120 protein-coding genes, 1 tRNA gene and 2 pseudogenes are annotated in these 114068 nt (G+C 41.2%); 39 read left to right on the forward strand and 84 right to left on the reverse strand.

Annotation, left to right across the window (positions count from 1 at the left end; genetic code table 11):
* Positions 1-151: 151 nt before the first annotated feature.
* The 12 genes from NT010_02830 to NT010_02885 form a co-directional block, all read right to left on the reverse strand.
* Complete coding sequence (locus tag NT010_02830; GenBank protein MCX5804993.1) at positions 152-1036, reverse strand: lysophospholipid acyltransferase family protein; 885 nt, start codon at positions 1034-1036, stop codon at positions 152-154.
* A 10-nt stretch (positions 1037-1046) separates the two neighbouring features.
* On the reverse strand, positions 1047-1220 hold the full coding sequence (locus tag NT010_02835; GenBank protein ID MCX5804994.1) for a Trm112 family protein: 174 nt from the start codon (positions 1218-1220) through the stop codon (positions 1047-1049).
* 17 nt (positions 1221-1237) lie between these two features.
* Positions 1238-2953, reverse strand: a complete 1716-nt coding sequence (locus NT010_02840) for a 30S ribosomal protein S1 (protein ID MCX5804995.1) — start codon at positions 2951-2953, stop codon at positions 1238-1240.
* Positions 2954-2962: 9 nt separating this feature from the next.
* Positions 2963-3787 carry a 4-hydroxy-3-methylbut-2-enyl diphosphate reductase gene (gene ispH / locus NT010_02845; protein MCX5804996.1) on the reverse strand — a complete coding sequence of 275 codons (825 nt, stop codon included), beginning with the start codon at positions 3785-3787 and terminating at the stop codon, positions 2963-2965.
* On the reverse strand, positions 3784-4467 hold the full coding sequence (gene cmk, locus NT010_02850) for a (d)CMP kinase (GenBank protein ID MCX5804997.1): 684 nt from the start codon (positions 4465-4467) through the stop codon (positions 3784-3786). Before cmk ends, ispH begins: the two co-directional genes overlap by 4 nt.
* A 113-nt stretch (positions 4468-4580) precedes the next feature.
* Positions 4581-5666 (reverse strand): histidinol-phosphate transaminase, encoded by a 1086-nt coding sequence (gene hisC / locus NT010_02855; protein ID MCX5804998.1) that lies wholly within the window; start codon positions 5664-5666, stop codon positions 4581-4583.
* 22 nt (positions 5667-5688) lie between these two features.
* Positions 5689-6342, reverse strand: a complete 654-nt coding sequence (locus NT010_02860) for a histidinol phosphate phosphatase domain-containing protein (GenBank protein ID MCX5804999.1) — start codon at positions 6340-6342, stop codon at positions 5689-5691.
* A 67-nt stretch (positions 6343-6409) separates the two neighbouring features.
* On the reverse strand, positions 6410-6907 hold the full coding sequence (locus NT010_02865; protein ID MCX5805000.1) for a bifunctional nuclease family protein: 498 nt from the start codon (positions 6905-6907) through the stop codon (positions 6410-6412).
* A gap of 55 nt (positions 6908-6962) precedes the next feature.
* Positions 6963-8267 carry a tRNA (N6-isopentenyl adenosine(37)-C2)-methylthiotransferase MiaB gene (gene miaB / locus NT010_02870; protein ID MCX5805001.1) on the reverse strand — a complete coding sequence of 435 codons (1305 nt, stop codon included), beginning with the start codon at positions 8265-8267 and terminating at the stop codon, positions 6963-6965.
* 36 nt (positions 8268-8303) lie between these two features.
* On the reverse strand, positions 8304-8450 hold the full coding sequence (locus tag NT010_02875) for a hypothetical protein (GenBank protein MCX5805002.1): 147 nt from the start codon (positions 8448-8450) through the stop codon (positions 8304-8306).
* Positions 8447-9202: a 5'/3'-nucleotidase SurE gene (gene surE / locus NT010_02880; protein ID MCX5805003.1), complete on the reverse strand. Its 756-nt coding sequence runs from the start codon at positions 9200-9202 to the stop codon at positions 8447-8449. The genes NT010_02875 and surE overlap by 4 nt, the downstream gene beginning before the upstream one ends.
* 22 nt (positions 9203-9224) lie before the next feature.
* Positions 9225-9300: transfer RNA gene (locus NT010_02885), tRNA-Pro, on the reverse strand.
* Positions 9301-9512: 212 nt separating this feature from the next.
* Between NT010_02885 and NT010_02890 the strand changes: the two genes are divergently transcribed.
* The gene (locus tag NT010_02890) at positions 9513-10415 is read left to right on the forward strand and encodes a hypothetical protein (GenBank protein ID MCX5805004.1); all 903 of its coding nucleotides are present in this window, start codon (positions 9513-9515) and stop codon (positions 10413-10415) included.
* A gap of 38 nt (positions 10416-10453) precedes the next feature.
* On the forward strand, positions 10454-11722 hold the full coding sequence (locus NT010_02895; protein MCX5805005.1) for a CBS domain-containing protein: 1269 nt from the start codon (positions 10454-10456) through the stop codon (positions 11720-11722).
* A 199-nt stretch (positions 11723-11921) separates the two neighbouring features.
* On the opposite strand, the gene NT010_02900 is transcribed toward NT010_02895, so the two are convergent.
* From NT010_02900 to NT010_03140, 49 genes are all read right to left on the reverse strand, one after another.
* Positions 11922-13205 (reverse strand): TRAP transporter large permease, encoded by a 1284-nt coding sequence (locus NT010_02900; GenBank protein ID MCX5805006.1) that lies wholly within the window; start codon positions 13203-13205, stop codon positions 11922-11924.
* Between the two features lie 6 nt (positions 13206-13211).
* Positions 13212-13682 carry a TRAP transporter small permease gene (locus tag NT010_02905; protein MCX5805007.1) on the reverse strand — a complete coding sequence of 157 codons (471 nt, stop codon included), beginning with the start codon at positions 13680-13682 and terminating at the stop codon, positions 13212-13214.
* 3 nt (positions 13683-13685) lie between these two features.
* Entirely contained in the window at positions 13686-14621 is a 936-nt protein-coding gene (locus NT010_02910; protein MCX5805008.1) for a DctP family TRAP transporter solute-binding subunit, read from the reverse strand.
* 108 nt (positions 14622-14729) lie between these two features.
* Entirely contained in the window at positions 14730-16043 is a 1314-nt protein-coding gene (locus NT010_02915) for a M48 family metalloprotease (protein ID MCX5805009.1), read from the reverse strand.
* The gene (locus NT010_02920) at positions 16043-16966 is read right to left on the reverse strand and encodes a serine hydrolase (GenBank protein MCX5805010.1); all 924 of its coding nucleotides are present in this window, start codon (positions 16964-16966) and stop codon (positions 16043-16045) included. Before NT010_02920 ends, NT010_02915 begins: the two co-directional genes overlap by 1 nt.
* A gap of 253 nt (positions 16967-17219) precedes the next feature.
* The gene (locus NT010_02925) at positions 17220-17702 is read right to left on the reverse strand and encodes a hypothetical protein (GenBank protein MCX5805011.1); all 483 of its coding nucleotides are present in this window, start codon (positions 17700-17702) and stop codon (positions 17220-17222) included.
* Positions 17703-18015: 313 nt separating this feature from the next.
* Entirely contained in the window at positions 18016-19761 is a 1746-nt protein-coding gene (locus NT010_02930; protein MCX5805012.1) for a nucleoside-diphosphate sugar epimerase/dehydratase, read from the reverse strand.
* Positions 19762-19987: 226 nt separating this feature from the next.
* Entirely contained in the window at positions 19988-20548 is a 561-nt protein-coding gene (locus NT010_02935) for a sugar transferase (GenBank protein MCX5805013.1), read from the reverse strand.
* Positions 20545-21540, reverse strand: coding sequence for an SDR family NAD(P)-dependent oxidoreductase (locus NT010_02940; protein ID MCX5805014.1), 996 nt, complete (start codon positions 21538-21540; stop codon positions 20545-20547). Before NT010_02940 ends, NT010_02935 begins: the two co-directional genes overlap by 4 nt.
* Positions 21541-21551: 11 nt before the next feature.
* The gene (locus NT010_02945) at positions 21552-22304 is read right to left on the reverse strand and encodes a glycosyltransferase family 2 protein (protein ID MCX5805015.1); all 753 of its coding nucleotides are present in this window, start codon (positions 22302-22304) and stop codon (positions 21552-21554) included.
* Positions 22305-22366: 62 nt separating this feature from the next.
* Complete coding sequence (locus tag NT010_02950; GenBank protein ID MCX5805016.1) at positions 22367-23566, reverse strand: glycosyltransferase family 4 protein; 1200 nt, start codon at positions 23564-23566, stop codon at positions 22367-22369.
* Positions 23567-23633: 67 nt separating this feature from the next.
* Positions 23634-24353, reverse strand: coding sequence for a class I SAM-dependent methyltransferase (locus NT010_02955; GenBank protein ID MCX5805017.1), 720 nt, complete (start codon positions 24351-24353; stop codon positions 23634-23636).
* Positions 24354-24412: 59 nt separating this feature from the next.
* Entirely contained in the window at positions 24413-25831 is a 1419-nt protein-coding gene (locus tag NT010_02960; GenBank protein ID MCX5805018.1) for a hypothetical protein, read from the reverse strand.
* Entirely contained in the window at positions 25818-27017 is a 1200-nt protein-coding gene (locus tag NT010_02965; GenBank protein MCX5805019.1) for a hypothetical protein, read from the reverse strand. The genes NT010_02960 and NT010_02965 overlap by 14 nt, the downstream gene beginning before the upstream one ends.
* Positions 27018-27132: 115 nt before the next feature.
* Positions 27133-27726, reverse strand: a complete 594-nt coding sequence (locus NT010_02970; protein ID MCX5805020.1) for a DapH/DapD/GlmU-related protein — start codon at positions 27724-27726, stop codon at positions 27133-27135.
* Positions 27719-28786, reverse strand: a complete 1068-nt coding sequence (locus NT010_02975; GenBank protein MCX5805021.1) for a Gfo/Idh/MocA family oxidoreductase — start codon at positions 28784-28786, stop codon at positions 27719-27721. The genes NT010_02970 and NT010_02975 overlap by 8 nt, the downstream gene beginning before the upstream one ends.
* Positions 28783-29892 carry a DegT/DnrJ/EryC1/StrS family aminotransferase gene (locus NT010_02980; protein ID MCX5805022.1) on the reverse strand — a complete coding sequence of 370 codons (1110 nt, stop codon included), beginning with the start codon at positions 29890-29892 and terminating at the stop codon, positions 28783-28785. The genes NT010_02975 and NT010_02980 overlap by 4 nt, the downstream gene beginning before the upstream one ends.
* A 123-nt stretch (positions 29893-30015) precedes the next feature.
* Positions 30016-31083, reverse strand: coding sequence for a GDP-L-fucose synthase (locus NT010_02985; GenBank protein ID MCX5805023.1), 1068 nt, complete (start codon positions 31081-31083; stop codon positions 30016-30018).
* 36 nt (positions 31084-31119) lie between these two features.
* On the reverse strand, positions 31120-32373 hold the full coding sequence (locus NT010_02990) for a methyltransferase domain-containing protein (protein ID MCX5805024.1): 1254 nt from the start codon (positions 32371-32373) through the stop codon (positions 31120-31122).
* A 132-nt stretch (positions 32374-32505) separates the two neighbouring features.
* A complete protein-coding gene (locus tag NT010_02995; protein ID MCX5805025.1) occupies positions 32506-32982 on the reverse strand; it encodes a hypothetical protein in 477 nt (158 codons plus the stop codon).
* A 106-nt stretch (positions 32983-33088) separates the two neighbouring features.
* Positions 33089-33259, reverse strand: coding sequence for an ATP-binding protein (locus tag NT010_03000; protein ID MCX5805026.1), 171 nt, complete (start codon positions 33257-33259; stop codon positions 33089-33091).
* A 126-nt stretch (positions 33260-33385) separates the two neighbouring features.
* A complete protein-coding gene (locus NT010_03005) occupies positions 33386-34579 on the reverse strand; it encodes a hypothetical protein (GenBank protein MCX5805027.1) in 1194 nt (397 codons plus the stop codon).
* A complete protein-coding gene (locus NT010_03010) occupies positions 34576-35697 on the reverse strand; it encodes an N-acetyl sugar amidotransferase (protein ID MCX5805028.1) in 1122 nt (373 codons plus the stop codon). Before NT010_03010 ends, NT010_03005 begins: the two co-directional genes overlap by 4 nt.
* Positions 35697-36464: an AglZ/HisF2 family acetamidino modification protein gene (locus NT010_03015; GenBank protein ID MCX5805029.1), complete on the reverse strand. Its 768-nt coding sequence runs from the start codon at positions 36462-36464 to the stop codon at positions 35697-35699. Before NT010_03015 ends, NT010_03010 begins: the two co-directional genes overlap by 1 nt.
* Positions 36464-37081, reverse strand: coding sequence for an imidazole glycerol phosphate synthase subunit HisH (gene hisH, locus NT010_03020; protein ID MCX5805030.1), 618 nt, complete (start codon positions 37079-37081; stop codon positions 36464-36466). Before hisH ends, NT010_03015 begins: the two co-directional genes overlap by 1 nt.
* Positions 37078-38646: a hypothetical protein gene (locus NT010_03025; protein MCX5805031.1), complete on the reverse strand. Its 1569-nt coding sequence runs from the start codon at positions 38644-38646 to the stop codon at positions 37078-37080. Before NT010_03025 ends, hisH begins: the two co-directional genes overlap by 4 nt.
* A gap of 30 nt (positions 38647-38676) precedes the next feature.
* Complete coding sequence (locus NT010_03030) at positions 38677-39477, reverse strand: radical SAM/SPASM domain-containing protein (GenBank protein ID MCX5805032.1); 801 nt, start codon at positions 39475-39477, stop codon at positions 38677-38679.
* 84 nt (positions 39478-39561) lie between these two features.
* A complete protein-coding gene (locus NT010_03035; protein ID MCX5805033.1) occupies positions 39562-40551 on the reverse strand; it encodes an aminotransferase class IV in 990 nt (329 codons plus the stop codon).
* Between the two features lie 35 nt (positions 40552-40586).
* Positions 40587-41279: an acylneuraminate cytidylyltransferase family protein gene (locus NT010_03040; GenBank protein MCX5805034.1), complete on the reverse strand. Its 693-nt coding sequence runs from the start codon at positions 41277-41279 to the stop codon at positions 40587-40589.
* 6 nt (positions 41280-41285) lie between these two features.
* Entirely contained in the window at positions 41286-42134 is an 849-nt protein-coding gene (locus NT010_03045; GenBank protein MCX5805035.1) for an N-acetylneuraminate synthase family protein, read from the reverse strand.
* Positions 42135-42282: 148 nt separating this feature from the next.
* Positions 42283-43671, reverse strand: coding sequence for a radical SAM protein (locus tag NT010_03050; protein MCX5805036.1), 1389 nt, complete (start codon positions 43669-43671; stop codon positions 42283-42285).
* A 104-nt stretch (positions 43672-43775) separates the two neighbouring features.
* A complete protein-coding gene (locus NT010_03055; protein ID MCX5805037.1) occupies positions 43776-44834 on the reverse strand; it encodes a hypothetical protein in 1059 nt (352 codons plus the stop codon).
* Between the two features lie 28 nt (positions 44835-44862).
* The gene (locus NT010_03060) at positions 44863-46050 is read right to left on the reverse strand and encodes a hypothetical protein (protein MCX5805038.1); all 1188 of its coding nucleotides are present in this window, start codon (positions 46048-46050) and stop codon (positions 44863-44865) included.
* A 245-nt stretch (positions 46051-46295) separates the two neighbouring features.
* Positions 46296-47171 (reverse strand): class I SAM-dependent methyltransferase, encoded by an 876-nt coding sequence (locus NT010_03065; protein MCX5805039.1) that lies wholly within the window; start codon positions 47169-47171, stop codon positions 46296-46298.
* A gap of 31 nt (positions 47172-47202) precedes the next feature.
* Positions 47203-48246 carry a zinc-binding dehydrogenase gene (locus NT010_03070; protein ID MCX5805040.1) on the reverse strand — a complete coding sequence of 348 codons (1044 nt, stop codon included), beginning with the start codon at positions 48244-48246 and terminating at the stop codon, positions 47203-47205.
* Between the two features lie 6 nt (positions 48247-48252).
* Positions 48253-48909, reverse strand: a complete 657-nt coding sequence (locus tag NT010_03075) for a class I SAM-dependent methyltransferase (protein MCX5805041.1) — start codon at positions 48907-48909, stop codon at positions 48253-48255.
* A 6-nt stretch (positions 48910-48915) separates the two neighbouring features.
* Entirely contained in the window at positions 48916-49923 is a 1008-nt protein-coding gene (locus tag NT010_03080) for a putative sugar O-methyltransferase (GenBank protein MCX5805042.1), read from the reverse strand.
* A gap of 52 nt (positions 49924-49975) precedes the next feature.
* Positions 49976-51769: a thiamine pyrophosphate-binding protein gene (locus NT010_03085; protein MCX5805043.1), complete on the reverse strand. Its 1794-nt coding sequence runs from the start codon at positions 51767-51769 to the stop codon at positions 49976-49978.
* 63 nt (positions 51770-51832) lie between these two features.
* On the reverse strand, positions 51833-51967 hold the full coding sequence (locus NT010_03090; GenBank protein MCX5805044.1) for a hypothetical protein: 135 nt from the start codon (positions 51965-51967) through the stop codon (positions 51833-51835).
* A 34-nt stretch (positions 51968-52001) separates the two neighbouring features.
* Entirely contained in the window at positions 52002-52814 is an 813-nt protein-coding gene (locus tag NT010_03095; GenBank protein ID MCX5805045.1) for an SDR family oxidoreductase, read from the reverse strand.
* Positions 52815-52907: 93 nt separating this feature from the next.
* A complete protein-coding gene (locus tag NT010_03100) occupies positions 52908-53966 on the reverse strand; it encodes an alpha-ketoacid dehydrogenase subunit beta (GenBank protein MCX5805046.1) in 1059 nt (352 codons plus the stop codon).
* 34 nt (positions 53967-54000) lie between these two features.
* Positions 54001-54993 (reverse strand): thiamine pyrophosphate-dependent dehydrogenase E1 component subunit alpha, encoded by a 993-nt coding sequence (locus NT010_03105; protein ID MCX5805047.1) that lies wholly within the window; start codon positions 54991-54993, stop codon positions 54001-54003.
* Positions 54977-55921 (reverse strand): SDR family oxidoreductase, encoded by a 945-nt coding sequence (locus NT010_03110; protein ID MCX5805048.1) that lies wholly within the window; start codon positions 55919-55921, stop codon positions 54977-54979. The genes NT010_03105 and NT010_03110 overlap by 17 nt, the downstream gene beginning before the upstream one ends.
* A 14-nt stretch (positions 55922-55935) precedes the next feature.
* Entirely contained in the window at positions 55936-56922 is a 987-nt protein-coding gene (locus tag NT010_03115) for a GDP-mannose 4,6-dehydratase (GenBank protein ID MCX5805049.1), read from the reverse strand.
* Complete coding sequence (locus NT010_03120) at positions 56923-57510, reverse strand: SIS domain-containing protein (GenBank protein ID MCX5805050.1); 588 nt, start codon at positions 57508-57510, stop codon at positions 56923-56925.
* A 42-nt stretch (positions 57511-57552) separates the two neighbouring features.
* Complete coding sequence (locus NT010_03125; GenBank protein ID MCX5805051.1) at positions 57553-58614, reverse strand: nucleotidyltransferase family protein; 1062 nt, start codon at positions 58612-58614, stop codon at positions 57553-57555.
* 12 nt (positions 58615-58626) lie between these two features.
* The gene (locus NT010_03130; GenBank protein ID MCX5805052.1) at positions 58627-60141 is read right to left on the reverse strand and encodes a PfkB family carbohydrate kinase; all 1515 of its coding nucleotides are present in this window, start codon (positions 60139-60141) and stop codon (positions 58627-58629) included.
* A gap of 1 nt (position 60142) precedes the next feature.
* Entirely contained in the window at positions 60143-60703 is a 561-nt protein-coding gene (locus NT010_03135) for an HAD family hydrolase (protein ID MCX5805053.1), read from the reverse strand.
* On the reverse strand, positions 60696-61268 hold the full coding sequence (locus NT010_03140) for a D-sedoheptulose 7-phosphate isomerase (protein ID MCX5805054.1): 573 nt from the start codon (positions 61266-61268) through the stop codon (positions 60696-60698). Before NT010_03140 ends, NT010_03135 begins: the two co-directional genes overlap by 8 nt.
* 665 nt (positions 61269-61933) lie before the next feature.
* Between NT010_03140 and NT010_03145 the strand changes: the two genes are divergently transcribed.
* The 9 genes from NT010_03145 (at position 61934) to NT010_03185 (ending at position 70050) form a co-directional block, all read left to right on the forward strand.
* On the forward strand, positions 61934-63490 hold the full coding sequence (locus tag NT010_03145; protein MCX5805055.1) for a radical SAM protein: 1557 nt from the start codon (positions 61934-61936) through the stop codon (positions 63488-63490).
* A 1-nt stretch (position 63491) separates the two neighbouring features.
* Complete coding sequence (locus NT010_03150; protein MCX5805056.1) at positions 63492-64874, forward strand: MBL fold metallo-hydrolase; 1383 nt, start codon at positions 63492-63494, stop codon at positions 64872-64874.
* Between the two features lie 41 nt (positions 64875-64915).
* Positions 64916-65617, forward strand: coding sequence for a SprT family zinc-dependent metalloprotease (locus NT010_03155; protein MCX5805057.1), 702 nt, complete (start codon positions 64916-64918; stop codon positions 65615-65617).
* Positions 65618-65710: 93 nt separating this feature from the next.
* The gene (locus NT010_03160; protein MCX5805058.1) at positions 65711-66226 is read left to right on the forward strand and encodes an HNH endonuclease; all 516 of its coding nucleotides are present in this window, start codon (positions 65711-65713) and stop codon (positions 66224-66226) included.
* Position 66227: 1 nt separating this feature from the next.
* Complete coding sequence (locus NT010_03165; protein MCX5805059.1) at positions 66228-66719, forward strand: HIT domain-containing protein; 492 nt, start codon at positions 66228-66230, stop codon at positions 66717-66719.
* A complete protein-coding gene (locus NT010_03170) occupies positions 66703-67464 on the forward strand; it encodes a nucleoside phosphorylase (protein ID MCX5805060.1) in 762 nt (253 codons plus the stop codon). Before NT010_03165 ends, NT010_03170 begins: the two co-directional genes overlap by 17 nt.
* Before the next feature lie 1384 nt (positions 67465-68848).
* Positions 68849-69307 carry a hypothetical protein gene (locus NT010_03175; protein MCX5805061.1) on the forward strand — a complete coding sequence of 153 codons (459 nt, stop codon included), beginning with the start codon at positions 68849-68851 and terminating at the stop codon, positions 69305-69307.
* A 146-nt stretch (positions 69308-69453) separates the two neighbouring features.
* The gene (locus NT010_03180) at positions 69454-69744 is read left to right on the forward strand and encodes a type II toxin-antitoxin system RelE/ParE family toxin (GenBank protein ID MCX5805062.1); all 291 of its coding nucleotides are present in this window, start codon (positions 69454-69456) and stop codon (positions 69742-69744) included.
* 9 nt (positions 69745-69753) lie between these two features.
* A complete protein-coding gene (locus tag NT010_03185) occupies positions 69754-70050 on the forward strand; it encodes a putative addiction module antidote protein (protein MCX5805063.1) in 297 nt (98 codons plus the stop codon).
* 75 nt (positions 70051-70125) lie between these two features.
* Here the strand turns inward: NT010_03185 and NT010_03190 are convergent, their stop codons facing one another.
* Positions 70126-70992, reverse strand: coding sequence for a 2-oxoacid:ferredoxin oxidoreductase subunit beta (locus tag NT010_03190; protein MCX5805064.1), 867 nt, complete (start codon positions 70990-70992; stop codon positions 70126-70128).
* Entirely contained in the window at positions 70970-72715 is a 1746-nt protein-coding gene (locus tag NT010_03195) for a 2-oxoacid:acceptor oxidoreductase subunit alpha (protein MCX5805065.1), read from the reverse strand. Before NT010_03195 ends, NT010_03190 begins: the two co-directional genes overlap by 23 nt.
* Positions 72716-72889: 174 nt before the next feature.
* Here NT010_03195 and NT010_03200 point away from each other — a divergent pair, with 174 nt between their 5' ends.
* The gene (locus tag NT010_03200) at positions 72890-73609 is read left to right on the forward strand and encodes a protein-L-isoaspartate(D-aspartate) O-methyltransferase (GenBank protein MCX5805066.1); all 720 of its coding nucleotides are present in this window, start codon (positions 72890-72892) and stop codon (positions 73607-73609) included.
* A gap of 33 nt (positions 73610-73642) precedes the next feature.
* On the opposite strand, the gene NT010_03205 is transcribed toward NT010_03200, so the two are convergent.
* A complete protein-coding gene (locus NT010_03205) occupies positions 73643-76027 on the reverse strand; it encodes a hypothetical protein (protein ID MCX5805067.1) in 2385 nt (794 codons plus the stop codon).
* A gap of 191 nt (positions 76028-76218) precedes the next feature.
* On the opposite strand from NT010_03205, the gene NT010_03210 reads away from it, so the two are divergent.
* From NT010_03210 to NT010_03240, 7 genes are all read left to right on the forward strand, one after another.
* On the forward strand, positions 76219-76947 hold the full coding sequence (locus tag NT010_03210) for a DUF4197 domain-containing protein (protein ID MCX5805068.1): 729 nt from the start codon (positions 76219-76221) through the stop codon (positions 76945-76947).
* 432 nt (positions 76948-77379) lie between these two features.
* Entirely contained in the window at positions 77380-78657 is a 1278-nt protein-coding gene (locus tag NT010_03215) for a DNA repair exonuclease (protein ID MCX5805069.1), read from the forward strand.
* Positions 78654-82613 carry an AAA family ATPase gene (locus NT010_03220; protein ID MCX5805070.1) on the forward strand — a complete coding sequence of 1320 codons (3960 nt, stop codon included), beginning with the start codon at positions 78654-78656 and terminating at the stop codon, positions 82611-82613. Before NT010_03215 ends, NT010_03220 begins: the two co-directional genes overlap by 4 nt.
* 156 nt (positions 82614-82769) lie before the next feature.
* On the forward strand, positions 82770-82961 hold the full coding sequence (locus NT010_03225) for a hypothetical protein (protein MCX5805071.1): 192 nt from the start codon (positions 82770-82772) through the stop codon (positions 82959-82961).
* Positions 82962-83450: 489 nt separating this feature from the next.
* Positions 83451-83663: a hypothetical protein gene (locus NT010_03230; GenBank protein MCX5805072.1), complete on the forward strand. Its 213-nt coding sequence runs from the start codon at positions 83451-83453 to the stop codon at positions 83661-83663.
* A gap of 282 nt (positions 83664-83945) precedes the next feature.
* Entirely contained in the window at positions 83946-84140 is a 195-nt protein-coding gene (locus NT010_03235) for a type II toxin-antitoxin system HicA family toxin (protein ID MCX5805073.1), read from the forward strand.
* A 1-nt stretch (position 84141) separates the two neighbouring features.
* Positions 84142-84357, forward strand: coding sequence for a type II toxin-antitoxin system HicB family antitoxin (locus NT010_03240; GenBank protein MCX5805074.1), 216 nt, complete (start codon positions 84142-84144; stop codon positions 84355-84357).
* A gap of 347 nt (positions 84358-84704) precedes the next feature.
* Here the strand turns inward: NT010_03240 and NT010_03245 are convergent, their stop codons facing one another.
* The 3 genes from NT010_03245 to NT010_03255 all read right to left on the reverse strand — a co-directional run bounded on the left by NT010_03245 (position 84705) and on the right by NT010_03255 (position 87429).
* Positions 84705-85799 (reverse strand): hydroxyacid dehydrogenase, encoded by a 1095-nt coding sequence (locus NT010_03245; protein ID MCX5805075.1) that lies wholly within the window; start codon positions 85797-85799, stop codon positions 84705-84707.
* A 277-nt stretch (positions 85800-86076) separates the two neighbouring features.
* Positions 86077-86898 carry an EFR1 family ferrodoxin gene (locus NT010_03250; protein MCX5805076.1) on the reverse strand — a complete coding sequence of 274 codons (822 nt, stop codon included), beginning with the start codon at positions 86896-86898 and terminating at the stop codon, positions 86077-86079.
* Between the two features lie 69 nt (positions 86899-86967).
* A complete protein-coding gene (locus NT010_03255) occupies positions 86968-87429 on the reverse strand; it encodes an NAD(P)H-dependent oxidoreductase (GenBank protein MCX5805077.1) in 462 nt (153 codons plus the stop codon).
* Positions 87430-87605: 176 nt separating this feature from the next.
* On the opposite strand from NT010_03255, the gene NT010_03260 reads away from it, so the two are divergent.
* From NT010_03260 to NT010_03290, 7 genes are all read left to right on the forward strand, one after another.
* Complete coding sequence (locus NT010_03260; GenBank protein MCX5805078.1) at positions 87606-88040, forward strand: hypothetical protein; 435 nt, start codon at positions 87606-87608, stop codon at positions 88038-88040.
* 90 nt (positions 88041-88130) lie between these two features.
* Complete coding sequence (locus NT010_03265; GenBank protein ID MCX5805079.1) at positions 88131-88820, forward strand: DUF1847 domain-containing protein; 690 nt, start codon at positions 88131-88133, stop codon at positions 88818-88820.
* Between the two features lie 115 nt (positions 88821-88935).
* Positions 88936-89232, forward strand: a complete 297-nt coding sequence (locus tag NT010_03270; GenBank protein MCX5805080.1) for a DUF134 domain-containing protein — start codon at positions 88936-88938, stop codon at positions 89230-89232.
* Between the two features lie 2 nt (positions 89233-89234).
* Positions 89235-89609 (forward strand): diguanylate cyclase, encoded by a 375-nt coding sequence (locus NT010_03275; protein ID MCX5805081.1) that lies wholly within the window; start codon positions 89235-89237, stop codon positions 89607-89609.
* A gap of 29 nt (positions 89610-89638) precedes the next feature.
* The gene (locus NT010_03280) at positions 89639-89869 is read left to right on the forward strand and encodes a zinc ribbon domain-containing protein (protein ID MCX5805082.1); all 231 of its coding nucleotides are present in this window, start codon (positions 89639-89641) and stop codon (positions 89867-89869) included.
* A gap of 211 nt (positions 89870-90080) precedes the next feature.
* Positions 90081-91748, forward strand: coding sequence for a hypothetical protein (locus NT010_03285; GenBank protein MCX5805083.1), 1668 nt, complete (start codon positions 90081-90083; stop codon positions 91746-91748).
* The gene (locus NT010_03290) at positions 91745-92353 is read left to right on the forward strand and encodes a cytochrome b/b6 domain-containing protein (protein ID MCX5805084.1); all 609 of its coding nucleotides are present in this window, start codon (positions 91745-91747) and stop codon (positions 92351-92353) included. The genes NT010_03285 and NT010_03290 overlap by 4 nt, the downstream gene beginning before the upstream one ends.
* A 94-nt stretch (positions 92354-92447) precedes the next feature.
* Here the strand turns inward: NT010_03290 and NT010_03295 are convergent, their stop codons facing one another.
* The 3 genes and pseudogenes from NT010_03295 to NT010_03305 all read right to left on the reverse strand — a co-directional run bounded on the left by NT010_03295 (position 92448) and on the right by NT010_03305 (position 94489).
* The gene (locus NT010_03295) at positions 92448-93218 is read right to left on the reverse strand and encodes an undecaprenyl-diphosphate phosphatase (protein ID MCX5805085.1); all 771 of its coding nucleotides are present in this window, start codon (positions 93216-93218) and stop codon (positions 92448-92450) included.
* A 198-nt stretch (positions 93219-93416) separates the two neighbouring features.
* Positions 93417-94325: an HD-GYP domain-containing protein gene (locus tag NT010_03300; protein MCX5805086.1), complete on the reverse strand. Its 909-nt coding sequence runs from the start codon at positions 94323-94325 to the stop codon at positions 93417-93419.
* A gap of 68 nt (positions 94326-94393) precedes the next feature.
* Positions 94394-94489 (reverse strand): annotated as a pseudogene (locus NT010_03305) (undecaprenyl-diphosphatase).
* A gap of 196 nt (positions 94490-94685) precedes the next feature.
* On the opposite strand from NT010_03305, the gene NT010_03310 reads away from it, so the two are divergent.
* Positions 94686-95009 carry a hypothetical protein gene (locus tag NT010_03310; GenBank protein ID MCX5805087.1) on the forward strand — a complete coding sequence of 108 codons (324 nt, stop codon included), beginning with the start codon at positions 94686-94688 and terminating at the stop codon, positions 95007-95009.
* 6 nt (positions 95010-95015) lie between these two features.
* Here the strand turns inward: NT010_03310 and NT010_03315 are convergent, their stop codons facing one another.
* The 8 genes and pseudogenes from NT010_03315 to NT010_03350 all read right to left on the reverse strand — a co-directional run bounded on the left by NT010_03315 (position 95016) and on the right by NT010_03350 (position 99869).
* On the reverse strand, positions 95016-95792 hold the full coding sequence (locus NT010_03315) for a radical SAM protein (GenBank protein MCX5805088.1): 777 nt from the start codon (positions 95790-95792) through the stop codon (positions 95016-95018).
* Between the two features lie 61 nt (positions 95793-95853).
* Complete coding sequence (locus NT010_03320; GenBank protein MCX5805089.1) at positions 95854-96093, reverse strand: hypothetical protein; 240 nt, start codon at positions 96091-96093, stop codon at positions 95854-95856.
* 410 nt (positions 96094-96503) lie between these two features.
* Positions 96504-96704: pseudogene (locus NT010_03325) on the reverse strand (DnaJ domain-containing protein).
* 120 nt (positions 96705-96824) lie between these two features.
* Positions 96825-97109: a hypothetical protein gene (locus NT010_03330; GenBank protein ID MCX5805090.1), complete on the reverse strand. Its 285-nt coding sequence runs from the start codon at positions 97107-97109 to the stop codon at positions 96825-96827.
* Positions 97110-97175: 66 nt separating this feature from the next.
* Positions 97176-97706 carry a gamma carbonic anhydrase family protein gene (locus tag NT010_03335; GenBank protein MCX5805091.1) on the reverse strand — a complete coding sequence of 177 codons (531 nt, stop codon included), beginning with the start codon at positions 97704-97706 and terminating at the stop codon, positions 97176-97178.
* 1 nt (position 97707) lies between these two features.
* A complete protein-coding gene (locus NT010_03340) occupies positions 97708-98088 on the reverse strand; it encodes an iron-sulfur cluster assembly scaffold protein (protein MCX5805092.1) in 381 nt (126 codons plus the stop codon).
* A gap of 36 nt (positions 98089-98124) precedes the next feature.
* Positions 98125-98970: an Mrp/NBP35 family ATP-binding protein gene (locus tag NT010_03345; protein MCX5805093.1), complete on the reverse strand. Its 846-nt coding sequence runs from the start codon at positions 98968-98970 to the stop codon at positions 98125-98127.
* A gap of 137 nt (positions 98971-99107) precedes the next feature.
* Positions 99108-99869: a DUF134 domain-containing protein gene (locus NT010_03350; GenBank protein ID MCX5805094.1), complete on the reverse strand. Its 762-nt coding sequence runs from the start codon at positions 99867-99869 to the stop codon at positions 99108-99110.
* Positions 99870-100237: 368 nt separating this feature from the next.
* Between NT010_03350 and NT010_03355 the strand changes: the two genes are divergently transcribed.
* From NT010_03355 to NT010_03410, 12 genes are all read left to right on the forward strand, one after another.
* Positions 100238-101026, forward strand: a complete 789-nt coding sequence (locus NT010_03355; protein MCX5805095.1) for an SDR family oxidoreductase — start codon at positions 100238-100240, stop codon at positions 101024-101026.
* 37 nt (positions 101027-101063) lie between these two features.
* The gene (locus tag NT010_03360; protein ID MCX5805096.1) at positions 101064-101426 is read left to right on the forward strand and encodes a TSUP family transporter; all 363 of its coding nucleotides are present in this window, start codon (positions 101064-101066) and stop codon (positions 101424-101426) included.
* A gap of 158 nt (positions 101427-101584) precedes the next feature.
* A complete protein-coding gene (locus tag NT010_03365; GenBank protein ID MCX5805097.1) occupies positions 101585-102115 on the forward strand; it encodes a YeeE/YedE thiosulfate transporter family protein in 531 nt (176 codons plus the stop codon).
* Positions 102108-102635, forward strand: a complete 528-nt coding sequence (locus NT010_03370; protein ID MCX5805098.1) for a YeeE/YedE thiosulfate transporter family protein — start codon at positions 102108-102110, stop codon at positions 102633-102635. Before NT010_03365 ends, NT010_03370 begins: the two co-directional genes overlap by 8 nt.
* A 153-nt stretch (positions 102636-102788) precedes the next feature.
* A complete protein-coding gene (locus NT010_03375; protein MCX5805099.1) occupies positions 102789-103778 on the forward strand; it encodes an alpha/beta fold hydrolase in 990 nt (329 codons plus the stop codon).
* A gap of 145 nt (positions 103779-103923) precedes the next feature.
* The gene (locus tag NT010_03380; protein MCX5805100.1) at positions 103924-105291 is read left to right on the forward strand and encodes an MATE family efflux transporter; all 1368 of its coding nucleotides are present in this window, start codon (positions 103924-103926) and stop codon (positions 105289-105291) included.
* Between the two features lie 109 nt (positions 105292-105400).
* Positions 105401-106663 carry an endonuclease Q family protein gene (locus NT010_03385; protein MCX5805101.1) on the forward strand — a complete coding sequence of 421 codons (1263 nt, stop codon included), beginning with the start codon at positions 105401-105403 and terminating at the stop codon, positions 106661-106663.
* A 155-nt stretch (positions 106664-106818) separates the two neighbouring features.
* Positions 106819-107004: a hypothetical protein gene (locus tag NT010_03390; GenBank protein ID MCX5805102.1), complete on the forward strand. Its 186-nt coding sequence runs from the start codon at positions 106819-106821 to the stop codon at positions 107002-107004.
* On the forward strand, positions 107001-107573 hold the full coding sequence (locus tag NT010_03395; GenBank protein ID MCX5805103.1) for a flavin reductase family protein: 573 nt from the start codon (positions 107001-107003) through the stop codon (positions 107571-107573). The genes NT010_03390 and NT010_03395 overlap by 4 nt, the downstream gene beginning before the upstream one ends.
* Complete coding sequence (locus NT010_03400) at positions 107573-108208, forward strand: sulfite exporter TauE/SafE family protein (GenBank protein MCX5805104.1); 636 nt, start codon at positions 107573-107575, stop codon at positions 108206-108208. Before NT010_03395 ends, NT010_03400 begins: the two co-directional genes overlap by 1 nt.
* The gene (locus tag NT010_03405; protein MCX5805105.1) at positions 108205-109380 is read left to right on the forward strand and encodes a 4Fe-4S binding protein; all 1176 of its coding nucleotides are present in this window, start codon (positions 108205-108207) and stop codon (positions 109378-109380) included. The genes NT010_03400 and NT010_03405 overlap by 4 nt, the downstream gene beginning before the upstream one ends.
* Before the next feature lie 12 nt (positions 109381-109392).
* Positions 109393-109848 (forward strand): hypothetical protein, encoded by a 456-nt coding sequence (locus NT010_03410; protein MCX5805106.1) that lies wholly within the window; start codon positions 109393-109395, stop codon positions 109846-109848.
* 7 nt (positions 109849-109855) lie between these two features.
* On the opposite strand, the gene NT010_03415 is transcribed toward NT010_03410, so the two are convergent.
* The 6 genes from NT010_03415 to NT010_03440 form a co-directional block, all read right to left on the reverse strand.
* On the reverse strand, positions 109856-111223 hold the full coding sequence (locus NT010_03415; protein MCX5805107.1) for an FAD-binding oxidoreductase: 1368 nt from the start codon (positions 111221-111223) through the stop codon (positions 109856-109858).
* Between the two features lie 234 nt (positions 111224-111457).
* Entirely contained in the window at positions 111458-111730 is a 273-nt protein-coding gene (locus tag NT010_03420; protein ID MCX5805108.1) for a hypothetical protein, read from the reverse strand.
* A gap of 6 nt (positions 111731-111736) precedes the next feature.
* A complete protein-coding gene (locus tag NT010_03425) occupies positions 111737-112015 on the reverse strand; it encodes a toxin (protein ID MCX5805109.1) in 279 nt (92 codons plus the stop codon).
* Between the two features lie 111 nt (positions 112016-112126).
* The gene (locus NT010_03430) at positions 112127-112750 is read right to left on the reverse strand and encodes a DUF2284 domain-containing protein (GenBank protein MCX5805110.1); all 624 of its coding nucleotides are present in this window, start codon (positions 112748-112750) and stop codon (positions 112127-112129) included.
* Positions 112751-112836: 86 nt separating this feature from the next.
* Positions 112837-113241: a nuclear transport factor 2 family protein gene (locus NT010_03435; protein MCX5805111.1), complete on the reverse strand. Its 405-nt coding sequence runs from the start codon at positions 113239-113241 to the stop codon at positions 112837-112839.
* Positions 113242-113347: 106 nt separating this feature from the next.
* Positions 113348-113785, reverse strand: a complete 438-nt coding sequence (locus tag NT010_03440; protein ID MCX5805112.1) for a VOC family protein — start codon at positions 113783-113785, stop codon at positions 113348-113350.
* Positions 113786-114068: the final 283 nt, after the last annotated feature.

Genomic DNA, 114068 nt, shown 5'->3' on the forward strand with positions numbered 1-114068 from the left:
CCCGCTCCTCTTTCAACGATTATATCCATGTGACCCCTCCTTATTGGAATGACTACATGGATATTCTTACTATAAAAAGGAGGCATCTGGCGACATTTTCATTCCTTTTTGTGCCGACAAGTCGGCATGTGTGTTTGATTTGGAGATGGAATTATTTACGCCTGCGCTCCCATCTCCTGTGCACCCAGAACCATTCATCAGGATGTTTCAGGATTATGGTCTCTAAAAACGCATTGATTTTTCTTGTGTTCAGGTAGATCATATCTTCTATGTTGCCCCCTCTTTCCATCTCAATGGGCTCGTTCCAGACAACCCTGTATCTTAAGAAGCCTTCCCTCACAAAATACATAGGAATGACAGGCGCACCCGTTTTCATTCCTATTGCTGCAATGCCTTTTGTTGTAGGGACTTTTTCACCGAAAAGCTCGACAAAGACCCCACGGGATCTCTTTTCTCTCTGATCTGCAAGAATACCGATGATTTTGTTTGCCTTGAGATGTCTCATCACATCTCTCGCCGTATCAGCATTGGGAATAATTTGAAGTCCTGTTGAGTTTCTAAGCTTGTTCAAAAAGTTATTGATATATTTGTGTTTTTTTAGAGGGCGGGCAAGAACAACAATATCGCTTGCAAGTGAGTTTGACGCAACACCCATGATTTCCCAGTTTGTATAATGAAAAATCAGGACGATAACCCCTTTATTCTGCTTTGAGGCATCGTCTATATAATGCCGGTTTTCCATTGTAAACCGGCTGCTGTATTCATGCTTTGGCACATACGGGATCATGAGCATTTCTACAAAATTAATACCCAGTTTTTCAAAGTTTTGTTTTGCAATACCGGCTGCTTCGCTGTCGTTTATGCTGTTAAAAGCCCTTTTAATATTTGATATGGCAACTTTCTTTCTGCCTTTTAAAACAAAAAACGCTATTTTCCCGAAAAACACACCTGTTGAGCGTTGTAGATGTTCCGGGAGAATGCGGATAATTTGCTGGAGGGTTTTAACAATAAATATAAGAAGGAAATCTATAAACACATGGCTCTGCTTAAACGGTAATATTTACAGCTTCGTCAACGAGCATTATTGGAATGTCGTCTTTAATAGGATACATAAGTTTGCATGCATCGCATATGAGTCCATCTTCTGACTTATTCAGTCTTATATCCCCTTTACACTTAGGGCAACAGAGTATGTCAAGGAGATCCTTATTGATAGGCATTGCCCCTCCGCTTTATTTCAGGAAATTTCATTGTTTTCCTTATTTGTCGCAGGTTCAAGTATGTCCGCAAGAGATGAAAAATAGTTTTCCTCATTTTTAACGGGTTCCGGTGCCTTCTTTTCTTCAACAACCTTATTGATTGCCTTTATGCTCAGTCCGATTCTTTTATCTTTTGCATCAATATTCAGAATTAACGCCTTTACTTTATCGTCTATGTTGAATATTTCGGATGGGTGCTTCCCTTTTGCTTCATCCATCTCTGACAGATGTATAAGCCCCTCTATGCCTTCCTCAATTTCCACAAAAGCACCGAAGTCTGTAATGCTTGTCACATAGCCTTCTACAATTTCCCCTACCTGATATCGCGACATAATCCCTTTCCATGGACTTTCCTTCAATTGTTTCAGGCTCAGGGAAAACTTTTTCTGCGCTTTATCAACATTGATTACAAGAGCTTCGACCACTGTCCCCTTTTTAAATGTTTCTGTAACAATATTTTTCCTTCTCGACCATGATACCTCGGACATATGTACTAACCCGTCTATACCGTTGCCTATGCCCACAAACATACCAAAGTCTGTGATATTTTTAATCCTGCCCTTTACTACAGCACCAGCAGGATACTGAGCAACAAGTTCTTCCCATGGATCCGGCAATAATTGTTTTAAGCCAAGAGAAACCCTGTTTTTTTCTTTGTCAACAACAAGTACAATTAGATCGATCCAGTCGCCTTTTTTAACAATCTTGTTAGGGTTTTTCAGTCTCTTATCCCAGCTCATCTCGCTGATATGGAGGAGCCCTTCAATACCTTGTTCGAGTTCAACAAAAACTCCATAATCAACAATTCCGGCGACCTTCCCTCTTACCTTTGTTCCTGCACCATATTTTTCATCAATCTTAAGCCACGGATCCTGTTTAAGTTGTTTTATGCTGACAGATACCCTCTCTTTTTCAACATCTACATCAATTACTTTTACCTTAATTTCATCTCCAACCCTCAAATACTCCTTCGGGTGGGTTATTCTGCCCCATGTTATCTCATTGAGATACAGAAGTCCATCAACTCCGCCCATATCTATAAATGCACCATAATCGGTAATATTCCTGACAATACCATAAACAACCTGATCTGTTTTTACATTTTTCCAGAACTCTTTCTTCTTCCTGTCCCGTTCCTCTTCCATAAACATTCTTCTTGATATTATTACATTCCCTTTACGCTGGTTTACCTTGATGACCTTGAATTTCAGATGCCTCCCTACAAAGGAGGAAGGATTCTTCACAGGCTTAATATCCACCTGAGATATAGGGAGAAAGGCATTTACCCCGATATCCGCTAAAAAACCGCCCTTAACTTCCGATGTAATGTCTCCATCCATGGGCGTGCCATCTTCAGCCGCTTTGTTTACTTTTTCCCATATTCTGATAATATCTGCTCTCTGTTTTGAAAGCAGAAGCAGACCAAACCCCATTTCTCTGCCTACTATTATTACCTCAACTTCATCGCCTATATTGACATTCTGTTCCCCGGACTTGTTCGTAAACTCAGAGATAGATAGTTTCCCTTCGGATTTCAAGCCGACATCGACAATCACCGAATCAGCGTTTATGTTAATAACCCTGCCCTTAATGATATTACCAGCCTGCAGGGTTTTCATTGAGTTTTCATAAAGCTCCTTCATTTCTTCTGGTGTTTTTTCTTTTTGTGCTATGGTGTCACCGGTATCTGGCATGATTCCCCCCTAAAGTTTTTTTACATACCTTTCCACAATATCTAATATGTCATCAGGGGTAGATGCACCTCCTGTTATTCCAATCTTATTAAGCCCTGAAAACCATTCAGGCTTAATATCTGTTTCTGTTTCTATGTGGTGTGTATTCGGCTGTATATTTTTTGCTATATTGAAAAGTTTTGTGGTATTTGAACTGTTCTTTCCACCCACTATCAGCATGGCATCGACCATCGACGAAAGCAGGGCAACTTCCCTCTGCCTGATTCCGGTACTCTCGCAAATTGTATTATAAACCCTCAACTCTTCAACTCCCTCTATAAGCCCACAAACTATATTAAAAAAGGTGTCTTTATCCTGTGTTGTCTGACTTACCACTCCAACCTTTTTTGCGGTTATATGGGTTGGTTTTTGTAACACAATACCATCATTATGCAAATAACTCAATACACTTTTAACTTCAGGGTGGTTTTTATCTCCTACAATTACTACCTTATAACCGTTTTTTTCAAGAAAAATGGCTTTTTTTCTTACCCTCTTTACAAAAGGACAGGTTGCATCTATAGATTTCAATCCTTTCAGTTTGATATCTTCCTCTTCTTCTTCTTTGATTCCATGCGTGCGGAAAACAACAGTTCCATAATTTATCTCGGAGATATTGTCTACAGGAATAATTCCTCTATGCCTGAGCATTTCTACCATCTGCGGGTTATGGATAATCGGGCCCAAAGTGAATATTTTGCCTTTAGCCTTTTCTTTTTCCTGTAAAACAATATCTATTGCACGTCGTACCCCGAAACAAAAACCCGGGTGGTCTGTCTTCAAGACTTCCATCATTCCTCCGACTCGAAGATAACATTCAATATGCTATCAACAACTCCGCGTGCATCCAGTTCGCTTGTATCAATATATATGGCATGTTCCGGTATAACAAGGGGAGCAATCTTCCTTTCCGAATCATCCTTGTCTCTCTTTTGCATCTCATCTTTAACAACTGACTGCAATGATTGTATGCCTTTTGAAGATAACTCAAGGTGTCTTCTCTTTGCCCTTTCGTCCTGGTTGGCATCAAGGTAGAACTTTAAATGTGCATCCGGAAACACCACGCTGCCCATATCTCTGCCTTCAAGCACAACACCGCCATTTTTACCTGCTTCCTTCTGCAGGACAGTAAGGTATTCTCTCACGCTTCTTTCCTGGGAAAGTTTCGACGCGAGAAGAGATATTTCAGGATCACGGATTTTTTCGGAAATGTCTTCAACTTCCAGAAAGACCCTTGCCTCATTTTCAAACTCAAACCTTATAGGAAGGTTTCTCAGAAATTGTTCCATATTGTCGGAATCCTTACGCACATCACATAATATTTTATAGGCATAGGCTACTCCACGGTACATGGCGCCGGTATCAATATACCTGTACCCGAGTGCAAGTGCGACCATCCTGGCAACTGTACTTTTACCTGCCCCACTGGGACCATCAATTGTAATAATCAGGTTTTTATTTGGTTTTTCAGCCATTTTTCTCCTGTCAGCCATCTGTGATTATTTGAGAATGTCCGGAAAACAACTATTTTTCAGTAAGTAGTATTTTTTATAGCTGATTTTTGTGCTTCGGCTGCAGCATGCAAAAGCTACAGTATTTTCCTCAGTGTTTCTATAAACCTTTTATTTTCCTCCATTTTTCCGATTGATACCCTGATGTAATCAGGCAGCCCATATGGACCCATCCATCTTACCAGGATTTTGTCTTCAAAAAGCCTTTTCATTAATGCTTCAGCCCCTTCCCCATATTTAAAAAGTATGAAATTTGACTCTGTCAAAACATACTCTACAGATAGCTCATTGAAGGCATTATAGAAAAATTTCTTGCCCTTTCTGTTATTCTCCATAACCTTCTCAAAATAAGCGGTGTCTTCCATGGCTGCTTTTGCACCTGCAAGCGCAATTGAATTCACGCTGAAGGGCTGTCGTGTTCTCTCGATAAAGGACATCAGGGATGCTTCACCGATACCATATCCGACCCTTAAGCCTGCAAGGGCATAGGCCTTTGAGAATGTCCTTAAAATAAGGACCGGATAATCATTGATATATTGAAAAGTATCAGGGAAAGCCCTGCTTTCGGAAAACTCTGCGTAGGCTTCATCGGCAACTACAAGTATATCCGGCGGCAACAATTGTAAAAAGGCTTTAAATGCATCATCTTCAAAAATCGTACCGGTTGGGTTTAAAGGGTTGTTTAAGAATATCACCCGTGTCCTGTCATCAATAGCTTCTTTTATACGGTCAAGGTTGACTTTCATATTTGTAACGGGAACCTTGCAAGTTTCGTATCCATATATCTTTGATGCAATGGAATAAAATGCAAATGAGGGCTCTGAGATAATGACCTTGTTTTTTACCTGGTGTTTCATTGCCTTTAAAGCCAGCTCTATAAGCTCGTCAGAGCCGTCTCCAAGCACAACCTGCTCCGGCTTTACATTGTATTTATCGGAGATTGTTGTCTTTAATTCAAATCCATTACCGGGATATCTGTTTATGGAAGAAAGCGCATCACGCATACTGGAAAGTACTTTTTTTGATGGAGGAAACGGATTTTCATTTGAGGCTAATCTTACCCATTCGTCATCAAGGCCGTATTTCATGGCCATTGGATAAAAAGGTATCTCCTGTATGTTTTCATCAATTGAGAGTTTCATTTTGCTCACAGTTTTGTCCACTTTATGCCTTTTATTTGGTTCTTTATCGTTTCAGTGCTCTTTTTACAAGTTCTTCTGCATTCTTCTGCATTATATAAAAATCTTCCTCATAAAGCCCTGCACCCATGGCTATCCTTTTAGCATCATATTCGGTTGCCAGATCCGAAGGACTGTGGGAATCCGTATTGAATACAAGTTTTGCTCCTGTTTTTTTTGCCATCATAGCTACATACCCATTTGTAAGGGAATGCTCCTTTCTGCTGCTGATTTCAAGAAGAACTCCTTTTTCTTGTGCAAATGCTGCATCTGTCTCTTTAATAAGCCCGGGGTGTGCTATTATATCGGCCCCGCCTTCAATTGCTGCCCTGTTTGTCCCTTCTTCTACCGGCTCTGCGATGGTTTCCCCGTGAACAACCACATAGAATATGCCCAGTTCCCGGGCAAACACGATCAGTTCCTTAATAAGTCCTTTGGGAACATGGGTGATCTCTATTCCGGGGAGAATCGTTATACCTTCATGATAGGTTGTTTTTTCACTCAGCTTCAGTATGGAACGTGCAACCGTTTCTATATTGGTATGGTCAACATGGTCGGATATCCCTATGGTTTTATAACCTATGACCCTTGCCCTTCTCGCAAGTTCTGCAGGGAGTAGTTCGCCATCGCTTAATAATGAGTGAGTATGCAAATCTATCATTTATCTTCTACCTTTTCTTATTCTTTTAAATTGCAAAGCAGTTAAGCAAAAAACCGGATAACCATATTTACATCTTATATTTACCGAAATCATCGGGCGAAAGGCTTTCAAGAATGTCTTCCCACTCGGCTGCATCGGTCACTATCTTGTCACCCTTTCCGGAAAGGTCAATTTTTGCTGATTTTTTTATAACAGCCTCTTCAACAAATATCGGCGCCCCCGTTCTTAACGCAATTGCTATTGCGTCACTCGGTCTTGAATCAACAACAAGTCTTTTATTATCCACATCGAGATGCAATAACGCATAATACGTGTTGTCCTTAAGATCATTCACCTCTATTTTGACAACCTTTACACCCAGATTGTCGAGTATATTTTTCAGGAGGTCATGTGTCATCGGCCTTGGTGTACTAATATTTTCCAATGCTGTTGCAATGCTTGAAGCCTCAAGCAGACCAATCCAGATAGGGAGAACATCCTTTTCTTCTATGTCTTTAAGCAGCACAATCGGAGTATTGGTAAAGGGGTCTACAGTAATACCTGCAACCTTCATTTCTTTGAGCATTTGTACCTCCGTAGTTCAACAGGCAAAAGGGTTCAAAGGTGCTGTTCCCTATTTCCTATTTTTTCAGTTCACCCTTCAGGGAATTTGCATAACCTTTTACAATTTCCACATGTATCAGCTTGCCGACCATACCCTCATCACCTGCAAAATTGATAATCTTGTTTGTTCGTGTCCTGCCTGTAACGTCTTTGCCTGAATTCCTGCTTAGGCCTTCGACCAATACCTCTGCAATACTGCCTTCCATTGCCCTGTTCTTTTTCAATGTTATTGCCTTTTGAGTTTCCTGTAAGTGCTTCAGCCTTTTTAGTGCTGTATCACGGGGCACTTCATCCGGCAGGGTTGAGGCAGCAGTATATTTCCTCGGAGAATAAACAAAGGAGAATAAATTGTCAAATTCAATATCTTTTATCAATTGCATGGTTTCTTCGAAAGCCTTTTCATCTTCACCCGGGAAGCCAACAATACAATCTCCCGTAACAGCGATATCGTGACACCTGTTTCTCAACCTACGTATTTTTTCTCTGTATTCATAGGCTGTGTAACCTCTGTTCATTAACTTTAAGAGCTTGTCTGACCCTGACTGAAAGGGCAGATGAATCTGCTCGCATAATTTTTCAACACTTCCAAGGCAGCCGATAAGCTCGTCAGACAAATCTTTCGGGTGAGAAGTAACAAACCTGATTCTCTCAATTCCTTTTATCCTGTTTATTGAATGCAGCAGTTCAGGAAAAGAGACATCATCCGTTCCAATATTGTAAGAGTTAACGTTCTGTCCGAGAAGCGTAACATCCTTAATGCCATTTTTTGCCAGCTCATCTATTTCTTCGAGGATACCGGCACTGTCCCTGCTTGCCTCTCTGCCCCTAACATATGGTACTATACAGTAACTGCAAAAATTATTACATCCTTTCATAATAGTAACAAATCTTTTAACCCCTCTGCTTACACTTTCCGCTTTTACAAACAGTGAGTGGACACATCCATTCTCGGAAAAGTCAAAGTACGGGTTTTTTTTTGACGCATGTTCAATGGCTTCCTGAACTTTATGAATATTAGAAGGCCCCAGAGAAAAATCTATGAAAGGAAGTCTGTCTGAGATAGATTCTTTTTCCATCTGGGCAATACAACCGGTTACCCCCAGAATTGTCCCGTTCACAGTTTTCATCCTCTTCAGCCTGCCCATAAGACTATAAAACTTCTGCTCTGCCTTCTCCCGGACACAGCATGTATTCACGATAACGATATCCGCCCCCTGAGCATTATCGATGTGCTCGTAATCGGCCATACGGAGAAGATGTATCATTTTCTGCGTATCGTGTTCATTCATCTGACAGCCTAATGTTTCAATATAAAATTTCACAGCCGGACTCATTCCTTGGTTAATTTTCTATAAATATTATGTTCTTACCTTAAATTTTCCTTGAAGTTTTTCCATTTTCTTTACTATTCCACCATATTCCAACTTAAACAAAGGCGCACCGGGTTTAAGACGACCACCGAGACTGCCAATATCAGCCTTGATAATAGATAATGTGGTTTTCATAAGCTCCTCTTTTTCAAAAGCTGTCTTAATATATTGATTGAGCTATTATTGCCCGTTGCATCCAAATCCAACGGCGTAACAGATGTATAACCATTCTCTACTGCATAAAAATCCGTGCCTTCTATCAAATCAAAACCGGGGCTGTTCCCGCCTATCCAGTAATATTTCCCGCCCCTCGGGTCTATTCTTTCAACTACAGCATCATTATAAAACCTTTTTCCGAGTCTTGTCACCATAAAATCTTTTATATTTTCATAGGGTATATTAGGAATGTTAATATTTAAAAATGTCCTGGCAGGGCAGGTATTGCCCTGCAGCATTCCGATAATATCTTCGGTAATTCTTACTGCATCAGCAAAACGATAATCTTCCCTCGCATTGATTGAAACAGCCAGAGAAGGTATACCCATAAAAGCCCCTTCTTTTGCAGCGGCAACAGTTCCGGAATAATTTATATCCTGACCCATATTGGGCCCCTTGTTAATTCCGGAGATAATAAAATCCGGAGGTTGAGAGAGCAGCACCTTGAGTCCAAGCAAAATACAATCAACAGGCGTTCCGTTTGAAGCAAACAGCCTGTCCCCTAATTCCTTCACCCTTAAAGGTTTATGTATGGTAATCGCATGTCCTACACATGTTCTTTCTCTTTCAGGCGCCACAACATATACATCATGCTGCTTCAGCAGGCGTTCCCTGAGCAACATGAGCCCCTCTGAGTAAATACCGTCATCGTTTGTTAAAAGAATTTGCAAGAGACACCTTAAAGAAATAGAATCGGGGCGACGGGATTTGAACCTGCGGCCTCCTGCACCCCAAGCAGGTGCGCTAAACCATGCTGCGCTACGCCCCGATGCGTTAAATATTGCAGATATTTCTTAAAAAGTCCACTTAAAAAGATAACCGGTAGTCATTGATGAGGAATACAAAAACCGTACTTTAAGTAAATCCCGGATATCTTAACTCGTTACGTTTTGATTAATTTTGTTGACAGTCAATGCCGGAGTTTCAGGCAACAGGTTGTTAATTTGTTGACAGCAGACAGATTATAAAATACGTTTTAACATGGATGCGAATCAGGACAAAGACAAAATTCTCCTTATTCATCTCGGCGGACTCGGAGATATGTGCCTTTCCGAGTCAACATTCCTATCCTTATCAAGACACTTTGAAGGAAATATCGAAGCACTGGGATACACAAGATTTCTCAAGCTGTTTAATGAATATTTTATAAAAATTCACAGAATTGAATCAATAAAATGGCTTCACCTTTTTTCAGACCGTTGTCCGGACATCATTTATAAACAGATCATATTTATCGGGAAGGACAGGGTGGGTAATTTAAGGCAAAGATGGAAGGGCTTTTCGAGGGAGCCGCTTATATTTATAGAAATGTATCCGGAAGATCAGTCAATGCTTCACAGTTCAACGTTCACAGGTAAAACTAACAAAAAACATGCCGCCAATACTGTTCATGTTGAAGATTACCAGTTGGCACAGCTTGAACAATATGGCATCAGGGCAATCAAAAAAGAAATAAAACCTAAGCCTTTATACCGGACGATACTCTACCCTGAAAAAGGCTTTCAAAAGAATAAATGGCCTCTCGAAAACTTTATGCAGCTTTACAAGTCTTTGAAATTAAAAGCCATGGATGTGCGTATCCTTGAATCTCTGGGCACAAGCATAGATATCAAGGATAAAATATCTTTCCAGGAACTTTCCGATATCAAGGAATTTTTTCTGGAGGGCGGCATATTTGTTTCTAACGATTCCGGTATGGCTCATCTCGCAGGCATGTGCGGTCTTTTTTCTATTACAATTTTTATTGATTTCAACCCGCTTATATGGCATCCAAGAGGGCGTTTCCTGACATTCAGACAGGATACGGATATAATAGATATATCCTTAATTGAAAACAAGATCATTGAACTTACTGCTAAGGATTTACAGCAAGTCATTCAATAAATCATTGTCATATACAATGTCTGATGATAAAATGAAACATGACCTATATAACAGACGTTTATCTGAGCGAAGTACTGAAAAAAGATGTTATTGACCAGCATGGAAAAAGAGTAGGCGCACTTTGGGACCTTGTGATTGTTCCCGGAGCCAGATTCCCCGGGGTTATTAAGCTGGTGCTGAAGAACAGGAAACAGTTACTTGAGGTTTCCGTTACAGACATCCATCTATTTAACAAATTTGTCATCACACTTAACCTGTCAGAAAAACCCCTTGCCAATTACAGGCATCAGGAAGGAGATATATTAATAAAGAGGCATATCCTCGACAAGCAGATACTCGACGTAAATGGCGCAAAGGTCGTAAGAGTGAACGATTTAAAACTCGGTGAGAGTGACGGCATCATCTGCATAGTAGGAATTGATGTAGGGCTCAACGGGATACTCCGGAGAATAGACGGCGGGCGGACAATTCAAAAGACCCTTGAACTTTTTAAAAAACCCATTAAAGAACACATTATCGATTGGAATTTTTTACAGACTATTGACCCTCATTTGAGGAATTTAACCTTAAATGTTGCAAGAAAACAGCTTGGCGAACTTCATCCGTCAGACCTGGCCCAGATTCTGAGCGAGATTCCACCGGAAGAGGGAACGTTACTGCTGTCGTCTGTTGATGAAGAACTGGCAGGGGAAGCGCTCCACGAAGTCTCAACAGAAGTAAGAGAAAAGATTTTCAATGAGATGGATAAAGAGATGATATCGGACATCCTTGAAGAGATGCCTCCGGATGAGGCTGCAGATATACTGGGCGATATGCCTGAAGAGGCCTCTGAGGAGCTGCTTGCACTTATGGAAAGCGAAGAAGCAACAGAGGTGAAGGATCTGTTGAGTTACGAGGAAGATACGGCGGGCGGCTTAATGACAAGCGAATTTCTTGATTTTCCACCGGATATGACAATTGATGAAGTACTTGCAAATATCAGGCTGCTTGCACCTGACGTTGAATTTATATACTACATTTATATAGTAGATGACGACGACCATCTGCTTGGCGTCCTTACATTAAAAAAACTTCTTACAAGTCCCCTGTATGCAAAATTGGAAGATATAATGACGCAGAATGTAAAATTTGTAAGCATCGAGGCTGAGCGAAAAGATATAGCGGAAATCATATCAAAATACGACTTCATTGCAATCCCCGTTATTGGTGAAGACGGGAGGATAAAGGGTGTCATCACGGTAGATGACATTATCGACCTGCTCGTGCCAAACCCTATAAGAAAAAAGAAGAGAAGAGCATTCCAGTAAGACCGGCTCATTATCCTCAGTTGACAACAAACATTCTAATTCCAATTCTAAATCAAGGCGCTATCATCGTTGGCTTCGTCATCTGCTCCTCCGACGTACTATTATCGTACGCCTACGTCGCCTCTTCCTTGCCGCCTTGATTTCATCCTTGATTTAGAATTGGAATAAGTTCTTTTAGCTACGGCACATGAGCCGGCAGCTATTTCAGTCCGAACAAAGCCGGCAGGTATGTTGACAAAGATGGGAAAAGCATTGTTACAAGCAGTGCAACAAGCATGGTGGCAACAAAAGGAATGATCGACCGGGAGACTTTCTCAAGGCTGAGATCTGCTATATTCGCGATAACATACAAGTTTACAGCCACCGGAGGAGTTATCTGGCCAATGGCAAGATTCAGGGTCATGACAACACCGAACCAGACAGGGTCCCAGCTGAAATGATGCATGATCGGGATTAGAATGGGCAGAAAAATGTAATAAATAGAGATTGCATCCATAAGCATGCCGGCTATGAAAAGTATTGCATTTATAAGAAAAAGTATTATGAAAGGGTCGGAAGACAGTGAAAGCAGAGATGCTGAAGTTTTATCCATTACACCGAGAGTAGAACCGGTCCATGAAAAAAGACCTGCAAAAGCCACAATAAACATAACAACCGCCGAGGAAAGCACTGCATCCCTGAATATTCCGTAAAGGATTTGCATGTTAAGACTCCGATATACGGCAAATCCTATAAATAGTCCATAAAAGATAGCCATTACCGCTGCTTCTGTTGCAGTAAAAATACCGCCATATATCCCGCTTAAAATAAAAACAGGGGCGAGCAACCCCCAGACAGCTTCTTTTAAAGCCTGTTTTATCTCCTTCGACGATCCCCATTTTTCGCCTTTCCATCCATATTTCCGGGCAATAAAATATGATGGTATGATGAGGAAAAGTGCGGTAATAACCCCCGGAATCACTCCTGCTGCAAAAAGGGCGGGGACAGAGGTTGCTGTTATGACCCCGTAGATGATAAAGGCAATGCTTGGCGGTATTACAATAGCAAGCGATCCGGTGCTCGCAATCAGTGCTGATGTATAACCCTTGTCATATCCCATTGCAATCATGGCTGGGAAAAGCACAACACCAAGAGCTGCAGTATCTGCCGGACCTGATCCGGAAATTCCAGCAAAGATCACGCCGACAATGATAGTTACAATTGCAAGCCCGCCTGGTATCGGGCCGACAAGCAGGCTTACCAGGCGAATAAGCCTTTTAGAAATTCCGCACCGGTCTAAAATAAGACCGGCAAGGATAAAGAAAGGCAATGCAAGAAGCTGAATTTTTGCCACACTTGCATAGAAAACCGGAGCAATAGCCGCAATTCCCAGACTGTATTTCCAGATAAGAACAATAGAAGTAAAGCCGAGAGAAATCGCAATTGGTATGCCGAGGGCAAGAAGTACGAGAAAAATAAGAAAAAATATTATTACCTGTTCCATATCAGATCATAGTTGTTCTTTGCTGAAATTTACATATAATGCTTCTGCTATACGAAAAAGTATTAAAATACCGCCTGCGGGTATGGCGATTGTATACCACCATTGCGGGATGCCCAGAGCTTCCGTACTTATTGCAAGCATCATCTCATCTCTTATCTGAAGAAGGCTGACCCAGACAAGAACACAGATTGCAATCATAGTTAAAATAGATGAAAAAGGAAAAAGAATCTTCTTGTTCAGGTCAGGGAAGCGAAGCTCAAGCAAGTTAAATCCCAGATGAATCCCCCTCCTGAATCCGGCAGCAGTTCCCAGCATGGTCAGCCAGACAAGGCCGGCAACTTCAATCTCTTCTGTTGAGGCAAAAGAGTAATGGATAAAATAGCGGGTAATTACGTTTAAAAAAGCAAATGCTGCCATAATAGCAAGGAGTAAGGCACCTGCCGCTTCTTCAAGGTTTTCATATATTTTCCTGAACATTGTTTATTTTGCCTTTGCTGTCTTCCGGATATCCTTTTCGGCAGCTTTTACAAGCTCTATGCCTATTTCCTTTGCCCATTTGTCATAAACCGGTTTAGTCATATCTTTAAAGACTTTTATATGTGCAGATGTCAGTATTGTTACCTCCATCCCGTTTTTTCTTAAAAAATCAAGGGCAGCCGTACTATTTTCCAGCCCTTCTCTTGCACCTTTTTTCTGCCATCTTGCTGTTTCTGCTGCAACTGTTTTAATTGCATCCCTGTCCTTTTGATCGAAGCTATCCCAGACCTGTTTGCTCACACCAAGGATGATAGGGTCTATGGCATAATTCCATACAGTTATATACTTATGAACCTGCCACAACTTATTGGGAATAGTGACAGATACTATCGGGTTTTCCTGTCCGTCTACCGTTCCCTGCTGAAATGCACTCAGAGCTTCACCCCAGTTCATTGATACAGGATTTGCTCCTATTGCTTTAAAAGTATCAATAAATATAGGTGAACTAACCACCCTTATTTTAAGACCTTTGAGGTCCTCAGGTTTTTTTATGCTTCTCTTATTGTTCGTAAGATCTCTGAAACCATTTTCACACCACCCAAGCCCAACTACACCTTTTTCTTCGATGAGCTTAAAAAGCTGCCTGCCCACCTCACCATTTTCAACAACATCAAGAGACTTGTAATCATGGAAAAGGAAGGGGAGCGAAAAGATATTCAGTTCCTTCGCAGTCGGGGACCAGTTTATGGTAGAACCAAGGGCAAAGTCTATAACACCCTGTTTCATAAGAAGGAATTCGTTTGTCTGTTTTCCTGCAAAGAGCTGTCCGTTATAGTAAGGTTTTATGTTGATTCTCCCGTTTGTGGCCTTTCTTACCCCCTCAGCGAAATGTGCAGCAGATTCCCCCCATGGACCTGTCGGACCAACTATTATACTCATTTTATACTCAGGCTTATAGTTTGCCGATAATCCTGCACAGGAAAAACCGAAAGCAAACACAAAAACTGACAATAATCCGAAACATTTCTTTAACATAGTATTACAGGGTTATTTCTTTAATGTGTCGAGGAGTTTTAATATGTTCTTAGCTTCTTGTGAATTAATTCCATACTTTGTTATGGCTTTTTCAAGATTGCTTCTTGCAAGGTGCTGCTTACCTGTTTCCAGATAATACCGACCAAGATATTCATATCCCTTAGCCTGGTTGCCACTTCTTCCTATCAGCATACCGTACCGGTAATATATTTCCGGACAGGTTTTACCATACTGCAATAATTCATTTAAAACGCTCAGTGACGTCCCTATGTCTCCGTTGCCTTCATAAGCCTTTGCAAGAAAAAAACGGGATATTGGAGAAGCTTCGTCCCTTAAAATACCAATGGCATCCCCAAATTGATGGGAATTTACCATGATTTCCCCGAGGAGCAGACTTCTGTAAGGTGAGTTTATACTTTTTGCAATACGGACGGAATCATTTGTATTGCTTGTAAGTGAGTACATAAGAGATATCCCATATGCCGTTAACGGATCATTAACATTTTTTGTATATTTATTTACCCATGTATCTCTCACTTCTTCCGTAAGATGACCGTGAAGCACCTTGACTCTTACCAGTAAATAAGGGAAAAAAGCACCGTCTATCCGCGACTTGCTTCCTGCCCACGCTCTTTCAATTTTGAGAATTCTTTCTTCATGATAGGGGTGTGTCAAAAGATATTGCGGCAGGATTTTATCGCCGCCTGCTGATCTCAATTTTCTTAAAAAATCAGCCGTGCCAAGCCCGCTATATCCTGCTTTATCTGCAATTGATGCACCAACCTTGTCGGCTTCATCTTCGTCTTCCCGGGAATACTTAAGAGACAATGCCATTGCAGAAGCGCTTCCGGTAACAAGCGCCACTTCTTTCGCTTTCGGGTCAGGAATCAATATTCCTGCAATTAGTGTAGCTAACATGCCTATATTAATATATTTTTCCTTCTCCAAACGCTTGGCAATATGCCTTTTTGCATTATGGGCAAACTCGTGGGCAAGCACTCCGGCTACCTCTTCCTCCTTATCACACATCCCGATAAGTCCGGTTGTCAAGTATACGTAACCGCCGGGTGTGGTAAAAGCATCGGCTGCAGTTGACTCTATAACGGTAAGCACTATAGGAAATGGCAGATTTGCTGCGTTTTCAAGATTGTCTTTTATGTTTCTTAAATATATGGAGATATACGGATCGTTATTAATAGTTGCGGAATTGGCTATCTCAAGGTATATTTCCTGTCCGTATTTCCTTTCTTCCTCAAGGGTCAGACCATATAGCTGTATTGGAAGGAATAATATGAGAAATATTATTACAGAATTCTTGAATTTCATTAAACTCTTTTGGCTATGTTCTTATGTTTTTTATGGCTTTTGAACTTTTTCTTTGCTGCCTGTTTTGCATGTTTGTTTGCATGTTTTTCTTTATAAGAGGCAAGAATAACCGGGCACGCTTTTGCCTGTTTTATTTCTTTATCGGAAGGCAGTTCATTGTAAAGGTTTTTCAATATTAATAGCACATCGCCCCAGAGGTTATTACTGCCAAGCATTGACAGTATGTATGTTTTACCATCCTTTTCAAAGGCACCGACATAACAATGTCTTGAGAGCCTTGTAAAGCCTGTCTTGCCTGCAATGGTAGGTTCAAAACAAAAGAGAAGCCGGTTGTGATTCTTATATTTTATATTTTTGTTATCCTTGTTAAAAAAGAAATATTTTGTTGCAGAGGTTTCCTTGAATGTTTCATTAGACAGGGCATACCGGAAAATCAATGCAAGATCATAGCAGGTTGTATACTGACCATCAGCAAAAAGACCTGAAGCATTTCTAAATTGCGTGTTCTGTGCTCCAATCTCTTCTGCCTTTTCGGTCATCGTCTGCGCAAAGCGGCTTTCTGTACCGCCAATATGCACAGCAAGCGCATAGGCCGCATCATTGGCAGATTTAACCAGCGCACCTTTTATCAGATCCATTGCCCTGTATTTTTTGTCCGGCACAAGGTTCAGTTTTGATGCAGGGATTGAGCTCACATTTCTGTCAGGCACTATCTGCTCTTCCCCTGTAAGCTTCTCAATAGCTATTATAGCCGTCATTACTTTGGTTGTACTTGCAGGCGCCATTTTTGCGTGAAAATCCTTACCGGATATGACCTGAAAAGTTTCTTTTTCAACAAGCAGATATGATGCGGCAGTGATGTCGTTGTTAGCTATCAGTAGTTGCGGAAAAAGTAGAAAAACAGCGAACAGCAGATATATCATGTTAGTTTATATAACATGTAATCGCATTTAACAACAAGTTTTTAGGGTTTTCGAGGAACAGATCGAGGCAGGATATAATTCTGAAGAAAAGTTTTTGAGAGGATATATGGAAGAATTAATGGAAAGAATATTAAGATTCGACAATGAAGGTTTATATATAAAATCAGCTAATTCTTAGAAGCAAGGATAATCAGATATTTCCGGGGTATCAGATATTTCCGGGGTAAAAGAACTGAAATCTCTTTTTTCAACATTAATCTCTTTTTTCCTTGTTCGCTGAACGATATGCTTCAATAAATATGTCGGTCATCTTTCCTACATTATTCCGGATTGAATTTAGCGTGCCGATATTTGCTATTCCTGTCATATTAGTCGACCAGGTAATTGCTATTGTCTTAATAGAAGGGTTTGCCTCAAGAAAAACAACTTGTTGAAATTCCAATTTAATATCATAGGCATACAAGTATTTTTCAAATTCGTGAGTATTTACATTTATATAAAGCATAGGTCTGCCCGGAGCGCTAAGCCATTCGTTCATTGCAAATACTTTAATTCCTGTTGATTTTAACTTTATCTCAACATCTTTCTGTATCTGTTCCCTCGTAAGGCCTACTTTCTGAGCATATTTCACAATATTTGGTTGAAGCTCCTCCACTACGATACTTACACCCTTCAGACCGCTCATTGTACGCCGGGTAATCTCGTTATCAATTGCATAAGCAATCTGCGTCGACATTAAAAACAACAAGCCTGCTAAAAACAAAACATAAAACATGTACTTGTTGAATTTCACATGGAAATTCTCCAAACCTGTTTTTGTTAAATGAGGGCGGGGGGAAATTATTTTTGTTGTTTTTTGCATTAAGTTTTGAAATATAAGTTTCATTTTCATACCTCTATTTTGATTAGTTGCTGTAAATGTTTTTTTCGTGAATAATTTGGGTGGAATCTTTTACGATTCGGGTAAATATCCCGGATTGCGTGTTGTTTGTTCCCCCTATTGTTAAACGAGGTAAGTAAGTAGTGTTGACAATTTTCGGGGTAATCAGCTATGAGCTTACGTCTTCGTAATGCTTTACATATTTTTTAAGTATTCCCTTCACTTTACCATCATTCCTGATTGAAGGTTCGGCGAGCAATGTTTGAAATTCCTGAAGGATTTGCTCCATTTCAGATAGTGAATATATTTCACTATTGTTTGCGATAAAGACCTTTTCGTGTTTGCTCGCTATAGTACCTTCTTCGGCTGTAAGTATCTCTTCAAAGAGTTTTTCTCCCGATCTTAAACCGGTAAATATTATATCTATATCCTTATATGGTTCCAGTCCGTGGATTCTTATCAATTCCTCTGCAATATCAGTAATGTTAACAGGTTCACCCATATCGAGGACGAAAACCTCTCCTCCTTCACCCATAGTAGACGCCTGCAACACAAGCGACACTGCCTCAGGAATGGTCATAAAATATCTTTTCATGTCCTTATGCGTTACCGTAAGCGGTCCGCCATGTTTCAACTGTTCAAGAAAAAGTGGTAATACACTACCTCTGCTCCCGAGCACATTTCCGAACCTGACAGAAATGAACTTAGTGTAAGAGCATCTCATATCTGATTGCTCAAAGCCATTGATAGATAATGATTCACTTAAAGATGAGTCCTGAGTTATGAGGCGTAAATTTTTATTAAATGCCTTACATACATATTCGGCAACTCTCTTTGTTGCACCCATGATGCTTGTGGGCCTCACAGCTTTATCTGTTGAGATCATGATAAACTTTTCCACTCCATGGTCAACAGCAGTTCTGGCAAGGTTATATGTCCCCAGGATGTTAACCTTAACTGCTTCTTTAGGATTATATTCCATCATCGGCACATGTTTGTATGCAGCAGCGTGAAAAACAATCTGCGGTTTATATTCTTCAAAAACTTCACTCAATCTTGTTTCGTCCCTTACATCACCGGTTATGTAATATACCTGTCCGGACAGATGAGGGAAAAGTCTTTGGAGTTTAAGGCCCAAATTATGCAATTCAGTCTCATCAATATCAAAGAGAATCACTTCTTCAGGATGAAAAGCACATACCTGGCTGACAATCTCAGTCCCTATCGACCCCCCCGCACCAGTTACAATTACCGATTTGCCTTTTAAAAAATTTCCTATTTCTTCGTAATCAATAGTAACAGATTGACGGCCTACAAGGTCTTCTATACTGATATCCTCAAGACCTTTCAGGTTTATGTCCGGTTTATCAAAGTTATAAATATGCGGGACTATTTTTATTGTACCTACATTTAATTCATTGGCTGAATTGTATACTTCCTTAAGAATTTTATGGTTTAAAGAAGGTATCGCTACAATTATCGCATCGGCGCTGTGTTTTAAAATGATGTCTTTAAGTTTATCTGTTGTTTCAAGCACTTTTACTCCATGAATATATGTCCCTACCTTGGTTTTGTCATCATCGAGAAATCCGACAGGATAAAATTCATTAAAGTTGTTACGTGCCATATCCCTTATAAGCATCTCGCCGGTGTTGCCGGCACCAAGAATGATAGTCTTTTTACTTTGTTTGGCAGGCTTTTGTTTACGTATAACCTCCAAATAGATTCTTTTAGATATTCGTAATCCGGATATGAGAAAAACAGAAACAATACTATCCTCAAGAATAATTCTTTTGGGAAAGCCCTCTATAGATAAGTTTAAATGCAAAAATGACATGGGAAGACTTAGTATCATTAACACAATTGCTGAAAAAACAAGTGCAAACAGAATATTTACAAGTTCAAATATACCCACGTATCTCCATATCATTCGGTATATTTTGAATATAATGAATGAAATGAATTTAATTACTATAAAAAATGGCAGCACCCCCAATATCAGGCTTATATAAGGAACATTGTATTCAAAATCAAAGTGGAACAGAAAAGAAAGAAAAAGAGACAAAGTAATTAATGCATTATCAAAAAAAAGAAAGAATAAAAAACGCTTGGTATGCGAAGGTTTTGTTAAATTCATATGTTTAGTGATTAACCCCTTCTGTTTTTATAACTTTATAAAGTGTCAGCCATATTATTTTAAGATCAAAATAAAAGGATTGATTCTTAAGATAATACTCATCATATCCTACTTTTATTGGAATAGGCAATTCATCTCTTCCATTAATTTGCGCCCATCCGGTAATACCTGGTACAAGTTTATGAACACCCTTTTTAGTTCTTAATTCAACAAGGTCATCCTGGTTATATAAGGCAGGTCGTGGTCCCACAAAACTCATATCTCCGATAAGTACACTCCATAACTGTGGAAATTCATCCAGACTTAACTTTCGCAGAAAAGGCCCGATAGGTGTAAGATATTTATCAGGATTCTCCAGAAGATGTGTAGCAACATCCGGTGTATCTATCCGCATAGTCCTGAATTTCGGCATCTTAAAGATGCTGTTATCGCGCCCTACGCGGTCTGACCAGTATAGTACAGGTCCTTTTGAAGTTAGTTTGATCAACACTGCGATGAAGACCGCAGGCAGGCACAGGACAAAATGCAGAGTGAACGCAATTACAGCATCAAAGTACCGTTTCATTTTATGCCGTTTTCATCACTATGCGCACCGTACGCCTTTAGTAATCCATCGGAGAGGGTGTATCGAGGCTCGTAGTTCAAAATTCTTCTGGCTTTAGAAATGTCAAAAATGGTGTTAGTGACAAGTTTTTTCAGCGATGAAATACTAAGAAAAACTTTCTTGCCAAAAATCCTCGTTATTCTATTAAACAACTTTAATGCTAGGATTACTGCACCGATTGGAAAACGTATAGACACAACTCTCTTGCCCATTGCGCCTTCAATGGCTTTAATGGTTTGATTCATCGAATATGGTTCGCTGTCGCTTAAGATAAAAGTCTGATTGTATGACATCTCATTACAAATAACTTTTAAGATTCCTTCGGCTAAATTGTCAACATATACAAAACTTTTTAAATTATTTCCATTGCCGAAGATTGGTACAAAGCCTCTTTTCGCAACGCTGACCAGTTTATTGATGTTCCCTCTGTCGTATTTTCCGTAAACCGTAGTGGGCTGAATAATCGTGTATTTTGTTGTGCAATCATGACTATTTTTTATATATTCTTCAGCTTTAAGCTTCGAAACAGCATAAGGAGTCCGCGGATCAACCAAAGAACCTTCATCCAGAACACTTTCTACCTCCTCCCCATATACCGCAACGCTGCTTACAAAAATGAATTGTTCTGTGCCATAACTCTGCGAAAGATCAAATAAATCACAAGTAGCTCTGCAATTCACTTCCATGCACTCTTCAAGAGTCGCTTCAGGATTATGGACAATCCCGGCCAGATGAACCACTATATTAAAATTGGCGGCAGCAAATATTTCCTCCATGCTCTTTCTGTCACAAATATCTCCAAATACAATTTTTAAATTTTCAATGTTTTTAATCTTGTCTGTATCGCTTTTATCCAATGCCAATGCTGTAACTTCGTAACTGGAATTCACTAAAATTCTTACTAATACGTTGCCTATACAACCGTTAGCTCCAGTCACGAGAACATTATTCATAGACATTGTATCTATTTGGAAAAAAACTGCTTTGTGCGAGATAAAAGCTTAGTGGTACAAAACAACGTAAGCGATAAGGTAATATTATTCTTTTTGTATGAATTAAGAATTTCAATATTCTGCTTTACAATATTAGTGATGGATTGATTTGTCACACCACCTACACGCATTCTAACAGTTATCTTGGGCAGATATACTGCCTTAATTTTATGACAACCAAGAAATCTTGCCATCAACTCGAAGTCTGCTGCCAGCGGATAATTTAAATCAAAGGCTCCATATTTATCATATATCGACTTGCGTACATAGAAAGTTGGATGCGGCGGTATCCAGCCCTTTTTCAAAAGTCCATCCGTAAAAACACAAGATCGCCAATATCGAATTACTTTCTGCAAATCGTATTTATCAACGTATACGAGGTCCGAATAACAAGCATCAACCGATTGGTCTTCCATGACTTTGGTAACGTTTTCAAGAACCAATGGATCATAATAAACATCATCGGCGTTGAGAAAACCAACGATATCACCGGTAGCCATCCCGATTCCCTTATTCATGGCATCATATATTCCCTTATCAGGTTCGCTGATCCATTGGGAGATTTCCCGTTCATGTTCCTTAATAATTTCTATCGTTCCGTCTCTTGAACCGCCATCAACAATAACATATTCAGTATCCTTATAGGTCTGGTTTAAAACGCTTTTAATGCAATCATCAATACATTCTCGGTTATTTAATACAACGGTAATTACAGAAATCTTCATACTTTATCAATAACCCGTGTAATGTACATATTTCTAAGAATCATAACATTCACGGCCTATCACTAGATGTCAGATATCTCTTTGAGAAACAGTTTGAGTTTAGGCATCACCTGTTTGTAATCTGCTCGTTTGTGTATAATTTCTAAATTCTGTTCTTGTGCTTGCTGCCGAAGCACAACATTGTCTATTGCCACTTTTAAACAATTAGTTAAATCTTGTGGCTGTGTTGGATCAAACAATAGACCATTTTCACCATGTCTAATCCACTCCCGGATAGATTCAAGATCGCTAATAACAGGAAAGGCACCGCATGCCATGGCCTCTAACATGCTGTTTGGTGTACCATCGGTAAGCGAAGGCGATACTATAACTGCAGATTTCTGCAGGAAAGCCGCAAATTTATTTTGAGATGTGAAGGGTAGAATTTCTATTTTGTTCATATTGAGTCGCTGTCGATGAACCATGGACTCAACTTTAGGAATAACTGCGGTTGTAACAAACAGCTTATAGCGGATATCTGAGTAATCAGGTTCTTTCTGTAACATCAAAATACTTTGTAGCAAAGTGTCAAGGCGTATGAAGGGTGCCAAACCACGTGGATAGACTACCCAGCGTTCACGTTGACTGGCTGCGACACCTGGTTGATAAATCGAAAGGTCAACTCCCCCATTACCCGGTAATAAGAGTGAAGGGTTATTCTTTGAAAAACCATATTGCTTTGCCAAATCGATATCACGTTGACAATCTGTCATCAATGCATCCGCGCGTTGAGCCGTAATGCTGGTCAGCCAAGCATGCAATCGATGGCGATTCGCCATGTAAATAAAATCTGACCCCTGGGTAAACAAGACCCATGGATGAATTCCGGTCAGCGCTGCAACGTATCCTTCGTTCTGGGTACGGAAAGCCACCACAATATCAGGTTTAAAACTGCGGAGAATACGGCGCGCCACAAGCATCTGTGGCAACATATTAATTGTCTTGACGATATTCCATAGCGGAAAGAGCCGCTGACCCAACTCGCTCAACAGCAACCGTCGACCAAAGCATACTTGCCATTCGACCTGATCCTGCATGTCAGATTGCTTGACAAGTGCATTGTTGGCTCGCACAATCCCTGGCAGCGTGTACACCTGGGCTCCCTCCAATGCTCCGCAAGGATACGTACTGAGCACATAAACCGTGTCGTCCTGTTTGGCAAAGTGTTGCACCAAACGGCGGAAATTTTCTGCTCGCCCATCAGCGATAAATGCAATTCGCAAAGCTATCTATACTCCTCAACCGTCAGTACGAATATTTTAAGAGATAATGTCGAGTATCATGTCTATTTCAAGACAATGGTTTTGCAAGTACCAACAGAGTTTCACCACCCAACAGCCGTACCCCAAAATCTTTATTCACCGCATAAGCTATTCGGCGGGGCAAGGCCGCCAATCGTGTTTTTAAAGATCGATTCGGCGAATTCAGTGAAGAACCGGTATATCGCCAATCAAGGATTTCGTATCCAGTATCGAGGAGTGTCGACAGGGCCAAGTCCTTGGTATAATAGTGGAGATGCCCTGCCTTTTTGCGAACCTTGATCAATGGGTAACCTCTAAAAATAGCGCTGGCACTCAGATCAAGTGGGACATGGAAAACAAAGTGAGTGGCATGTCGCCTGGAATTCTCAAGGAAACTGAACGGATCGCGGATATGCTCAAAAACATCCAGCATTAGCAAGACATCGTACTTGATTTGGTTAATTTCAAGGAAATCACCAAGTTGAAATTCTACACCCTCCCCTGCTTCGTTATGCTGTTCCCAGAACTGAGCCGCCTGTGGTGATATGTCATAGCCTGTCATTTTCACAGACGGCAGGGCTTTTTGAAGCTGCACCAAGACATCGCCGGAACCACAGCCAACCTCGCACACCGTATATGGTTCGATCTTATTGTCAAAGAGTATAGACGCAACTTGAACTGCTTTCCATGGTGCATCCTTGCGATCCCAGTCAGGATTTTCGGTGAGGTAGGTGCCGTCGTAATATCTATCTTCTACATTGCTTATCAATATTTCTCCAGTTTTTTAATAGTCAAATCGCCATTCAACTTTTTTGCTAATGAACTCGTTTAATGTATAATTCCTCTTGTTGCGGGCCGCAATATCTGAACGATGAATATATAAGTAAAGTACAACAGCATACAAACTAGAAAGGCCCGGAAAAATGCAAATGTCTGGTACCAGGTGCCGCGAAGGAAAATGGTGAGAAATGAAAACAGCAGAAAATAACTAAACATTGACTGCCGATAAAATGCGTAATAGTACGATTTAGCGATTAAAAATGAGACTATACCGGGGACAATCAGCGCACCAAGGAGGCCAAAATTCATATAGACCTCGGCCAGTTCAAAAAAACCACCTCCCGCGGTAAGGCCGTATTCCGAAAATAGCCAAGCGTAATCTGCCGGGCGATTTGGGTACAATGCCTCAGGCGGTATCCTTAAAATCCATTCCCAGTAAGACTGCCCCAATGAATAACCAATAATATTGTTCTCTATCATCCATACCGTATTGGAAAAGGTAGTTGCGATGGGACTGATCGTACCCATGCGGACTACATCTGTAGCCCCACCAATGTTCAAAAATGTTGAGGTTACTATAGAAGTGATCGGTGCACCCTCTGCGAGCATGGTTCTTGCAACTCCCCAAACTTCAAAGAAGATAAAGGAGACGACTATAATAGGAATATAGGAAAGCTTCAACCCGATTTCTCTTCTGTTGACAACACCGTATAATATTACTAGGCCAAACAAGGTAGACATTGCATCTTGCCGCACACCCATGAGTATTTGCGAGAAAACAATATATATAAAACTAGTAATAAATAATATTATTTTCCAGCTTTTTATATATCCCTTGCTTCCCGATATAAATAATGAAAAGATCCCAACCCCACCTAGCACACATATACTGCCATATGGTAAGCCTGCACCGCCTCGCTCAGGGTCGCTATATCCAACGAAAATAACAGGTATGCCATAACCACGGATGTACATGTAGGATGCATAAATGGCCAACATAAACCCGATTAAAGCAGCAATCCACCAGTATGGTCGTATTTGCCTATCTTTTTCCGGGCTCCGGGTGATAGGCGCAAGATTAGTATTTGAACAAACAAGATTTCTTTTTTTAGCAAGAGCTAAACCGATTTGATTGCTCAGTAATGCATATGATGTGATCACATACATCAATAAAACAATATCAAAACCCTGTGTTGTTCCCTCAAATCCACTAAAAAGTGCATCCTTACCAATAATCACCTTGATAATCATGGGGAAGTATCCAATGAAGCCAAGGATAAATGTCCTGGCTTGAAACAATAAATTGCTTGATTCCAAAAAACAAATAATGGCGAAAAGAAGGAATGAGAATATTGATAGTATCCGCACCGCAACATAAGTCTCATTAACCAATAGCGCAAATGAAGAAACCAACGCATTAGATAGCGCAAAAACAATCGCAAAATACTTTTTTTCACTGTTTGACATTACGAAGGATCGCCTCAAAGCTCTCGGAAAAATCTGGCATTTCGACGCGGACATTACGTTTACGGAAATTTGTGAGATCGTGTAGTGCGTTTAATAGAAATTCTGCTAACCTATCTATCTCGATAGATTCAAAAGAATGATATTCAATATAACCGATTCTCTTTGCGAATAGGTTTAAATCCCCACCTGGTGGACCTATATTAATAATAGGCTTTCCAGATAAAAAATAGTCAAACACTTTAGTGGTCATGGTCCCATAGACGGGTGCTTGCTTAGTTTTTGATCTGCCGAAGACTAACGAAAGTAAAAGATCAGCTTTTTTAACCGCATTAATAGCTTCCGATTTATTAACGAAACCATGGTCAATCAAGTTGTCTAACATACCCTGATTTTGGAAATCATGTTTAACGATTTTACTTGTTGAACCATAGTAATGAAGCTTTATCTGACCACGCCATTCCTTTGGCATTAATTGTATTGCTTGTACTAACACCCTGCAAGTACATTCACGGTAAACGCTACCAGCGAGTACGATATTGAGTACATTTTGATTAAATTCGGACGACACAGGGTATAATGTTGGATTGCTATAGTTCTCTTTATAAGATTTATCAGGATAATTAGGCAGTATTTCCACCCGCGCCATCGATTGAACTTCAAAGATACTCTTCGCACACCCTTCGGAAACTGTCGTAATCATAGTAGCTCGCTTGTTGACATATTTTTCAAGTGTATGCCGTACGAGGAACCTTGCAAGTCTTGGATATGGGGCGCGCGGGTTTTGGCTCCATAGGTCTCGATAGTCAATAATGCTTGGGATATTGTTTTTCCTCGCAAGCTTTGTTACAATATAAAATGGAACAAAAGGCCCGCCGGTTGTTACAACCAGCTTAACGTCCGCTTTAGCAATTATATACAACAAAGCGTCTTTTAATGAAGATATCCAATCGATACCCGAACTACACAGTGTTCTTGTTAAAAGAGCCCCGATAAACCTATGGGAAAATTTTGTTTTATTAGTAAAGCCGTATCCAGTCAGAATCGGCGACACTGTAACCATCTGAAGTCTCGGGTCATTTACGAGTTCTTTCCCGAATTCAAGATCAAGGAATTCATCTGGTAACTCATGCGTTGGAAGTGTAACAACATAGACGATATCAAACTTATGTAAAAGGGTAACAGCCATACGCATCGCTCTTTGTGAAGCGACGGAATTGAAGGGTGGAAAATATTGACTGACCAGAATTGCAGCACCTTTTTGCATCGGTCTATCGCTAGCAGACCTCATTTTCTGTTCCCGATTACAATTTTCTAATAAGCTTTGCCGGATTACCTGCTAAAATAACTCCGGCTTCAACATCTTTGACAACGACGCTACCCGCTCCGATTAATGAATTTTCTCCTATTACCAAGCCTGGCAGAATAGTTACATTTGCACCTATCTTTGCATTTTTTTTAACCAGTACACCTTTAAGTTCTTTTTTTGTGTTTGGAGAATTCGGATACTTCGCATTGGTCAATACTACATTCGGACCTATCCAACAGCCATTTTCAAGAACAGTATGTTCAGGGATAAAAGCCTGTGAATGAATGCGAACATTGTCTTCTATTGTTATGTGGTGCTCTATAACCGAGAGCGTTCCGATACTCACATTGTTTCCAATGATGTTAAATTCGCGTATGTTGGCCTTGTTTCCGGTCTGAAAATTGTTACCAATATGATTGCCCGCATAAATAACTGTGTGGGAGCGGATAATTGCATTATCTCCTATAATTGTCTCTTCGCCGGTGTAACCTTGAAAAGGTGCTCCAATAACACAGAAATCTTCAATTTCCACGTTTTCACCGAGCCTGACATTAGGATAAATCCTCACAGTTTGAGCTATTTCAGTCATTAATCCTGCCCAGTTTGCATTTTTCAGGCTTAAACCGAAGGAATACATCTTTGCCTGTTTCAATAGATTCATAGATTGCCATAATAAGCTCCAACGATTTGCGACCTTCAAGTCCATCTACCAAAGCAGGTCTTCCATTAACCAGCGCGTCAACAACATGCTCCAGATAGGCTTTGTGACCAAATCCATAAACATCGGGTGGATTTTGTCTGTATTTTTCAAGGACTATATCGTCCTCAGGTATTTTATCCGCAAAATTCCACACTTTCATTTCATTAACCGCAAAACCACCGATTTCAACAGAACCTTTTTCTCCCATTATTGAGATGGAACCTTCGAGATCTTTTGGTCTTACAGCGGTGGTTGCCTCTACAACTCCAAGAGCACCGTTTTTGAATCTAATAATTGCTATGCCGGTGTCTTCTGTTTCAATATCGACTAAAGCAGTGGTTGCCTTGGCAAACACGGATTCGGGTTCTCCCATCATCCATTCCAATAGATCTATATGATGACTCGCCTGGTTTGTAAACACTCCACCATCCATGCTCCAGGTGCCCCTCCACGCATCCTGGTTATAGTACTCCTGCGTTCGACACCACCTCACTCTTACAGTTCCTAAAACCAATTTGCCGAAACGCTTCTTTTCAATAGCTTCGCGTAGTTTCAGCACAGGTAAGTTGTAACGATTTTGTTTTACTACAAAGAGTTTTACACCGGCTTCGTCGCATTGGCGGATCATTGCATCGGCATCTTCAAGGGTCAATGCCATTGGCTTTTCCACAACAATATGTTTTCTATACTCAGCAAGCCTTATAACATTTTCTGCATGTAAACCGCTTGGCGTCAGGACAGAAACGACATTTATATCTCTCTCCTTCTGCATCATTTCATTCAGGTTTACATAAAAAGGTACATTATATTTCTCGCCAAAAGATTTGGCTCTATCCGGGACAATATCACACACGGCAGTAAGTATACCATCCTTGATCTGACCAGATCCTAAAAGATCGGCATGCCTTTTTGCGATTCTCCCACAACCTACTAATGCAAATTTAATCATTTTTCACTCCTAATAGCTGCCGTCAAATGCTCACATATATATTCTATCTGAGTCTCTGTTAATTCCGGGTATATGGGGAGACTGAGTATCTCTTGCGAACACAAAGTTGCAACCGGGAAATCTTGAGGATTATAATCAAGATAGCGATATGCGCCAAGGTTCGGCAGGGCTATCGGGTAATGTATGCCAGTTTCTATCCCTTTCTCATCCATATAGACCCGAACAGCATCCCGGTTTTTTGTCCTGATTACAAATAAGTGGTAGACATGACGGAATCCAGACAGCTCTACGGGAAGAATTATCTCTGTATCTTTCAATTTCTGCTTATATATCTCGGCTTTATTCCGCCTTTTCTCTGTCCAATCTTCGATATATTTTAATTTAACACTCAATATTGCGGCCTGAATTCCATCTAAACGACTATTCACACCTTCAAAATCGTGATCATATTTTTTAATTCGACCATGATTGGCAATCATTCGACATTTCGTTGCAAGCTCTTCATCATTGGTAACAATTGCTCCTCCATCGCCATAGGCCCCCAGGTTCTTGCCAGGATAAAAACTGAAGCATGCTGCATGACCTAGGCGCCCGGATTTTACCCTGCCCACCTTCGCTCCGTGCGCCTGAGCTGCATCCTCTATCACGTAAAGGCCATGCTTATGGGCAATCTCATTTATCATTCCCATTTCTGCCGGATGTCCATAGAGGTGAACTGGCAGTATAGCTTTGGTCCTTTTGGTTATAGCCCCCTCTATCTTTGCTGCGTCAATATTATATGTCTCAGGATCACAATCAACAAATACTACCCGTGCCCCGGTCATGGTTATAGCTTCTGAAGTGGCAATAAATGAATTAGCTACAGTAACAACTTCATCTCCAGGACTTATGCCGAGTGCACGTAATACGATGTAAATGGCGTCTGTCCCATTTCCAACACCTACACAATATTTTGCACCGCAATAAACTGCAAATCCCGATTCAAATTGTTGAACATATTGACCACCAATGAATGCGGATGACTTGATGACGCCTTCTATCGCATTATCAATTTCGCTTTTTATAGATTGGTATTGCGCCCAAAGATCAACAAAAGGAACTTTCATCTTTATAAGAACACCTCCCTAAGTAGGTTTTAAATAGAGCCGGGCTCAAAATCAAAGCCATAAATACCACTTATTGCCTCTTGTATCGACCTTTCCATAGATTTCCGAGTTTGATAAACGAACTTAACAAGATAATGTTGAATTGTTTTCTTTATAAAATTGAAACGTCCTTCTAATGCCGTCAGCTAATTTGGTTTTGGGTTGCCAACCTATTTGAGTTAATTTGGTTATATCTAATAGTTTTCTTGGTGTGCCATCGGGTTTTGATTTATCCCATAAAATTTCACCCTTGAATCCGACAATTTCTTTTATTAATTGCGCTAAGTTATTAATTGTAATATCTTTACCTACCCCAACATTAATAGGTTTTGATTCATAATAATTATACATCAAAAAAATTAATGCTTCTGCGAGGTCATCTACATGTAAAAATTCTCTATAAACATTACCGCTTCCCCAAAAAATTACAATTGTTTTATTTTCTTTTTCAATTCCATATAGATTCAATAAATTTTCAATCTCGCTGTTAGTCAAATCATTAGCATTAACATTGGTTATTGGTCTTTTTATTAAATCTTTTCTAATTAAGTTAAAGTTATCTTCATATAAATTCTTTGCTAAATAAAATTTACGTATCATAGAAGGTAGTACATGTGAATTTTCAAGATCAAAATTATCATTGATACCATATAGATTAGATGGCATAGCTGAAATAAAATCACAACCATATTGTTCGTTGTAAAATTCACACATTTTTAGCCCGCTAATTTTTGCTATAGAATATGGCTCGTTTGTAGGTTCCAATGAATTTGTTAATAAATACTCTTCTTTTATTGGTTGAAGAGAATCTTTTGGGTAAACACAGGAACTTCCTAAAAACAATAATTTTTTTACACCATAAATATATGCATAGTGGATAATATTATTCTGAATTTGTAAATTTTCATATATAAATTGAGCTTTATATGTATTGCACGCATGAATACCGCCAACCTTCGCAGCAGCAAGAAAAACATATTCGGGACGTTCTTTTTGAAAGAAATTTTTTACAGAAGTTTGATTAATTAAATCAAGTTCAATATGAGAGCTTAGAATTAAGTTTTCATAACCTTCAGACAATAAATAACGTACGATTGCTGAACCAACAAGCCCACGATGACCAGCGATATATATCTTACTATGTTTATCCATGGCGTCTCCGTTTTAAGACCATTAGATACATTGTATCTACGGCATTGAAATAATTTCAAATTTCGGACTTGGCACAATAAATTTCCCACCTCGTTTTAAATACTCAGCTTCTCTTTTTTTAAATTCACTTATATAATGCCAAGGTAAAACAACTAAATAATCAGGTTGTTTTTCTCGCATAATTTCTTCGGAATATATTGGAATATTAGTACCTACAGTTTTCAGCCCATATTTATAAGAACTTCTTTCAGCAATTGCATCTATTAATGTATTATCTAAGCCATACCACTGTAACAAAGTATTTCCTTTAGTGGAAGCACCGTATCCCCAAATTACTTTACCTCTATCTCTTTCTTTCTTTATAAAATTTACAATTTGTTCTCGTAGTTCACATATTTTATTGTAGAATGATTTATATACATCAGCTCTATTAAAATTCATTTTCTTTTCATATTCTAAGATTGAGTTGATTTTATAATTAGCAACATCTCTATACGGTGAAGTTCTAAATTTCGCCTGGTCCGCATTTTTTTTTCTTATATAAACTCTAAAACTGCCACCATTAACATCATTCAGCTGTAAATCAACAATATCTAATTCTTTTTGATCTAATAGATATTTTAATGAAAACAAAGAATAATAACAAACATGTTCATGGCATATATTGTCAAATGCTAATTGAATAATCATTAAAGGCGTATAACTCAACTGCATAACGAATAGTCCTTCATCATCTAATACTTCAATTAAATCATCTAAAAATGAAAGAGGATCATCTAAATCATAAAACATTGCAATTGCAGTTATAATTTTAGCTTTTTTATCACCAAATTTAGTATTTTTATAATTTTCAAATGTAAAGTAATCTTGAACTATTTCGTCAGCATATCTCATAGATTCCTTTTTATAAGAATCATCAGCAGGGTCAATACCAATTCTTCTGAGATTCTTAGGAACATAACTTAGAAGCGTTCCATCATTACAAGCAATATCTAAAAACACATCACCATCGTTAACTTCAATTGATTCTAAACATGAGTTTGCTACACTCCTTAGCTCATCCTTCATTGTATTATTTATGCCTGATCTATACCAATATTTACCATACATTACATCTACAGGTGTTGTTTTCTCTAATTGCACCAAGCCTGATTCTTCATTTAACATCATTTTTAACTCATGTTTATCACCACGAGGGTTTTCATCATCTCTAATAAAGTCTGACACATATAAGCTACCTAAATTAAATAATTCGGTTAATGGTTTATTTGATATCCTACATTTTTGCATTCTAATTCCTCCAGTTTGAGCCAATTTAAGACTCTGATAGCCCTGCCATCGGGACGGTTTTGCGTGTCGCTTTCAATCGATCAACCCAAGAAAACAATACCCTAAAGTGGCCAAGTTATTTTTGCGCGATCACTAAGAGTTATTGTAGAAAATATAATTACCAGATACCGCCCATGCTGGCCTTACACCCGTATCAAAATAGTCTTGAATTTCTGACCTCAAGATGCTTCTGTCGGTTCCGACACTCCTGCAATGATATCCGAGATCGAAAAAAGAATCAAAAGTTCTAAGATAGTTTGAGTTGACTGAACAACTAAGATGTTCAGTTAGCGTAACCTCAACGAGCCATATCGGAGAAGGTTTGCTTCTTAAAACATGAAAAGCGCCTCTGATTACTTGATATTCAGCCTCCTCAACATCTACCTTTATTAACGGTCGAGAATTTGTAAGCCGGCAAAATAAAAGTGTATCTAATGTCGATAAAGCTATTGTTATAGAGAAATGTTTCAATACCCCTGCCCATTCTTCCTTTAAAGATGCACCAGTACCTCCGCAATAAAATTTTGCTACACCGATTTTATCGGAAACACCCAGGGGCAAGACCTCAATTAGATTGTCATAGTTGTTTACTAAGATATTTGCATACAGAAAGCCTCAAAGTCAACAAGAATTCCATACCTTTCGGCAGAGAAAATTCCATACCTTAGCCAAAAAATTATTCAGCAGTATCACCTCCTCCTTTCTTTGAGTTTTTTGTCCTGTAGCTTTGACCGTTTATCTTGATAAGCGTACAATGATGCATTACCCTGTCTATGATTGCAGAGGAGAGGGTCATATCGGCAAATATATCTCCCCATTGCATCATGGCCAGCAAACATGAATCCATGTGGATTGCGAACAAACCGCGCAAGTCGAAACTTGTACTCATCGCGCACGTTGCGATAAACAGGGCCGAGCAGTGTGTGTTCAATAAGTGACCTCAATCTATCTTTGATATACATTAGCCGACTCATCAAATCAATCCCTCAAAGATCTTTTCAAACTCATGTGATTGACATTCGCCACCAATTACTTTTAAATGTTCGATAGCCTTAGCACGATATATTGACATCTTATTATTATCAGTTAACCTGTCTTTTAACTCATGGGAATCGCGATATGCAAAACCAATCTGATGCTTCTGAACGTATGCTTCAACTGCAGCAAACATGCCTGCCCTAACTACAATTGGAATTCCTGCTGTTAAGGCAGTAATAAATCTAGTCGGGAGTGTTGTACGAAATCTTTCTCTTTTATCTTCTATCCCATAAGTAATAAGTGCTGCATCAAAGGCGTGGGCATAATTTGCAAGGTCGCCTTTAAAGACCTCATCATCTGTGAAATACGGATATTTAAAACCATAGCCGGTTTCAATCACTTCTTTGGAGATTCCACCAGAATAAATGTTAATTTTTTCATGAGCCAGATCAAGAAACTGCGAATCTAAGTTATCAATAGCCGTTCCCCAGCGTTCAGGTGCGCCAAGAAATATGATGCTAGGGCTGTCATTACGAATATTATTTATAATCGAGTCCGTTTTTACATGCAGCGATCTTGGCAGGTAGTCGGGCAAGATCGATACTTTGTTTTTTGGAATATTAAATCTATTCTGGGCAAAGTCAGACATTTCCGTTGAGGCATATATATAATAATCAAGTTTGTTTAACCACTTATTATAGTCAACAAACTCATTTATGAAGCTTCTCCTAAGTAGTCGCTGAAATTTGTTCTTTCTCTCGAGCGTAACTGGGATGGCATTATGAATGATTATTACCGGTACCTTAGGAAATAGTCTTTTTATTATCCTGGCGAAGTGCATGGCGGTCGCACCATAATACACTACAACTACCGTTGGCTTTACTTCGTTCATCACTTCCCGTATTCTATCCGATATTTTCTTGCTCTCCGGCAAAATCCCTCTACTTATTAGGGTGTCCCTGATTATTGCCAAATAGCTTACGATATCCCGATATAGTGGATCATTTGAACGCACATTCAGATCAAAATAGCCCTTTATGAGGGAAAAAGGATATTGATCAAGTCGATGTCTAAGCGGGCGTGTGCTTATATCTGCAACGTATAGCCCATAGGTGGTACTCCCAATTGCAGCCACCCTCCCAGCAGTAGCATGACTCACCAAAGGCGCGATGAGAAGGCATTTTTTCATGACTGTCTTTTAAAGGCCTTGTATATACGGCTTAAAATTTTTAACATATTCATTTCTGAAGGGTAATTCTGATGGGGCACAGGCGGCAGAAGCATGTAATCACAGAATTCGTCTTTGGTCATTCCGAGTTTTTTAAGAACATATATTTGATCATCCGCTGCTTCACCAGATTCAATGTAGGGATTTCCTTTTAAATCATCCAGCGCACTCGATCGGGTCATTTGTCCTGTACAGATAAGTGTTGAATGGTGAACCCTTCGCTTATCGACGCCAAATTTCTCCGGAAGTATGTAATTTTGATAAAACCTCGTAAAAACGGATTCGCCGTGTTTATATCGATAAGGCACATACTGAAATTTGTTTTTTAGAATTTCTATTGCTTCAGCTTTATTATATATAAAATAGTCTAAATAGTTATGCCACATTACTTTTCTTATATATTCAAAATAAATCCAGTCCAAAGTGCTCATCAAAGGGTGCGTTTTAATCTTTTCTCTACCAAATTTATTCTGTATCGCCCGGATGTTTTTTACATCAAATTTGTAATGTGTCCAGCCCGGTGCTTGAGGCATTCCTTCGGTGCGAGTATTTGTTCCAGATAGAATATCTTTCAGCCCGTATTTCAAAGCCTGTTTATAATTTGTAGCAGCCTGGGCATTATCCATAATCATTTCGATATCAATCACTCCTGACTTGAATAAGGCACACTGCATGTCTCTGTTCTCCGGCCAGTCAATAACATGCGTGTGCAAATCTACACCCAAGCCGCGCACTAGATTTTCAATGTTGCTTTGCGAATATTCAGAATCCCACCCGTTATCAAGATGCACAGCGAGGGGTCGCAGGCCATTCTGAACGGCAAGGTATAATGCGTAAGAACTGTCAACCCCCCCGGACACTCCAACTATACAGTCATAGGGTTTCCCATTTCCATGGGCTTTTACCATCGCATGAAATTCGTGTCGACTCTTTTCTAATTCCTCTGCACTTACTTCAATTTCTGACAGCATTTTCAAATAACTGGTACAATAGTTACACACTCCCTGCTCATCAAAAGTAATGTCTGCCGCGCTTGTGTCCATGACGCAACGAGAACAGACCTGATAGTTTTTTTTCATCAGCTAATCTCCAATAATTGCTCTAATTCGTCGTAATGGGGATAGCTTATCAGCACTGCCCGATGTGGCCCCTGAAACACGAACATGCTCCCCGCACCCGCTGCGGATGCGCCACCTTGCTTGATCACCGCACCAAGATCATGCACCGTACGCGAGCCGCCACATGCAACTACCGGAATGTTTACAGCAGCAGCCACGCGACTGATCAAGTCGATGTCATACCCTTTCATGGTACCGTCCCTGTCAATTGAACATAAGATCAGCTCGCCAGCACCTTCATTTTCCATCCTTACAGCTAATTCAACCGGGTCCATCCCCGTTGTTTTTGTGCCTCTGTGAGTACGTACCTCATATGCACCAAAGATGCCTTTCTTGACATCGATAGATACTACGGTGCTTTGGCTACCAGCAAAATTGGCAACATTGCTGATAAATGATGGATTTTCAACAGCGTAGCTGTTGATGACGACCTTCTCAATCCCTAAACCAAGAATTGTTTTGACGTCTTCCAGACTTCTGATGCCGCCGCCGTATCCTACAGGCATAAAGGCTTCGCTGGCCACTTGTTCCAGAAGTTCAAAGGGCGGGTGTTTGCCTTCAACTGTTGCCGTGATATCGAGGAACACCAGTTCATCAACTTCTTTGTCATTGAAAATTTTGACGATATTAATGGGATCACCGAGATATTTGGGATCTTTAAACTTGACTGTCTTGACCAGGCCAGCATTTTGAAGCAACAGACATGGGATGACTCGCGGTATCAGCATCAAACCAACGCCACAAAGTTCTTTAACAGATGCATTCCAAACTTATGGCTCTTTTCCGGGTGAAACTGCACACCCATAATATTATCTTTTACTATGGCCGAGGTGAAATCAAATCCGTAAGATGTTGTTGCAAGTACGTTATCCGGGTTTGCACATACGACGTGATATGAATGCACAAAATAAAAACGATTCACTGCTTCAAGATCAGCAAAAAGCGGATGGGCCTGACGAACAGAAAGCTGGTTCCAGCCCATATGCGGAATCTTCAAATTGGCATTGGCACCCTGAAACTTGAAACGGATCGTTTCCGCATCCAACCAACCCAAACCGTGCAGTCGACCTTCCTCGCTCCTCATACCTAATAACTGCATACCCAAACAAACACCTAGAATAGGTATTTTGTCTTCCAGCACCAGTTTATTTAGCATCGGTATCAAGCCACGCTCTTCCAGGTTATTCATGCCCCTGTCAAAAGCACCAACACCGGGGAGAATTAGCTTATCTGTTTTCTCGATATCTTTAATATTTGACGAAATAGCTGCATTTACACCTATCTTATTAAGCATATTTAATATCGACCCTAAATTGCCCATTCCGTAGTCTATTATAAGGATCATGCTGATAATCCGGTTAGTGTTCTTTTTTCTTTATTATTTTCTTTGATTAACTTTAGTAAATGTGCGATCGCCTTTTCAGTGTTGCACATATTTTGGGATATTTTATTTTCTTTCAAAAAATTTTTTTTGCCTATTTGATGCTCTATGGCGCTGATAATTTCATTGGTTGTCTTAGCTGGTATTGCCCAGCCCGATAAAAATTGCTCTGGGAAAAACATGGGACCATACTTATGCATGACTACCGATGGAACACCAAATAGTTCTGCTTCAATTACTGTAGAAGAAAAATATGTTAGATGAACATCGATATGTCTTAGTACAGCAAATAAAGGAAAGTCAGTGGCCGCATCAAGTTCATAACTGATAATTTTATTATCCCTTAATATTGCATTTATTTTATGTTTCTGATTTAAATAATTCGGGTGCAAACGAAACCACCAATGAAACGACTTTTCTGTGTTTTTTGCAATTTCGATGATTTTATTGAGTTCATCATATTCTTCATCCCCCCCAATGGTGTAGAGGACATGTTTTAGATCTAAACAACAATTTTTAATCTTAATAATTTTATCATCGTAATAATTTATAATATCATCATCATTCTCTGGTTGCCACAAATGTAAAAACGGGTTTCCACCAACTAAAGGTTCATGCCATTTCAAATGATTTTTATTCCATCCATTAATGGTTGTTGCTTCATAATTACTCCAACACCAAAATATTTTTGGTAATAATTCATAACCTTTGTCCGGCACTCTGTTCCATCGTCCATATGCTGGATGAAAATCGCCCTGAAAACCATGCTGAATATCAACCGAAGGGATTTTCAATACTCGACAAGCAAGATTTAAAGCAAAACCTTCATTCCCATAATAACCCACCGAAAAACAAATTGATGGTTTTGTTTTTCTAAACATTTTAATATAAAATCTTGCAATATTTATTATTTGATGTGCTTGCATTTTTATTTTTTTTAAATCTGATAAGTTTGTATATAATTTATTTACTTTTAGATAATCGACAAAATCATCAAATTTATCTAATTTATCATCCTCTGGACTATGAATTTTAAAATAAAGCGCGTTTTTAATTTTAATATAATCAATATATGGTTGTATAAACATCGATGGACTGTTTCTAGGTATAAAATATTTATTGAAGGGTGTCATAAGGAAATACGATAGTTTATTTACATTAAATAAACTAGCCAGTGGGTCACAATATTTTTCATACCAAGTATCTTTTAATTTTATATAAGAAATACCGTCACTTAAAAAAACTGCATCGGCCTGTGAATTTGGTTTACTATTTTTACGGAAGTCTTTAAGATACGAATATCCAAATCTCAAACCACCCGTTAGAATGCTGATTACTCGGATTATAGAGGCAAAGACTTCTCTGTTTGCTTCTTTAGATTTTTTATTTATTTTAAATTCATCTGCGTTTTGAAAATAAAGGCTCAGACGAATTATTGGCCATATATGGATGTCATTAATTATCCATTTCTCAACAGGATACTGCTCCTCGGCTTTGTTAACTGTATCCATAAAGTCCTGTCTATTCATTTGCCCCTCTAATCATTAATCAACGAGTCGCTACAACCCTGTCGGTACTCCCCAGAAATCACAATTACTGCATAGAGGGATTTTGTTCCTGTTTCCCTCTACATGATGTTTAATCCATTCTTTTCTTTTCGAGCCGTTCCATATGTCCAACAAAGGTGTAGAAGCAGCATCTCCAATGACCCCGAATCTCTTCGGATCAAATCTCACGCAGATAGAGACTTCGCCGAGTCTGTTAATAGCCATATGATTTAATATTTCCAGACAAATCCCTACTTCAGGTACGGTGGGGTTTTTCTGATATTTAAAGCTTCCCAGGGGATTATGTAATATCCTGGTAGCTACGATACCATCTAATTCTTCCCATCTTTCAGTATCCACCTTCCCCAGACATCTATAAATCATATGAGGCTTTCTCTTGCCTTTGATCTCCAGAAACTTTTTAACCAGTTCATTCTGTTCATCCCCATCAGGATCGTTTTCTATGACAGATATAGTAATAGAATCCAGGTTATCTATAATATCGTCTGCTTTTTCTACTATCAATTTAGCATTTGTATCTACACATTTTATCTGATTCTTAAACAATCTGACTGCTTCACCAAATCTGGGATAAAGAAGTGGCTCACCATTATTGTGAAATTGAACAACAATTCCATCCGGTAATTGCTCGGCAATTCTCTTAACCAGCTCAAAGTCCATCTCGCCATAATTCATGGCTATTTCCGGATATTCTCTGTCTATCTTTCTTCTGCCGCACATCCAGCAGTCCTTGTTGCATCTGCTGGTCAATTCCAGATGAATGCAGTATAATCCGTTAAAATATTTAGCCATTATGCCCTCGTTCTAATGGTATAATAAAGCGATATGACGTGTGATGAAATCCGCTAATTCTGTTGAACCACTTGGCGTAGACATCTACCTCTTGGATTTAAAGGAATAAGGCGACGGACCCGACGTTGCTTGTGTGTCGCGCTCAGAATCCCATTTTTTTATCTGTTCAATTATATTAACTCCAACTTCACTACTCCACATATCAAGCAGTTGACGTGTAATATTTCCCATTGGTTCATTTCCAATTGAAATATTGTTTAGAGATGATACGGGCAATATACAGAACGGGGTGCCCGTCATAAATGCCTCGTCCGCGGTAATAACATCATAAGGTTCGATATTCTTTTCGATACAAGGCAGGCCCAGCTTCTTAGCCAATTCAAAAATATATGCACGACTGATTCCTCTGAGTATATTTCTTGGTTCAGGTGTAATAATCATATTATTTTTGACAATAAAGAAATTGTCCCCGGTTCCCTCTGCAACGAATCCATCCGGATCGAGCAAAAGTGCCCAGTTGTTTTCGCCTTCGTAATTTGATGCCTCAATGTTGGCCATCAGATAGTGTATGCGGCTTCTGTTTTTTACTTTAGGTTCAAGTAATTGAGCAGGGATAGCCCGTTGCGAAGTAATGACTGCATTAATACCGGTATCGAACAATTTGCCCATTCCGGCGACAGTCCAGCGCAATGGGAAATCCGCAATAACAACATTCGGGCCTTTATGCGTACCTACAATCCCCTGATAAATGGAAAGGATACCTCTGGACACATCAATCAACAATCTATGCTCATCATCCAGTTGAAAACAGGGGTCATTTGCTTCGATGGTTTCGTGGCAGTGTTTTTCCATTTCATCCATACTCATCTCCAGAGGAATGCGAACATATTTGATAGAGGCATACAAACGCTCCAGATGTTCCCTGAGTTTGAACTGCACTTTATTGAATGATCTTGTCATTTCAAAGACCATATCACCGAACATCAGGGCTGAATCGTAGATGGATATTCTTGCTTCCGACTCCGGGACAAACTCTCCGTTAAACCAAACAACTCGGCTTTTTTTCGTATTCATATCTTCACGACCTTTCGATTATGAGAAACTTGTTATTATTTATTCAGCAAAAATGCTTCCATCAAGGCTTCACACATCTTTAAATCTTCCATCGAGTCAATCTCAAACATTTTCCAGAAATCCATTTTTGTGATGCCTATTTTACCGCCAAATCTATTATTGTGCTGCTTAAGAACCTCCGGTTTAAACATGTAAAAAGATCCATTCTCAATATATTGTTTTGGAATATCCTGGCGGCGACTTCTATTTTTGTAATCATAGTTTACGCTTCTTAATGTCCCGTCCGGCATTTTCTCCCAAAAAAATAAGTCTTCCGCCACACTGCAGGAAAACATTGAATCGCAATTTTGTTCTTGGAAGTCAGTTATCCCACGTTCTATATCCTGAGATTCTCGCAAAGGCGAAGTTACTTGAGGAGCAATAACAATATCAACCTTTCCCATTTTATTTTCTATGATTTCAAGAGCATGGAGCCAGCCTGTTTCGGAAGTAGCCAAATCTCCAGATAATTTGACAGGTCTGTGTATGATTTCAGTACCACAAGCTTGGCTTACAGCAAGGATCTCTTCGCTGTCTGAACTGACCCAAATTGAATTGATTCCAGTCGAATGTTGTAGCTGTTCAATTGTCCAGACAATTAAGGGCTTCCCGCAAAAATCTATAATATTCTTCTTTGGGATTCCTTTTGAGCCGCCTCTTGCTAAAATAATTGCAACTATATTTTTCATAAATGTCTACCGATTAGATTCAAATGGAATGTGTGCCCTTAGTTTTTCTGCAATTTTAATTTCTTTATGATTCATAGAAATATTGCCATTCCCCATTGCCTTTTCAATCTTTCTTACAGCACCTGTAAGTTGACGGAATCCGGACGGTTCAACTGAAGCGGCCTGATCAGAACCATACATGGCACGATCAAGAGTAATATGACGTTCCAGCGATGTAATACCAAGAGCCGCAGCAGCATATGACACTGCCAGGCCAACTTCATGCCCGCTGTATCCTACATCGCATTTATAGCGATCCCTGAGTGTCTTAATACAATTCAAATTTGCATCCTCATCTTCCATGGGATAGGTAGAAACACAATGCATAAGCTCAAACGGACAACCTGCGTTTTTGAATATCTCAATAGCACGGTCAATATGTTTTATTTCGGTCATGCCCGTAGAAATAAATGTATGCTTCTTCTCCGAAGCAACCTCTTTTAATAAATCTTCATATATGATCATCGCGGAGGCTATTTTGTTATATTTCAGATTAAATTGCCGTAAAAATCTCTGGCTCTCAATATCCCAAGCCGACGCAAACCACTCAATCCCTTTTTGTTTGCAGTATGCATCAATCTCTTTATACTCGCTAAGACCGAACTCAAGACCCTCTTTCTGTGCACGCTGTGTGGTTCCCCAAGGACTTTCCCGTGGTGAATCCAAAAGTTCTTTTGTATATACAAGATCAATCGTTCTTTTCTGGAACTTGACCGCGTCAGTGCCTGCATCCTTAGCAACATCAATCAACTGTTTTGCAATACTTACGTCTCCATTATGGTTAATACCTATTTCAGCAATAATGAATATTGACATACGCCCTCCAGTTTTAACTTGATTATCCCCTAAAGTTTGCTGCAGGGTAAGGCAGGGTTCCTATGATTTCTCTGATACCCTGCCGCTTGCAACGGGGACATATATTGATTCTGACAAAATACTTTTGCTAAGCCTTATTATTGTACAATCAAACAGGCCGAAACCCTCTGAACGAAGAATCTTTTTCGCAATAAAGTTTGCGAGCGTTTTCTAAGGATTTACTTAGTAAAGCTGAATAATAACTTTCAAGTAACTTTGTATTTGCCTCATAAAGGACCGCATGAAATTCTTCATCACTTAAATTTGTAAAATTAACGGATAGTAAATCAGAATTAACGTGTTTATTTTGATAAAAATCTTCGCAATCCTTTAAAAGACCATTCTTAATAGCGTAATAATACAAGGGAGAACCCGGATATGGAGTAACAGGCCTTATTGTTCTTAATTGTGCATGATCATCGTATTTTAATAAGAAATCAACGCCAAGCTTTAGTGATTCTGCTGTTTCACCTATATTCCCAAAAATTATATTAAACCCCGGGCTTATACCGGCCTCTAAGGTGTTTATTATACCAGCATGAATCTGTTTAACTGTAAGCGCCTTGTTCATCACTTTTAGGATTTTCTGGTCTAATGATTCAATCCCATAATTGATAAAGACGCATCCAGCTTCTTTCATCAATTTTAATACTTCAGGTTTTGCATAATTTAAACGCCCGCTGCACCTCCATCGTATGTTTAATTTTGCTTTTATAAAACTATTGCACAATTCAACTGTTCTTTGCTTTGAAACCATAAATAATTCATCCATGAAATCGATATAAGTAATATTGTAATCTTTCTTGAGAATCCGTATTTCTTCGATGATACTCTCGGGAGATCTCCCTCTAAATCCTGGATCCATTCTGTAGCAAAAATTACATTTAAAAATACATCCTCTGCCCGATAAAACTGCAAAAAAGCGGTCTGTATTTCTGATGTTTTCTTCCCTTAGTAAGACGTAATGATCCATAGGGAATAAGTCCCATGCAGGATAAGGGATTTCATCAATATCTTCAATAAGTTCTCGTCTTATTGTCTGAACACATTTTCCCTGTTCCATAAAAGCAATGCCTTTTACATCAGATAATTTGCCTTTGTTTTCCAAAACACTCAGGAGCTCTACAATGGTGTTTTCCCCTTCGCCTATGATTATAGCGTCTGCAGACGTTTTTTTGAGAAAGTACTCAGGTTCAGGTGATGGCCCATGGCCACCTATTATATAAAAAGGTCTTTTTTTTGTCCTATTGATTGCTTCTGAAATCTTTAATAATTTTCGATATTGATAATATCCGCCTACTACTCCAACACCAACTATGTCAAACTGCTCTCTTTTCAATAACTCCACCAAGTGCAATTCTGTCCAATGATATACGTCCTGATTATAAATTGTTACATCATGGCCCGCTTTTCTACAAGCTGATGCTATGTATGCCAAACCTAACGGAAATACAGAAATATGTGAATCATTATCATAGGCGATCAATAGAATTCTCATTACTACGCCCTCCTCTCCTTGTTGTTCTCAAAGCTTTCATCACGCTCTAAACAATATCAAAGTTCTAATCCCAGATAAGAGCAGTAAAATGCTTGGATGCACTCTTAAAACCTAACATCATATGGAAGACCTGCGTTTCCCTTTTTAAAGTTTTGTTTGTCAGTTGCCCAAGGGGTCAATTTTCCTTTTCTCCATTCACTTTCATTACCCTCATAATCTATGTTTGCAATAAATCCATAAGGGGTTTTTGAGTAAAGAACACACGCACCGATTCCACCGCCTCTGAGTTGGAAGTAATAATCCCCTCCTAGAATTAGGGCAGCATCACCCATAAACGTTGCCGAAAAGTCTTTTGAGAATAAAAGCCTCACATTATGTTTATTTGATAAGCTTTTGAAATATTCACATCCAAGTCGATCAGATACCAACATTACTGAATGTTCCGGATACAACTTCTTTAACGATTCATATATCTCAATAAATTCCTTTTCGCTACAATTTCGGTTTGTGGACCACTTATCGGAATACCTGGCGTTCCAAGTGATATAAGGCTTTTCTGGAATAGAAATGTTGCATTTTTCGACAATATCCTTATGGTATATGAGGAAGCGGTCAATAAATTTTATATCCTCAAGTGAAACTAAGCGATTAATAATATTAAATATACATGGATAAAACCATTTTCTCTTTTCAACTCTTTTTTGAAAAGGAAATAAAGCGGTCTTCTTTTTTTCAACATAGACAGTGAATTCTCTCCACGACATTAAGTGGATATCAACCATTGCTCCATCAGCAAGCAATACTTTTGGGAGTTCTAAAAAACTTTCTATTAAATATACTTTTTCCGCTTCATTCAAAACTGCCCAGTCATCCCTAAATTCCGAATCTATAATAACGAAATTTATTTTCTTCCTTCGCATCAAAAAATATTTTGCAAACATTGCCATATAAAACACCACCCCATAATTTTGAGGCGAAACTAACAAATCATATACAATAACAACTTCTGAAAAATCATCCGCGCGCAGTCTTTTTAACAAATATTTGGTTTCTTTCTCTTCATCCGCCCATTTTTTTAAACGATACAATAATGACTGTGAACGCCTAATGCGTTCGTAGATTAAACTCGCCATTGGAAGCAGGACGGATTCTCCTAAAGGCATATTTTGAATGTGCCTCTTCAAGGCTTTCTTATATCGGCTCATTACAGCTATGCCACTCAATCCGGCGCCGATACCAGATTAAGAAAATAAAAGGGATTATTACTATATGTACTATCAGGTAACCAAACGCCATCCCAGTCGCTGAATAATATTTACCCAATATTACTGTAGACAAACCTACCATTATTGCAGCCAGAACAGACAATGCCATTATTGGCTCTTGCTTGTGCGCGCGCATATATGAAGAAAAAGGAATTGATGAAATCATTAATACCTGGGTTATCAATAGTAAGCCTGTTGGCAAAGGAGGCAGGAGGCGCAATGCAAATCGTGAAGCCAACGGATAATTTATGTTATTTAATATATAGATAAATGACCAGATTGCAAGAGCCATGATGACAGTTATAACCATTATTATCTTCGTTACCTTCCAGAATAAAAGGTCAAGCTCATCATATTTTTTTCTTGCTACCAGCATAGCTAACTGTGGAATTTTTGGCGACAGCCAGGAGCTCGATACAATGCTCAATACGCCAACTACACTCCATGTCATGCCAAACTGTCCGGCTATTGCTGGTCCATGATATCTAAAAAGAACTGGAACAAAAAGAGAATAAATAAAAAACCCGCTTGCCCATGAAACTGCTATTCGCCATTGCATGGGAAGCATATTTTTACACCAGCTTATTTTTGGACCAGAAATCCGATAAAAAAATACAGTTTTTGAGAAAATCCAGTATCTTCTCTTAATAAACACCAAAGCACAAATAAGTGCAGTTACACTTGAGATTGACAATGCCCACAAATTAGCACCAAATAGCATGGCAATCCAAACAGAAATGCTCGTTACTATCCCTTGAATAAATCTGAATGTATACAGACTTGACACCTGATTGCAACCTTCAAGGAGCGACCAAATTGGTACGAGCAAAACACTAATCCCGGTTAATAAACTCAATAAGAACAATGGACCATCCCAGACTACATACGATTTTGGTGAATTTGAAAAGAAAATATATCCACCTATGCTTAGCCCCAATGTAATAATAATAGCCCCAATGGCATACCACTTTGCGGCAATGGTTGCAATGCTGGTCAGCCTTGAAAGCGACTCTTGATCACCAATGATACATCCAGCGTTATCTATACTTAATTGCGACCATTCATGACTTGCAAATTGAGAGATAACAGTCCCGAGCCCCAACTCTACAAACATTTGGAGAGTTAAAACCGTTCCGAAAGCATAATAATATCCCTGAATCTCTGGGCTAAAATTGATTACAATAAGAATTGAGGTAACAGGCCCTGCACAAAGTCCCCATATTCTTGAAAGAAAACTAAATAATACAGCACGGTCAACTTCAAAGTTACGGAATACTGCTCTAATTTTTGTTACTATTGATATAATTAGAGTATCTTCCTTTCATTCATTGTGCATGCATTGGCTGTCGCAGTTTATCGCTAATACTTAGCGATTAGTTTTAAGTTAAATTTGGGTATTCTTTTTTGGGTAATTTTAAAATATAATGATCGTAATATATGATGTAACCACTCTGGGAGTCTGTTTGCAAAATTTTTCAAAAGAAGTTTAACAGGTCCGTGAGAAATTTTATCTTTTTTAGCATTCTCCCATGTCTTTATATAAGAACCTTGCTGGACAGCTGCATTAAAGGTAGAATTGATTGTTTTTCGAAAGATAAAAAAAATTCCATACATTCCTTTGAGACCCCCAAAAGAAAAATCATCTAAACAACCTGGTGTATATTTATAGATTTTCCATAATTTTGTATCATGTTGCCGATAGTATTTAAAGAAAACAGATTCTATTACATCCCATTTATTAGCCAAATAGTAGTCATAAAATACAGTTGGCGAAAACATGTAAAATCCATGATCAACATGATTTGAAGATGGTAGACCATGGATTATCCTTCCCCCAACCTTTAGCATTTTATTATAATTCTCCAAAACTTTTGGGAAATTAAAAATATGCTCTGAAGTTCCGCTATCAAGTATTAAATCATATTTATTATGTAATTCGTTTGGAACATCTTTATTTAAATCATGTATAATTGTACATTGTTCATAATCATTATAATCCATACTGCCGATGCTCTCAAAACCAAGCGAAAGAAATAAATCATTATCTGTTATTAAGCCTTTCATAGAAATGTCTATATCTCTTTTTAATTGAAAATCCATTTCGGATGCCCATTTTTTGAGATTACGGCTTGTTGCATATACATCCTGTCTACCCATAGTTAGTAGATTTCCAAAATAGTTTTCTCTTTTACCTTCCCTCATGAGCAATTTAATCACAGCACGAGCAATGCCCATAATTCATCCTCTTTTGTCTAAATATACTCTATCAACACAATTCAATCAAAGCTCTTATAATTTCGCTACGTTCCAAATCATCAAGTGCTTGGTTGATTTGATTAAGTTTGTATTTCTGGCTTAACAGTTCTTCGAGGGGGAGTTTGCCTTTCCGATATAACGCTGCAAATTTAGGTATATCTTCGTCAGGGTTGCTTGATCCTCCCCAGCTTCCTTCTATCCTTTTCCCACAAATTAAATCATACGGATCAAGCTTAATTTTATCACCGAATTCAGGGTGAGACGCGAAGACACAAAGCCCCCCAAACTTTCTTACAGATTGAAAGGCAGTTTCAATAGAACTCGCAAGTCCTGAAGTCTCAACACTATAATCAACGCCCTTCCCTTGGGTTATATTGTCAATTTCTTCCAAAACATCCTGTTTAGCAGCATTAATTAAATGTGAAGCACCAAACTTACGGGCAAGTTGCAGTTTTTGTTCTACAATATCAATGGCAATTACCACGGAACAGTTAAATAAATTCATGGCAATCAACGAACTGAGACCTACGCCTCCAAGTCCAAAAATTGCAACTGATGATCCTTGGTTTGGTTTAACCTGATTTATTACCATACCCGCACCAGTAGGGATTGCGCAACCGAACAATACCGCGCAGTCCATAGGAATACCATCGGGAAGCTTAATGCATCTATTTTCTGAAACCACCGAATAGTTGCTGAAAGTGGTCACCCCGCCGGCGTTAATAGTCATCCCGTCCTTCGTGTATTTTGTGCCCGGTACATCCATCCCGATGCCTTTGATCCAGCCAAGTATCACTTTATCGCCTGGTTTTACTTTTTTAACGCCCTTACCAACTTCAACAACCTCTCCAGATCCTTCATGACCAAGCATGTGAGGTAGATAAAAATCAACACCCCGTTTCCCTCTTGCTTCCATTAATTGACTGTGGCACACACCACTGTAAGCTATTTTGACAAGTACCTGACCGGGTAATAGTTCGGGGATATCGACTTCAATGATTCTCAGCGGTTTGTTAAGTTCAAATAAAACTGCGGCACAGGTTTTCACGCTAATGTCTCCTCAATCCGCTATAAACCACCAGTAATCACCGGTATAACCCACTTCTTCGAAAAGTTTTTTCCAGTCATCCACATGGAGCATAGTTTCTGCAGTGAGAACCCACTTATAAAGGTTTACTCTTTCTTCTTCGTTACGCCAGGCATCAACTGTAACATAACTATGGCCCCGGGAAACACGTTCCACCTCACGAAGGGCAGTTTTAAGCCTTTCGATAGGGAGGTTATGGATCGAGTTGATCGAAATTACAAGATCAAAACTTTTATCTGGATAGGGAAGTTTCTCTGCACTTGCAATTTTCAAGAAAGGTTTTACCGACTCCATACCATTTTCGATGGCATATTCGCTCACATCAATTCCTGCAACAGTACAATGCGGCATCAATTCCTTGAAGTCATGAAGCAAGAAACCTTTTGCACATCCAATATCTAAGATCGCACAATCTTCAGCTAACCGGTAATGATCCTTCATCTTGTTAGCCACAGCCCTCCAGCGGCCGTCATACTTGTAACCCCCGTAGCCGCATTTACGATCCCCATCAAAGAATTCCTTCGCGAATTCTTTTGCTATACGAATAATTTCCGGGGTTTTTTCCTGGACTCGTTTGTCGTAATCTCGATTTGCTTTGGGGTGTGTTGCTATAAGATTTATTTCAGACATATTTTTTCAATGCTCCTTTCTTATCGATAGTCCACACAATTTTGATGGATCAATCATTTCCAACGAAATATTTTTACTACAAAAATAAATGTATTTACAGTTATGTTTACTGTATTCTTTTTGATATATTTTATCGTAAAAGTCCGTGGAAGGCGTTAAAATATATCTTTTTGACAATGCTGAATTTAGACTCTGCAACTCATTATTCATAAATTGCCTGTCGCGGTTATTTGAATACAATACATTGAATTTAATATTATTGTTATCAAGATAAAAATCAACCTGTTCCTGAGTCATCTCACAGAAGGAATTTTCATTAATAGCTAAGTCGACTTCAAGTTTTAAATTATCAATTAAGAAAGGTGGAATAAAAATGACATCTGCATCCTCAATTTCGTTATTATTGTTTCCATTAAATAATAATATTTTTTTTTCGGGTGAGACGAGGCCTGTCCACAGAATACTCCAATACAGCGTTTCGGGGAAATCAACGATAAAGTACTTCTTGACGTGAAAAAGTTTTAAAAGTTGATTTGCCAATGACCCATAGCCTGCACCTATCTCTAAGCAAGATGAAAATGTGTCTCTAATCTGAAACAAGTTTGACACAGTAGATTGTGCACGTAAAATATCTTCAGTAATATATTTATCTCCGTAATGAATGGATATGGACTCATTGTTATAATCCAGTTCCGAACAGTGGAATGCCACTGGGACGTTTTCTGTTAATTTTTTATAATCTTTAATAAATCTTGAGCTATCTATTTCTTTTATACCCCTTGATATCTCTTGTGCTTCGTAGTAGCATGTGGACCAAGATGATCCAAGATAGAATCCAAAACCGGTATGGAGCCTTATATTCCTCAGGTTTGCTTCAGAAAAATCAAAAATAAATGAAAGTTTTTGTAGTACATCTTTCCAAAATTTACTCGGTGATGTAATGTGATGGGAATATTTTGCTTCTTGTAATTCGATAAGGGAGAGAATATTTTGCTTAATCTCTAGAATATCCAAAATACCAACCTCCTTTTTGAATCAAACCGTTATACATAATCAATATCTCCTTTTATTCATGATCATAAAACACGTTCGATACGACCCTCATATTCTCTTCAAATTCTTCTCTCTCCAACAAAGGCTCCATGTCCTCATTTGGCCTTCCATATTTCACCTGTGGTACAACCCTGTGCTCCGGAGAAATCTCTACATTACAAAAAAACGCCTCGTTGCTTTCGAGAACCTCTCTCACGCCTTTGGCCAATTCATTGTTGCGATTTAAAGTAATTGTTTTATATCCGTAGGCCTGGGCAATCTTAACAAAATCGGGAAACGCTAACCCGCTTTCAGTGGTAGATGCTTCATAGCCAGAATCGAACCACTGATCCTGCGTTTGCCGAATCATACTGTACCCTTTATTGTTTACCAGGAAAATCTTAATGGGCAGCTGGTGATAAATAATTGTTGATAATTCCTGGATATTCATCTGCAGGCTCCCATCGCCAATCACACAGATTACCTGGCGTTGCTCACTTGCAAAACATGCTCCGATACTAGCCGGCAATGCCCATCCCATAGCTGTATTATTCCAATCGTGATAGACTCTCTGATTACTTTTAAAATCAAAGGCCTGCATCGTCCAAGCCAGAGTGCAACCTGTATCAACCACGATGATACTGTCCTTATCACAGCAATTTGAAAGTGTTTTGATAAAAACATAAGGATTTATTTCCTCTTCTGCGTAGTATTTACTGGTGCAAATGGGGTATTTCTGTTTCCATATTTTGATCTGCTCTAACCAGTTAGAAATTTGTCTACCTCTACTGCTTTTTTCAATATCCTTTTTAAGGTTGAGCATACCAAGAAACTTCTTAGCATCAGAATGAATAAGAAGTGTAGTTTTCATCTTAAATTTTTGAAATTTTGACAATTCAGAGCGGTCTATGTCCAAAATAATTTTTTTAGCTGCCCTTGCAAAACTTGTCATTGGACTTCCCGTTGCTTTGGTGTCTAACCGGGAGCCTATCGAGAATATTAAATCAGCATTCTGTACCGCAAAATTAGCATATCTTGTTCCATGAGTTCCGAAAGTACCAACCGACAATGGATGGTATATTGGCAATAAATCAGCAACAGCCCAAGTTGTAACAACGGGAAAACCAAGATTACTTATCAATTCTTCTGTCTCTTTTTCTGCTTTTGCAAGTCGGATTCCCCAACCTAAAACAATTATTGGCCTTTTGGCATTGTGTAGTAGCCGAACGCACAAATCTACTTGCTTCTTTATATAATCGCTATCGTCTAATGCTTGTTCGGGGATAAAACTTACTAATTTGTTTGGGTCGACCTGTTCCCTTTGAACATCGTCAGGGATGTCTATCAATACAGGCCCGGGCCTTCCAGACTTCGCCAAATAACATGCCTTCTCCAATTCGTACCTAATATTGGTCGGATCCTTTATGCAGACAGCATATTTCGTAACATGTCTAAAAATATCGACTGTATCTGTTTCTTGAAACCCGATCTGGCGAACACCCAGGTTCCCTTTCATTCTAAATCTTGCAACTTGACCGGTAATGTAAATTACGGGCACGGAATCATAATAAGCACCACAAACACCGGTTAACATATTTGTGGCGCCTGGTCCACTGGTTGCAATTGCAGCGCCCAAATTACCAGTAACTCTTGAGTAAGCATCTGCTGCCATAGCACCTGCTTGCTCATGCTGTGCACATATATAATTCATGCCATCTTTTTTTGCAATAGAATCAATCAAGTGCGCAGATGCGCCGCCATTTACTACAAATACGTGTTTGATGCCTTGTTTAAATAGAAACTTCGCTATGTAGTCTGATACTTTCATCAATGATTTTAAAATTCCCGACGAACTCAAACACCTAACAACCAAATACAATGACACATATTGCTAAATCCTGTGAAAAAGCTCCGTCAACCTTGATGTCCAGGGACCCAACGTTGCCTCAGGAGTTTCAAACTGATAATCAGTGCCCTCCCGATAACATTTTTTTGCTGATTTAGTATCGATCTTATTTGCTGCCATATGCGCTCTTTTTCTCAGAATTACCTGAATTTTTTCAATCGCTGTTTCTAAACCGTCTTAGCTTGAATGCATTATAATCATCCCTGAGTTTGCAGATAAGTTCCTTACCACCGTTTCTCCATGCGTCATGTACGATAGAGAAATTCCGACCACCAACAGTTTCTTTCCCTTGCTGAATACACCAGTTGACAAAATCATAGATTTCTCGTACGGAAGTTTCCTGTTGTGTTGAACTGAGAAAGGAAAGCGTTTTTTCATAATTTTCTTGTGCTCCAGAAGGATTATTGATTGTTTGTTCATGGATTTTTGTCCTTACCCATCCAGGACCGATAATGAATATATTTAAATCAGGGTTTTCGTCATCCAGAAGTTCACACATTTTTATGAGAAAAATTTTAGATGCACAGTAAGCCGAGTAGTTCCGAAATGGACCATTGGTTCCACCACCGGCAAAAAAAACAATATTAGACATTCTGCTGGTTTCTCTCAAGGGATAGAACGAATGAAGGACACGAAGCTGAGCAGTGGTATTGCTTATCGCGGATGCTTCCCACATATCAAAGTCAGACTTAAAAAAACTACCGATGGGTTCCATATTCCCTATGCAAGAGATAAAAATCTCCCATGGTTTCAAAAATGCTTGATATTGCATAGTCATAGTGGCAACTTCCTGTTTCTTGCTAATATCACAAGGAAATAGGTGAATATGATCTCTTGTAAATAAGTGCTTTACATGATCTATGTTGCGGTAGGTGCCAAACACATTATACCCATCGTCTACATAGTATTCCACAAGTGCTTTGCCAATATCGCTACTTGCGCCAAGGATAAAAACGGTTTTGCTCATTGATTAGATTTCCAGAAAGTTACTTAAAATAGAATTCAAATAAATCTGGTTATATTTACAGCTTATAATTCAGATCCTTTTCATTGGAACAGTTTAGAAAGGCCCGGTGAATGACAGATCAGGGACGTCAAGAGGAGCTTGGTGGCATATTCCTGCCTCTTCCTCAGTTACCTCCGACATTTTCAGCATCTTCCTTGCAGTATTCACAATATCAATAGCCCGTGGGTAATAGTGGTTGGTTAAAGCAAAGCTGGTAGGTGTGGGGACATCAGCAAAAGCAATACGCTTGGGCGCACATTTTAAAGAATCGAATGCCTTCTCTGAAACCATTGCCATTATCTCCGCAGACACCCCAAAACTCTGCCATGCACCGTCTACAACCAGCAAACGGCCTGTTTTATCGATTGAATCGAGGACCGTCTTTTCGTCGAGTGGCTTTATGGTCCGCAAGTCAACCAATTCTACCTCTATTCCTTGCTCTGAAAGCACATTCGCTGCCTTGAGTGCCTCGAGCGTCATGAGAGATGATGAGACGATTGTCAGATCCGTCCCTACTCGCATCAATCTCGCCCCCATGGTACTCGCATATTTCTCCTCAGGAACATAGCCGAATGTTCCGTGAAGCCATCTATGCTCTATGTAGATTACCGGATTATCATCTTCCACCGCTGCTACCATCAGCCCTTTCGCATCATATGGCGTTGCAGGCATTACAACCTTAAGCCCTGGGATGTGGGCAAACAACGCTTGCAGACTTTGAGAATGCTGCGGTCCCTGCCCCCAGCCACGGCCAACAAGGAGGCGTATCGTAAGCGGCACTTTCATTTTCCCGCCGAACATATAATGCCATTTTGCTGCATTGTTGATAATCTGGTCAAGCGAAAGAAGCATGAAGTCTACACGTTGATGTGTCATTATAGGCCTCATACCTACAATGGCCGAACCAATTGCCACACCTGTCATACCATTCTCAGATACAGGCATGTCACACACTCTGTTATCCCCAAATTTCTCCTTGAGACCAAGGGTTGTACCAAAAATTCCTTTTGGATCAGGCACCCCAAGCCCCATGATGTAAACTGACGAATCTGCTGCCATACATTGTTCGGTAGCTTCTAAAATAGCTTGTGCATATGTGATTATTCTATCCAAATTAAATCACTCTTATTCATTTCGCATTTCTCCTTTAAGCATATACTTCTGCAAATGCGCTTTTAGGGTCTGGAAAGGGGCTGGATTTGGCAAAGTCAAAAGCTTCACTGATTTCTTCATGAATTCTTTTCACCATTTCCTTTACTTCAGAGTCAGAGATAATTCCTTCATTTTTAAGAGATTCTTCAATATGTTTTATCGGGCAACGGCCTTGCCATGTGGTAAACTCATCCTCTGCCCGGTATCCAAGATCATTGTCATAATTGGGACCGCAATGTTCACGCCACCGATATGTGTCAAACTGAAGATAATATGGCCCCAATCCCTGATTTATGTGTGCGATTGCCCTCTGTGCGAGAGTATAGACGTCAAGAACATCATTGCCGTCACCTTTCTCTCCTGCTACACCATAGGCTCTTACAATGGATAAATTATCTCTCTCAGGCGGTTGGCGAACGAAAAGCGGGGAATAGACAGAATAGAAATTGTTTTCACAGATAAAAACTATTGGCAGCTTTTTCAATGATGCAAAATTCAGACTCTCACAGAAGACTCCTTCTTCTGTGGCTGCATCACCGAAAAATACAGCAGTTATACTACGTTTTTCCTTTAAAATTGTGCCAAAGGCAAGGCCTACCGCAACAGGAATGCTGCTGCTTACTATCGGGGTGGCGCCAACAAAATTAGCTGAAAGATCGACAAGATGCATAGACCCGCCCTTGCCTTTTGAACATCCCGTTGCTTTTCCATATATTTCTGCAAGCATGGCTTTCAAATTTCCGCCTTTCGCAAGGTAATGACCGTGTGAACGATGGTTGCTCATTACATAATCTTCTTTTGACAGATTAGCGCAAACGCCAACGGCAACAGCTTCCTGCCCGATGCATAAGTGAACAGGGCAACGCATTTCCTGTTCAGAGTAGTGTTTAGCAATGGCTTCCTCGACCATTCTAATCCGCAGCATATCAAAATACATCTTTTTCTTTAATTCCATGTCTATAGGTTTACCTTTATTCCAGATTGTCAAGCTGTTTCATTGCTCTAATATTATACCAATTGTCTTCATCATGAAGTTTGCCGGAATTAAATGCATCAATAATTTCACGCATTGCATCAATAACTTTGTGTTTTGGTTTAAAACCGGTGCTCAATAGCTTGTCTGCATTGAGCCGGTATGAACGTGGATCGTTTGATTCACTCACGATGATTTCGGCGGGGATTAATTGTGCCGCCATGTGGGCAATGTCCAAAATGGAAATATTTTCGAAACCGGCATTATATATACCCGTTGCTTTGTCGCCAAGATTGAGGAAATGAATGAATACGTCAGTAATGTCCTGGATATGTATGTTTGGCCTCGTTTGATCTCCACCGAAAACTGTTATTCTTCCGTTTGCTAATGCTTGTATTGTGAGCATATTAACAGAGAGGTCAAGGCGCATCCTCGGGGAATAGCCGCATATGGTAGCAGGACGAACAATATGAATTGCAATTTTATCTTTATAACTCAATAGCACCCGTTCGCTGATCATTTTGGTTTTGTTGTAATCGGAAATTGGCACCAAAGGAAGGTCTTCAGTTACCTGCGGATCATCCTTAACACCATATACGCTACCAGAACTTGATAGAACAAATTGCTTCACGTTATGTGAAATAGCCTTTTCTACCAAACCCATCGTGGCTAAAACATTTACTTCCCATGAAAGCTTTGCATTTAAGTCTCCACAGGGATCATTGGCTATATTGGCAAGGTGTATGATGCCGTCAATTCCCGACATCGGCACAGCGTCAATGTTTCGAATGTCGCCCCGGATAATTTTCAAATTTTTGTGTTCTTTCAGAAAATTCCCAAACCACATAATATCGTAAACAGTTACTTCATGCCCAAGATTAAGCAGCTTGGGAACCAACACCGATCCCACATAACCGCACCCACCGGTCACAAGAATTTTCATTTATTGCTCCTTATTTATTGTTTATGAATATAATTAAATGCCTGCTGCTGTAAAACTTCCAGATTATCTCGAACCCAGGCAATCGTTTCTTCTATGCCTTGTTCAAGACTGATTTGATCCCTCCAGCCAAACAAAGTCCTGGCTTTTGTGCTATCAAGCAAATATGCCGCATCCTTGCCGAGGCGCTCCCCCACTACTTCGACATGATCGGCAAAAGACAAGCCAAGTTGGGTGGCAATTATCTCGACAAGAGACCTGATGGAGATGTTTCGAGTTGTAGAAAAATGAAAGATTTCTCCAGGTGAAGCTTGTCTCGTAACCCGGAGCGTGCCATCTGCCACGTCTCTTATGTGGATAAAGGAACGTATCGATTCTCCACCGCCATGAAGCTGGAGTTTTTTACCAATTAAAAAAAACAGAATAGTCCTGGGGATAATCCTATATAATTGTTGTCCCGGACCATAGACGTTTGCTGCCCTTGTAAACACTACAGGAAAGTTATATGCCTTTTGAAAGCTCATTAGACTCATATCAGCGGCTGCGCGTGAAACAGCGTAAGGAGTACTTGGGGTATAATTTGTATTTTCCTTTACAACCCCTTCGCATGTTCCATAAACTTCAGGGGTGGAAATATGAACATATTTTTTAAGAAAACCACAGTGTCTTAATTTATCATGAAATTTAATAGTGGCAACAACGTTGGTTTGAAACCAATGTTCGGGATTCTGCCAGCTTTCCGCAACCATACTCTGTGAGGCAAAATTGATAATATATTCGGGTTTGTTTTCCTCAATAATTTTCATAATACTGAGAAGATCGTGGTTGAGGTCCAATTGATAAAATTTAAATGAAGCATTTTGTCTTTTTTTATAGGGAAGAAAAACAGGGTGCAATTCAGGAGAACGACTTATACCGATAACTTCAACACCTTCTACAAGGGCAAAATCAACAAAATGAGAGCCTGAAAATGAGTTGCTGCCTATTACTACAATTTTTTCCATCTATTTTAGCCCTCTACTTGTTGTTTTTTTAAATAAGGTAACTCTGTCAATCCAGTGATGAAGGATTGCCGCATGACAGGTTTCAGCCATTCCGTATGTTGCAGCAGGCACATAGAAATTGAGATCACCTGTTTTGCGAAGAGGGTTATCAGCATCCATTGCCGATAACGTAATGACTTTACCGCCATATTGTTTCGTTATTTCAGCTGCACGTAAAATGTTCTGTGATTTGCCTGAACTACTGATCTCCACCAGAATATCTCCCTGAGCAAGACGTTTTTTTAATGGCTCAGCAAACACTTCATCAAAAGATATATCATTTGCTATGGCAGTTATAAGCGATAGATCGGTAAAAACTTCTGTATGAATATCGGCATTTTTCGCTAAGTCAGCAGCAATGTGACTGGCCATAGATGCGCTGGCGCCATTGCCGACAAGAAAAATTGTTTTTCGCTCATCTCTGGCTTGAATAGCCAAATCAGTAAAGATATCAAACGCTTTATCAGCATCAATATTGTTAACGTTGCAGTCAGTTACAATAAGTGATCCCAAACACCTTCTAATTTCATCAATGTTGTTTAGCCACATTGGGCATTGCTCCTTTTTAAAAATAGAATCGGAATACGTAATTCAATTGTCGTTGGAGTAGAGAGCTATACTTCTCAAGCCCGTTTTTTCGTATAATGTACGGGAAGAAAAATTAGTGGGAACTTTTTTAAAAAAAATAAGAATATTGGAAGTTAACAATTTTTCGTTTTCAATCATTCTGGTGACAGGCTCTAAATGCTTTCCAGCATCTGAACAATACATTATGCAGATCTTTGCTCTGTTAACTGATTTGTTCTTCTTGTTTTGTAACAACTTGTCTACGTCAACCAATTCCGCATTCAAAGTGGACGAAAGGGCAGAAATAATTTTATCATCAAGTTTGTTTGAATTTCGTCTGCATATTAATGACCAGGCATTATTTGTTTCTTTAGAAGTTGCAGACTGTGGAAATTCTATCTGAGCAGCCAGATAACTACCCATATTCCCGATATCTCTGTGATAAATCTGATTATGGTACGTATAAACTTTACCCGTTTCAACATAATGAGGAAGAACTTCAGTGCTGAAGTCAACTAATGGTTTATTCAAAGATGCAAGAAAATCTATCACAGCAGGTTCTATAATGTAAACAGCGGCATTGGCAAGATTCCCGGGTGGGTCGGCAACTTTTTCGTGAAAGGCCCGAACTATGCCGGAATCATCAATCTCTACAATTCCACAAGTTTCCGGTGTAGGGGTATTGAACGTCATCATCGTTATCTCCGTTCCTTTGGGACGATTAGCGTGTGCGGCAATGTACCTCTGAATATCCGTCAAACAAAGGTTATCGGCATGAACAAGCATAACAGGTTCATTGCCCACAAAATCCCGGTTTCTTAAAAGGGTACCTCCTGTGCCAAGCAACTCTTCTTCATAAACCATTTTTATATTGTGTGCATATTCGGTAAGCATTACCCATTCCCTCATAGCATCTGCAAGATAATGCAAATTCATCAGCATAGAAATGATTCCTGCATCTCTAAGCATAGAAAACCAATATTCCAAAAGAGGTCTGCCGTTAATAGGCAACAGGCATTTTGGTAAAACATTAGTTAAGGGTCTCAAACGGCTTCCAAAGCCTGCTGTTAGTAAGATACTTTTCATTAAAATAATTACTTATCGGAGTAGATGCGAAATATATTTTTGTGTACTCTGCCTATCAATGGACTTTTTATTACCAACAATCTCAACAGCTAAAGAACCGACGGCATTTCCAATAAACCCTATTATTTCTGCTGGTGCAAGCTGAGCAGCAGCAAGAGAAGTAACCGCAAAAAAGGCATCTCCAGCCCCTACACGGTCAACGATGTTTTGTGCAAACGATGGAACTTCGATAAAATCACCCGTAGGATTCCTGACTAATGCACCTTCGCGGCCTCTTGTTACTACAAACTGTCTGCAACTTAGATTTTGAGCAATATGCTCTATCATTGGCTTCAAATCACCGTTAATGGTCCTTGTCTCAAGCCTTATTTCATGTTCAGCTATACAGGCATAATCAGTACGAGGATATCGCGAAATTGTATGAAATCCCCTATTTCCGGCGTTTGCCTGGGTATTTACCGCAAGAAACGGGGAGTGGTCTGCAAGAGTTTTAACTAAATTTTCACTTATTGCACCATGTCCAAAATCGGCTGCGATAACAAGATCGTAATTTTGTGCCTGTTCCTGAACCCACATGCATAATTGATTATCTTTTTCAGTATTAAGTCCGGAACTGTCCATTACATAAACTTCAAAAAGTTTATTAAGAGAATATCCTTCAATGAACCGCCGTTTGATTAAAGTAGGGGCGTTATCCTGCGTTACAAAATATGGATCGATATTCGACCGAAGCTGTGAACGAATAAAATCCTCGTGGCTGTCTTTTTCGCCTATTAAAGTGACAAGCTTTACTGACTTGGCAAAGTTCGCAACATGGTTGGCAACAGCAAGCACACCACCAGCAAAAAGATCATGCGATTGGTACTTAAGAGCAAGAACCGGGTCTTTTGACGACTTCCCTATGACTTCACAATACTGGTACTCATCGAGAATGGTATCGCCAACAACAAGAACCCTGAGGTCAACCATGTTGTTGATAGTTTGCAAAACTTGTTCCTTGCTATATCGTTGGCGAAAAACACTCAAATATTCTTCAACCTCATCCGATATAGTATTTAAGTAACGATTTATCAAATCAGTAGAGCTAAAATGCACATCATCGGTATATGCAAGGTTTCCCCCGACTTCTCGGATTGCCTCTTCTTCTTTTCTGCTATTTCCTGAATTATCAGGAGGACGATTCTTAAAATCAGCACCTCTTGCATAAATATCAGGTTTTAAAAGTCTAATAGTCTCAACCGCCGTTGGCCATTTATTAATTGCTACATAGTCTGCAAAGTGTAGCGAAGCAACCATTTCAGAACGTAGCAATTCGTTAAACACTGGTCTTCCGGGACCCCTGTTTACATAGCGGTCAGGGGTTATAGTAACAATTAAAATATCTCCCATCTTTTTTGCCTGTTCCAGATAACGAATATGGCCAATGTGTAGAATGTCAAAAATTCCATGACAGTGGACTATTCTTTTTCCTTCAGACTTTAAAGCCTGGATTCTATTTGCAAGTTCTTTAAGTTTAAGAAGTTTCAAATTATAATAACTCCCTTTCGACATTGTCAGGAGATTTACCCAAAATATATAACAATGCTTCTGACCAGTTTGAAGCTATAAAGTCCGGCATCGGAACAAAGTTATTTAAAACAGAATTATTTTCCAACAAAATAGTTCCACATCCAGCCCGCTTGCCAGCTTCAATATCACTTTCCTTATCACCGACCATAAAAGAATGGGTAACATCAATATCTAACGCTTTTGCAGCAAGTAAAAGCATTTCCGGTGATGGTTTGCGACAAGAACACTGTTCTTCGGGGGCATGAGGGCAATAGTAAGTAGCATCGATTGATATTCCATTTTTCTCTAAAATAGAAACAATGTGCTCGTTTACCTGTTCCACCTCGTTAAGGGTCAATATACCCCTCCCTATACCGGACTGATTGCTGACTACAATTAATTTAAATCTGTGCTTCTTTAAGCTTTTTAAGGCTTCAATAACTCCAGGAAGCAATTCAACTTGTTTCGGATCTTTCGGATAACCTACATCATGGATGATTGTCCCATCCCGATCTAAAAAGATAGCATTTATTTTACCCAAAGATTTCTTTCTCTACTATTTTGCAAATGATATGCTCAATCACAAGGTGCATCTCCTGGATGCGAGGCGTGTCAGTTGATGGAGCTTTTATGACCATATCGCTGTGTGCTGCAATGGTATTTTCTATTTCGCCAGTTAGAAGTACGGTCTTTATTCCTATTAACCGGCCGGCCTTGAATGCTTCCAGGACATTGCCAGAACTGCCGCTTGTACTAATACCAAGCAGGACATCACCCGGTTTGCCAAGGGCTCTTACCTGACGGCTGAAAATTTGGTCATAGGAATAGTCGTTGGATATAGCTGTAATTACCGATGTATCGGTTGTAAGGGCTATAGCAGGGAAGGGTTCCCTGTCATTATAAAACCTGCATACAAATTCACCTGCAATATGCTGAGCATCTGCCGCACTTCCACCGTTGCCGCAAATCATGAGTTTGTTGCCAGATTTTATTGCACTGATTATTATCCGGGCAGTTTCATGAATTCGACTGACAGTGTCGTGGTCAGCAATTATTCTCTGTAAATTTTCTATTGTTGTCCGGATCGTATCTTTAATAATTTCCATGTTGATAAACTCTTTATCTGTAAAAAGATTTATTAACCGCTTGTTGCGGACCTGCTTTTCCTGTATTTCAAACTTCCAAAATTGATAAGCTTGCAGGAATCCTAAAAATTACCATAAGATAAAACAATCTTGCTACTGTTAAGTGCGGATTGTTATATATATGGTCTGTCTTGCCGGCATTATAAGTTGCTTGCACATTGTACAAGACCGTATATACTTCGTATCTCTTTGAAAGATTAATGCATCCGCATATCTGATTAATTCTGACCGGTGATTAATGATATTGAGCTGAAAAGGTAAGCTACCGCCGTTATAAATTGTCATAACATAATAATATTAAAGTAATTTTCGTATCGAGAGCCATCTCAATAAAAAAATAATTTAAAACAACCGGGGTTGAAAATCAATATTTTATAGCTGTTTTGTCCTACTTAAAAACCCCCGGTATCTGTGCTATATATCACTTCCAGCCTTGTATTACAAGTGTTTTGTCGTGTCAAGCCAGATGTACCTTTCCGCTTTATCTTGCGCATCTTCTTCGTCTTCCATATCTTGTGGATTCTTAAAACATGTCCCGGTACTATATCCGCAAACAGTCAATTTCTGCTGATTTTTTCTTAATGCTTTGACAATGTCGGCTATTGTACAATAAACTTATTGTTCTTATGATGATTGAAAACTTAATTACCTACATCTCGCGGAAAAAAAATGCAGATTACCTGCAGTTTATCCCTTCAACCTCACTGGACATGCATCCGACGTCAGCTGATGCCCCGACCCTGCTCTACATGCATGTGCCTTTCTGTGAAGAACTCTGCCCATACTGCTCCTTTAATCGTGTAGTCTTCCAGGAGGGGCTTGCACGTGAATATTACCGTGCTTTACGCAAAGAAATTCTTATGTACAAGAAGCTGGGGTACGATTTCCGGGCTCTTTATGTAGGAGGGGGAACCCCCACTGTCCTTATTGATGAACTTGATGAAACTATCAATTTAATAAAGGAAAATTATCATATTTCTGAAATATCCGTTGAGACAAACCCTAACCACCTTACAAGTAATAATATTGAACATTTAAAGGGAATGGGGGTAAACAGACTTTCTGTGGGCGTACAAACCTTTGATAACGGCATCCTGAAGGCACTGGAGCGTTATCATAAATACGGGAGCAGTGAGGAGATAGCTGACAGGTTGAAATATACACAGGGTATATTTAACACACTCAATGTAGATATGATATTCAATTTTCCCACACAGACGATGGAGATCCTTGAAAATGACCTGTCAACTCTCATCGGACTGGGTGTAGATCAGGTAACATACTACCCTTTGATGGTCTCTTCTTATACAAAGGATGTAATGAGCAAAAAGCTGGGGGTTGTAAACTACGAAAAAGGCAACCAGCTCTATTTTAAAATAATTGAGATGCTCTCTGTCCACTATGTAGCAAGTACAGCATGGTGTTTTTCGAAAAAAGAAAGGATGCCGGGGGAGGCTCCAGTTCATCCGAGGGACGTAGGACGTACAGTCAACACCCACTTTTGTGGGTACCCGGCTCCTTCGGACGTAGGACGAGAAGGCATTTACGTCCAGGCGCAAGCGGACATCCCAGCGAACATAAGTGAACGGACATCCCTCATGCATACGGAAAATAAGGAGGGGGCGACGCAAGCCAACACACAAAACGTCAGCGCGATAAATAGCTCACACGGTGAGCGGGAAGGGAAGGCTCCGACGGCTTTGCCAGTGGAGGGGGCGACGCAAGCCCCAGTAATTGACGAATACGTTGTCCACTACGAAGAATATGCAGGTATCGGAAGCGGCTCTATTGGTTATCTGGGGGGAGTTGCTTATGCAAATACCTTCGATATAAGAACCTATATCGATCAGGTGGACAGGGGTATGCTGCCCATTACCGGAAAAAGAGTTTTTTCCATTAAAGAGAGGTTATGTTATGACTTCCTGATGAAACTTTTTGGTCTGAGCCTTGATATTAAACAGTTAAGTATCAGGAATAAAGTAAATGCTAACCGATATCTTTGGTCCGAAATCCTCTTCTTCAGATTTGTCGGCGGTTTAAAAAAGTCGGGTAATACTTTATTCCTGACCAAAAAAGGACAATATTACTGGGTTCTTATGATGCGCGAATTTTTTATCGGAGTAAACAACTTCAGAGACTTTTGCCGTGCTGAAATGGTTTCAAAAACAAAACAAGGGAGATAAAATGAAAATACGTTTTCTGGGCGCTATACGTAAGGTAACAGGGTCATGCTTTCACCTGCTGGTAAATGGCTTACAGATACTTGTCGATTGCGGAATGAATCAAGGGAAGAATTCGGATGAACTTAACAGGATGGCCTTTGACTTTGAGCCTGACAAGATAGATTACCTCCTTCTCACCCATGCTCATCTTGACCATTCAGGACTCATACCGAAGTTTGTCGCAGCAGGATTCAAGGGGAAAATATTGACTACAGCGGCAACAGCAGAACTCCTGGAGATTATGCTTTATGATTCTGCCCATATTCAGGAAAAGGATGCGGAATGGCTTACAAAAAAATCCTTAAGGGCAGGCAGGGATGAAGTATTCGAGCCCCTCTACACAGAAGAAGACGTGAAACATGTAATCCCATTTATCAACAAAGAGCAATATGGAAAAATAAATGAGCTGGGTAACGGTGTTAAATACAGGTTTGTCGATGCAGGGCATATACTGGGATCAGGTTCTCTTGAGATCTGGTATCAGGATAACGGCAAAGAGAAAAAGATTGTATTCTCCGGGGATATAGGAAAAAACGGAAATCCCATTATAAACGATCCGCAGCATATAGAAGAAGCGGATTATGTTGTTGTAGAGTCAACCTATGGCAATAGATTTCATAAAGGACTGAAAGAAAGCATAGATGAATTCACCGATGCAATAAAGATGACCTTCAAACGAGGAGGAAATGTCCTTATACCTTCCTTTGCTGTGGGAAGAACACAGGACATTCTCTTTTTACTCGACAAGCTTGTAAAGGAGAAAAGACTTTCGCACCTCAATGTATATATAGACAGCCCCCTTGCAGATAAAGCAACAAAGGTCTATATTTCGCATACAGAACTGTTCGATAAAGAGGCAGCTAATTCATTCTGGTTTAAGGGGGGCGAAGGAATGACCCTCCATTATACAACAGCCCTTGAAGAATCCCAAAAGATAAACAAAATAAAGTCGGGCGCTATCATTATTGCCGGCAGCGGAATGTGCGATGGCGGGCGCATCCGGCATCATTTCAAACATAATATATGGCGCCCTGAGTGCAGCATCATTTTTACCGGCTTTCAGGTAAGGGGAACACTCGGACGGTATATTATCGATGGCGCAAAACATGCTCATATACTCGGTGAAGAGGTAGCAATAAAGGCAAAAATATATACGATAGGAGGCTTTTCAGCTCATGCCGACCAGACAGAACTCCTTGAATGGCTCGGCACTTTTAAAAATAAACCGAAGGTCTTCATTGTTCACGGCGAGGAAAACGTTTCCCTTGAATTTCAAGAGATTGTTCTGAAAAAGCTGGGTCTTGACACATACGTGCCCCATAAAGGGGAAGAACTCGATATCTAAAAAAAGCAATCATTATTGATATGGTTTAGCCGGCAAATAATTTGGATACTTCAAAAGACATTAATTATATTTTATTCAGAAGCAATAAGCGAAAGCGAACTATAGCCATACAGGTCATGGCAGACGGAAAGGTTGTAATACGCGCGCCTTACAGGACAACGCAGGGTGAGATAGACAGGTTTTTTAAAGCCAAGACCCCTTGGGTAAAAAAGAAGCTTATAGAGAGGGAAAACAGCGCCCGGAAGTTTGGTGAAAAACCAATAGGTTTTATCCCAGGGGATAAGTTCCTCTATCTCGGTGAGTTCTATCCCCTGGAATTTCACAATATTGACGGCAGGAAATCACCGCTTTGCCTATCGCATGGCATATTCATGCTCGACGAAAACAGGGCAGCAGATGCAAGAACGCTTTTCATAAAATGGTATAAGGATGAAGCTAAAAGGCTTCTTGAAGACAGGGTAACTTATTACAGCAAAAACTTCGGGCTTTTTCCTGAAGGTATAAGGATAACAAACGCACAGTTCCATTACGGCTCCTGCTCGCCTGAGAACAAGCTGTCATTCACCTGGAGGCTTGTTATGTCGCCGCTGGCTGTAATAGATTATATTATTGTTCATGAGCTTATGCACATAAAGGAAAAAAACCATTCAGGAAAATTCTGGGATCTGGTTGAGGCTGCCATACCTGATTACAAAAGGCATAAACACTGGTTAAAAGAGCACGTACACTTTTTAAGGATTTAGTCATAAGAATCCTTTAGATTTTTTTCTTTTATTTGTAACTGCTTGAATAACCTTGACAATTATACATAAAAAACGTTAACTATCTGGTGGTTTATGGACAGGACTCTCCTTCTGAATACTACGTTTGAACCGTTAAGCGTGCTGGACTGGAAAAAGGCTGTAATACTTCTTTACCTCGGTAAAGTTGAGGTTGTCAGGGAATATGACAAAGAGATAAAGGGTGTTTCTATAAGCATAAAACAGCCTGCTGTAATCAGACTTTTGAGGTTTGTCAGAAACAATAATCACGTAAATACTAAATTTTCAAGAAAGAATATTTTCTTGCGGGACGACTATACCTGCCAGTATTGCGGAGAAAGATTCGACCCCAAGAGCCTCACCTGTGACCATATAGTACCGAAATCAAGAGGCGGGATCACTGAGTGGTCAAATATCGTTACATCCTGTACCCGTTGCAATCTGCGAAAGGGTGATAAACTTCCCGATGAAGTCGAAATGTATCCGAAGAAAAGACCGACAAGGCCAAACGGGTTTTATCTGCTCATGCTCCATGTAGGGGTACGGGTTTTTCCTGAACACTGGAAAGATTACATTTTTATGAGGGACTGAAATGGATAGAATATGGGCGCCATGGAGAATTGAGTATATCAGCAGCACCACAGTAAAAGGGGAAAAGAAGTGTTTCCTCTGTGTTGACGTTAAAGATGATGATGAACTCCTCGTAGTAGGGAGAAAAGGCAGCGCCTTTGTGATTATGAACAAATTTCCCTATTCAAACGGGCATGTTATGGTTGTTCCCGTAAGGCATACTGGATTACTGGAAGGACTGACTGATGAAGAGCTGACGGACATGATGTCCCTTGTGAAGATCATGACAACAATTTTTAAAGAAGAGTTTAATGTTGACGGCTTGAATGTAGGCATCAATGTGGGCCGTGCTGCAGGTGCAGGACTTGAAGAACATGTTCATATCCATATAGTCCCGAGATGGTTCGGCGACGCAAATTTTATGGCTGTTGTCGGGGAAACGAGGGTTATTTCCGAACATATATACGAAACCTACAAAAAACTGAAGAGAAAGTTTATTGAAAAAACTCTTTGACCATAGTCAGCCGCTTTTAAATCCGATTGATCTGGTCCGGACATTTACTAAAAAAACAACAGAAGAACTCGCCTTGCCGGGCAGGGCAATTATTGTATTCAGTATAGGCGACCTGAAACGCATACTGGCCGGAAAAAATCATAAACTTGTCGATGCATGGACAAGGTTCAAAAGGCTATATTTGATTGAAGGTACGGACACTATAATCGTTAACTCATCCTTCGGGGGGCCCAATATTGCTGCCCTTGTTGAAGAGCTTTCTTCTTTCGGCGTGAGTGAATTTATAATATGGGGCTACTGCGGCGGGATAGGAAAGTCAGTTAATCTCGGCGATATTATCATCGCTGAAGGGGCATTGAGAGAAGATGGCGTATCTTATCATTATATAGAAGGCACAGATGGAGAAAATACGGACAGCTTTATCTATACGGACTGGCTTGACGAATGGGAAGGACAGGCCGGGGACCGGGGTTTTCATAAAGGTTTGATCTGGAGCTGTGACGCCATATACAGGGAAACAGAAGATAAAGTTATAAAATACAGAAATATGGGTATCTCTGCAGTGGAAATGGAGGTTGCTTCTTTTTATGCAGTATGTAGATACAGAGAGGTTAAAGGTATAGCCTTTCTTGTTGTCTCTGATCTGCTAAATGATAAAGGATGGACACCCGGTTTTCACACGGCCCCCTTCTCGCAGGGGGTAAAGAAGATGCTGGAATTTATGATAGAAAAAGTAATTGTATAGATAGTATGTATCGTTTACTTTTTGGTTTTTCCTTGGACGGACAATGGCATGTTCGGGCAAGCGCATCTGTGCGCTCTACCGTGTCTTGTGCCCTCTGACATACGCAAGTATAGTCGACGGTCAACAAGACATGGTAGCCCATCGCATCTTCATCTTTCCTCTCCATGCCAATGTCCACCCAACCCAGGATGATCATCTCCGGTGATGATCATCCTGGCTATTGCATCGGAATATACAATTGGATTAATGGGTTTTGCATGAAAGGGCATGATTGTTTTCTCATTTTCTACTGTTCCAAGGATAAGGTAGAGTATTGTAATTTCTGTTTTGTTCTAACAGATAGAACAAAACAGATAAACCCAAATATGTCATTGGCGATGGTGTCGGGTTGTCCTAAGCAAACCGTCGAGAGGCGAGGAAGCTCGGTCTTTTGCATAAGCAAAAGTTCCTAAGCCGAACGCGAGCGAATGAAGCCGCCGGAGCGTAGTGAGCGTGTTTGTGTGGACAGCCTGACACCGATGCTCATCTTAATGGAAAATTTGGGATAATTCGTGTACCTGTGTAAAAAATCCTCTAAACTTTGTGAGAAATGATTCGATGCGCCAGGGGCAAAAATTGATTTCTCCACAACTGTTGCGGAGAAATTGTAAATCAAGAACAGGCAACGGTTTACAAAGATTTTAGGATATTTCAAATCTATTCTGATTTGACCAGTTTCAGGAATAATTTTTGAATTCAAAGTGTTTTTTGTTTTTATGGTATCTGTACATAGAACAAGGCAGGACAAGGTTTTATGGAAAGTTTCAATTTCCGTGAAACTGTTTCACGGAAATTATAGCGGCCTCAATATCGCTTAGAAAAAATCCTCTTGCATTTTCATTAACTTTACAGGCAATGGTTTAATTTGCCGAAGGCAAAAAAATTGAAGAAATAAAACGGGGCAGCATCTCAGGGAATAATCAGCCAATCGAATTTCTTGGAAGGGAAAGATAGTTGTTTCAGCTATTGACATCTCTTTAATTTTTCCAAAATTTTGCTTGAAAATTAAAACTAATTGGGAGACAATAAAAACACATACGCGGGGATTCAGCAAAGCAAGGATCAATAAATTTATTATTTTTTCATGTGGATTGTATTATTTCATGTTTTAACATCCCGGAAGAATTCCTTATATCTCGGCTTATCCGGGGATAGACAGAAATATTTCTGTCTATCTAATTGTTATCGGAGAATGAACAGAGACATATGAAAAAGCTGTCAAATGAAATAAAATGAAGGACTGAGCGAATACGGCAAACTTTTTACTTGACACACTACAAGTACTTTCGTATAATACTACTTATGAAGTGTTTAGTAGTTAAATCCGTCAGGTAAGGAGGGAAAAATGGGATTCTACAAAATCGATGTCGATGAAGAGGTATGGCAGTTCTTGAAGAAAAACGCAGAGCCATTTGAAGATACTCCGAACTCGGTCTTAAAGCGGCTACTCTTCGGTGGTACGGAAAGACGTGTTGAAAACACTCTCAAAACCCATACCACAAATGATTTTCCGGTATTTTCCTCCTCTGTCCCGGAGGCACTGGCTCAGACTCTTGAAGTTATTTACGGGGTCAAGAAACTAGGATTATCGAGGAGGCAAGCTACGAATCTAGTAGCCAAGAAACGCGGAATAGCCCCCCAAACCGTTATCGATAAGTACTGCCGTCAACTTGATAAGCGGGCTTATGACGTAGACCTATTGCTTGAGTCGCAAAACCAAGAAGGCCTTCAGGCGGTACTTTTGGAAAGGTTCAGAAACAATAGGGATGTAATTCGAGACTTTTTTCAGAGTTTGGCGGCGTAAATGTACACAAAATATAGACGACCGATAACGAGTGGGTGCAGCCAATCGCCCATAGAGCGGGCTCTGGCTGACCCTCGTGTTCGGCTCTGAATAGGTACTACATCGGATAGCTTGACAATGTGTAGCCATTAGGCTACAATTAAATTATGATTGGTATTCGTAAAACCGAAGTTTTTAATAGCTGGCTTGATGGCTTGACTGACATCCGTGCACGTTCCCGTATATTGGTAAGGATTGAACGATTAGCAGAGGGGAATCCTGGTGATGTGGAGCCGGTGGGTGAAGGGGTTTCAGAATTGCGAGTCAACTATGGACCAGGCTATCGGGTTTATTACAAACAGCAAGGCTATTCTCTGATAATCCTGTTGGCTGGTGGCAATAAACACACACAGCCCAAGGACATTAAAACAGCCTTGCGTTTGGCAAGAAAACTATAGGAGTATACTATGATAAAAACCATTACTACGAAATATGACGTTTCTGAGCATCTTCGTACCCCAGAGGAGATGGCTGCTTATCTCGAAGCCTGCATCGAGGAAGCAAATGGTGACGCAGCATTCATTACTAAAGCTATCGGTGACATCGCCCGTGCTAAGGGTATGTCTCAAGTCGCACGAGATGCCGGATTGTCTCGCGAAAGCCTTTATAAGGCGCTTTCTGGAGAAAGAAGCCCGGGTTTTGACACAATTCTTAAAGTGATAAGTGCACTCGGTTTAAGATTACACGCAGAAGCTGTTGCATAAACCAGCCGAACCAAACGGTGCAGCGAACGTGGCGGTAAAACGGGCCACGTCGTTGACCTCTGTATTATCATAAAACTAATAGTATTCTCTTAGTGTTTTTTCCAGTTTAACCTTTATCTCTTCAGGAATTACAGGCTGGTCTTTGAGAGACTGGTCTTTAATGACCGGCATCCTCTCTTCCATAGAAAGCCGATTGTTCCGATAGATGACGCCGATGGGAATATGGTCTCCCCATTCGAGAGATTTTCTGAAGGCCTCTATTCTGTCCTCAGGATTATATGTTGATTCAAGCTGGTACACTCTTTGCTGATACCACTGGTAGGTATTTACTTTATTGAATGTAACACAGGGCTGCAATATATCTACAAGAGAAAACCCTTTATGAGTTAAAGCCTCTTTAATCAACCCTTTAAGATGTTCCTGCGCGCCGACATATCCCCGGCCAACGAAGGAACAGTCGATGGCTATTGCAAGGGACATAGGATTTAATTGTTCCGAAAGCACACCGAAAGGTTGGTTCTTTGTCACCGTGCCTTCTGTGCTCGTAGGAGAAGCCTGACCTTTTGTCAGCCCGTAAATCTGGTTATCGTGGACAAAGAGCTTAACTCCTATATTTCTCCGTATAGCATGGACAAGGTGATTGCCGCCTTCGCCGTAGCAGTCTCCGTCTCCTCCCTCTGCGACAACAAGCATTTCGTGACTGGCAAGCTTAACTCCGGTTGCTACAGGAAGAGCCCTGCCGTGTAAGCCATTAAAGGTGTTGCATTTCAAATAATGGGGGAATTTTCCTGCCTGACCGATACCGGATACAATTACGAATTGATGAGGCTCTATGCCAAGCTCCGTATAAACTTCTTTGAAGACCTTCAGAATGCTGAAATTGCCGCATCCCGGACACCATGCGGGAATCCGGCCTGTATTATAATCTTCCAATATAGCCATCCAGCTCTCCCATAAGCTCTTCCGCAAGGAAAGGTCTTCCGTCAAACCTGTTAATTATTGCATTGAAGACATAGCCGGTCTCGGATTTCACAAGACGGGCAAACTGACCGGTAGCGTTATTCTCAACACATACAGCAAACCTTGCATTCATTAATACATCAAGCCAGGTATCAGTTTCCGGAAAAGGAAAAACCTCGCTGAAATGGAGCATGGCAATACTCTTGTTTTTTGAGAGTATATCAACGGCATCTTTCATGACTCCATAGGTTGAACCCCATCCCGTAATGATGATTTCCGGATTTTCACTGCCGTAAAAAGAAGGAGGGTTTATATCCCTTCTTAAATAAACCAGTTTCTGAAAAAGCCGCTTTATAACCATTTGTATTCTTGTTTCACCATCCTCGATAAGATGGCCTTCCTCGTCGTGTTCATCACTGTCAGTGACAACAACATGTTTTGCCTCGCCGGGCACGCCAAAGGGCGACACGCCGTTTTCAGTTATAACATGCCGTTTATATTCGGAAAGAGACGCAAAAGCATCGCCTCTTAGCCTGTAATCATTATATATCAGCCTGTCGAGATCAAGATTAGAATATGTCCACTGTGCATCCGACAGGTACTGATCAGTCAAGATAAATACCGGTATCTGGTATTTCTGGGAAATTTCAAAAGCCCTGTTCGTCAAGTAAAATGCCTGTTCAGGCGTACCGGGCGCAAAGATGACCCTTGGGAATTCACCATGACCCGAATAAAGGGCAAAGAGCAAATCAGCCTGTTCTGTTCTTGTAGGCAGTCCTGTTGCCGGCGCCGGTCTTTGAGCAAGGGCAATTACAATAGGTGTTTCTGTCATGGCAGCAAGGGAGAGCCCTTCTACCATAAGGGCAAAACCGCCGCCGGAGGAGCCGGTCATAGATCTGACTCCGGCGTAGGATGCACCGAGAGCCATGTTGATTGCCGAAATCTCATCCTCTGCCTGCTCAACTATTATTCCGTATTCCATTGCTTTGCCTGCAACATATGTCATAATGCCTGTTGACGGCGTCATGGGATAACCCGAGTAAAATTTTAATCCCGAGGCAATAGCTCCCAGGCCGACAGCCTCATTTACCCCGATAAGCATCTTTTTCGATGCAGGCGGGGCTATTGAAAAATCGCAACTCATACAATTCGTATTAGCATAACCCATACCTGCAAGGGCGGCCTTTTCATTAGTTTTGATGACCTCTTCACTTTTTTTACTGAGGGTTTCTTTCAGTACTTCGCTAAAAATATCTATATTCATTCCAAGCATGCCAAGCACTGCACCGGTTGCAACGGTATTTGCCATAATCCTGTCGCCGCCGACATCAAGGGCGATACCTGCAAAGGGGACATCCAGAAAATTAGGTCTCTCATATTTTTCTTTTAGGGATGCAGAATCATATATAATCATAACCTTTTCGGAAAGTTCTCTTTCATGGAGGATAACACTCTCTTTATCAAGGGCTACAACAATGTCTATCTTTGTCCGGGAAGCGGTTATCGGTACGTCTGAGAGCCTTATCTGGTAGAAATTGTGCCCGCCTCTGACCCGTGATTCATAATCCTGGTGGGTAAATACATGGTACCCGGAGCGTGAAAAAACCTTTGACAGGGTATCGCCGATTGTCTGAATGCCCTGGCCTGCCTCACCGCCGATCTTAATAGAATAATCCAGAAATGCCTCCTGTATTCCATTATACAATCTGCAAAAAAGAAACATCAAGGTTAATGTTTAACCGGGAAACTTCCTGAAAAAAATATTGCGAGATGACCAGCAAAAAACAAGAAATGGAGATGCAAAAAATTGTCATTACAGATTATGTAATAGAGAGCTGATCTTTTCAGATTTTGCAGCTTGTGATACAATACTTTTAATATGATAATAAGATACTTTAATGCACTGCTGACAATAATTCTTATATTAACGGTCATAACTTTACCATCTGCCTCTTGCGATGTCTTTGAGAAAAAACGGCAGGAAATGGTTGAAAAAGATATTAAAACAAGGGGCATAAAGGACAGAAAGGTATTAGATGCCATGTCTAAAGTCGAGAGGCACCTTTTTGTAGATCCATCCCGGGCAGGCCAGGCTTACAATGACCATCCCCTGCCCATAGGCGAAGGACAGACCATATCCCAGCCCTATGTAGTGGCGCTTATGACGGCTGCTGTGGCTCTCAAGGGCAATGAGAGAGTACTTGAGATCGGGACAGGCTCAGGTTATCAAGCTGCCATACTCGGTGAGATCGTGAAAGAAGTTTTTACTATAGAAATCAAGAAAGGGTTATACGAAAAGGTGGTAGAGAAGTTCAGACAGTTGGGCTATCGTAATATCCGGACTAAATTGGGTGACGGTTATTATGGGTGGGAGGATTATGCGCCTTTCGATGTTATTATGGTTACAGCTTCGGCAAATCATATACCTCCTCCGCTTCTTGCCCAACTGAAAGAAGGCGGGAGACTCATCATACCCCTGGGCAGTACGGTTTTTTACCAGAATCTGACACTTGTCAGAAAAGAAAAGGGTAAACACACGATAAATGAACTGGGCGGCGTAGCCTTTGTCCCTATGACCGGAGAAGTGCAGAAAAGATAAACCCGGATATTTCATTGGCAACAGTATCGGATATTAGCGAATCCATTTGCGGAATGTTGCCATACAGTTTTCAGGAACAATAAAAAACAGGGCCAGGCAGTATAGAATAGCCGGCATAATAATCAGGGCTCTCAATCCGTATTCTACGGCAATGAGCGAGGCTAAAGGCGGTGCTACAATTGATGCGGCACCGTTTACGGCATAGGCCAGCGGTATGGTCTTGTAGTCCGGACAAAACAACCTGATACCGGCGGGAAAAAAGAAACCCATCGTAACACCTGCAGGAATAATCAGTGTAAAACCTGCAGTAGTTTTCAGTAAAAAATCCAAAGAGCATAAATATGTCACGAGCAGCAAAGGGGTAAACGCCATTGCAAATGTCAGTCTTTCAGCAGGTATGCGGCCGCTGAGCAGACTCCCGCAGCCTGCGCTTATAAGAAGGGTTATAAGGACAACCGAGAATGCACTTACAGGTGAACCGAAAGGGAGTATCAGCTTATGGATAAAAAAAACTTCAACAAACATGAAAGAAAAACCAATACAGGCAAAATAACATAAAGCTGATTTCTTTGCCGATGGCCGGTTCTCAGGCGTCGGATGTGAAAATAGACACCATAAAGCAACCCATACAAAGATCAGGATGACAACGATTACAAGAAAGATCAGAACAAAGGGTAGCACCATGCCTTCATGAAGGAAATATGCCCATTTCTTTCCCGTGATTCCATAAATTTCCTTTATTTTAGTGAGTTTTAAGAAATAGTGGAAAAAAGGTCTGTCGTCGGTGGTTGCCCTTATATCAAAGGGATAACTATCGATAAATGCTGAATTATTTGTCTTTTCCATCAGGGGATAAAAAAGACGTTTATAATCGAGCCCTGATATATATTTCCCGGCTGTTTCTAAAAAAGGAAAAACCTTCTCGAACTCCCTTTCTGTCAGGAAAGACTGGGCCATCTCCAATTCTTTTTCTGTGAAGGGGGCTTTTTTCACAAGAAAGTTTATCGTATCCCAGGTTCTGTATATGAGCAGATGCCTGTCAATACTTTCAATGCCCTGCGAATTAAGCGCGAAAATAATATTGTTCAATATCCTCAATTCGTAACGTGGAGGAGGCAGAATGAAGATCTGAATAAAAAGAAAACCCTTCTTGCTAAGGCATGACAGGTAGAGCCCCAATGCATCTGCGGTCATATCATAGTCTTCCTGCAAACCGAATGTACCTGACAGAGAAAAGCCTGTTTTTGATATGAAAACTACATCGGGTTGTTTTTCCATATGCTTTATCAGCATTCTCCCTGAAGAATTGTATAATGATTTTCGATAAAGACTATCCTTGTCGTAACAACCGGACAGAAACTTCAAAATGGAAAGATCTTTTTCTGCCTTATAGACATTTTTAGCGCCGAAATAATAAGGCATAAATACATCCGGACTGTTTTTGAACCCGACAACGAGAACATTCTCCGGCTGTACAAGGAGATCGGGCAGGGCGGATGGCAGAAAAGGCAAATAGCAGTAATCGGAAATAATCTTTGTTTTAAGCATGACTCCTGCCGTATCTCCGTCAAGCGCCATGCCAAGACCCTGAGGGATCGGTTTTGTCCATGCGAGAGACAACCCGGGCGCCTGCTTCATTCTTGGATTTTCAAATATATCGAGCCTCGAATGGGAAGTATGGATTGTTTGCATATGTCTTGATCCGTCTTCTTTAAGTGCCTGCATCAATCCTTTATATGGCGAGATATCTACGATGAATAAACCCAGTAAGATAGGAATATTCAAAACCAGTATGATGATGATGCATAAAGTCTTTAAAATTCCGGCGGTTTTTGAAAAACAAATACATAGTGCCGGAATTATTGAACATGCAACAACAATAAATTCGATCTCCGTATTGTTCATAAGGAATACTACCAGTGCAACCCCGCATGATGCTCCTATGAGGTCTGAAGCGTATATCCGGCCAGTCAATGGTGGATGTTTCTGCAAGGATGTGGAAAGTATGACGCCGTAGAGGAAAAAGGGTATTGAAAAGAGCGCGATAAAAGAAAAGAGGTAAAGTATCTGTATATTCTCCCACAGCATTCTGTAAGGGTCCAAGGGTATGAGGGTTGAAATGATAAAAATCACCGGGTAGGAAAGGGAGAGAGAAAAGATAAGAACATTCAAAGATTCAGAGGCTGCGTATTTAAAAAAATCAATATTGCCGAATTTTTTGGCCTTTAAATCTCCAATCTCTTTATCTTTTTTCAGGTATGTGTAAATTCCTCCGATGACAAGTCCAATCATGGAAACACTGATGATAAGCGACGCATAGTGGTAGGAAAGTCTTATTGAAAATATCCGGATAAGGACAATTTCAAATGCAAGGATGGAAAGAGAAGAGAAAAAAACTATCTTATAGGGCGGTTTCATAATATGCCTACAGGCATTCCATTAAGGGCGGGAATACCATCCTCTTGCTAAAGGATGTTAGCAGAGCAGTTTTTTTCTGTCAACAGGATGGGGGAAAAATGTTGTCATTTACTCTGTGTAATGGCATATTGATAGATAAGCGATATAAAATATTGCATTTAAAATATCCAAAATAAAAAAAGGGGGAATACATGAAAAAGATATTTTTACTGTCCGTCTTTTCTTTAATAATAATAACATTTATTGTCCATGCAGGAACACTTGATGACCTGATGAAAGGTGTGAAGCTCCCTACAGGCAGCATCGGCGGCGACAAGGATGACAATACAATTGTATCAGGCCTCAAGGAGGCGCTTTCCATCGGCACAGGCAATGCAGTGACTTCGACCTCTAAAATCGACGGGTATTTTAAAAATCAGGTAATTAAGATATTGATGCCTGATAAGATTCAGGATGCCGCAAATATACTGGGAAAACTGGGTTACCAGAAACAGGTGGATAATTTCGTGTTAAGCATGAACCGTGCTGCGGAAAAGGCTGCCCCCAAAGCAAAAGCATACTTTGTCGACGCAATTAAGGCAATGACCTTTGAGGATGCTAAAAAAATTCTCAGCGGCAGCGATACTGCTGCAACAGAATATTTTAAATCAAAAACCATTAACAAACTCCAGGAAGCCTTTAAGCCCATTGTCTCAAAAAGCATGAACGAGGTGGGCGTCACTCGCTCATATAAAGAGATGACCGGAAAATATACTTCTGCTGTCCCCTTCGGCAAAATGGAATCCCTTGATCTTGACCGGTATGTAACGGATAAGTCCCTTGAGGGGCTCTTCTATATGGTTGGTCAGGAGGAAAAGAAGATCCGAACCGATCCTGCTGCGCAGGTTACAGACCTGCTTAAAAAGGTATTTGGAAAATAGTGGGTCGAGCTTTGCTGGTGGAGGGGGCGACCGCTTACCCGAGGGACGAAGGACGTTCAGTCGCTATACTCCTTCGGACGCAGGACGTAAATGCATTTACTTGCGTCCCAGCGCAAGCGGACGTCCAAGCGAACATAAGTGAGCGGGCATCCTTCGTGCATACGGAAAGGAGAGGGGGCGACGTTAGCCCCGGTAAATGTAAGCGTCAGTGCGTTAAATAGCTCACACGGTGGGCCGGGTACCCGCTTGCGGGTGCGGGAGGCTCCTATTTACCCGAGGGCCGAAGGACGTTCAGTCGCTATACTCCTTCGGACGCAGGACGTAAATGCATTTACTTGCGTCCCAGCGCAAGCGGACGTCCAAGCGAACATAAGTGAGCGTACATCCTTCGTGCATACGGAAAGGAGAGGGGGCGACGTTAGCCCCGGTAAAATGAAAAAATACAATTCCTTCAGCTTTATCCATGCTGCAGATTTACATCTTGACAGCCCGTTCAAGGGAATTACAACTGACGCTAAATCCATGGGCAATGCCTTGCGCTCGGCAACCTTTGATGCATTCAATGCCCTGATAGACCTTTGTATTCAAAAACAAGTCCAATTCCTGCTGGTTGCAGGAGATGTATATGACGGCGCAGACAGAAGTCTCCGGGCTCAGTTAAAATTCCGCGACGGCCTAGCCCGGTTGTCGGAACATAACATCCATGCCTTTGTGGTCCACGGCAACCACGATCCCATAAACAGCCAATCCTCTACAATAGAATGGCCGGATACGGTTCACATCTTTAACGGCAATAAAGTAGAATCAAAGACAGTGAACGGGCAAAATGACATTCCCATAGCCCTCATCTCAGGCATCAGCCACACAAAAAGCAATGAAACACAAAATCTCACAAGGAAATTCGGCAAGGAGGACCCGGGTATTTTTCACATCGGACTTCTCCATTGTAATGTAGGTTCAAATACGGGACACGACCCTTATGCGCCATGCGAGCTGTCCGACCTGACGAGCCTCGGCATGGATTATTGGGCACTGGGGCATGTGCATGAAAAAGCGGTTCTCTATACTGACCCTTACGTGGTATATGCCGGCAACACACAGGGGCGCAACATCCGCGAGCAGGGTGAAAGAGGCTGTTATCTTATTAATGTGGAAAACCGGTCTGTAACAGATATTCAATTCTGTCCTCTCGATACAGCCAGATGGCTTCGCACTACTGTGAGCATAGATGGTATGAATACCGTTGACCAGTTGGAAAGGGCAATATCAAAAAATATCCAGGAACTTATAGAGAGCTGTGCCAATACCAGGGCTGTTGTCTTAAGAGTGGATATTGAAGGAAGCAGCCCGCTGTATAATGAGCTTCAAAAGGAGCACGCCATACTTGACCTGCTTGATCGTACCAGGGAAGCCTTTGCCTCTGAAGACCCCTTTGTATGGATACAGGAAATAGAAGCAAACTGCCGTCCTGAGACAGACCTGGAGAAAATAAAACAACGCGGGGATTTTCTCAGTCAGGTAGTGAAAATAGCAGAGGAGATCAATGATCCGGCTACCGGGATCAATGAATTGCTTAAACCGGTCCTTTCAGACCTTTTTGAAAACCGTCATATTCAAAAGGCGCTGCAGGAACTATCTCAGGATGAAATGAACAGGATAATTGAGAGGGCTGCCCTTCTTTGCGTGAATATGCTGGAGGGCAACGAGTGAGGATCGTTCGTTTCTTTATAGACGGCTTCGGTATTTTTCATAATATTACGGTAGGAAACCTGTTGCCGGGGCTTACGCTCTTTGTCGGAGACAATGAAACAGGCAAATCAACCTGTCTTTCATTTATCAGGGATATTCTTTTCGGATTTCGTGACAATCGCACAAAAGAGAACAATTTCCCGGCCCTTGCCGGAGGACGGCAGGGGGGAAGTATTACCGTTGCCGGAGGCCTCTACGGGGAGGCTGTGATTGAACGCAGGTCCGGCAAAAAAGGGGGCTCAGTAACCGTTACGTATGCTGACGGGCGAAAAGGCACCGAAGAGGAATTACATCAAATACTCGGTAATACTACACGTGAACTCTTCAAAAATATTTATGCCTTCAGTTTAAACGAGCTTCAGACCATTGACACCCTGGACAATGAATCAGTGAAAAATGTTCTTTACAGTGCAGGCATTGGTACAGCCATGCTTTCATTACCGAAGGCAATAACAGGAATAGAAACAAAAATGGGAGACTTATTCAAACCTGGAGGCAGAAACCCTCAGATAAACCAGAAACTCTTTGCGCTTGAAGCTGTGAGGACAAGTCTGCGGCAAGCACGCACAGGCATTGAGCTATACGATGCAGCCTCGGAAGCGCTCGAAAAAAAGTTACATGAAATTGAAATGCTGCAGGAAGAACATAGGTCTGTCAATAAGGAAAAGCTCCTGATAGAGACATACCTGAAGCTCTGGGATAACTGGATTTCCTTAGAGGATCACCAAAGAGAACTGGCTGGACTCCAGCTGGTAGTGGAGAGTTTCCCTGAAAACGGTGTTGAAAGACTGGACCGTGAGCTTGAAAAGCTTTCCAGGGAGAAGGAGATCCTTAGTGAATTTGTTTCAGACCGGGACAATCTGGCAAGAGAGATTAAGGCCATACATGTCAATGAAAAGATACTCGGAGAAACAACAGCGATAAAAACCCTTCTTGATAAAAAGGAAGGTTACGTTTTTGCAAAAGAAAACATGCCGGTTATGAGCGAGAAGCTCGAACTCATAAAAAAGGATATTTTCGACATCCTCAACATTCTTGGAAAAGACTGGACTGAAGAACGGATTTTGAAGGTGGACAGGTCATTGTTTACACGGGAGGCAATCCTGAAACAGCAGAAATCCCTGGAAACTATGAGGTCCAACAGGGAAGAAGCTCAACGTCTTGTCAAGTCAAAACAGGAGGAACACGAAACAGCCCTTGCTGCGCAGGTACAGTCGCAAAAAGATGTTGAGCGTTATCTTGATATGCCTGTCGAAGCGGATGAAAAGACCATCCTTGCCCTGCAGCAAGGCAGGGATCAGTTTGCTTCAATTGCAATGGATCTGCCGCAAAGGCTGAGAGAACTGGAAGAAGCAAGGGGTGAACTTGTTGAAGCCGTAAAGGAAATATCGCCCGAATGGACTGAGGCAAACATACTCGATTTTGACTGTTCTATCTCTGCGCAACAGAAGGTCCAATCACATGAATCCACACTGGCAAAAGCCGCACAGGACTGCACCCAGGCTCGAACAAGGCTCGAATCGATGCATATTGAACTGAAAAACGCCCGCGAACAATATGATGCAAAGGCCCGTGAACTGGAAAACATGGAACATACACCTGCAGCATCCAGGGATGAACTGGCAGGGAAGAAAGCAACGCTGCGGACATTGAAAAGCTGCGTCTTTGAGCAGGATCGTCTTGCTGCGGAAATGAGGCATCTTGAAGAACGCCTGTCAGATAAAAACCAGGAAATGACTCGTCAGGGCCCGGTTGAGAACGGGCATTCACTCAATTTGCTTAAACTTACCACCTTTGCTGCAACCATACTGGGCCTGGCAGTCTTTGGCATACTCGCTGCCCTCAATGCCTGGACAATGGGCGTAGTTGCAGGCGGTATACTTGTTGTTATTGGCATGATGATCTTTTTTGTGTATCGCAATACCCTCCGTAAACAAGCGCTACTGACCGCCCAAAAGCAGGCGCATCTTTCAGAGATTGAACAGCAGGTATCTGCCATTGATATACAACTTCTTGGAATAAAGGAACAATATACCGGACTTTCTGAAAAACTTATCGGACTGGCTGATGGACTTGGCGTGGATATTCCGATTAAGCCCGGCAATATAGACAGCCTTGAAATCGGCATAGACGAGGGCATCCGCATTGCCGATAACAAAAAAAGGCTTTTCGATGAGGCGCAATCCCTCAAAAACCATGTCCTGCAAATGGAGCAATCAACAGAAATACAGGCAAAGTCCGTTGATGACAGTGAATCAAACTTGCAAAAGGCTAAAGATGACTGGGAAAAGTACCTGATTGAGCTTGGACTCCAGCCGGGCTTATTACCCGGAATAGTCAATCTTATCTTTACAAAGATCGAGACCGTCAAGACCCGGATCAAACATATAAATGAAATAAAAAAGAGAATTTCTCTGATGGAAGAAACTAAGGACGCATACCTGTCCTTTACAAAAAACATCCCTTCTCTTACAGACTTGATAGGAAAGGGCCTTGTGGAATTACTTTCAGGTGTTGATCTTTTCCTGGAAGAAAATCGTAAAATAGAAAAAGAACGCCATGAAAGAAGATTATCCGAAGAGATACTGGAAGAAAAGAAAGCCAGAACCAAAGAGATAGAAAGTGCATTGCAGGAGGCAGCAGACCGCCTCGGAGAGGTTGCAATCAACGGGGAAAATGCTCATGCATCCTGGCAGGATTGGCTTGGGGGGCATGGTTTTGACCGGGAGTTATCCCCTGCTATTGCTATCGAGGCATTCCAGAAAATAGACGAGTGCATACGGTTAATACATGAAAAGGCCGAACTGACTGCACAGATCGGGGATAAGAAGGACTCAATAGAGACATATCTGAGCCTGGCAAGGACAGTCTTTGAAAAACTTGGCGAGGCAATGCCTGAAATACAGTCCTTAATAACTGCGATTGACAAACTCGGGGAAGACCTTGATGAAACAAAGACAAACCGGGCAAGGAAAGAAGAGCTTTCCCGGAAGATACCCGATATTGAGGCAAAGATTATCCTTTCCAATGAAAAGATTGCAGGCCTTGAAAAGGAGATCGAGACGCTCTTAAAGGCCGGCAACAGCCAGGATCAGGAGGAGTTCAGGACAAGGGGCAGTTTTTTCGCAAAGAGGACAGATTTGTTAAACAGGATCAGCCAGGAAGAACGGGCTTTGAAGGTCATTTCAGGGGAAGATGATATCACAGCGCTTAAAGAAAAGCTGAAAACCCTGGACAATACCTTTCTCAATACCACTCATGCTTCGCTTTCCGAAAAACTCGAGTCTGTGGAAATAAGACTCAATCACTGCCGCCAGGAAAAGGCCGACCTGACCCAGGAAATATCCCGTCTGGCCTCAGCAGACGATATATCCCGTCTGAGAACGGAAGAAGAGGGCCTGTTGGAAGAGATACGTCTTCTTTCCAGGGATTGGGCATGCTATGCCATTGCCAGGTTTCTCCTCGGCGAGGCAAGGAGACAATTTGAACAGGAGCAGCAGCCTAAGGTAATTCATGATGCCGGTGCGTTTTTCCAAACCATTACCGGCGGACAATATGAAAAAATCATCGCCCCCATCGGGGAAGATGCCATAGATGTCATAATGCGTGATGGACGGCGTAAGCAGCCTGAAGAACTCAGCCGGGGCACTGCCGAACAATTATATCTTGCCATAAGATTCGGCTATATCTCAAATTTCACAGTCAACGGGGAAAAACTGCCCGTGATTATGGACGATATACTGGTGAACTTCGACCCCGGACGTGCGCGACAAACCGCAAAAACCATACTCAAGCTCTCTGAAACACATCAGGTGTTGTTCTTTACCTGCCACCCGGAAACATTGGGCATTTTCAGGGAATACAACGGAAACATACCGGTTTACACCTTACAGGATGGAATTATAACACCAGCATAAAATCATTCGTAAAGTCCTTCAATTATTATCTCTATTTTAATTCAAAATTTAAAATCAAAAATTTAAAATTGTTTTTCTCACTGTCATACTGTTGTCACTCTCATTTGATAGAATCATTTATGTTTCAAGACCAGCAACATGAAAGAGGTGAATATCATGCCGCTATATGCATTCATGGTACACGACATATGCAGGATTGTTGACGCATTTAACCTGAAGGATGCATTACAGGAAGCGTGTATTAAAAAAGATGATGAATATGAAATCATCGGAGAAGAGGATTTTGAGTACATGTGCATCTCATCGGCTGACAGTAATAGCAAGCTTTTTGGTTCACCGGGAATATAACAGGTTTTATGCATAACAAAAGATAGATTGTAGGGCATTGTCAAAAGTTGAATGAAAGATTGATAAGAAGGTTGAGTAAAGATAAACCCTTACAAGTCATAATAAGGGGGAGGTAACAGGAAGTATGTGAAATGAAGAAATCCTTCTTCATTTCCGCCTGATTAACATAAACGTGTATGTGAATCAGGCTTGGGTGGTCAGCGGCATGGCAGGGATGTTTCAGATTCGGATGGGCTGAGAGACTTGCAGGCCAGAAGCCATCAATTGTGTTTCACCCCCACCCAAACCCTCCCCCCTCCAAGGGGGAGGGAAAAAGGGAGAGGGGGCAATAATTGCGTCGGGGGATCGCAAGGTGAAGCAGAGCGCCGAAGATGAATATTCCAATCATGCCACTGACCGACCAGGAGAAAAGAGCTAATAAATGCTCCATAAACAAAACAATATGATGGTAACTTTTGACAATACCAAATTGTAGTGCTGGGAGGACGTATGTATAAGGTCATTTTTTACATGTTATTTATCCTGTTTTTCCTTGTTTCTGCAACTGACTTGCAGGCCCCTGTGATTACAGCTCGCGATATTTTTGGATTTGACGCCTACCGGATTACCGAAAACGGCTCTATCCTGGACAAAGAAGGCGATGTAAGGGGGTGGGTTTGCGGAAACACCGTCTATGATGCACAATGGAATGTAAGGCATTAGGGGCATACGCCCCTTACGGGGTCGATTTGTTATAGAGCAGCCCGCTGTTTTGAATATTATATCCTCGACCAATGTTATAATCTCCGACAAAAGCGGGGGAGGGTAGAGGTTTTAGTTGTTCGCTCAGAAAGGTTAAGCTGTTTTAAAATTATTTGGTAGCATAAATATTATAAAACATTTGTATTTTTTATTTCACAGAGTTAGACTTTTCAACGCAAGGATGGTTGAAAAAGCTAAAATTCAAATTAAACAAAAGTCTTTAGAACAGGACAATAGATTATCATGAAAATCCGTGATATTATAAAGCTGATAGAAGACGATGGGTGGTATCTGGTTACAACAAAAGGGAGTCACCGTCAGTATAAACATGTTCAAAAGCCGGGGCGGGTTACCATAGCAGGTCATATGAATGATGATATCTCACCGGGCACATTAAACAGTGTCAAGAAACAGGCAAACATTAAGGAGGTGAAGTAGGATGCGTCGTTTTCTGATTGTTATTGAAAAGGCGGGCAGTAACTACTCTTCGTATTCGCCTGATCTTCCGGGTTGCATAGCCACAGGTACTACATTCGATGAGGCAGAAAAAAACATGCATGAGGCAGTTGAAATGCATGTACAGGGTATGCTTGAAGACAACCTGCCCATACCGGAATCCCATTCATATGCAGAATATGTGGCTGTTGGGTACTGAACAGCGTAATGCCATCAGTAATACAGAAGCTATCCCGGTATCAAACATCATAGAGCAGTTCAATTCAGTAATGAGTAAACCGCCGGAGAAACCCGGAGAAGACTCTCGTATCAATTCGGATTTATAGATAGAACGAGGCAACGAGGAGAAACCACCGCTCTCTGCGGGAGGACAGACTCCCGCCAAGCAAGGACAGGAACAGGTGTACAAGGACTTATTTAGCTCACACAGTGAGCGAGAAGCGGAGGCTCCGGCAGCTTGGCTGATGGAGGGGGCGACGTGAGCCCCGGGAATAGCGGACGTGTGACGACGAGGTAACGAAGTTATATCGATGAAACGAGTTGATATCAATAGTACGGCAATTGGTCGTCGAAGCTCTTCCCCTTGTTTTTATACCATGATATAACATGTTTTATCGCTTCAACTGCCTTGGTTTTTGCCGCAAGGTCGGAGTTGAAACCCTGGTGAGGCTGCACATAAATGTTTGCCTTTCGCTCTAACGACATGTTAACAAGTTTTTGAGCTGCCAGAAGATCTGTACCTTTTACCGCGTCGCCAAGAAGCAATCGTGCAAACTCGGATTCGTTTGTGAAGACATCCAGGCCCAAACCTGTTATTTTTCCGGACTCATATAGCTCCAGCAAAACTGCTTCCGGGGCTATCTCTCCCCGTGTTACATTGATAAATATGAGATTTTTATTAGCCTTTGAAAGGTATTCACGGGAAAAATACCCTACATTATAAAACCGGCTATCTTTGTTTTTTGTAAGATTCATGGCATTGATAATTATGTCACTTGATTCTATTGCCTCTTCCCTGGAGACAAATTTCACTGCCTTGCCGTAAATATTATGCAATTCTTCCTGTCTTATATCCACCCCTTGCACGGTCAACCCGTTTGCTTCAGCAAGTTCATAAGTCCTTTTCCCGATTTTGCCGACGCCAAAAACAGTGAGAATCCGCTCTTTGTCAAGTTCCATAAAGGCATTTGAATTCTTCCTTTCAAAGGTCTCTATGTTTTTTTCATAATGGTTCATTTCGCCTGCTGCTGCGTAGAGGAATTTCATTGCTGTCTGCGCTACTGCATTTACGCAATATTCGCGAAGAGAGGCTATGTTTGCTTTTTCTGCGAGATGTTCAAAATGGTCATACCCTGCACTCCTCGTTATGATGTTTTTTTTACGTTCCTTCAGGTATGGCTCCGGCAGGATTGAATGTGTTTTTGTAGTTATTATATCAGGCAGAACAGTTCCGGGATTTTCCTTGAGATATTCCTGAAGGTTGCTCGGAGTGATAATGAATGTGTGATCTGCCGGAATTTCACCCAGCTCTTTTGCCTTTAACGTTTCCTCTTCGAGATATACTGCTTCCGGGCCTAATGCTTCAAAGTGCATAATGTGATACTTTGTTCCTGCCGACGGTGAATTCTTCATCTCTTTCATTTCTACTCCTGCCTTTTATGAAATTGTTCTCTATCTTCCCAATAATTCCATAATCCTATATGAACATTGGCTTATTAGTTTGCCGTAAATACACAGTTTTTTCAACTGAAATATAATTAATTTCCATCCTGAGTTTCCGGATAGGAAAGGAGGAATTTTTTGTTCCAGCAAGAAAAGCAAGGGGTTGCGCGGAGGTGTACAACATGTATGCCGCACAAGAAAGACCGCAGATTGACGCCGCCGGGGCGGAAAAGGACCCTTTCCGGACGGAAACTGACTAAAGATACCATTCCGGTTCTTTTCTTGACTGACACATATCATAGAGCCACTTAACTTTAGCGTCAAAGCTTTCATTTTTCATCTGTCTTGCCCCAGGGAGGCAGTTTTTGACACAGGCATGGCATATTATGCACTGCCATTTGTCTGTAGCATAGGGTTCTTCTGGTGCAACAGCCCCTGTGGGGCAGACTTCGGCGCATTTTCCACAGCAGGTGCAAAGGTTTGTATCTGTATGCGGTGCAAATGATGTTGTTTTTCGTGCTTCCTTAATAAGATTCAATGTCTTCATTTCAACATAGGGAAAATTCCCAGGCACAGTAATAAGATTTGCTTTTTCCGGAGATTCAAGATGAAGCAATTTTTCCCTTATAATGCCGCCGAATGCGCGCGCTTTTTCAAGGTCGCTTTCATCAGGTCTTCCCTGTGCTATCGGGTAAGCGGAAGAAGAATATGAATGCTCTCCTATGAAGGTACCTCCTGCAACGGGGATAAACCCTCGCGCTGCTGCGATATCGTACAGCTCTTTCAGGGCATCGTCAAAAGCGCGATTCCCATAAACAACAACAAGTACTACAGGCGTTTGTTTCGCAGTAAATGCTGAAAGACAGGCCGTTACTTCCTCAGGCACCCGACCATAATATACCGGCACTCCAAGAATGACAATTTCGTTGCCAAAAACATGTTTATTCCTCTGAGACCGTTTTGTGAAATCCACCGTTTCTATCAGCCCGGCCTGCATTCCTTTTGCAATGTTTTCCACGATTACTTTTGTTGTTCCTGTGGGTGAAAAATAAACACAAGTGATTGATTGGATATCCACTAAAGCTCCTCCTGTTCAAAATAGGTATGTCTGGAATTCGTGTCTCTACATCCCGGATTATCGGTATTATCAGAAAATCCCGGCATTGACGCCTTCGGCAATTGTGCTGCCGAGTTCAAAACATCTTGCCAGGATATCTTCCGTTACCGGACCTTTACATATAATTGGATGCTGCACCTTTTTGAAACGATAGCCCTTGCAAATCCGCTCAATATGGCTCAATGCAAACGTTCCGTCGTTCCCTGCACTGATAACTGTGCAATACGGCTTTTTCCATATTTCAGGATCGTCTTTTAACTCCTCATAGGTTCTGTCAAAGAAATCTTTTACTGCACCGGCCATATAGCCGAAATATTCCGGGGAGCAGATTACAATGGCCTTGCAGTTTTTCAGGTCCTGGGCTATAGCATCGGAAGCCCGTTTGAAAACAGCTCGTGCATTTTCGACTGCATCAACACCCCGCGCAACAGCTTCAGCCATCTTCTCCGTATTGCCTGTTTGAGAATGGAATACAATGAGTATATCGGACATACAAAATATTATTCGATTTATAAGCTTAATGCAAGTACTGCTGCAATTCACAGGCCTCAAAAATGGATGATAGTATGTAGATACATGGTTGATTTATTTCGGATCATATATATATTCTATAATAAGGGCAAAAAAGAGACCACAATATTGAAATAAAAATTTAAGGAGAAAAAACAATGACACACGAAGATGCTGGACATTATGCGGGAAAAAGAGCTGGCGCGGAATTAAATGAGATGATTGCCGCACGGATAAAAGAGAAAATTTCTGAAAAGAGAATATCCTGCGCCGAAGCCCACAAAATAGCGGGTGAACTGAATATGGATCCTGCTGAAGTAGGAACAGCGATTGACTTGCTTGAAGTTCGAATAGGCGGATGCCAGCTTGGTCTTTTCGGTCACGGGAAAGAGAAAAGCATTCCTGAGTTATCCGATAAACTGAATCCTGAAATTGAATCAGCCGTCAAGTCATCCCTTGTCAACGGCCGGCTTTCATGTTTTTCATCATGGGAACTTGCAAAGAGGTTCGGAATATCCAAACGGATGATTGCAGCAGTGTGTGAGACAATGAAAATCAAGATATCTCCATGCCAACTCGGGGCTTTTAAATAATCTGTGAGGGATAAGCTGTTCGTATAACAAGTTTGGGTAAAGGGTTTCAGCAGCAGCCGAAAATCAGATTAAAGGAAGAGGAGGATTTTAATGGAAAAAAAGCTTATATCACAATGTGCAGCCTGTGAACATCCGATCCGTGAACGGGCTTGCATGAGCCCCAAGGGCAAGGGTGCAAAGGGCTGCCCGACAATGGGGTCTCGTACAATATTGGAAAAAGCCCGAAAGGAATATGATAAAGAAGATATCCGGGAATTTGCCAGACAGGCATCTATCCAGGAAGGTGAGTGCTATGCCGGGAGGGATAAAAAACCTTTTGTTATGCATCCAGTAAAACCAAGAATACTTGAAATTGTAGAATTTGCCGAAAAAATGGCATATAAAAAGCTCGGTCTTGTTTTCTGTATGGGGCTTTCAAAAGAAGCTGCTCTTGTAAACGAGATGCCGGAGCATCATGGATTTGATGTTGTATCCATTGTTTGCAAGGCCGGTTGTGTTTCCAAGGATGAAATTGGAGTTAAAGATGACGAAAAAATCCAGATGGGTAAACATGAGACCATGTGCAACCCCATTCTCCAGGCCATGGTGGCCAATGAGGCCGAAACAGACTTCAACATCCTCCTCGGCCTTTGTGTGGGACACGATTCACTCTTTTTCAAATATGCCGATGCGCCGACAACGGTCCTTGCCGTAAAAGACAGGGTCACCGGTCATAACCCTCTGGCAGCAATCTACACAATGGGTAATTTTTACTCCTGGGTCAAATCGGGAAAATCATAGCTCAATTCCGGATATAAGTATTAAAACTCTATTTTTTAATACATAAAAACTCTTTGGAGATTTGAAATAGTACTTAGTCCTTGACATATTATTGGCATATGCTTATAATAGATACATGTCAAGGCCAAAAAAGAACAGATGTATCAACTGTTCTCCTAATTCTTCCTATTTTAAACCCAAAGGCATACCGATCTTTCAACTCGAAGAGGTTGTGTTAAGCATGGATGAATTAGAGGCAATACGGCTTGCTGATTTTGAAGGTCTCTATCATGAGGAAGCAGCAGGACAGATGAATATCTCCAGAGCAACGTTCGGTAGAATCCTTGACAGTGCTCGTAGTAAAGTTGCCGATGTCATTATCAACGGCAAAGCGCTTCAAATAGAAATAGTCAATAAAAAAACGGAGGTTTAATAATGAAAGTATGTTTTGCAGTTCAGGAAGATCAGGGTATTGAAAGCATAGTGTACAACCATTTTGGTTCTGCCCCGGCATTTGTTGTTGTGGATACAGAAATCCAGGGGGCTGTTACGGTTAACAACAAAGACTTAAATCATGTCCACGGGGCATGTAATCCGATCATGGCCATCGGAGGACAGGATGTTGATGCAGTGGTTGTCGGTGGTATAGGCGCAGGCGCCATAAATGGACTTAATGCAGCAGGAATCAAAGTTTACGGTTCGATGAAAGAGACAGTCAAGGATAATCTCGATTTATTTTTAGAGAATAAGCTTCCGGAACTGAGCGTTTTAAATGCCTGCGGCGGTCATCAGGGCGGATGCGCCCATTAAGCGGATACGCCAATTAACAGGAGGCAAATATGCCAATATATGAATATAAATGCGAAGATTGTGGTTCAATCAGTGAGTTCATAGTACTCGGGAAGGCTGAAGAATTGCATTGCAAACACTGTGACAGCAAGCATCTTGAGAAACTCTTATCGGCGCACAATACTGCAAATTCAAGCCAGAATTCCATGCCGAGTGTTCCGGGAGGATGTTGCGGCGCACCGAATTCCTGCGGGAACCCTGGAAGTTGTTGCGGAGGATAAAAGAGCAGCAGGGCAAATTGTTCATATTCCATAGAGGTTTTCGGGGTTTTAGTAAAAAAGTTTCTAAGAAACCCAGGTCCTTTCGGAGTAATGTGAATTCGCTTGCATATCTTGCGGCTTTGCCGCAAGATAATTGACTCAAGTTTTTTATTTTCTTAAGAAGCGCTTTCAAACGTTTAATTGGAAAGTGCTTTTAGGATCTGCAACATTGATGAACTTACTGATATTCATATTCCTGATCCTTTTTCCTGTCTCTTTGCACAGTTCAATCTCGACAACATACTGCCTTGGGTGTCACGAAAAACATAAAGAATTCAACCATGGGAAAATAACCTGTCTCCAATGTCACGATGATATAACTTCGGTACTCCATGATGATAAGTTAAAGAAACCCTCATGCAACACCTGCCATAGTCAGACAACCCAAGAATACTCAAAATCTATTCACAGCAAAAGAAATCTCTCCTGCAAGGGTTGTCATAACGTTCATTTTTTAAAAGAAGGAGAGCGTAGTTGCCTTGAATGCCACAAGAATGTATCGCATAATTTGCTGCCATCAAAGGAAAAGCATCTCAAGGCGCTGGGCTGTCTTGCCTGTCACGGTAAATCAACAAAAACTGAGTTACTGGTAAACATAGATATGGGCATGAAAGATATTATAAAAGAAAAACTAATAGACCCTGACATGAACGGATTTTTGAATCGCATCGAATGGGACCATCTTCAGGCCATACTTCAGAAGGAGTATAAAGGCAGATATCAAATAAAAAAACAGTATTTGGTTAAAGCGGACTCTCATTCCGTCATGAAGAAACCGGTAGCCTGCAATACCTGTCACAATGAGAAAGGGCTTTTTCAGCAAACAAGGGTAATGATAAAAGGGGGAAAATCCTCTTTATTTTCCTCTGATCCAAAGATATTTATCCCTGAATTGCCTTCTATAGATAAATACAAGCTCACTGTCCACGGCAAAAAGGGCATTAAATGTTCTGGCTGTCACGTCTCTCAGGAACGCATCAATGACAGTGTTTGCGTGACCTGCCATGACAGCATATATGGGATATATAAAGACACCGCTCATGCTAAAAAGGGTTCAGCCGGATGTATCGACTGCCATAATCCCCATCGTGTAAAAACATATAAAGAATTGAACAACCAGAAAAGGCTTGCTGTGTGCTCCCGCTGTCACAAAAACTATATTGATAAACACAAATGGTTGCCTAATACAGTTCTGCACTTCAATTACCTCGAGTGTTCCACCTGCCACAGTCCCAATTCAACAAAAAGCATGGTTTTTAATTTTGCCGTCAGGGAGGAAGGCAGGGTCAAGCCTCTGGCATTTGAATATTTTGAAAAAATATTCGGTAATAATACAGAATTACGCAAGATTATAGACCGCAATAAAGATGACACTGTTTTCTGTAAAGAACTGGCAGATTTTTTTATTGAATTAAAGAAAAGGTCTCAAAAAGAAGTTACGATAAACAGCTCTATTATTATTACAAAAAGTTACCACGACTATTCGGAAAAAAATATCAAGAGCAAAGTATGTGCCACATGCCATTCTGAAAAAGCTCCATTCTATGAGTCCATGTTCCTTTCCATTCCTGAAAAAGGAAAAACCGTCCATATCCCTGTCAAAGGACCTGTGCTTTCAGCTTTTCCGACATCAGTATTTATCGATATGTGCCTTTTAGGGGAAGGAAAGATACACGCTAATGATTTTTACAACATTTTGAAGGCAAAGCAAGAAGATCGGACTCAACTTATAGATGAACTCGGTTTCAAATTAATTGATCTTGTTGGCATAGTATTTTCTGTGTTGATTCTGTCTGGAATTGCCATTCACATTTTTTTAAGGATTGTGACAAAGAAATGAGTAAATTATACCTGCACCCTTTACCAATAAGAATATGGCATTGGACTAATGCTTTTATAGTCCTTGTTCTTATTATGACGGGCATTCAAATGAGAGCGCCCTCAATTCAAATATTCCATGATTACAGAATTGTTGTACTGCTCCATAAATATTTCGGCTTTGCTCTGGCAGGGTCATTTCTCTTCTGGTTATTTTACAATCTTTTTACCGGCAATATTAAGAAGCATTACATTGTGTCTTTTATGGACATGAAGAATATGCCCGGACAGGCACTTTATTACCTATTTAATATCTTCAGAGGAAAGAAAAACCCCTTCAAACCGTTGCCTGAAAACAAATTCAACTCTTTGCAAAAACTTGCCTACTCCTCGGTTATGCTTGTCTTTGTCCCTATTATCACTTTTACCGGTATTCTGTTCAGTGATATTCTTTACTTTTTCTCCTGGATAAAGGCCATGGGAGGATTGCGGATTTTGGATGCAATTCACATTACAGCAGCTTATATTTTTATTTTCTATCTTCTCGTACACATTTACATGGCAACCTTGGGGTCGAAGCTGAATTCATATATAAAAAGCATGATAACCGGGTATGAGGAAGAGTAATTAGTTTCTGGATGGACAATGATTAAGCGCATAAAGATGAAGAAATACATATCCCCTATTTGTTCAGGGACATTTGGATTCTGGAAGAAAAGATCTATAATATGAAAAGCCAGAACGACAACGCAAGGATTATCCGGTAGATGCCGAAGCTGATAAAGGTATGATGTTTTATGAAATTGAGGAGAAATTTTACACTCAACAGGGCAAAAACAAAAGAAAGAATAAAACCGATAGATAAAAAGTTTAACTGCGCCACTGAAAATTGACTTGCATTTTTCATCAAATCCAGCGCTGTTGCTGCCAGCATGGTCGGTATAGCCAGGAGAAATGAAAATTCAACGATTGTTTTTCTTCTCAGATTCAGTATCAATCCTCCCACAATTGTAGCAGCCGATCGGGAGACACCGGGGATCATGGCAATAGACTGGAACAGGCCGATCAGAATTGCCGTACGATAGGGAATGGCGCCGATATCTTCTACCGCATTGTCCTTTTCTTTATGGAGAAGTTCAAACACAATAAGGCATATCCCTCCGATAAACATCGACCAGAGGACTATCTGGTTGCTCCCCATTAGAAAGTGTTTGATGATTTTATAAAAGAGAAGGCCCAGGGCTGCTGTGGGAAGAAAAGCTACTATCACCCTTTTGAGTACCTCGAAGTTGACAAGCAAGGTCTTCCAGTAAAGAACAATAACCGACATGATCGCTCCAAACTGGATAACTATTTCAAAGGTCTTGAGAAATTCTGTCTGTGAAAGGCCCAGTAAACGGGCTGTAAGCATGAGGTGACCTGTTGATGATATGGGCAGAAACTCTGTTACGCCTTCAACAATACCGAATATAAGCGTCTGAAGCAGATTCACCGGATTATTGAACTACATCTGTCTTCTCTTGTCAAAGATATTTTATTCCATTTCCAAATCTAAGCGCTATCATCGTTGGCTTCGTCATTACCTCCGCTCGACGTACTATTTGAGTACGCCTACGTCGGCTCTTCCTTGCCGCCTTGATATCATCTTAGATTTGAAAATGGAATTAACCATGCACTTTAACAGTCTTACCTATTCCTCCTGTTCTTCCCCGAACAAAGCATGGATATATGCCCTAAGACTGTTTCGCATGGAGTTTTCGTCTGACAGGTAAACCTTTTTATAGATGGCGTCGCCCATCCCGTACAATGCGTCGAATATTTCCGGATCAAAATGCGATCCTCTATCTTTTTTCATTATGTCTATAGCTTCATCATAGGAGAAGGCCTTTTTATAAGGCCGGACAGTTGTCAATGCGTCGAAAACATCGGCAACGGCAAAAATCCTTGCATTTATGGGAATATCCTTGCCCTTTAATCCCAGCATGTATCCGGAACCATTGTATTTTTCGTGGTGGTAGAGAACAACATCAATACAGTCAATAAGCCAGGGGTAACTACTGATAATATCCGAGCCGTGCTGCACGTGGCACTTCATGATGTTGAACTCATCGACGGTCAGTTTTCCTTCCTTAAGGAGGATATTGTCGCTTATGCCGATCTTACCTATATCGTGGAGAAAAGATCCCTTTATGAGGCTTCTCATTTCCGCTTTGGGATGTCCGATCTCCTCGGCAATGTTAAGCGTGTACAGGGTAACGCGATAGTTATGGTCGCTCGTACCATGGTCCCGTTTAGCTATGGCACTTCCCAGAACCTCGAGCACCCCTATGTTTGCCTCGCGCAGGGATTTTGATGCCTCTTCGAGCATGAGCTTCTTTCTTCTGAGATTTTCTATAAGTTGTTCAAGCCTTTCCTCGCGCGCCTCTACCATAACAATCATCATGCCGAATGCCTCGGCAAGTTCTGTTATTCCCGCAGGATATCTTTCTGATTTTGTCAGCTCGAAGATCTCACTGGCAGCCCGGTAGTCCCCTTCTGAGACTTCCTTTGCAGCCCTTGCCAGGCAATCCAACAAGCTGTTTAAATTACTTTCTGACATTTTAACGCCTTAAGGGTCTTAAGAAATTCCGTTCGTGAAAGACCGGATAAACAATCTTTATACGTGAAATGGCCCGTTGATGATATGGGCAGAAACTCTGCCATGCCTTCAACAATACCGAATGTGAGCACCTGAAAAAGCTTCACTGGAATATTGAACAATATCCGCATTCTCTTGTCAAAGATATTTTAACCCACATTTTTCATTAAGATAAGTATAGGTATCGGACTGCCAACAACCTATCCGAACTTAAGGTGTCTTTTGAAAAAGCGACAATAAAAAAGCGCCGGTGTTATAAACCGGCGCTTTTTGCCTCACCGTTGTTTATCGGATATTTTATCCTTTAGTCACCTTAAAAACATGGATCTGGTTGCAGGATTTCCCTATATTTGGGGAAGGGTTAAGGAAAATGTCGAGACTGTATTTAATGCAAACAGACTCTCAAATATTTCCCTGGAAATAAAGTGGAGGTTTTTTGAAAAAGACGGTTTGGGTCTTGCATTGAAACCCGGCATTACACTGCCCACAGGCAACCATTGGAATAACTTTAATTTTTTGAAACGTATTGTTAAAGGGCAGAACTGCAGTTGGTTTTTTGAGCAGAAAATCCCTATGGGCAGCCATACAAGAACTGGCTGGCCGAAGGTGCCTGCTATGGTATGCACCACAACAATATCAGTATGATTTTCTTTATATCTTACCCCTCCTTCTCAGTGTGTCATCATCGCTGATGGGCCGAATGATTTTCTTTTGGCTTTCGTAGACAGAAACAGTATTGAGACCGTCAAAAAGGTCTTTTATTTTTGATAACTCCTCCCTCTTAAGCGGTTCAACATCGCAGGGCCTCAACGGAGTATTGATTTGTATCTCATCGGGATGGATATCTTTTGCTATCGCTGCAATATCTCCGGCATATTGAATATTTTTATGCATGAACATAATCTGCAACGCAAATTTTCCCTGGAAATGTTTCCTAAATTCCTTTATCCCTTGAACAATGACATCAAATTCTGCCCCTTGAAATGGCTGATTTATAGCCATGAAAGAATCCTGTGAACAGGCATCCAGTTTAGCGATAACAAAATCAGCAGAAGAAAGTTCCTTCTGAACATCCTGCCAATACAATAGAGATGAATTTGTGATAACTGCGACAGCCTCTTTTCTAATTTTCCTTATAGTATTAATAGTATCGCCCAGATTTATTGCCAGAGTGGGTTCTCCTCTCCCTGACAGGGTGATGTAGTCTATGGTGATATCGGCAGGCAGCATTTCTAATTCTCTTACAATCATGTCCTCCGGAACATAAAGCTGCCGCGTCGCAGTAAGGGATTTTGTTTTTCCCAACTGGCAATATACACAATCATAACTGCATATTTTTTCTTCCTGTGACAGCAGGTCTATCCCAAGAGAACTTCCAACTCTCCACGAGGGAACAGGTCCATAGATGTATTTAAATTTTTTCTCCATAATGTCTACCTCCTGACATAAAATATGCAAAAGACCTTACTACACGAATAGATTAGTTACCTCAGGATAGATCATAACGGGCCGCCACCTGTCCTTCGAAGAATATGGCAAATCCTGGAAGTGCTGCTGCAGAAACCACCACAAGCCTCTTATCCAATGAGGTATAATTTATGCCGAAAAGGATAAATATGCATGTACTGAAGGCAAGACAGAAAGGGCAATCAACGTTTTTCAAAACCTGAAAACCGATGAGGTGTAGCGCCACACCTGCGGCTGATCTACCTAATTTGATTCGGTTCACCAAGGCTTGCCGCAATCTCTGTTGCACATGCAAATCCATCACATGCAGTTACTCTGTGCTGATTCTGATATTGTTATCCTGATAAAGATATAATTGTTTTCATCTCTTCCGAGGGCTGCCTTGATTTGTATTCCATGACTTACCCCTCCTGGAATTCGAACGCGGTATCCTTGCCGTTTTCTGCCAATGACAACCAAAACCACCCTTTCAGTTCCATGCCGGGCTTCCTGAGGAGTAAGAATGAACTCATAGAGTTGCCCCGGAATGACTTTCAGAATCGCGTTTTTTGTAAAGAGACCTGATCTCTTGCAGCGTTCGTTCCATTTCATCATAAGTTGATATCTGCGGTCCATTCTCTCATCAAAGTGATCATAAACATATGACGTTGTGGAGTGAGGGTTATGCATAAGATCATATTCCTTCCGCTTCTGCACATCTCCTAGGACAGAATAGGCTTCACTTATCTTTTTGAACTTTTCTTCGGCATCAGGATCTTCCTGGTGATGGTCAGGATGATATTCGAGCGCCAATTTCCTGTAAGCATTTTTTATTTCAGAGGCTGAGGCATCCCTTGTTAACTTAAGTATGAAGTAATAGTCTTTCCGGATCATTGGATAAAATCCCTTCTAATAGCAATATTATACTCACACGGGGAACCCGTTGTTTTATCCCGATTGTTATTATTATTTAGATTTATTTTTTTGTGATCAACTGATCACATTGTATCAGCCTCACCCAACTCCCATAATATAAATTGTATCACTTTCGTTCAGTGACGCGTTCATCCTTTCACCGTAAGATAAAAAACCTATTTGATTAACAGATACACGGAGTTCCATATCAATCTCTTCTTTATCGTCTAAAATGGCCTTCTTTACACCATTGCCGAATTTTTTTATTAACTCATTTACCAGATCCTGCAAGGTATTCCCGGGAAACGTAAAATCAATGTCATTTTTTTTACCTAAAAGTTTATAAAGTGGGGCCACTCCCTTTATTGAAAGATGAATTTTCATATCTTTACCTCTCTGCTATATATTGTTTATAAGCCATTTTTTCTAATTTGAAGATACCGTGTGTTTTTACATGTGATCAATTCTTTCCATACCGATTTTACAATATTTATGTGCAAGATCTACGTAAAGACCTCTTGACCAGGTCCAGGAATCCTTTTCTTTTTGTGACATGTCCCGGATTTTTTTCGCCGGGTTGCCGGCCGCAATTATCGCTCCGGGGATTTTCTGCTCACGTTTCACTATTGTGCCTTCCGCTACAGTGGAGCCGTCTCCTACCTCGGAGCGTATGCTTAAAATAGCACCCATGCCTATCCCGCAATAATCACCAATTCTCTTTGCGTGTATAATTGCTCCGTGCCCGATAATTACTCCTTTGCCTATGGAGCAAACATCATCAGGCGGCGCATGAACCACAACGCCTTCCTCAACCGCTGTTTCGTCCCCTATCTCAATAGTACCATAGTCCCCTCTGAGGATTACGCCGTGTCCTATATAACAATCATTCCCGATTCTGACATCTCCTATTATTAAAGCGGTTTCACTTACATATGTACCGTTCCCGAAAACCGGCTCCTTTCCGTCAAATCTGTATAGCATTCTAACTCCTTACATGTTTATTAAAATAGTCCATGATTGCCATCCGAAGCGCTGAAATAGCCAACGCCGAATAATGAACCTTGGATTCGGGCAATCCGTCCAGGGCATTTACTATGTCATCTTCAGTGATCATTATTGCATCATCAAGGTCTTTACCTGTTACAATCTCTGACATTGCACTGGCACACGCTATGGCAGCAGGACAACTCTTTATCTGATATTTTACGTCAGTTACCTTATCGTTTGATACTTTAATAAAAACCCTTAAAAAATCGCCGCATGAAGGATCTCCTATTTCGCCGACATCGCTTGCATCCTCAATAGTGCCGGCATTTCTGGGATTTTTGAAGTGCTCGAGCACCTTTTCGCTGTATCCATCCATTTCTGCAACCTCCCCCCTGTGCACCTGCAACCACTTTTACGTCCTTTGCACAGCTCTCTCATTATTTCCGAATATAACTATCCGCTCTACAATATCATCAAATTTCTGAGCTGTCTTTGTATTGGCGTAAGAGTGCATATAAGGCTTTTCCTCGTCGCCGCTCTTTACAATATCCGGGTCAAGAGGTATCTTTCCGAGGAAAGGGACCTTGAATTTTTCCGAAAGTTTTTCACCGCCGCCGGATGAAAATATGTTTACTTCTTCGCCACAGTGAGGGCAGACAAATCCGCTCATATTCTCTACAATTCCTGCTATGGGAAGACCGAGCTGTCTGCAAAAAACAATGCATTTTTCCACGTCAACTGTGGCAACCTGCTGAGGTGTGGTAACGATAATAGCGCTGCTTTTTTTGCCCAGGATCTGGGCAATAGAGAGGGGTTCATCGCCGGTACCGGGAGGACAGTCTACCACAAGGCAATCCAGGTCCCCCCAGACCACATGCTGGAGAAACTCCCGTATAATTTTGCCTTTCATAGGTCCTCTCCAGATTACCGGCGTCTCGGTCCCGTCAACCAAAAGCCCCATAGAAATAACCTTCAGTTGATTGTAGACCTCAACAGGAACAATCTCTTCATTTTTAATGCCCACACGCTGTCCTGACAGGCCAAGCATTTTAGGCACGCTCGGTCCGTGGATATCCACATCAAGTATGCCTGTTCTCAATCCTCTCAAAGATAGACTTAAGGCAAGGTTTACCGCTACAGTGCTTTTCCCTACGCCGCCCTTGCCTGAAAGAACCACAAAGATCTGGTTAATTCTTGCCAGTTTTTCCTCCAGCAACTTATCGTCTGCTGTATTATCTGTTACTTCTCCACAATTCATATTTCCTCCAGAATAGATTTTAGTTTTGCATATATTTCTATTATTGACTTGTTTGCCTTGAACCCCGGGGCGTAATCAAGGATTGTTTTTAGCTTCTTTCTACGCTTCCGTTGTTAGCTATGAGCTTGTCTCCTTTCCTACCAGTGCTCGTTTACATCCGGACCTGTCAGCTTAGCAAGACTGCTTTCCTCAAATTCCCTGATTGCCTGTACAACTGTCTTATTCGATACCGTATATACCTCAATGCCGGCAGCTCCGAGCACTCTGAATGCATTGGGACCCAGATGCCCGCTGATTATCGTTTTTGCCCCGGCATTGATGGCATTTTGAGCGCTTTGAATACCCGCCCCCTGGGGGGCGTTAAAATTTTGCATATTTTCAATCACATCAAAGCTTTTGCTTTCAGGGTCATAGATTATAAGTTTTCTGCATCTGCCGAAGCGCTCGTCAACCATGCCTTCCATGGTTCCGTCAATACTTGTTATTGCTATTTTCATTATTCCTATATCTTTTTCAATAGTTGACACATCTCTTTTTTGATATATATCTTCTCCTTTCCACCCGTGCCTGCACACATCTCTCCAGCCGCAGGGCGGGATAAATTTTTCATCAACCGATACATTTCCCCCATCTATCCTCAGTGCCTTGCCTTTAACAACAGTGTGGGCCATTTTTTCATGAGCGGATAATAAAAGGCGGTGGAATGTAGGCTGGGATACATTCATTTGCACTGCCGCTTCTTCCTGCGGTATACCGAGAAGATCTTTCAGCCTTATCGCTTCCAGCTCATCATGGCGGAGAACGACTTCTTCAATGTCCGCCATCTTTACACCTGCCGGTTTGAAGTATGTTACCTGGGGGAGAAAACCTATATTGCTTATGCACCGCGGACGTGGCATATTTTATCTCCTTTGTAGATAGGCTGTTAAATCAATGTAGTAGACCATGCTATATGAATATATATTCAAATTAATGGATTGTCAATAAAATTAGCCCGACACTGTTACTTATCTAATGGTAATATGGGATTAATGTAAAGACATTCGTACGCATGAACTATCGGCACCGATAAACAGTCTATGAGTAATTGGCTAATCGCCCAAACTATGAGTCCCAACTGATCCTGGCGCTATGGCCAAAAACAAAATGAATTCCTATAAATATCAATTTCAGATATAATAGATAAAAATCAGGGGATCCACGGATCGCCGGTAAATCAGTTCCACTGGTGCCTTTTTTCTGCGCAATTATAAAATGGAGGCAAAAAATGAGCTATGTCAGAACAATTGAGAGAACGGCAAATCAACTTCTCTTTGGCAAAACAGCCATTATAACCGGCGCAAGTTCCGGCATAGGACGTGCCACAGCTTTGACCCTCGCACAGGCAGGCGCTGCGGTGGTGATTCAGGCTCGGCGTAAAGACAGACTGGATGAATTGGCTTCGGAAATCTCCCGGCAGAACGGCAAAGTACTGGCTGTGACTGGCGATGCAAGCATTCAGGCAGACATTGATTTGCTTCTGAATCGTGCCCTGGCTTGGGAAGGAGGAGGGTGTAAGTATGATATCGTTGTTGTCAACGCCGGACATGGACTGGCAGGCGGTATCCTGAGCAGCGATGAATCCCGGTGGCAGGAGCTTTACCATATTAATGTTCTTGGTGCTACTTACCTGATGCGTCGGGTTGGACAATACATGGCTCAACGAAAAACAGGAGACATCATAGCCATAGGTTCGGTAGTCGGACGAAACATTTCGCCCTTCGGCGGATTTTACGGTTCAAGCAAATTTGCCGTTGCCGCAATTGCGGAAGCTCTTCGCCGTGAGATCTGCGCACATGGTGTACGCGTTTCCACGGTTATGCCCGGCATTGTGCTTAGCGAATTCCAGGAGGTAGCAGGCTATAATAAGGAAAATTTTTTCAATACCGTTAACCAGTTCGGCGAATTACTTGAACCCCGGGACATTGCCGAAGGTATTTACTGGCTTCTCACATTGCCGCCTCATGTCAATATCAATGAAATCATGATTCGTCCTACCGGTCAAAATTATCCATGATGCAGCGTAAGAAACAAAAATACAGGAGGCTTATGGTATGGTTATCATTATTCTCTATGTGATATTGGGCTTGGTGGCAGGAATCTTTAGCGGGCTAATTGGTATTGGCGGAGGAATTATTATTATTCCTGCACTTGTATTTTTATTTGGTTTTTCACAACATCAGGCACAGGGGACAACATTGGCTCTGCTGGTACCGCCAATTGGTTTGCTTGCAGCATGGATGTACTATACGCAAGGGTATGTAAATATACAGGCAGCAATTTTTATATGTTTGGGGTTTTTTTTAGGCGGCTTTCTTGGGGCAAAGTTTGCAATGGTATTGTCAAATATTGTCCTTGAAAAAATCTTTGGCGTAGTGCTCCTGCTGGTTGCATTAAAGATGATATTTGCCAGATAAATATGGGTTTAATGATTGATTTTTACTTCTTTTAAAGGCTGTCAGGCCATCCTCGAGATGTTTTTCAGGATTGACAGTTTTCGTTTTGCTTGCTATAGAATGAATTATGTAAACCAGGTATTTTGGATATGCAAAAATCGAGTAAAAGGGGGTACAGCATGGAAGGAAATCGGGAGCCAAAGGGTTGGAGTCCTTACATTGCCGGAGCATTAACAGGATTGCTGCTTGTGTTTTCCGTCTGGTTTACCGGGAAATATGTGGGAGCTTCAACAACGTTCGTACGGTCGGCAGGATTCATTGAAAAAGCTTTTAATGCAGAGCGTGTATCAAAGATGGAATATTTCATAAAGGAGATGCCCAAGATTGACTGGCAGTGGATGTTTGTGGTGGGGATATTCTTCGGTTCCATTGTCGCTTCAACAACATCCAAAAGTTTCAGGTGGCAGGCCGTACCAACCATGTGGGAGAATAGATTCGGGCCGGGCAGGACAAAAAGGGCAATTGCAGCCTTTGTCGGCGGCATAGTCGCCATGTTCGGGGCGCGTCTGGCAGACGGGTGACCGAGCGGCCATGGACTGAGCGGTTCGCTCCAGTTAGCCATAAGCGGATTTATTGCGTTAATATGTTTCTTTATCGGCGGAGTTATCATGGCCAAAATACTATACGGGGGAGGTGCCAAACATGAATGAACTCGTATATGGTCTCATAACAGGCATTATTTTCGGCTTTCTCCTGCAAAAGGCAAGGGTAATCAGATATGACAAGCAGTTGGGCGCTCTGCGCCTTATTGATATGACGATTGTAAAATTTATGCTTTCCACGGTCCTTGTAGCAATGGTAGGCGTTTATCTGCTGAAAGACCTCGGCATTGCCAAACTTTCCATAAAGCCAACAATACTGGGGGGCAACATTATAGGCGGGCTCATCTTCGGCATCGGATGGGGCTTGCTTGGTTATTGCCCCGGCACATCCCTCGGAGCCTTCGGTGAAGGAAGGTGGGATGCAGTTTGGGGTATCCTGGGCATGCTTGCCGGAGCGGCATTGTTCGCCGAATTCTTCCCTGTTCTTAAAAATACTGTTCTGAAATGGGGTGTTTACGGGAAGATTACCATACCGGAAGCGCTGGGAATAAACCACTGGATTGTCATCGTAATATTTATCATAGGAGGGTTGTTCCTTTTCCGGTGGTTTGAGAAGAAAAAACTTTAAACATGCTTTCAGGGTATGGAATTTAAATGTTATATTGCAAATTATTGGAATGCGTGAAGAAATGAATCACCCCGCGGCAAGCTTCGGGGTATTAACCCGCGGGGCAATAAAAAACATTACAAAAGTGAAAACCAAATCTATGCGAGGTAAATTGTGAAAAAAACTGTTTTATGGATATCTATTTCTATTCTCATATTTATAATGATTTATTTCGGGATTTCCATTGCATTGATCATAGGCGGCAAGCCAAAAAAACAGGCTCCAAAAAAGAGCAATCTGACATTCAAAGAGCTGCATATCGACTACAGAAACATACCGATGCTGAAGACTTTTACTGCCAGAGACAGCAAACAATTGGCATATCGGTACTACCCGGCTCAATCGGATAGGGCTATTATCCTGCTGCATGGTTCGGGATGGCATAGCCGGTATTTTCTTCCTCTGGCAAGTTTTATAAGCTCTGAGGGCTTGGCCCGTGTATATACTCCTGATTTGCGGGGACATGGCCATTCACCAGAAAAGCGCGGCGATGTCGACTACATTGGCCAATTGGACGATGATCTGGCAGATTTTATCGCCATGATTCGAAAGGAGAATCCTAAAACAGTACTTATCGTGGGCGGCCATTCGTCAGGAGGCGGATTGGCAGTACGGTTTGCAGGCAGTAAATACGGGCAGCAGGCAGATGCCTACATGCTTTTATCCCCCTATCTCCAGTATAATGCACCTACTATCCGCCCATACTCCGGAGGATGGGCGAGACCTTATACCGGTCGAATCATCGGGATCACTATGCTCAATAATATCGGGATCAAATGGTTTAACGGCATGACTGTTATTGACTTCAACATGCCGGAAGAGGTGCGCGACGGGACCGAAACCTTATCATATTCCTATCGACTCAGTACATCCTTCGCTCCTGGCAACTACAAGAAAGACCTCAGCGCCATAACCAAACCGCTATTTGTTGCCGCCGGTACCGCTGATGAAGCATTTTTCGCTGATAAATTTGAGCCTGCAATTTCACAATTTACAAAGGTGAAGGTGAGACTGTTGAAGGATGTAACACACATGGGTGTGGTTGTCGGCCCTGAAATCCGGCCGGTTATAAAAGAATGGCTGGAAAGTCTCGGCAAAAAATAGATTTCTGCTGCAGAAGGGTATAAAACTAACCGGTTATAAAGAGCTTCTCGTTGATGCCCGTTATATTAATCTTGATTTAATAACAGGACCGGAAAACCATTAAGCAATTTGTGAAGTAGTAATGGCAGGAGGGTGTAAGGAAAATATGCAAATGACGGCAACATGGCACTACATAAAGCAGTTACCTAATCGCAAAGATATACGTAAATTCATCTCAGAAAGCTGGTCATTAGGCTGGCCTATGATGATCATTATGTTTTTTGAATTTTTAACCGGTTTTTTAGATATCTTCGTAGCCGGCAGGATAAGCAAGGAGATACAGGCAGCATATGGTTTCGTAATCCAGCTTTACTTTGTTTTTATTATAGTGGGCAATGCTTTCAGCATAGGCGCTGTTGCTGTGGTTTCACAGATATTTACATCAAAAAATGGTAATCGGCTGGCCGAATCAATATATTCAACAATTATGGCTACCATTGCGCTGGGTATTGCACTGGGCATTTCCGGTATTTTTTTAACACCTGTAATTATTGAATTACTGCGTATACCTTCTGAATTAAAACCAATTGTCATACCCCTGGGGAGGATTTATGCTGCGGGCGTGCTGTTTCATTGTCTGCTTATCAATACAAATGCCATACTGCGGGCATGTAAAAAAGTAAAAGCCTCCCTCAAAACAATGGCTTTTGTTTGTTTGTCCAATACTGTGCTGATTTTTTTCATTGTGTTTCATACGAACACAGGTTTTAGAGGAATTGCACTTGCAACAGCAATAAGTGTCTGTCTGGGAAGCATACTGAATATGTATTATACCTGGCCGTTAATGGCAGGATTGAAAAGGTTCTCTGTGAAGATCGTGAAAACCATTGTCAACATAAGCTGGCCTTCGGCGCTCCTTCAGGGGCTCTGGCAAATAAATTCCATGGTAATTTTCTTAATTTTAAGTGCTTTGCCGAAGCACAGCATTGAAGTTCTTGCAGCCCTTTCAGCAGGCGTACGCATTGAGTCGGCTATTTTTCTCCCTGCAATGGCATTTAATATGGCAAATGCTGTAGTTGTAGGCAATCTGCTCGGTGAGGGCAGGAAAGAAGATGCCTTTCGTGGCGGACTTGTTACAACTCTGATAAGTATAGTTGTCGTGTCTTTTATAACAGTTGTTGTTCTTTTGAATGCGAAGTGGATAGCACCTTATTTATCGAATAACAGCATCGTTATTGCTGAATGTATTACCTATATCTATATCAGTATGATAAGTGAGCCTTTTATGGCCACATGGGTAGTACTTGGCGGGGCATTAAACGGCGCAGGCGATACGAAAGGCATGATGATAGTTGTAGGGCTTGTCGTCTGGCTTATACGGGTACCCTTGACTTATATTTTTGTAATATTACTCGGTTTCGGCGCCGTATCCGTTTGGTGGACAATGAATCTCTCACAATTCCTCATGGCATTGTTTATCTTCAGGAGATACTGGAATAGAAAATGGTTAGCACATCCATATGGGTACAAATAATCCGGATATTTTATTGTTGCTTCTCTTAATGGAGAATATGGGATTAAATATTGAGCATTCGATTTTTAATTGCTTCTCGAATGACAAACATGCATACTGCAAATAAGCCATGCGATTTATTGCCGACCTACATATTCACTCAAAATATTCAAGGGCAACAAGCAGGGATATGTGTCCTGAGGCGCTCTGGCAATGGGCACAGACAAAGGGTATTGCTATCATGGGCACCGGGGACTTCACCCACCCGGCATGGCTTGCCGAGCTTAAGGAGAAGATCGAGCCTGCAGGCAACGGATTGTTCACGCTGAAAGAGGAATTTCAGTCAAAAGATGTTCCGGACTCATGCAGGGGGGATGTTTTCTTCATGCTCTCCTGCGAGATCAGCTCTATTTATAAAAAAAACGGCAAAACACGAAAAATCCACTCCATCATATATGTGCCTGACTTTGTTGATGCTGAAAAAATTTATACATCGCTGTCAAGGATAGGAAATCTCCATTCAGACGGAAGACCCATATTGGGGCTCGACGCAAAGGAACTTCTGAAGATTGTTTTGGATATATGCCCTAAAAGCCTTTTTGTACCTGCTCACGCCTGGACCCCTTGGTTTTCAGTATTCGGGGCCGAATCGGGATTTGATACACTGGAAGAATGCTTTGATGAGCTTGCCCCATACATTTACGCCATTGAAACAGGGCTTTCTTCCGACCCTGCCATGAACTGGAGGATTTCGGCTCTTGACAGGATCACCTTTATGTCCAACTCCGATGCCCATTCGCCTGCCAAAATAGGACGGGAGGCTAATATCTTCAATACGGAGTACTCCTATGATGCTGTAACGGATGCCGTCAGGACAAAAAATGGTTTTCTTGGAACAATTGAATTCTTTCCCGAGGAAGGCAAATACCATTATGACGGACACAGGTCGTGTAATGTAAACCTTTCGCCTGGAGAGACAATTGCACATAATTATCTCTGCCCTGTATGCGGAAAGAGAGTAACTGTGGGGGTTATGCACCGGGTTGAAAAACTTGCCGACAGGGAAAACGGGTTCAAACCAGTTGGCGCTTTACCTTTTTACCCGATAATCCCGCTGCCTGAAATCCTTGGAGAAGCCCTTGAAGTCGGCCCTGCCAGTAAAAAAGTAAATGCCGCATATCAGGGACTCATACAGAAACTCGGAAGTGAATTTAAAATCCTTCTGGATTCTCCCCTCGACGATATTGAAAAGGCGGGTTCACCTCTTATCAGAGAAGCCATATCCCGTGTGCGTGCAGGGAATGTCCGCATCACTCCGGGTTTTGACGGCGAATTCGGAAAAATAAAAATCTTTGACAGCACAGAACGGAAGGAATATTCTTCCGAATCATAAGTGTCTATTCATTGTTTGATATTATATCGGTTATTATATACACAGTTTTCCGATTCAATACTGCTTACTATGTAATCGACAGTTTTTCCATTTCTCCGCTTCCTTGTCTAAAGTATTTAAATTTTTTCCATTTTGTGACATAATATTCGGCAACTATGGAAAAAGACAAGAAAACAGCGGTTAAACAAAAAACCCCGGAAAATTTAGTAATATATGACCCTGATAAACCGCTCTATGAAAGACGGCATCTTTGCATTTATTTGAGGGAGTTGCTGGATGAGGCCGAAAAAGAATCAGAAGAAAAAACCCCGGAAAAGCAGCAACAGGAGGATATGAAATGAAACAGTCCCTTGGCGCAAAAACCGTTGTTTATCCGGCACCAGTCTTTGTTGTCGGAACTTATGATAAAGGAGGAAAAGCAAATGCCATGACAGTTGCCTGGGGGAACATCTGCTGTTCAGACCCGCCTTGCGCTGCAATATCCCTGAGAAAGGCCACATATACATACGTCAATATTCTGGAACGCAAGGCCTTTACCATCAGCATACCTTCCGAAAGCTATGTAAGAGAAGCTGATTATTTCGGTATAGCAACCGGGAAAAAGATAGACAAGCTATCCGCAGCAGGATTAACTCCGGTAAAGAGCAATCTTGTAGACGCCCCCTTCATCGAAGAGTTCCCTTTTGCTCTTGAGTGCAGATTGATCCATACAATTGAACTGGGTTTACATACCCAGTTTATCGGGGAAATCCTCGACATCAAAGCTGATGAATCGGTCATTGGCAAAAACAAGTCCATAGATATCGAAAAAGTAAGACCTATTATCTATGCCCCTGGGATACGAAAGTATTTCGGTGTAGGCAAATACCTCGGAAAGGCATTTTCTATAGGCAAAAAAATACGTGACTGATGAGGGGCTTTCTCCTCGGACTCAGTAATGGATTAGTTTGCCTTGCTTACTGTGCTCCCGTCCTTGTGCCTTATATGCTTGGGGAAAACAGGGGAGTATTTCAAAATGTTTCATTAATCGCACAGTTTCTGGCCGGAAGGCTCTTCGGTTATCTCATCTTCGGTATAATTGCCTGGGGGATCAATAAAACCGTACTTGAAACACTCGGTTACAGGGAATTGATCATCGGCATGGCCTACATTGTCCTGTCCCTATCCCTCATTGTGTACAGTATTTTTAATATCAAGACATCCTGTGCAGCGGAACATATCAACAGGTATTTTTATAAAATAAAGGTATTGTGGCCGTCCCTGCTTCCGGTTGTTATAGGATTTGCTACGGGTTTGAATTTCTGCCCGCCCTTTCTGCTTGCTGTTATAAATGCGGCGGCTGTGGGAAGTCTCTTCCAGAGTCTTATGTTCTTTTTTATGTTCTTTATCGGAACCTCCCTCTTTTTCATCCCTGTGCCGCTCATAGGTGTGCTAAGAGGCTTTGGCGTGCTCAGTATCATCGGTAAAATGTCGGCAGGCTTGATAAGTCTCTACTATTTTTATGCTGGCATCATTTTGCTCGTAAGTGGTATAAAAAACATATGACAAACAAAATCAATAAAGCAGAATCACCTGTACAAATAAGTTTTGTAAAAGCTTTGATGCTCACCCTTCCCATGATGCTCTTCACCTTCATGATACTTTCAGCTGGTAAAATACCAACGGATCCGAACAAAATAATTGCCCTGGCAGTTTCCTTTATTTTTGTAAATACAATCTTCTTTCTGATGCTCTACAGGGAAAAAACCGATAAATATCGTGCAGCATTGTTTATTGCCTATGCGGTCTGTTTCGTCATCTCTTTTATCTCGAACCTTATCGAAATTCGGGGAAGCATGGCAATATCACAGGAAAACCTGCTCCTCTGCAAAACGCCTTTCTGTCATATTGTAATACCCATGACGATTATTCCTCTGGCATTGTCAAAAACCATCATCTTTCCGGGAACAATTATAGGCAGTTTTGCATCCATTGCAAGCATGCTGATCATCTGGATCGGGGCAAGCCTTGCCCTTGGCCGGGGTTTCTGCGGATGGGGATGTTTTTTCGGTGGTCTTGACGACGGTTTCTCAAGGATATTCAGAAAACCCATGATAAAGCATATTAACCCGAAATGGCACTATCTCCCTTTTGCAGTACTTCTTGCAGTGGCATTGACTTCTGCTATGCTGCTTAATCCGACATATTGCGAATGGCTGTGCCCTTACAAAACCGTTACGGAATATGTCGAGGTTACATCAGTAAAAATATTTATACAAACAATAATATTCGTTACCCTCTTTTTGGGTCTTGTTATTATTTTGCCGATGCTGACAAGGAAAAGGACACAGTGCGGCCTTTTCTGCCCCTTTGGCGCCTTTCAATCCTTTACAAATAAAATTAATCCCTTTGAGATAAGGGTTAATCAGGAAAATTGTATAAAGTGTAAACAATGCATCCAGGCATGCCCTGCCTTCTCAATGACTGAAGAAACCCTGGAAAAGGGCAAAACACGTTTTACCTGCATTAAATGCGGGAAATGTGTTGATACCTGCCCGAAGGGAGCTCTTTATTTTCATGTGAAGGGCACTCCTTTTACAGGAAATGCAAGCACTTACCGTCTGCTTTTTCTGTACCCGGCCTTTCTATTTCTAGTGACAATGGCCAGCCGTAATTTTCAGGATGTCATTATACGGATCATCAGACTTATCACAACAGGGAGTATACTTTCATTATGAAGGGATTGCAATATGGGCAGGTTTAAATCTATTCTCGGATATACAAGTGCGGTACTCGCCTTCCTTGTTATCCCTGCCACATTCATAGGACTCAATTACTTCAGTTCAAAGCTCGTCTCGGTTACAGGAATAAAGGTCTCTCCACGGTTCACCGGCGGAGAGGTTATAAAGACCGTTGATCATAATACATATAAAACACTGATCCATCGTCCGGTTTTTGACGGACTCATCGGGGAACGCCAAAACGGTTTTATCCAGATAAACTGGGAACGCCAAAACAACTGGCCCCAAATTATTGAAGAAAAAATTGATTATAACAGAGATAATCTCGAAGATTTTTTCATAAGCATTGAAACAAAGACCGGTAAAGCAACGCTTACGGCATATAACCCTTCTGTTGTGGGAATCGGACAAACCTATGTACTGAAATCAGGCTGCGCAGCAAGAATCCTCCTGAAGAAACAATAAGGGTTAATTACAGGAAGAATTTCCCCGGATTCATAAGCCCTTCAGGGTCAATGGACTGTTTTAAAACCTTCATTACCTCAAGGGCTTCGCCGTGCTCCTGAGGCAAAAACGCCCTCTTGCCTGTGCCTACTCCATGCTCGCCGGTGCATGTGCCGCCGAATTCAAGGGCCTTATATACAATTTTCCGGTTCGCCTCTTCTACCCGGTTCCACCGGTCTTTGTCGTCAGGATTGTCCAGCACTACTACATGTATATTTCCGTCGCCTGCATGACCGAAAACATATGCCAGTAGGTCTTTTACCTGTTCTTTTGTAAACTGTACCATTTCGCGGTAACAGGACAGAGGTACGGCAACATCCATAATAAGGGGGAGCAATCCGGGATGAGACCTTTTAATTGACTCGAATGTGAGATGGCGCATCTCCCATAGGCGGCTTCTTTCGGTCTGCCCTATGCCCTTATCAATAGATACAAGACTGTTTTCACGGCATATCTCATCAACAAAGGTCATTTCCTCCTTGAGTCCATTCTCGCTGAATCCGTGGAATTCCATAAGCAGTGTCGGCAACTCTTCAAGGGACAGATTATGGTCTTTGTTCAGAGCCCGGATCACCTTTTCATCAAGAAATTCCATAGCAGCAGGCGAAAGCCCTGAATTCATGATCTGAAACACTGTATTCGTTGCATCAAACACTGAAGGAAAAGTTGCCCTTACTGCCATAAAGTTGACCGGCAAAGGGATAAGTCTTAACGTTGCTTCAGTGATGAGCCCCAGTGTGCCTTCTGACCCCACAAAAAGGGATACGAGGTTGTAGCCGGATGAACTTTTCCTTGCCCTGTTTCCTGTATGAATAACCTTGCCGCCCGGCAGAACAACAACGAGCCTCATCACATAATCCTTTGTTGCGCCGTATTTCACTGTACGGATACCGCTGGCATTATTGCCTATCATGCCGCCTATAGTAGCGGCTGCTCCTGGATCAGGCGGAAAGAAAAGACCATGATGACCAAGAACTTTGTTCAGTTCCTTGTAAATCACCCCGGCCTGGAGGTCTACCTGAAAATCCTGCTGGCGTATGGCAATGATCCTGTCCATCTCCTGAAAATTTATCAGTATCCCGCCATTAACAGGTATCGGGTTGCCTTCAAGGCTTGTTCCGGCACCCCAGGGGGTAACCGGGATATGCTTTTCATAAGCCCGTTTTACAATGCGGCTCACCTCTTCTGTTGTATGAGGCCAAACAACAACATCAGGAGGCATGTGCCTGTGATAAGACTCGTCATGGGAATGAGTCTCCAGCACTGATTCCCCTGTGGAAACCCTGTCCCTGTCAAGGATTGTTTGTAAATATTCAATATCATCAGCGCTTATCATTAATACATCCCCTTATATAATTTGGTATTTTGCATCATTGTGTTCATTATTTTCCAAGTGTTTTCCCTTGGACGGTCAACAACAGATAAAAAAGCAAAAGTTGTCATTTTCTACTCTCTTTTTATTCTCCATTATCTCCAATATATTTCAGGCCTGTCTTTACTGAATCTTTACGCTCAATGACGAGGTCAGCCGGAGGCGGGCGCCTTTCCAGCTGATTGGCTCATGCATTTGTTATCCTGTTTTTGAAGTCAGTTCTCCCTCTATATATCGATGGATTATACCGGAAATAAGGGTTTGATAAGGTATTCCCATTTCCAGTGCTTTCTTTTGAATGCCTTGGTAGTCGTGGTCATAGAGGCGTATAGTTATTCTTTTGTCTTTAATTAAAGTTTTTTTCGCTGTCGCCTGTATCGCTTCAATCTCCTTTTTTGATGGAGTGGAAAGTTTCATCTTCCCTTTCTCATAGGCATTAATAATGGTCTTTTCTTCTTTGTCGAATTTCATGTCTTGCTAACCCTCCTGTTCCTTCTTATATGCCCTGGTTGCCTTGCGGCTGGGGATAATCGTCTTCAGGAAAACATATTCTTTTTCAACCACATGAGGAACGAGATAAATATATTCCTCTACAATAACGAAGTATATCTTTTGCCCGGGGTAGTTTTCCTGGTCCGGATGATCGGCAAGCTTCCAAACGTCGCCTCGGGCCAGATGAAAAACTATCCTCTCAAAAGATATACCCCTTTCTGCTTTCAACCACTCGTTTTTATGGGAGTCCCATTCATATTTCATGTTTTAAGTGTACATCGTTTGTCTGTACAAATCAAGGTCATCGTTTCGTTTTATCAATGAGGATAATACGAAGTTGAACCACCAAGGTACGAGGTCGGCCCGAAAGATTTATTAGCCTATCTCTTCTTTTTTATGCATGAATACCGCTCCAATCGAACAAATAAAACCCGTAGCGTACTCCTTTGTACTCCACTCAAGATCAAAATCAAAACATGTCTTTGTCAGCGCAGAAACGTCTACACCCAGCGATTCGAGACTGTAGATTCTTTTTTCCGGGTTCTTGCAGGCACGGGAACCTTCTGCTACAACACATAAGTCGCAACTCAAGCATGAACCGGACCCGGCAACTACGTACCCTTGTTTTCTATGTCTTAATAACTCCTTAACCAGGATGCTTCTGGCTTTTATGAAGCATTCTTTGTCCATGTTCTCCTGGATTTCATGTTTCCCGAAACGCTCTTGCGGTATCCTGATGCATATTACTCTTGCATACTTTTGGTCGTCTACATATCCACGGAAGTCAGGGCTGTATGGAGGACAAGCAAGGTTCTTGCCAAACTCATGGCATTCTTCACATGCTTCCCTGTATTTCTTCCCATGGACGATGGAAGAGATAGATATCGTAGCCTCGTATTGTTCATAGTACAGCGGTGAGCCAGATACACCTTCTAATTCTTTGATTTCAACTTGAAATTTCTTTTCTTCAGGTGATGGATTGAGATGTGCGGTTCCCATATTATTTTCTCTTCAGGCTAACGTAGGCATCACCGGGAGGCGAGTGCCTTTTTTCGCCGATCGCGTGCACGTCATGATTATCCGCCTTATTGTGGCTGTGGGTATGGAGAAAACTGATCTGCCACAGCCCACCACTTGCCGTTTTCTTTAACAAAGAAAAACATATCACGGCCACCCATCTCGACTAATTGCCCTCCTATCTCGAAGGCCATATCAAAGTAGTATGTGACAACAGCCGCATCACCGTAGATTTGGATCTTGGGGTCAATCTCCTCCCAACTGCGGACCTTTGCCATGGATAAGAAACCGACCCACCCCGCAACACAGTCATCTCTGCCTTCGCGCCGATTTCTATCCGTTGGCGTAATTGCTACCATGTCTTTGTGAAAGAAGTTTTTGAGGTCTTTTCCGTCGCTTTTCGTCCATGCATCATTCAGCTTTCGCAATGTCTCCCATACTTCACGCTCTTTGCCTTGAAACAGTGGCTCCATATAATCCTTCTCCTTTTTTCGGATAACGAAAAGATAACCGGGAGTGGTCCGCCCCAGGGCCGCGATCCGTTTCATCGACTTGCTGGCTCATCATGATGATTCGGCCCTACTTTCCTTTTAGTTCATCCCACTTGTAATCAATTAATTCAGTTAACACACCGTTAAGTCCTTTGGGATGGATCAACGCAAATTCACAATCCCGAAATGACCTGGCAACCTCCCCCTTTTGGTCAGGAATAAACTGGTAGTTTTCAGCTTTCAGTTCCATGGTGGCTTCGCGGGTGCTATTCACGTTAAGACTTACCACCATGACGCCTTCACCGTTCTTCTTGATCCATTCTGCTACTGGTCCGTCAGATGTCGTCGACTCCATCAGTTCAAAACCAACCTCCCCGATCCAGTAACGGGCCACGCGAATATTTTCAGACTCATCCACATAGCGATCGTCCGGTTCTGATTTGCCCAACACAGGTTCCCATGTTCTCCGAGCCTCCTCCAGATTCCTGACTGCGATCGAGATATGATCCAGTTTGTTTATCTTCATTGATTCCTACCCTTCGCACGTCTATCACTCACGCGTGATAAATGCGCTCTTTGATGTTCTTGTGATGCCAGTGAAAAATTCAGCGCGGCGCTTTACGGATGCGCTGGAATGCCTGGTTGGTCAACTTATTGTTATTTAACTTGTTTGTCACTATTATTTCTTTTTAGTCTTACCAATTAATTCAAATGTCAGTGTCTCGTACTATTATACAAGACACCAATAGACAAAGGGAATACAATTTGATAGGTTTCTTAAAAGGTAGGTTGTGTGGGTGGTCAGGTCG

Source organism: Pseudomonadota bacterium (assembly GCA_026388275.1).
Taxonomy (GTDB): Bacteria; Desulfobacterota; Syntrophorhabdia; order Syntrophorhabdales; family Syntrophorhabdaceae; genus JAPLKB01.

Bases quoted from the DNA above. Each gene is read 5' to 3' on its own strand.
- NT010_02835 (MCX5804994.1), bottom strand. From the start codon at position 1,220: ATGCCTATCAATAAGGATCTCCTTGACATACTCTGTTGCCCTAAGTGT.
- NT010_02840 (MCX5804995.1), bottom strand. From the start codon at position 2,953: ATGCCAGATACCGGTGACACCATAGCACAAAAAGAAAAAACACCAGAA.
- ispH (MCX5804996.1), bottom strand. From the start codon at position 3,787: ATGATGGAAGTCTTGAAGACAGACCACCCGGGTTTTTGTTTCGGGGTA.
- cmk (MCX5804997.1), bottom strand. From the start codon at position 4,467: ATGGCTGAAAAACCAAATAAAAACCTGATTATTACAATTGATGGTCCC.
- NT010_02860 (MCX5804999.1), bottom strand. From the start codon at position 6,342: ATGATAGATTTGCATACTCACTCATTATTAAGCGATGGCGAACTACTC.
- NT010_02865 (MCX5805000.1), bottom strand. From the start codon at position 6,907: ATGCTCAAAGAAATGAAGGTTGCAGGTATTACTGTAGACCCCTTTACC.
- NT010_02875 (MCX5805002.1), bottom strand. From the start codon at position 8,450: ATGAAAACCACATTATCTATTATCAAGGCTGATATTGGCAGTCTCGGT.
- NT010_02890 (MCX5805004.1), top strand. From the start codon at position 9,513: ATGGATGCGAATCAGGACAAAGACAAAATTCTCCTTATTCATCTCGGC.
- NT010_02895 (MCX5805005.1), top strand. From the start codon at position 10,454: ATGACCTATATAACAGACGTTTATCTGAGCGAAGTACTGAAAAAAGAT.
- NT010_02900 (MCX5805006.1), bottom strand. From the start codon at position 13,205: ATGGAACAGGTAATAATATTTTTTCTTATTTTTCTCGTACTTCTTGCC.
- NT010_02905 (MCX5805007.1), bottom strand. From the start codon at position 13,682: ATGTTCAGGAAAATATATGAAAACCTTGAAGAAGCGGCAGGTGCCTTA.
- NT010_02910 (MCX5805008.1), bottom strand. From the start codon at position 14,621: ATGAGTATAATAGTTGGTCCGACAGGTCCATGGGGGGAATCTGCTGCA.
- NT010_02915 (MCX5805009.1), bottom strand. From the start codon at position 16,043: ATGAAATTCAAGAATTCTGTAATAATATTTCTCATATTATTCCTTCCA.
- NT010_02920 (MCX5805010.1), bottom strand. From the start codon at position 16,966: ATGATATATCTGCTGTTCGCTGTTTTTCTACTTTTTCCGCAACTACTG.
- NT010_02925 (MCX5805011.1), bottom strand. From the start codon at position 17,702: ATGTCGACGCAGATTGCTTATGCAATTGATAACGAGATTACCCGGCGT.
- NT010_02935 (MCX5805013.1), bottom strand. From the start codon at position 20,548: ATGAAACGGTACTTTGATGCTGTAATTGCGTTCACTCTGCATTTTGTC.
- NT010_02940 (MCX5805014.1), bottom strand. From the start codon at position 21,540: ATGAATAATGTTCTCGTGACTGGAGCTAACGGTTGTATAGGCAACGTA.
- NT010_02945 (MCX5805015.1), bottom strand. From the start codon at position 22,304: ATGAAGATTTCTGTAATTACCGTTGTATTAAATAACCGAGAATGTATT.
- NT010_02960 (MCX5805018.1), bottom strand. From the start codon at position 25,831: ATGTCAAACAGTGAAAAAAAGTATTTTGCGATTGTTTTTGCGCTATCT.
- NT010_02965 (MCX5805019.1), bottom strand. From the start codon at position 27,017: ATGGCTGTTACCCTTTTACATAAGTTTGATATCGTCTATGTTGTTACA.
- NT010_02970 (MCX5805020.1), bottom strand. From the start codon at position 27,726: ATGACTGAAATAGCTCAAACTGTGAGGATTTATCCTAATGTCAGGCTC.
- NT010_02975 (MCX5805021.1), bottom strand. From the start codon at position 28,786: ATGATTAAATTTGCATTAGTAGGTTGTGGGAGAATCGCAAAAAGGCAT.
- NT010_02980 (MCX5805022.1), bottom strand. From the start codon at position 29,892: ATGAAAGTTCCTTTTGTTGATCTTTGGGCGCAATACCAATCTATAAAA.
- NT010_02985 (MCX5805023.1), bottom strand. From the start codon at position 31,083: ATGGATAAACATAGTAAGATATATATCGCTGGTCATCGTGGGCTTGTT.
- NT010_02990 (MCX5805024.1), bottom strand. From the start codon at position 32,373: ATGCAAAAATGTAGGATATCAAATAAACCATTAACCGAATTATTTAAT.
- NT010_03000 (MCX5805026.1), bottom strand. From the start codon at position 33,259: ATGGATTCATGTTTGCTGGCCATGATGCAATGGGGAGATATATTTGCC.
- NT010_03005 (MCX5805027.1), bottom strand. From the start codon at position 34,579: ATGAAAAAATGCCTTCTCATCGCGCCTTTGGTGAGTCATGCTACTGCT.
- NT010_03010 (MCX5805028.1), bottom strand. From the start codon at position 35,697: ATGAAAAAAAACTATCAGGTCTGTTCTCGTTGCGTCATGGACACAAGC.
- NT010_03015 (MCX5805029.1), bottom strand. From the start codon at position 36,464: ATGCTGATACCGCGAGTCATCCCATGTCTGTTGCTTCAAAATGCTGGC.
- hisH (MCX5805030.1), bottom strand. From the start codon at position 37,081: ATGATCCTTATAATAGACTACGGAATGGGCAATTTAGGGTCGATATTA.
- NT010_03025 (MCX5805031.1), bottom strand. From the start codon at position 38,646: ATGAATAGACAGGACTTTATGGATACAGTTAACAAAGCCGAGGAGCAG.
- NT010_03030 (MCX5805032.1), bottom strand. From the start codon at position 39,477: ATGGCTAAATATTTTAACGGATTATACTGCATTCATCTGGAATTGACC.
- NT010_03035 (MCX5805033.1), bottom strand. From the start codon at position 40,551: ATGAATACGAAAAAAAGCCGAGTTGTTTGGTTTAACGGAGAGTTTGTC.
- NT010_03040 (MCX5805034.1), bottom strand. From the start codon at position 41,279: ATGAAAAATATAGTTGCAATTATTTTAGCAAGAGGCGGCTCAAAAGGA.
- NT010_03045 (MCX5805035.1), bottom strand. From the start codon at position 42,134: ATGTCAATATTCATTATTGCTGAAATAGGTATTAACCATAATGGAGAC.
- NT010_03050 (MCX5805036.1), bottom strand. From the start codon at position 43,671: ATGAGAATTCTATTGATCGCCTATGATAATGATTCACATATTTCTGTA.
- NT010_03055 (MCX5805037.1), bottom strand. From the start codon at position 44,834: ATGCCTTTAGGAGAATCCGTCCTGCTTCCAATGGCGAGTTTAATCTAC.
- NT010_03060 (MCX5805038.1), bottom strand. From the start codon at position 46,050: ATGTTTGTAGAGTTGGGGCTCGGGACTGTTATCTCTCAATTTGCAAGT.
- NT010_03065 (MCX5805039.1), bottom strand. From the start codon at position 47,171: ATGGGCATTGCTCGTGCTGTGATTAAATTGCTCATGAGGGAAGGTAAA.
- NT010_03075 (MCX5805041.1), bottom strand. From the start codon at position 48,909: ATGTCTGAAATAAATCTTATAGCAACACACCCCAAAGCAAATCGAGAT.
- NT010_03085 (MCX5805043.1), bottom strand. From the start codon at position 51,769: ATGAAAGTATCAGACTACATAGCGAAGTTTCTATTTAAACAAGGCATC.
- NT010_03090 (MCX5805044.1), bottom strand. From the start codon at position 51,967: ATGGCAGCAAATAAGATCGATACTAAATCAGCAAAAAAATGTTATCGG.
- NT010_03095 (MCX5805045.1), bottom strand. From the start codon at position 52,814: ATGAGCAAAACCGTTTTTATCCTTGGCGCAAGTAGCGATATTGGCAAA.
- NT010_03110 (MCX5805048.1), bottom strand. From the start codon at position 55,921: ATGAAAATTCTTGTGACCGGTGGGTGCGGTTATGTGGGATCGGTGTTG.
- NT010_03115 (MCX5805049.1), bottom strand. From the start codon at position 56,922: ATGGAAAAAATTGTAGTAATAGGCAGCAACTCATTTTCAGGCTCTCAT.
- NT010_03120 (MCX5805050.1), bottom strand. From the start codon at position 57,510: ATGTGGCTAAACAACATTGATGAAATTAGAAGGTGTTTGGGATCACTT.
- NT010_03125 (MCX5805051.1), bottom strand. From the start codon at position 58,614: ATGAAAAGTATCTTACTAACAGCAGGCTTTGGAAGCCGTTTGAGACCC.
- NT010_03140 (MCX5805054.1), bottom strand. From the start codon at position 61,268: ATGGAAATTATTAAAGATACGATCCGGACAACAATAGAAAATTTACAG.
- NT010_03145 (MCX5805055.1), top strand. From the start codon at position 61,934: ATGATGATTGAAAACTTAATTACCTACATCTCGCGGAAAAAAAATGCA.
- NT010_03150 (MCX5805056.1), top strand. From the start codon at position 63,492: ATGAAAATACGTTTTCTGGGCGCTATACGTAAGGTAACAGGGTCATGC.
- NT010_03160 (MCX5805058.1), top strand. From the start codon at position 65,711: ATGGACAGGACTCTCCTTCTGAATACTACGTTTGAACCGTTAAGCGTG.
- NT010_03165 (MCX5805059.1), top strand. From the start codon at position 66,228: ATGGATAGAATATGGGCGCCATGGAGAATTGAGTATATCAGCAGCACC.
- NT010_03175 (MCX5805061.1), top strand. From the start codon at position 68,849: ATGGGATTCTACAAAATCGATGTCGATGAAGAGGTATGGCAGTTCTTG.
- NT010_03180 (MCX5805062.1), top strand. From the start codon at position 69,454: ATGATTGGTATTCGTAAAACCGAAGTTTTTAATAGCTGGCTTGATGGC.
- NT010_03185 (MCX5805063.1), top strand. From the start codon at position 69,754: ATGATAAAAACCATTACTACGAAATATGACGTTTCTGAGCATCTTCGT.
- NT010_03190 (MCX5805064.1), bottom strand. From the start codon at position 70,992: ATGGCTATATTGGAAGATTATAATACAGGCCGGATTCCCGCATGGTGT.
- NT010_03200 (MCX5805066.1), top strand. From the start codon at position 72,890: ATGATAATAAGATACTTTAATGCACTGCTGACAATAATTCTTATATTA.
- NT010_03205 (MCX5805067.1), bottom strand. From the start codon at position 76,027: ATGAAACCGCCCTATAAGATAGTTTTTTTCTCTTCTCTTTCCATCCTT.
- NT010_03210 (MCX5805068.1), top strand. From the start codon at position 76,219: ATGAAAAAGATATTTTTACTGTCCGTCTTTTCTTTAATAATAATAACA.
- NT010_03215 (MCX5805069.1), top strand. From the start codon at position 77,380: ATGAAAAAATACAATTCCTTCAGCTTTATCCATGCTGCAGATTTACAT.
- NT010_03225 (MCX5805071.1), top strand. From the start codon at position 82,770: ATGCCGCTATATGCATTCATGGTACACGACATATGCAGGATTGTTGAC.
- NT010_03230 (MCX5805072.1), top strand. From the start codon at position 83,451: ATGTATAAGGTCATTTTTTACATGTTATTTATCCTGTTTTTCCTTGTT.
- NT010_03235 (MCX5805073.1), top strand. From the start codon at position 83,946: ATGAAAATCCGTGATATTATAAAGCTGATAGAAGACGATGGGTGGTAT.
- NT010_03240 (MCX5805074.1), top strand. From the start codon at position 84,142: ATGCGTCGTTTTCTGATTGTTATTGAAAAGGCGGGCAGTAACTACTCT.
- NT010_03245 (MCX5805075.1), bottom strand. From the start codon at position 85,799: ATGAAAGAGATGAAGAATTCACCGTCGGCAGGAACAAAGTATCACATT.
- NT010_03255 (MCX5805077.1), bottom strand. From the start codon at position 87,429: ATGTCCGATATACTCATTGTATTCCATTCTCAAACAGGCAATACGGAG.
- NT010_03260 (MCX5805078.1), top strand. From the start codon at position 87,606: ATGACACACGAAGATGCTGGACATTATGCGGGAAAAAGAGCTGGCGCG.
- NT010_03265 (MCX5805079.1), top strand. From the start codon at position 88,131: ATGGAAAAAAAGCTTATATCACAATGTGCAGCCTGTGAACATCCGATC.
- NT010_03270 (MCX5805080.1), top strand. From the start codon at position 88,936: ATGTCAAGGCCAAAAAAGAACAGATGTATCAACTGTTCTCCTAATTCT.
- NT010_03275 (MCX5805081.1), top strand. From the start codon at position 89,235: ATGAAAGTATGTTTTGCAGTTCAGGAAGATCAGGGTATTGAAAGCATA.
- NT010_03280 (MCX5805082.1), top strand. From the start codon at position 89,639: ATGCCAATATATGAATATAAATGCGAAGATTGTGGTTCAATCAGTGAG.
- NT010_03285 (MCX5805083.1), top strand. From the start codon at position 90,081: ATGAACTTACTGATATTCATATTCCTGATCCTTTTTCCTGTCTCTTTG.
- NT010_03290 (MCX5805084.1), top strand. From the start codon at position 91,745: ATGAGTAAATTATACCTGCACCCTTTACCAATAAGAATATGGCATTGG.
- NT010_03300 (MCX5805086.1), bottom strand. From the start codon at position 94,325: ATGTCAGAAAGTAATTTAAACAGCTTGTTGGATTGCCTGGCAAGGGCT.
- NT010_03310 (MCX5805087.1), top strand. From the start codon at position 94,686: ATGGATCTGGTTGCAGGATTTCCCTATATTTGGGGAAGGGTTAAGGAA.
- NT010_03315 (MCX5805088.1), bottom strand. From the start codon at position 95,792: ATGGAGAAAAAATTTAAATACATCTATGGACCTGTTCCCTCGTGGAGA.
- NT010_03330 (MCX5805090.1), bottom strand. From the start codon at position 97,109: ATGAAAATTCATCTTTCAATAAAGGGAGTGGCCCCACTTTATAAACTT.
- NT010_03335 (MCX5805091.1), bottom strand. From the start codon at position 97,706: ATGCTATACAGATTTGACGGAAAGGAGCCGGTTTTCGGGAACGGTACA.
- NT010_03340 (MCX5805092.1), bottom strand. From the start codon at position 98,088: ATGGATGGATACAGCGAAAAGGTGCTCGAGCACTTCAAAAATCCCAGA.
- NT010_03345 (MCX5805093.1), bottom strand. From the start codon at position 98,970: ATGAATTGTGGAGAAGTAACAGATAATACAGCAGACGATAAGTTGCTG.
- NT010_03350 (MCX5805094.1), bottom strand. From the start codon at position 99,869: ATGCCACGTCCGCGGTGCATAAGCAATATAGGTTTTCTCCCCCAGGTA.
- NT010_03355 (MCX5805095.1), top strand. From the start codon at position 100,238: ATGAGCTATGTCAGAACAATTGAGAGAACGGCAAATCAACTTCTCTTT.
- NT010_03360 (MCX5805096.1), top strand. From the start codon at position 101,064: ATGGTTATCATTATTCTCTATGTGATATTGGGCTTGGTGGCAGGAATC.
- NT010_03370 (MCX5805098.1), top strand. From the start codon at position 102,108: ATGAATGAACTCGTATATGGTCTCATAACAGGCATTATTTTCGGCTTT.
- NT010_03380 (MCX5805100.1), top strand. From the start codon at position 103,924: ATGCAAATGACGGCAACATGGCACTACATAAAGCAGTTACCTAATCGC.
- NT010_03385 (MCX5805101.1), top strand. From the start codon at position 105,401: ATGCGATTTATTGCCGACCTACATATTCACTCAAAATATTCAAGGGCA.
- NT010_03390 (MCX5805102.1), top strand. From the start codon at position 106,819: ATGGAAAAAGACAAGAAAACAGCGGTTAAACAAAAAACCCCGGAAAAT.
- NT010_03395 (MCX5805103.1), top strand. From the start codon at position 107,001: ATGAAACAGTCCCTTGGCGCAAAAACCGTTGTTTATCCGGCACCAGTC.
- NT010_03400 (MCX5805104.1), top strand. From the start codon at position 107,573: ATGAGGGGCTTTCTCCTCGGACTCAGTAATGGATTAGTTTGCCTTGCT.
- NT010_03405 (MCX5805105.1), top strand. From the start codon at position 108,205: ATGACAAACAAAATCAATAAAGCAGAATCACCTGTACAAATAAGTTTT.
- NT010_03410 (MCX5805106.1), top strand. From the start codon at position 109,393: ATGGGCAGGTTTAAATCTATTCTCGGATATACAAGTGCGGTACTCGCC.
- NT010_03415 (MCX5805107.1), bottom strand. From the start codon at position 111,223: ATGATAAGCGCTGATGATATTGAATATTTACAAACAATCCTTGACAGG.
- NT010_03420 (MCX5805108.1), bottom strand. From the start codon at position 111,730: ATGAAATTCGACAAAGAAGAAAAGACCATTATTAATGCCTATGAGAAA.
- NT010_03425 (MCX5805109.1), bottom strand. From the start codon at position 112,015: ATGAAATATGAATGGGACTCCCATAAAAACGAGTGGTTGAAAGCAGAA.
- NT010_03430 (MCX5805110.1), bottom strand. From the start codon at position 112,750: ATGGGAACCGCACATCTCAATCCATCACCTGAAGAAAAGAAATTTCAA.
- NT010_03435 (MCX5805111.1), bottom strand. From the start codon at position 113,241: ATGGAGCCACTGTTTCAAGGCAAAGAGCGTGAAGTATGGGAGACATTG.
- NT010_03440 (MCX5805112.1), bottom strand. From the start codon at position 113,785: ATGAAGATAAACAAACTGGATCATATCTCGATCGCAGTCAGGAATCTG.